Source organism: Mycobacterium sp. PSTR-4-N, assembly GCF_022348085.1.
Taxonomy (GTDB): Bacteria; Actinomycetota; Actinomycetes; order Mycobacteriales; family Mycobacteriaceae; genus Mycobacterium.
In genome coordinates this window covers 57,672-148,377 of the sequence record NZ_JAKRFN010000013.1, presented here as the reverse complement: position 1 = coordinate 148,377, position 90,706 = coordinate 57,672, and the positions used below count along the sequence as shown (strand labels likewise).

General features: G+C 68.6%; 94 protein-coding genes, 2 tRNA genes, 1 other RNA gene and 1 pseudogene (1 of these 98 running past the window's edge). 56 read left to right on the top strand and 42 right to left on the bottom strand.

All coding sequences use genetic code 11. The annotated features are described in order from the left end of the window. The first annotated feature begins 239 nt into the window (after positions 1-239). From MHN84_RS18260 to MHN84_RS18220, 9 genes are all read left to right on the top strand, one after another. On the top strand, positions 240-1,076 hold the full coding sequence (locus MHN84_RS18260) for a PE-PPE domain-containing protein (protein WP_241205911.1): 837 nt from the start codon (positions 240-242) through the stop codon (positions 1,074-1,076). Continuing rightward, positions 1,073-1,240: a hypothetical protein gene (locus MHN84_RS18255; RefSeq protein ID WP_241205910.1), complete on the top strand. Its 168-nt coding sequence runs from the start codon at positions 1,073-1,075 to the stop codon at positions 1,238-1,240. Before MHN84_RS18260 ends, MHN84_RS18255 begins: the two co-directional genes overlap by 4 nt. Positions 1,241-1,355: 115 nt before the next feature. Further along, complete coding sequence (locus tag MHN84_RS18250; RefSeq protein WP_241205909.1) at positions 1,356-2,510, top strand: glycoside hydrolase family 25 protein; 1,155 nt, start codon at positions 1,356-1,358, stop codon at positions 2,508-2,510. Next, complete coding sequence (locus tag MHN84_RS18245; RefSeq protein WP_241205908.1) at positions 2,510-2,836, top strand: hypothetical protein; 327 nt, start codon at positions 2,510-2,512, stop codon at positions 2,834-2,836. Before MHN84_RS18250 ends, MHN84_RS18245 begins: the two co-directional genes overlap by 1 nt. Beyond that, entirely contained in the window at positions 2,833-3,624 is a 792-nt protein-coding gene (locus MHN84_RS18240) for a PE-PPE domain-containing protein (RefSeq protein WP_241205907.1), read from the top strand. Before MHN84_RS18245 ends, MHN84_RS18240 begins: the two co-directional genes overlap by 4 nt. Positions 3,625-3,634: 10 nt before the next feature. Then, positions 3,635-3,853, top strand: coding sequence for a hypothetical protein (locus MHN84_RS18235; protein WP_241205906.1), 219 nt, complete (start codon positions 3,635-3,637; stop codon positions 3,851-3,853). Next, positions 3,853-4,278, top strand: coding sequence for a hypothetical protein (locus tag MHN84_RS18230; RefSeq protein ID WP_241205905.1), 426 nt, complete (start codon positions 3,853-3,855; stop codon positions 4,276-4,278). The genes MHN84_RS18235 and MHN84_RS18230 overlap by 1 nt, the downstream gene beginning before the upstream one ends. Further along, positions 4,271-4,675, top strand: coding sequence for a hypothetical protein (locus MHN84_RS18225; RefSeq protein ID WP_241205904.1), 405 nt, complete (start codon positions 4,271-4,273; stop codon positions 4,673-4,675). Before MHN84_RS18230 ends, MHN84_RS18225 begins: the two co-directional genes overlap by 8 nt. Continuing rightward, positions 4,672-5,112 (top strand): hypothetical protein, encoded by a 441-nt coding sequence (locus MHN84_RS18220; RefSeq protein ID WP_241205903.1) that lies wholly within the window; start codon positions 4,672-4,674, stop codon positions 5,110-5,112. Before MHN84_RS18225 ends, MHN84_RS18220 begins: the two co-directional genes overlap by 4 nt. Before the next feature lie 175 nt (positions 5,113-5,287). Here the strand turns inward: MHN84_RS18220 and MHN84_RS18215 are convergent, their stop codons facing one another. From MHN84_RS18215 to MHN84_RS18205, 3 genes are all read right to left on the bottom strand, one after another. Continuing rightward, positions 5,288-5,617: a DUF732 domain-containing protein gene (locus MHN84_RS18215; protein ID WP_241205902.1), complete on the bottom strand. Its 330-nt coding sequence runs from the start codon at positions 5,615-5,617 to the stop codon at positions 5,288-5,290. 218 nt (positions 5,618-5,835) lie between these two features. Further along, on the bottom strand, positions 5,836-6,828 hold the full coding sequence (locus MHN84_RS18210; RefSeq protein WP_241205901.1) for a tyrosine-type recombinase/integrase: 993 nt from the start codon (positions 6,826-6,828) through the stop codon (positions 5,836-5,838). A 210-nt stretch (positions 6,829-7,038) separates the two neighbouring features. Then, a complete protein-coding gene (locus MHN84_RS18205; protein ID WP_241205900.1) occupies positions 7,039-7,281 on the bottom strand; it encodes a CsbD family protein in 243 nt (80 codons plus the stop codon). 165 nt (positions 7,282-7,446) lie between these two features. On the opposite strand from MHN84_RS18205, the gene MHN84_RS18200 reads away from it, so the two are divergent. Next, on the top strand, positions 7,447-8,010 hold the full coding sequence (locus MHN84_RS18200; RefSeq protein ID WP_241205924.1) for a dihydrofolate reductase family protein: 564 nt from the start codon (positions 7,447-7,449) through the stop codon (positions 8,008-8,010). A gap of 9 nt (positions 8,011-8,019) precedes the next feature. After that, complete coding sequence (locus MHN84_RS18195; protein WP_241205899.1) at positions 8,020-8,484, top strand: LppP/LprE family lipoprotein; 465 nt, start codon at positions 8,020-8,022, stop codon at positions 8,482-8,484. A gap of 1 nt (position 8,485) precedes the next feature. Here MHN84_RS18195 and MHN84_RS18190 read toward each other — a convergent pair whose 3' ends face one another. Then, positions 8,486-10,447 carry an acyl-CoA dehydrogenase gene (locus tag MHN84_RS18190; protein WP_241205898.1) on the bottom strand — a complete coding sequence of 654 codons (1,962 nt, stop codon included), beginning with the start codon at positions 10,445-10,447 and terminating at the stop codon, positions 8,486-8,488. Positions 10,448-10,549: 102 nt separating this feature from the next. On the opposite strand from MHN84_RS18190, the gene MHN84_RS18185 reads away from it, so the two are divergent. Next, positions 10,550-11,272 carry a VIT1/CCC1 transporter family protein gene (locus tag MHN84_RS18185; protein ID WP_241205897.1) on the top strand — a complete coding sequence of 241 codons (723 nt, stop codon included), beginning with the start codon at positions 10,550-10,552 and terminating at the stop codon, positions 11,270-11,272. A gap of 4 nt (positions 11,273-11,276) precedes the next feature. Here MHN84_RS18185 and MHN84_RS18180 read toward each other — a convergent pair whose 3' ends face one another. Then, positions 11,277-12,488, bottom strand: coding sequence for an MFS transporter (locus MHN84_RS18180; RefSeq protein ID WP_241205923.1), 1,212 nt, complete (start codon positions 12,486-12,488; stop codon positions 11,277-11,279). A gap of 61 nt (positions 12,489-12,549) precedes the next feature. After that, a complete protein-coding gene (locus MHN84_RS18175) occupies positions 12,550-12,987 on the bottom strand; it encodes a MarR family winged helix-turn-helix transcriptional regulator (protein WP_241205896.1) in 438 nt (145 codons plus the stop codon). Between the two features lie 66 nt (positions 12,988-13,053). Here MHN84_RS18175 and MHN84_RS18170 point away from each other — a divergent pair, with 66 nt between their 5' ends. The 9 genes from MHN84_RS18170 to MHN84_RS18130 all read left to right on the top strand — a co-directional run bounded on the left by MHN84_RS18170 (position 13,054) and on the right by MHN84_RS18130 (position 23,959). After that, positions 13,054-15,123: an ATP-binding cassette domain-containing protein gene (locus tag MHN84_RS18170; protein ID WP_241205895.1), complete on the top strand. Its 2,070-nt coding sequence runs from the start codon at positions 13,054-13,056 to the stop codon at positions 15,121-15,123. Beyond that, complete coding sequence (locus tag MHN84_RS18165; protein WP_374238384.1) at positions 15,051-15,956, top strand: CbiQ family ECF transporter T component; 906 nt, start codon at positions 15,051-15,053, stop codon at positions 15,954-15,956. The genes MHN84_RS18170 and MHN84_RS18165 overlap by 73 nt, the downstream gene beginning before the upstream one ends. 18 nt (positions 15,957-15,974) lie before the next feature. After that, complete coding sequence (locus MHN84_RS18160) at positions 15,975-17,492, top strand: TldD/PmbA family protein (protein WP_374238383.1); 1,518 nt, start codon at positions 15,975-15,977, stop codon at positions 17,490-17,492. Beyond that, the gene (locus tag MHN84_RS18155; protein ID WP_241205892.1) at positions 17,489-18,862 is read left to right on the top strand and encodes a metallopeptidase TldD-related protein; all 1,374 of its coding nucleotides are present in this window, start codon (positions 17,489-17,491) and stop codon (positions 18,860-18,862) included. The genes MHN84_RS18160 and MHN84_RS18155 overlap by 4 nt, the downstream gene beginning before the upstream one ends. Positions 18,863-18,872: 10 nt before the next feature. Beyond that, positions 18,873-19,715 (top strand): carboxymuconolactone decarboxylase family protein, encoded by an 843-nt coding sequence (locus tag MHN84_RS18150; protein WP_241205891.1) that lies wholly within the window; start codon positions 18,873-18,875, stop codon positions 19,713-19,715. A 31-nt stretch (positions 19,716-19,746) separates the two neighbouring features. After that, positions 19,747-19,820 (top strand) — tRNA-Ile (locus tag MHN84_RS18145). 75 nt (positions 19,821-19,895) lie between these two features. Beyond that, the gene (locus MHN84_RS18140; RefSeq protein ID WP_241205890.1) at positions 19,896-20,498 is read left to right on the top strand and encodes a molybdopterin-dependent oxidoreductase; all 603 of its coding nucleotides are present in this window, start codon (positions 19,896-19,898) and stop codon (positions 20,496-20,498) included. Continuing rightward, positions 20,441-23,107, top strand: coding sequence for a sensor histidine kinase (locus MHN84_RS18135; protein WP_241205889.1), 2,667 nt, complete (start codon positions 20,441-20,443; stop codon positions 23,105-23,107). The genes MHN84_RS18140 and MHN84_RS18135 overlap by 58 nt, the downstream gene beginning before the upstream one ends. Positions 23,108-23,182: 75 nt before the next feature. Continuing rightward, positions 23,183-23,959 carry an SDR family NAD(P)-dependent oxidoreductase gene (locus MHN84_RS18130; RefSeq protein ID WP_241205888.1) on the top strand — a complete coding sequence of 259 codons (777 nt, stop codon included), beginning with the start codon at positions 23,183-23,185 and terminating at the stop codon, positions 23,957-23,959. On the opposite strand, the gene MHN84_RS18125 is transcribed toward MHN84_RS18130, so the two are convergent. The 3 genes from MHN84_RS18125 to MHN84_RS18115 are packed head-to-tail and all read right to left on the bottom strand — an operon-like array spanning position 23,940 to position 26,646. Continuing rightward, on the bottom strand, positions 23,940-25,121 hold the full coding sequence (locus MHN84_RS18125) for an MFS transporter (RefSeq protein ID WP_374238385.1): 1,182 nt from the start codon (positions 25,119-25,121) through the stop codon (positions 23,940-23,942). The genes MHN84_RS18130 and MHN84_RS18125 overlap by 20 nt on opposite strands. A gap of 21 nt (positions 25,122-25,142) precedes the next feature. Beyond that, a complete protein-coding gene (locus tag MHN84_RS18120) occupies positions 25,143-25,796 on the bottom strand; it encodes a DedA family protein (protein WP_241205886.1) in 654 nt (217 codons plus the stop codon). Between the two features lie 31 nt (positions 25,797-25,827). Beyond that, positions 25,828-26,646 carry an adenylate/guanylate cyclase domain-containing protein gene (locus tag MHN84_RS18115; RefSeq protein WP_241205885.1) on the bottom strand — a complete coding sequence of 273 codons (819 nt, stop codon included), beginning with the start codon at positions 26,644-26,646 and terminating at the stop codon, positions 25,828-25,830. Positions 26,647-26,732: 86 nt separating this feature from the next. On the opposite strand from MHN84_RS18115, the gene MHN84_RS18110 reads away from it, so the two are divergent. Continuing rightward, entirely contained in the window at positions 26,733-27,323 is a 591-nt protein-coding gene (locus MHN84_RS18110) for a dihydrofolate reductase family protein (protein ID WP_241205884.1), read from the top strand. 37 nt (positions 27,324-27,360) lie between these two features. Here MHN84_RS18110 and MHN84_RS18105 read toward each other — a convergent pair whose 3' ends face one another. Next, positions 27,361-28,326, bottom strand: coding sequence for a hypothetical protein (locus tag MHN84_RS18105; protein ID WP_241205883.1), 966 nt, complete (start codon positions 28,324-28,326; stop codon positions 27,361-27,363). Positions 28,327-28,465: 139 nt separating this feature from the next. Next, positions 28,466-28,864 (bottom strand): hypothetical protein, encoded by a 399-nt coding sequence (locus MHN84_RS18100; RefSeq protein WP_241205882.1) that lies wholly within the window; start codon positions 28,862-28,864, stop codon positions 28,466-28,468. 200 nt (positions 28,865-29,064) lie between these two features. On the opposite strand from MHN84_RS18100, the gene MHN84_RS18095 reads away from it, so the two are divergent. Continuing rightward, the gene (locus MHN84_RS18095) at positions 29,065-29,856 is read left to right on the top strand and encodes a DUF4239 domain-containing protein (RefSeq protein ID WP_241205881.1); all 792 of its coding nucleotides are present in this window, start codon (positions 29,065-29,067) and stop codon (positions 29,854-29,856) included. An 8-nt stretch (positions 29,857-29,864) separates the two neighbouring features. On the opposite strand, the gene MHN84_RS18090 is transcribed toward MHN84_RS18095, so the two are convergent. Together MHN84_RS18090 and MHN84_RS18085 are read right to left on the bottom strand one after the other, a co-directional pair. After that, positions 29,865-31,115, bottom strand: coding sequence for a hypothetical protein (locus MHN84_RS18090; protein ID WP_241205880.1), 1,251 nt, complete (start codon positions 31,113-31,115; stop codon positions 29,865-29,867). Positions 31,116-31,344: 229 nt separating this feature from the next. Then, on the bottom strand, positions 31,345-31,704 hold the full coding sequence (locus tag MHN84_RS18085; RefSeq protein ID WP_241205879.1) for a hypothetical protein: 360 nt from the start codon (positions 31,702-31,704) through the stop codon (positions 31,345-31,347). Between the two features lie 49 nt (positions 31,705-31,753). Here MHN84_RS18085 and MHN84_RS18080 point away from each other — a divergent pair, with 49 nt between their 5' ends. The 5 genes from MHN84_RS18080 to MHN84_RS18060 all read left to right on the top strand — a co-directional run bounded on the left by MHN84_RS18080 (position 31,754) and on the right by MHN84_RS18060 (position 35,794). Next, positions 31,754-33,334, top strand: coding sequence for a S53 family peptidase (locus MHN84_RS18080; protein ID WP_241205922.1), 1,581 nt, complete (start codon positions 31,754-31,756; stop codon positions 33,332-33,334). Further along, a complete protein-coding gene (locus MHN84_RS18075; protein WP_241205878.1) occupies positions 33,331-34,524 on the top strand; it encodes a zinc ribbon domain-containing protein in 1,194 nt (397 codons plus the stop codon). The genes MHN84_RS18080 and MHN84_RS18075 overlap by 4 nt, the downstream gene beginning before the upstream one ends. Beyond that, entirely contained in the window at positions 34,521-35,237 is a 717-nt protein-coding gene (locus MHN84_RS18070) for a hypothetical protein (protein WP_241205877.1), read from the top strand. Before MHN84_RS18075 ends, MHN84_RS18070 begins: the two co-directional genes overlap by 4 nt. A gap of 45 nt (positions 35,238-35,282) precedes the next feature. After that, positions 35,283-35,447 carry a hypothetical protein gene (locus tag MHN84_RS18065; protein ID WP_241205876.1) on the top strand — a complete coding sequence of 55 codons (165 nt, stop codon included), beginning with the start codon at positions 35,283-35,285 and terminating at the stop codon, positions 35,445-35,447. 74 nt (positions 35,448-35,521) lie between these two features. Next, on the top strand, positions 35,522-35,794 hold the full coding sequence (locus MHN84_RS18060) for a hypothetical protein (RefSeq protein ID WP_241205875.1): 273 nt from the start codon (positions 35,522-35,524) through the stop codon (positions 35,792-35,794). Positions 35,795-35,798: 4 nt separating this feature from the next. On the opposite strand, the gene MHN84_RS18055 is transcribed toward MHN84_RS18060, so the two are convergent. Further along, positions 35,799-36,290, bottom strand: a complete 492-nt coding sequence (locus MHN84_RS18055) for a DUF427 domain-containing protein (protein WP_241205874.1) — start codon at positions 36,288-36,290, stop codon at positions 35,799-35,801. Between the two features lie 24 nt (positions 36,291-36,314). On the opposite strand from MHN84_RS18055, the gene MHN84_RS18050 reads away from it, so the two are divergent. Then, positions 36,315-37,769: a peptide MFS transporter gene (locus MHN84_RS18050; RefSeq protein WP_241205873.1), complete on the top strand. Its 1,455-nt coding sequence runs from the start codon at positions 36,315-36,317 to the stop codon at positions 37,767-37,769. On the opposite strand, the gene MHN84_RS18045 is transcribed toward MHN84_RS18050, so the two are convergent. Next, entirely contained in the window at positions 37,741-39,402 is a 1,662-nt protein-coding gene (locus tag MHN84_RS18045; RefSeq protein ID WP_241205872.1) for an alkaline phosphatase D family protein, read from the bottom strand. The genes MHN84_RS18050 and MHN84_RS18045 overlap by 29 nt on opposite strands. Before the next feature lie 132 nt (positions 39,403-39,534). Here MHN84_RS18045 and MHN84_RS18040 point away from each other — a divergent pair, with 132 nt between their 5' ends. Then, a complete protein-coding gene (locus MHN84_RS18040; RefSeq protein ID WP_241205871.1) occupies positions 39,535-41,541 on the top strand; it encodes a M4 family metallopeptidase in 2,007 nt (668 codons plus the stop codon). Here the strand turns inward: MHN84_RS18040 and MHN84_RS18035 are convergent. Next, the gene (locus tag MHN84_RS18035) at positions 41,527-42,516 is read right to left on the bottom strand and encodes an alpha/beta fold hydrolase (RefSeq protein WP_241205870.1); all 990 of its coding nucleotides are present in this window, start codon (positions 42,514-42,516) and stop codon (positions 41,527-41,529) included. The two genes, MHN84_RS18040 and MHN84_RS18035, sit on opposite strands and share 15 nt — an antisense overlap. Before the next feature lie 47 nt (positions 42,517-42,563). On the opposite strand from MHN84_RS18035, the gene MHN84_RS18030 reads away from it, so the two are divergent. From MHN84_RS18030 to MHN84_RS18020, 3 genes are read left to right on the top strand one after another with little or no spacing between them, the layout of a single operon-like run. Then, positions 42,564-43,223, top strand: a complete 660-nt coding sequence (locus MHN84_RS18030) for an AzlC family ABC transporter permease (RefSeq protein ID WP_241205869.1) — start codon at positions 42,564-42,566, stop codon at positions 43,221-43,223. Continuing rightward, a complete protein-coding gene (locus MHN84_RS18025) occupies positions 43,216-43,545 on the top strand; it encodes a branched-chain amino acid transporter permease (RefSeq protein WP_241205868.1) in 330 nt (109 codons plus the stop codon). Before MHN84_RS18030 ends, MHN84_RS18025 begins: the two co-directional genes overlap by 8 nt. Before the next feature lie 46 nt (positions 43,546-43,591). Continuing rightward, complete coding sequence (locus MHN84_RS18020) at positions 43,592-45,016, top strand: HNH endonuclease signature motif containing protein (RefSeq protein WP_241205867.1); 1,425 nt, start codon at positions 43,592-43,594, stop codon at positions 45,014-45,016. On the opposite strand, the gene MHN84_RS18015 is transcribed toward MHN84_RS18020, so the two are convergent. Next, positions 45,013-46,221, bottom strand: coding sequence for a cytochrome P450 (locus tag MHN84_RS18015; protein ID WP_241205866.1), 1,209 nt, complete (start codon positions 46,219-46,221; stop codon positions 45,013-45,015). The genes MHN84_RS18020 and MHN84_RS18015 overlap by 4 nt on opposite strands. A gap of 186 nt (positions 46,222-46,407) precedes the next feature. Here MHN84_RS18015 and MHN84_RS18010 point away from each other — a divergent pair, with 186 nt between their 5' ends. Next, positions 46,408-46,968 (top strand): TetR/AcrR family transcriptional regulator, encoded by a 561-nt coding sequence (locus MHN84_RS18010; protein WP_241205865.1) that lies wholly within the window; start codon positions 46,408-46,410, stop codon positions 46,966-46,968. Here the strand turns inward: MHN84_RS18010 and MHN84_RS18005 are convergent. Genes MHN84_RS18005 through MHN84_RS17985 form a run of 5 tightly spaced genes read right to left on the bottom strand, consistent with a single transcriptional unit; the run spans position 46,935 to position 52,680 of the window. Further along, positions 46,935-47,675 carry an SDR family NAD(P)-dependent oxidoreductase gene (locus MHN84_RS18005; RefSeq protein ID WP_241205864.1) on the bottom strand — a complete coding sequence of 247 codons (741 nt, stop codon included), beginning with the start codon at positions 47,673-47,675 and terminating at the stop codon, positions 46,935-46,937. The genes MHN84_RS18010 and MHN84_RS18005 overlap by 34 nt on opposite strands. Before the next feature lie 22 nt (positions 47,676-47,697). Further along, the gene (locus MHN84_RS18000) at positions 47,698-49,302 is read right to left on the bottom strand and encodes an ABC transporter ATP-binding protein (RefSeq protein ID WP_241205863.1); all 1,605 of its coding nucleotides are present in this window, start codon (positions 49,300-49,302) and stop codon (positions 47,698-47,700) included. Further along, complete coding sequence (locus MHN84_RS17995; protein ID WP_241205862.1) at positions 49,299-50,177, bottom strand: ABC transporter permease; 879 nt, start codon at positions 50,175-50,177, stop codon at positions 49,299-49,301. The genes MHN84_RS18000 and MHN84_RS17995 overlap by 4 nt, the downstream gene beginning before the upstream one ends. Further along, complete coding sequence (locus tag MHN84_RS17990) at positions 50,174-51,142, bottom strand: ABC transporter permease (protein ID WP_241205861.1); 969 nt, start codon at positions 51,140-51,142, stop codon at positions 50,174-50,176. Before MHN84_RS17990 ends, MHN84_RS17995 begins: the two co-directional genes overlap by 4 nt. After that, positions 51,139-52,680: an ABC transporter substrate-binding protein gene (locus MHN84_RS17985; protein ID WP_241205860.1), complete on the bottom strand. Its 1,542-nt coding sequence runs from the start codon at positions 52,678-52,680 to the stop codon at positions 51,139-51,141. The genes MHN84_RS17990 and MHN84_RS17985 overlap by 4 nt, the downstream gene beginning before the upstream one ends. 102 nt (positions 52,681-52,782) lie before the next feature. Here MHN84_RS17985 and MHN84_RS17980 point away from each other — a divergent pair, with 102 nt between their 5' ends. Together MHN84_RS17980 and MHN84_RS17975 are read left to right on the top strand one after the other, a co-directional pair. Continuing rightward, positions 52,783-53,304 carry a hypothetical protein gene (locus MHN84_RS17980; protein ID WP_374238382.1) on the top strand — a complete coding sequence of 174 codons (522 nt, stop codon included), beginning with the start codon at positions 52,783-52,785 and terminating at the stop codon, positions 53,302-53,304. Between the two features lie 10 nt (positions 53,305-53,314). Continuing rightward, complete coding sequence (locus MHN84_RS17975) at positions 53,315-54,400, top strand: dihydrodipicolinate reductase (RefSeq protein WP_241205859.1); 1,086 nt, start codon at positions 53,315-53,317, stop codon at positions 54,398-54,400. 2 nt (positions 54,401-54,402) lie between these two features. On the opposite strand, the gene MHN84_RS17970 is transcribed toward MHN84_RS17975, so the two are convergent. Continuing rightward, positions 54,403-55,485, bottom strand: a complete 1,083-nt coding sequence (locus MHN84_RS17970) for a class I SAM-dependent methyltransferase (RefSeq protein ID WP_241205858.1) — start codon at positions 55,483-55,485, stop codon at positions 54,403-54,405. Between the two features lie 46 nt (positions 55,486-55,531). On the opposite strand from MHN84_RS17970, the gene MHN84_RS17965 reads away from it, so the two are divergent. Then, positions 55,532-56,134: an SHOCT domain-containing protein gene (locus MHN84_RS17965; protein WP_241205857.1), complete on the top strand. Its 603-nt coding sequence runs from the start codon at positions 55,532-55,534 to the stop codon at positions 56,132-56,134. Between the two features lie 19 nt (positions 56,135-56,153). On the opposite strand, the gene MHN84_RS17960 is transcribed toward MHN84_RS17965, so the two are convergent. Both MHN84_RS17960 and MHN84_RS17955 read right to left on the bottom strand, forming a co-directional pair. After that, the gene (locus MHN84_RS17960; protein ID WP_241205856.1) at positions 56,154-56,777 is read right to left on the bottom strand and encodes an MBL fold metallo-hydrolase; all 624 of its coding nucleotides are present in this window, start codon (positions 56,775-56,777) and stop codon (positions 56,154-56,156) included. Then, a complete protein-coding gene (locus MHN84_RS17955; protein ID WP_241205855.1) occupies positions 56,774-57,868 on the bottom strand; it encodes an S-(hydroxymethyl)mycothiol dehydrogenase in 1,095 nt (364 codons plus the stop codon). Before MHN84_RS17955 ends, MHN84_RS17960 begins: the two co-directional genes overlap by 4 nt. Positions 57,869-57,958: 90 nt before the next feature. On the opposite strand from MHN84_RS17955, the gene MHN84_RS17950 reads away from it, so the two are divergent. From MHN84_RS17950 to MHN84_RS17940, 3 genes are all read left to right on the top strand, one after another. Then, the gene (locus MHN84_RS17950) at positions 57,959-59,032 is read left to right on the top strand and encodes a class I SAM-dependent methyltransferase (RefSeq protein ID WP_241205854.1); all 1,074 of its coding nucleotides are present in this window, start codon (positions 57,959-57,961) and stop codon (positions 59,030-59,032) included. Between the two features lie 22 nt (positions 59,033-59,054). Then, on the top strand, positions 59,055-59,879 hold the full coding sequence (locus tag MHN84_RS17945; protein WP_241205853.1) for a beta-lactamase family protein: 825 nt from the start codon (positions 59,055-59,057) through the stop codon (positions 59,877-59,879). A 119-nt stretch (positions 59,880-59,998) separates the two neighbouring features. Next, positions 59,999-60,511 carry a DUF3145 domain-containing protein gene (locus MHN84_RS17940; protein WP_221362439.1) on the top strand — a complete coding sequence of 171 codons (513 nt, stop codon included), beginning with the start codon at positions 59,999-60,001 and terminating at the stop codon, positions 60,509-60,511. On the opposite strand, the gene MHN84_RS17935 is transcribed toward MHN84_RS17940, so the two are convergent. Together MHN84_RS17935 and MHN84_RS17930 are read right to left on the bottom strand one after the other, a co-directional pair. Further along, complete coding sequence (locus MHN84_RS17935) at positions 60,492-61,394, bottom strand: diacylglycerol kinase (RefSeq protein WP_374238381.1); 903 nt, start codon at positions 61,392-61,394, stop codon at positions 60,492-60,494. The genes MHN84_RS17940 and MHN84_RS17935 overlap by 20 nt on opposite strands. After that, complete coding sequence (locus tag MHN84_RS17930; protein WP_241205919.1) at positions 61,391-62,971, bottom strand: FAD-binding oxidoreductase; 1,581 nt, start codon at positions 62,969-62,971, stop codon at positions 61,391-61,393. The genes MHN84_RS17935 and MHN84_RS17930 overlap by 4 nt, the downstream gene beginning before the upstream one ends. Before the next feature lie 53 nt (positions 62,972-63,024). Here MHN84_RS17930 and MHN84_RS17925 point away from each other — a divergent pair, with 53 nt between their 5' ends. Together MHN84_RS17925 and MHN84_RS17920 are read left to right on the top strand one after the other, a co-directional pair. Then, positions 63,025-63,603, top strand: a complete 579-nt coding sequence (locus MHN84_RS17925) for a TetR/AcrR family transcriptional regulator (protein ID WP_241205852.1) — start codon at positions 63,025-63,027, stop codon at positions 63,601-63,603. Then, entirely contained in the window at positions 63,600-65,132 is a 1,533-nt protein-coding gene (locus MHN84_RS17920) for a glycerol-3-phosphate dehydrogenase/oxidase (protein WP_241205851.1), read from the top strand. Before MHN84_RS17925 ends, MHN84_RS17920 begins: the two co-directional genes overlap by 4 nt. A gap of 61 nt (positions 65,133-65,193) precedes the next feature. On the opposite strand, the gene MHN84_RS17915 is transcribed toward MHN84_RS17920, so the two are convergent. The 7 genes from MHN84_RS17915 to aceE form a co-directional block, all read right to left on the bottom strand. Beyond that, positions 65,194-66,624 (bottom strand): acyl-CoA carboxylase subunit beta, encoded by a 1,431-nt coding sequence (locus MHN84_RS17915; RefSeq protein ID WP_241205850.1) that lies wholly within the window; start codon positions 66,622-66,624, stop codon positions 65,194-65,196. A 15-nt stretch (positions 66,625-66,639) separates the two neighbouring features. Further along, positions 66,640-67,893 carry a 3-oxoacyl-ACP synthase KasB gene (kasB, locus tag MHN84_RS17910; protein ID WP_241205849.1) on the bottom strand — a complete coding sequence of 418 codons (1,254 nt, stop codon included), beginning with the start codon at positions 67,891-67,893 and terminating at the stop codon, positions 66,640-66,642. 42 nt (positions 67,894-67,935) lie between these two features. After that, positions 67,936-69,186, bottom strand: a complete 1,251-nt coding sequence (gene kasA, locus MHN84_RS17905; protein WP_241205848.1) for a 3-oxoacyl-ACP synthase KasA — start codon at positions 69,184-69,186, stop codon at positions 67,936-67,938. After that, positions 69,183-69,479: a meromycolate extension acyl carrier protein AcpM gene (gene acpM, locus MHN84_RS17900; protein WP_043410381.1), complete on the bottom strand. Its 297-nt coding sequence runs from the start codon at positions 69,477-69,479 to the stop codon at positions 69,183-69,185. Before acpM ends, kasA begins: the two co-directional genes overlap by 4 nt. Positions 69,480-69,544: 65 nt before the next feature. Further along, complete coding sequence (locus tag MHN84_RS17895; RefSeq protein WP_241205918.1) at positions 69,545-70,468, bottom strand: ACP S-malonyltransferase; 924 nt, start codon at positions 70,466-70,468, stop codon at positions 69,545-69,547. Positions 70,469-70,611: 143 nt separating this feature from the next. After that, positions 70,612-71,901, bottom strand: coding sequence for a CdaR family transcriptional regulator (locus MHN84_RS17890; protein WP_241205847.1), 1,290 nt, complete (start codon positions 71,899-71,901; stop codon positions 70,612-70,614). A gap of 40 nt (positions 71,902-71,941) precedes the next feature. Continuing rightward, positions 71,942-74,731, bottom strand: coding sequence for a pyruvate dehydrogenase (acetyl-transferring), homodimeric type (gene aceE, locus MHN84_RS17885; RefSeq protein ID WP_241205846.1), 2,790 nt, complete (start codon positions 74,729-74,731; stop codon positions 71,942-71,944). Between the two features lie 227 nt (positions 74,732-74,958). On the opposite strand from aceE, the gene MHN84_RS17880 reads away from it, so the two are divergent. The 5 genes from MHN84_RS17880 to MHN84_RS17860 all read left to right on the top strand — a co-directional run bounded on the left by MHN84_RS17880 (position 74,959) and on the right by MHN84_RS17860 (position 76,922). Beyond that, positions 74,959-75,486, top strand: coding sequence for a hypothetical protein (locus tag MHN84_RS17880; protein ID WP_241205917.1), 528 nt, complete (start codon positions 74,959-74,961; stop codon positions 75,484-75,486). Positions 75,487-75,600: 114 nt separating this feature from the next. Further along, complete coding sequence (locus tag MHN84_RS17875; protein ID WP_241205845.1) at positions 75,601-76,026, top strand: DUF3052 domain-containing protein; 426 nt, start codon at positions 75,601-75,603, stop codon at positions 76,024-76,026. 28 nt (positions 76,027-76,054) lie between these two features. Beyond that, on the top strand, positions 76,055-76,516 hold the full coding sequence (locus tag MHN84_RS17870; RefSeq protein ID WP_241205844.1) for a peroxiredoxin: 462 nt from the start codon (positions 76,055-76,057) through the stop codon (positions 76,514-76,516). Between the two features lie 48 nt (positions 76,517-76,564). After that, positions 76,565-76,636: transfer RNA gene (locus tag MHN84_RS17865), tRNA-Val, on the top strand. A 136-nt stretch (positions 76,637-76,772) separates the two neighbouring features. Next, a complete protein-coding gene (locus tag MHN84_RS17860; protein WP_241205843.1) occupies positions 76,773-76,922 on the top strand; it encodes a hypothetical protein in 150 nt (49 codons plus the stop codon). A gap of 192 nt (positions 76,923-77,114) precedes the next feature. Here MHN84_RS17860 and MHN84_RS17855 read toward each other — a convergent pair. Then, a pseudogene (locus MHN84_RS17855) lies at positions 77,115-77,219 on the bottom strand (TetR family transcriptional regulator); the annotation flags it as partial. Between the two features lie 85 nt (positions 77,220-77,304). Between MHN84_RS17855 and MHN84_RS17850 the strand changes: the two are divergent. Further along, on the top strand, positions 77,305-78,201 hold the full coding sequence (locus MHN84_RS17850; RefSeq protein ID WP_241205842.1) for an SDR family oxidoreductase: 897 nt from the start codon (positions 77,305-77,307) through the stop codon (positions 78,199-78,201). A gap of 2 nt (positions 78,202-78,203) precedes the next feature. On the opposite strand, the gene MHN84_RS17845 is transcribed toward MHN84_RS17850, so the two are convergent. Continuing rightward, positions 78,204-79,913 (bottom strand): amidohydrolase, encoded by a 1,710-nt coding sequence (locus tag MHN84_RS17845; RefSeq protein ID WP_241205841.1) that lies wholly within the window; start codon positions 79,911-79,913, stop codon positions 78,204-78,206. A gap of 36 nt (positions 79,914-79,949) precedes the next feature. Here MHN84_RS17845 and MHN84_RS17840 point away from each other — a divergent pair, with 36 nt between their 5' ends. After that, positions 79,950-80,918: a cobalamin biosynthesis protein gene (locus MHN84_RS17840; protein ID WP_241205840.1), complete on the top strand. Its 969-nt coding sequence runs from the start codon at positions 79,950-79,952 to the stop codon at positions 80,916-80,918. Here MHN84_RS17840 and MHN84_RS17835 read toward each other — a convergent pair. From MHN84_RS17835 to MHN84_RS17825, 3 genes are read right to left on the bottom strand one after another with little or no spacing between them, the layout of a single operon-like run. Further along, positions 80,872-81,678, bottom strand: coding sequence for an SURF1 family protein (locus tag MHN84_RS17835; protein ID WP_241205839.1), 807 nt, complete (start codon positions 81,676-81,678; stop codon positions 80,872-80,874). The two genes, MHN84_RS17840 and MHN84_RS17835, sit on opposite strands and share 47 nt — an antisense overlap. A 3-nt stretch (positions 81,679-81,681) precedes the next feature. Continuing rightward, a complete protein-coding gene (locus MHN84_RS17830; protein ID WP_241205838.1) occupies positions 81,682-82,176 on the bottom strand; it encodes a low molecular weight protein-tyrosine-phosphatase in 495 nt (164 codons plus the stop codon). Then, the gene (locus MHN84_RS17825) at positions 82,169-82,864 is read right to left on the bottom strand and encodes an HAD-IA family hydrolase (RefSeq protein ID WP_241205837.1); all 696 of its coding nucleotides are present in this window, start codon (positions 82,862-82,864) and stop codon (positions 82,169-82,171) included. Before MHN84_RS17825 ends, MHN84_RS17830 begins: the two co-directional genes overlap by 8 nt. 70 nt (positions 82,865-82,934) lie before the next feature. On the opposite strand from MHN84_RS17825, the gene MHN84_RS17820 reads away from it, so the two are divergent. The 3 genes from MHN84_RS17820 to MHN84_RS17810 are packed head-to-tail and all read left to right on the top strand — an operon-like array spanning position 82,935 to position 85,850. Then, on the top strand, positions 82,935-84,065 hold the full coding sequence (locus MHN84_RS17820) for a Nif3-like dinuclear metal center hexameric protein (protein ID WP_241205836.1): 1,131 nt from the start codon (positions 82,935-82,937) through the stop codon (positions 84,063-84,065). Beyond that, positions 84,055-84,792 (top strand): zinc ribbon domain-containing protein, encoded by a 738-nt coding sequence (locus tag MHN84_RS17815; protein WP_241205835.1) that lies wholly within the window; start codon positions 84,055-84,057, stop codon positions 84,790-84,792. Before MHN84_RS17820 ends, MHN84_RS17815 begins: the two co-directional genes overlap by 11 nt. Further along, on the top strand, positions 84,789-85,850 hold the full coding sequence (locus MHN84_RS17810) for a bifunctional RNase H/acid phosphatase (RefSeq protein WP_241205834.1): 1,062 nt from the start codon (positions 84,789-84,791) through the stop codon (positions 85,848-85,850). The genes MHN84_RS17815 and MHN84_RS17810 overlap by 4 nt, the downstream gene beginning before the upstream one ends. Here MHN84_RS17810 and MHN84_RS17805 read toward each other — a convergent pair. Next, a complete protein-coding gene (locus MHN84_RS17805) occupies positions 85,841-86,425 on the bottom strand; it encodes a helix-turn-helix domain-containing protein (protein WP_241205833.1) in 585 nt (194 codons plus the stop codon). The two genes, MHN84_RS17810 and MHN84_RS17805, sit on opposite strands and share 10 nt — an antisense overlap. Before the next feature lie 47 nt (positions 86,426-86,472). Between MHN84_RS17805 and MHN84_RS17800 the strand changes: the two genes are divergently transcribed. Both MHN84_RS17800 and MHN84_RS17795 read left to right on the top strand, forming a co-directional pair. Then, complete coding sequence (locus MHN84_RS17800; RefSeq protein WP_241205832.1) at positions 86,473-87,390, top strand: NAD(P)/FAD-dependent oxidoreductase; 918 nt, start codon at positions 86,473-86,475, stop codon at positions 87,388-87,390. Next, positions 87,387-88,016, top strand: coding sequence for a bifunctional 2-polyprenyl-6-hydroxyphenol methylase/3-demethylubiquinol 3-O-methyltransferase UbiG (locus MHN84_RS17795; protein WP_241205831.1), 630 nt, complete (start codon positions 87,387-87,389; stop codon positions 88,014-88,016). The genes MHN84_RS17800 and MHN84_RS17795 overlap by 4 nt, the downstream gene beginning before the upstream one ends. Here MHN84_RS17795 and MHN84_RS17790 read toward each other — a convergent pair. Then, on the bottom strand, positions 87,985-88,617 hold the full coding sequence (locus MHN84_RS17790) for a maleylpyruvate isomerase family mycothiol-dependent enzyme (RefSeq protein WP_241205916.1): 633 nt from the start codon (positions 88,615-88,617) through the stop codon (positions 87,985-87,987). The genes MHN84_RS17795 and MHN84_RS17790 overlap by 32 nt on opposite strands. 53 nt (positions 88,618-88,670) lie before the next feature. Here MHN84_RS17790 and MHN84_RS17785 point away from each other — a divergent pair, with 53 nt between their 5' ends. Continuing rightward, complete coding sequence (locus MHN84_RS17785) at positions 88,671-89,969, top strand: DUF222 domain-containing protein (RefSeq protein ID WP_241205830.1); 1,299 nt, start codon at positions 88,671-88,673, stop codon at positions 89,967-89,969. 62 nt (positions 89,970-90,031) lie between these two features. Further along, an RNA gene (gene rnpB, locus MHN84_RS17780) (RNase P RNA component class A) lies at positions 90,032-90,462 on the top strand. 8 nt (positions 90,463-90,470) lie between these two features. Here the strand turns inward: rnpB and MHN84_RS17775 are convergent. Next, positions 90,471-90,706, bottom strand: partial view of a CYTH and CHAD domain-containing protein gene (locus MHN84_RS17775; protein WP_241205829.1) — the 3' portion only. It continues 1,246 nt past the right edge of the window; only the last 236 of its 1,482 coding nucleotides appear in the window; its start codon lies off the right edge, out of view — the gene reads right to left on this strand; its stop codon occupies positions 90,471-90,473.

The window sequence follows — 90,706 nt, the reverse complement described above, 5'->3', positions numbered from 1 at the left end:
CATGGCGGGCATCATCTACTCGATGTGGGTGTCCGCGGCCGACACCGTCACAGTGCGCGCCACGAACGTCACAGCAGGCGCTTTGGACCCACCCACCGGCACGTTCAAGGCGGCGATCGTCCGATGAGACGTCGTTTGGCTCTTGTCGCGGCCATCACGGTCGTCGCCCTGGCCGCAGACCTTGGGATTGCCTACTGGTGGATCATCTGTGGCCCGTTCCCCGAGAGTGCGTGGCCGTCGTGACCACGATCAAGGTCTTCACCCTCAACGGCCTGATCCCGACGGTGCTGCCCATCTCGACGCTGCTACCCAGGCGGTGGCTCGGGGGGCAGCTGTTCGACAAGCCGTTCACGCGGCGCGACATCCGGTACAAGAACTGGCTGCCGGTGCGCGCATGGGCTGAGGAAGCTGCCGAGAAGGTGATCGACGAGGCGCTCAAGCCTGGCCCGAAGATCTTCCTAGGCCAGTCCGAGGGCGCCGAGGTGTGCTGCATCGCGCTGCGGGAAGGTGTCGGCGGCGCTGACCCCGAGGACAACGTGTTCGTGCTCACCGGCAACCCCGAGCGCAAGTACGGCGGCATGCTACTGGCGCCCAATGGTGTGCGGCCGCCGTGGGCCAAGCCGGCATACGGCGGCGTCGGCTTCCCGGCTGACACGCCTTTCCGCGTCTGGGATGTCGCGCGTCAGTATGACCGCTTCGCCGACTTCCCTACAGTGAATGTCAAAGAGGCGCTAGACAACAACGCCGCCGGTGGCAGCCTGCACATCAACTACACGGGTGTGCGCGTGGGTGATCCAGCCAACGTCAAGCGCGTCGAGGGCAACGTCACCTACGAGCTGCAGCCGACGTTCCCGATGCCGATGGTGCGCAAGTTCGGCAAGGGTCTCGACCGTCAGGCGATCGAGGATCAGCAGATCCGCGCGACTGTCGAGAAGGGCTACGTGCGGCCGTCGGGGCTCAAGGTGCCGACGCAGACGATCGCGCGGCTCGACGAGGGCGATGGTGGTTACGACGTGGTTGCGCGGCGTGCGGTGCGGGTGAGCGACAGCCGCGTGATCTGGAATCCGTTCGCGTGACCCTGTTCGACCACCTCGACGTCTTCGGCATCGGCAACGAGGGGCAGCCCGAGGACAGGTGCGACACGTGCGGCCGGCCCGTCGATGAGCACCAGGGGCGACCGGCGCGGCGTGCGTCGACCGTGTGGATTCATCGCTGGCACGCCCTCCGCGCCTTTCTTTAAGCCGTAACCCGACGCCGCGCTGCAAATAGCCCCTGAGCTGCAGCGATCTATTTCAGATGTAAACCGCACCTTTCGTCAGTGCGGCACCTTCGTCACGCCTGCCGAAAGGATGCCTGTGGCCATCACCCGCGCGAACGCCGAAGCGACCAAGGCGTTCATCCGTGCTCGCCTCGGCAACCCCTACGTCTACGGCGGCGCCCTGTCGCCGACGAACGTGCGCCAGGGCACCGACTGCTCGGAAGCCGTGCAGACCGTCCTCGAGATGGCGCAGGGCCGCTACCAACCGGGCCGTCAAGCCAACGGTGCCACCACCGAGTCCTATCGCTACATCCCGATCGGTGGCGTCGGCCCGCTCGGCACCATCCGCGTCGGCTCACCGCGCGACATCCCCGCCGACGCCGCGGTCAAGATCGCACTGCATCACGGTCCCGGCGGCGGCGCGAACAGCCATATGTGGTGCGAGATCGACGGCATGCGTGTGGAATCCGCCGGTAGCAAGGGCCTCGTCTCCGGTGACCGCGCGCTGGCGATCGACAATGGCTACGCGACCGCCTGGGCATACCTGCCCGGCCCGATCATCGAGGACGGCACACCGGCCGCGGCAGAACCGGACCGCACCGTCTACGGCATCGACATCAGCAACCACCAGGGCACGATGGACCTGCAGCGGGTCAAGGCTGAGGGATTCGATTTCATCCTCTGCAAGGTGTCCGAGGGCGCGAACTACCGCGACCCGTTCTGGCCGTCGAACCGCGACAACGCCCGCGCGGCTGGCCTGATCCTCGCCGGCTACCACTACGTGCGCTCCGGCGACCCCATGGCCCAGGCGCGCACGTTCGTCGACCACCTCGGCGACAAGGCGATCCCCGCGATGCTCGATTTCGAGTCTGGCTCGGGCGACATGACGCAGTTCTGGGCAGTCAAGGGCGCGATCGAGTCGCTCGGCGTGCGCGTCGCGCTGTCCTACATTCCCGACTGGTACTGGGAGCGGATCGGGCGGCCGGACCTTTCCCGCGTGCCGGGCTTGATCCGCTCCGAGTACGTCAGTGGCAGCGGGTATGCCTCGGTGCTCTACCCAGGTGACAACTCGCCGAAGTGGGGCGCATACGGCGGTCGCGCGCCCGACATCCTCCAATTCACCGACCGCGCGCTCGTGGCCGGTAAGTCCGTGGACGCCAACGCATTCCGCGGCACTCCCGAAAAGCTCCGCGACCTGCTCGGGTTGTCGGATTGGACCGCTATCTACCTCGAACTGATGGGAGCCAACTGATGGCAACAGCACAAGAAGTCGCCGACGAGTTCAACGGCGTCGCCCCCGACGATCACCACGCCGCCGTCATGGGTGCCGGCGGGCCCGCGCCCTACGTCGCGCGCTCGGTGCAGGACAAGGTGACCCACGCCGCCAAGGAGGTCACCCTCTGGCTGCCCGGTCGCACACTCGACAGCGACGAGCTCAAGAAGCTGGCCGCCGACGCGCAGCGCAAGGACACCACCCTCGGCCACGCGATCAACGCGGCCAGCCTCGCCCGGGTGAACCACGAGATCCTCAAGCGCATCGCAGCCAAGACCGGCGTGGACATCAGCGACATCCGATGACCGCCACTCTGCTCACGGCCGCGGGCACGTGGGCGGGCTGGGACATGGGCTACCCGGCCGACATCGCCCGCGCGGTGATTCCCGGCGAGTGGGATGCGCTGGCGGCCGAGCTCGGCGGCGAAGAGTTCCGGCAGAAGTACCGCTGGCAGCCCATCGGCTACCCGGCCAGCTTCGGACCGATCCCGCCCGCAGCACCAGGCGCACCGTCCTACGCCGCGTCAGTGTCGCAGGGTGTCGTCGAGGGCGTGCGGCTGATCAACCAGACGCCCGGCCCGTTCATCCTCATCGGCTACAGCCAGGGCGCCGAAGTCACCGGCCGCATCGAGCTCGAGCTCACCACCGGATCGCTGCAGCACCGCCTCGCCGATTGCCCGCTCCACATCACCCTCGGCGACCCGTGCCGCCAGGAGGATGACGAGACGATCGGCGGGGGCGACGGGTGGGGGATCTCGCGACTCGTCATCCCACACAAGACGATCCGCAAGGTCACCTACGCGCTGCCCGGCGACATGTACGCCTGCACGCCGAAGGGTGAGGCCGGCGAGAACATGACCGCGATGTACGCGCTGCTCACCCAGCTCGGCGGTACACCGCTCGAGCTGTGGCAGGCAGTCATGGCCGACGACGGGCTCGCACACCAGCTCATGGATCTCACCGGCAAACCGCTCATCGGTGTCGTCTCGCTGATCCAGTCCCTCTCCCGGCTGGTCTCGTTCCTGCAGACGCAGGCGCACACCTCCTACCGCATCGATCACGCCGTGCAACTGCTGCGCGAGCTCGACATCTGAAAGGCACACCATGATCACGAAGCTCACCGCCGAACAGCGCCAGCGCCTCTATGGCAGCGCCGCCGCGGTGCTCGTCTTGCTGGGCATCTACAAGATCGTCGCGCCCGAGGATGCGCCGCTGTGGCTGAACCTGGTCGCCAACATCCTCGGCCTCGGCTATCCGGCCGTCGCGAGCACCACCGCGACCGTGGTGGTCAAGCAGCAGCGCGAAGACGGCACGCTGTCCTGATGCCCGGCTCAAGCCGGATCGTTCACCGCAACTCCCTCTGCCTCGGCGTCATCGCTGTCGCGTTCGGCGCCACGATCATCGGTTGTCACATCGAGTCCGGCGGTCGTCGGTGGGCTGCAGCGGCATGGACGTTCGCGCTCAAGGTGCCGGGATCGCCCGCGACATGGGGCGGCCTGGTGCTGGTCGCCGGCGTGCTGATCATCGCCGGGTATCGGCGCGAGCGGCAACGACTGCGCATCATTGGCTGCTGGCTGGCGTTCTGGTGGTTCACCGCTCTCGCCGCAGCAGCGTGCATCGCGTTCGCCGCGGACCTCATACGCAACGAGGACGTCGTCAACCCGCTCTCGCTCATCACGTGGCTGTGCTTCGCGGCGATGTTCCGGCTGCACATTCGCGACGAGCACGGGTTGCGACGAGATGCGTAACCGCCGCCGCGACGCCCGCCACCCGATCGTCCTCGCCTCAATGGGCACGCTGTCTTACATCTCGGCCTCACAGCTGTGGTTCGGTCCGTCCGGCTCGACCGTGGTGCGCGAGATGGACCGCTGGTCGCAGAACGCCTTCTCGGCGGTGCTGCTGGCCTCGACACTGGCGTGCATCGCGGCGGCCTGGCTGCGGCGTGAACCCCGGGGAGCGTGGGTCGAGATGCTCGGCATGCTCGGATGCTCGGCCGCGCTGTTCTACTACAGCCGCAACATCCCCGAGGCGGTGCCGACGACCTGGAATACCAGCATGGCGCTCGCGTTCACCGGCACCGCGATCGGGGCTGCGGTTCGCGCCGGCCTGGTCTGGCGCATGATCCGACGTCGGGACACCTGGTGAAGTGGGGCGAGCTCGGCCAATGGGGGTTGACGATCGGCCTGACGCTGGTGATCTCGCTGGCCACCCGGTATCTCGAGCTGCCGAAGCTGCGCGGCGAGGGCAAGAAGGCCGGCGCCGAGGGGGCCAAGGCCGAGGCTGACGCCGATCTCGTCGACGTCGAGGCGCGCATCCGAGAGTGGAACGAGCACATTCGGCTCGCGCGCGATGCTCAGCACAGCGCCGAGGAAGCTCGCGACGGATGCCGCGCCAGCCTGGGCCGGTCGCTGTCCGCGCTGGAATCGGTGCTCGACGCATCTGATCGCACGCTCTCGCTGATCGAGCGGCTGATGACCAAGGTGGCGCCCGAGTCGCTGACCACTCAGGACCACGAGGACGTCAACGACCTGCGCGCGACGTTCCGCACTGCGCGACGGGAGCTCTGGGAACTGCGGCCGTGAGCGCGCCGCAGGGTGACCCCGAGATCGAGATCTGGTTCGCCGCGCTGTGCATCCTGATCGCCGTCGGTACCGCGGTGCTGGTGGTCGTGCTGATCGGCTGACCTGCGACGTTTCCGGTTTTGAACACGAAAATGAGGCCCACTCGGCAATGCGCCGGGTGGGCCTCATAACTTGTTCATGAGCCGTGGCGGAACTCGGGACAGTACGACTCAGTGGCCGCGCCGAGAAAGAGCCTGCCTTGAGCTATCGACCACCCCTGGCGACTGGCCAGCTGCTCAGCTGCGTTGGCGCTGGACGTGCCGGGGTTCTGCTTGAACGCGGTACAGGTGGCGATGGCGAGCAGGCGGGCGTCATCGAAGGCGATCGGCAGGCCGGCGATGTCGTTCGCGAAGGCCGCGCGAGACTCGGTCGTTGGCGTCAGCGGGATCGGCGATGTGCGCGGAATGTCACTGCCTCCGCTCTTGTCGGCCGACTCGCCACTGCCAGTCACCATGACGCCGAACACGCACCCCGACACGCACCCCGCCGTGAAGAGTCCTGTGGATAGCGCAACAACCGCGCCGGTACGCCAACGACCTTCCCCCATGCACGCGCATCCTACGCGCGATCAGGCAGCGGCACTCCACGTTCGCTCGGGCCGCTCGTCGTCGGGCAGGCTCACCGCGACGGCGATGCTGTGCAGGGCCAGAAGGGTGGCGGTGAGGTCGTCGGGGGGCTCGTCGGTCATGTCGGCGAAATCCTCGGCCGCGGCGTCCAGCCAGCAGCCGCCTCGGTGACAGCACGGACGTCGCGGCTTGCGACCGCTACATAGATTTGCGTCGTGGCCACGCTGGCATGTCCGAGCGCCTCCTTCACCGCAATCAGGTTCCCAGTGCCGGCCAGGCCGCGGGTTGCATACCGGTGTCTTAGCTTATGCATCGACCAGCCCGATGGCATCAGCCGTGAAAGAAGGCGGCCAACGTAGTCGGGGGAGATGTGCCCGTCGATCTGCCCGGCGAATAGGTAGCCGCGCGGGCAGAACTCGCGGATCTCATTGGCGACACTGTCGGTGATCGGTACAACACGCTGGCGGCCGCCCTTGCCGTGCACGATGAGCGCCCATCCGTCAACGTCGATGACAAGATCTTCACGTCGGCAGACGGCGACCTCGGCGCGGCGCATCCCGACTTCGCCGGCGAGGCGCGCCATCATCCGGACGCGCGGTGTGCTCATCGCGAGCAGCTCAGACCAGATGTCGTCGGGGCATGGCCGCGGCCGCGGTTTCTCGCCGGCGACTCGCGGTAGTGCGAGCGCCGGGTTTGCCGAGACGAGACCTCTATCAACGCAGAAATCGAAGAAGCTGATCAGTGATCGTCGTAGGCCCTTGCGGTGTTCGTTCGACCACGTCTGATCCTCGCAAATCTCCACGATCGTCGATAGCGACAGCTCGCGTGGATGCTGCGTCCCAGATCGTCGGGCGATGCTGCGGACGTGGCCGCGCCGCAGTCGCAGTGTGGTTGATCGAGTGCCGCCGATCCGAAGCCATGCAATCCATTGTTGAACAGCATGTTCCCAGATCGCGGGCAGCGAGTAACTCCGTTTGTCTTCCATTCCATCCCGTTCCGCCAGCCCCGACTTACCTTCTATTGTTACCAGCGTTACAGGCGTATTGGCAAACTTTACCAGGTTCTTTTTCGCTCTGGCAGCAAACGGAATGACGTTTGAAGAATGCGTCATCTTTGTGTGGTCACATCCCGCTCGCGGCGGGAAATTCCCAGCTGGAATCCAGGTCGTCGTCAGCTGACCCGCAGCCGAAGGGTTGCTGGTTCGAGTCCAGCCGGGGGAGCTCAGATTTCCCGCACGTCGCACACCGTGATCGCGGTCTGCGCCCAGAACGTAGACCGAGGGCCACACCCGGTACGGGTGTGGCCCTCGGTGTTCGTGCCCTCAGCTGTTGCGGGCTGCCTTCTGGCGGGTCTCCTGAGACTTCGCCTCGGCGCGGGCTGCTTCGGCTTCGGCCTCCTTCTTCGCGACGTCCTTCTGGGCCTCGGCCTTGTCCTGTTGCGCCTTGCCCTCCTCCTGGAGGCTGTCGCGGTTCAACACGATTCCGAGGACCTGCTTGACGATGCCCACCGCACCGTTGATGAGGCTGTTCACCGCGGCGAGCGGTCCACTGTTGTTGTCGGCCATGTCGTTGTCTCCTTGTCGCTTCGTACCTGTGCCGGTACTGATACCCCCGTGCTAGCTATTGCAAGCAACCAGCTAGCAGTTGTGTGCGGCGTCACACTCGTCCCTGACATGGGCGTCGAGCGGGTCGCCGCGATGAGTGCGGCGCCGCGGGGCAGTCTGACGTCCATGGGGAAATTGATCTACGGCTTCAACGTCTCCGTCGACGGCTACATCGCGGACGCGAACGGGTCGATCGACTGGAGTGCGCCGAGCGACGAACTGCACCAGTATTGGAATGATTTCGAGCGGCAGACCGCGCTGGCGTTCTACGGGCGGCGCCTCTATGAGCTGATGTCCCCCTACTGGACCACGGCCGACGATGACCCGGACGCGCCGCCGATCATCGTCGACTACGCGCGCGTCTGGCGGGCGATGCCCAAGGTCGTGTTCTCCCGCACTCTGCGGTCGGTCGACGGGAACGCCCGCCTGGAGCGCGGGGATCCGGTCGAGGTGGTCCGGCGGTTGAAAGCCGAGACCGACGGTCCTCTCGAGATCGCCGGTGCGACGCTGGCCGCACCGGTCGTACAGGCCGGGCTGGTCGACGAGTTCCGGATCGTGTTGGCCCCGACGGCGGTCGGTGGCGGCACGCCGTTCTTCCCGCCGCTGCCGTCCTGGATCTCGCTGCGACTGGTGGACAATCGCACGTTCCCCGGCGGCACGGTCCTGCTGCGCTACGAGGTCGACCGATAACGTGACGGCATGCGTATCTCGTCTGCCGTCGTCGCGATGACTGCCGTGCTGACGGCCGCATGCGGATGGAGCCCGCCCGGCCCGGCGCCGACGAGCACTCAGGCGTGCGGGCCAGGGCCCAGCGCGCAGTCGGTGGCCACCGAGATCTCGATGTTGCCGCAGGCGTCGTGGACCGAGAGCGCGCGCGGGCACGCCGCCGACTGTCGGTTGAACTGGGTGGTGGTGAGCTCCGGCGCCGCCTCCGACAGCCCCCAGCAGGTGCTGTTCTTCGACGGCGACAAAGGCGTCGGTTCGCCGACACCGGAACCGCGGCCCTACATCACCGTCACCGCGCAGGGCGATCACGACGCCCGCGTGCAGTATCAGTGGCGTCAGGGCGCCGACGCGGCGTGCTGCCCCACCGGGGTGGGATCGGCGCGCGTCACCCTCGAAGAGGGCAGGTTGACGATCCTCGACCCGATACCGGGGCCCTGAGTCAGATCACGCCCGCGCTGGTGGCGTCCTGACGGGTGTGCTCGTCGGCATCCGGAATGTGCTCCGGGTGCAGCATCTCGGCGTAGCGCAACTGCTCGGGGATGCCGAAGCCGTCGACCAAGAGTTCCGCGTAGGGACGCAGGCGCTTGCAGCGATCGTTGATCGCGCGGGTCACCGCCTTCGCGCGTTCGGTGGACAGGAAGCGGTGCTCGACGAACCACGACTTGTCCTCTTCGATCACCGTCAGCGCGTACAGATCGCACACCAGGCCCAGGATCTCGCGCGCGGTCCGGTCGTGGCAGGAGTCGATACCGGCGACGAACGCCTCGAACACGATGCGGTCGATGTGGGATTGCGCGACGTGGAGCACATGGTCCTGCACCGAGTTGAAGGCCTCGAAGGCGCTCATCTCCTTGGACTTGCTCTGCAGCCGCCGCGCCACCGACGCGGTCATGTACTCCTCGCGGTCTTCGAGCATCTTGGCCTGCGTGCCGCGGTTGAAGAGGCTGCCCTCTTCCTCGTTGTCCTGCCGCGAATCCAGAACTGTCTGCATGATCGTCTGGGCCGCAGTACGTTTGAGCACCCGCTCGCCGGCGAACCGGGCCGCGAAACCCACCCATTCGACCGGGCTCATCCCCTTGATGTCGTCGGCGTAGGCGGTCAGCAGCTCCTTGGCCACGAGCTGGAACAGCACATGGTTGTCGCCCTCGAAGGTGGTGAACACGTCGGTGTCGGCCTTGAGCGCGATCAGCCGGTTCTCGGCGAGATAGCCGGCGCCGCCGCACGCTTCACGCGCCTCCTGGATGGCGCGGGTGGCGTGCCAGGTGTTGGCGGCCTTCAGGCCTGCGGCCCGGGATTCCAGTTCGCGCTGTTCCTCGGGGTCCGGGTCGTCAGCGGTCTGGAGCTCGTGGCACTTGGCCACCAGCTCGTTCTGCGCGAACTGCAGCGCATACGAGCGGGCGATCAACGGGAACAGCCGGCGCTGGTGGACCAAGTAGTCCATCAGCAGCACCTCGCCGCCGTCGGGGTCGGAGAACTGACGCCGTTGTAGCGCGTAGCGCGTCGCGATGTCCAGCGCGACGCGAGCGGCCGCGCCGGCGCTGCCGCCGACTGTCACGCGGCCGCGGATCAGCGTGCCGAGCATCGTGAAGAAACGCCGGTTCGGGTTCTCGATCGGGGAGCTGTAGGTTCCGTCCGCGGCGACGTCGGCGTACTTGTTGAGCAGGTTCTCGCGCGGGACGCGCACGTTGTCGAACTGGATGCGGCCGTTGTCCACGCCGGGCAGGCCACCCTTGTAGTGACAGTCCGAGGTGGTGACGCCGGGCAGGTCGTTGCCGGCCTCGTCACGAATGGGCACGACGAAGCAGTGCACGCCGTGACCCTCGCCGTCCGGGGTGATCAGCTGAGCGAAAACCGTTGCGAATCGCGCCGTCTCGGCTGCGCCGCCGATGTAGTCCTTGCGCGAGGACGGGGTGGGGGAGTCGATGACGAACTCTTCGGTGGCCGGGTCGTAGGTGGCCGTCGTCTCCAGCGACTGTACATCGCTGCCGTGGCCGGTCTCGGTCATCGCGAAGCAGCCGAGCACCTCGAGGTCGATGAGCTTCTTGACGTAGGCCTCGTGGTGGCGTTCGGTGCCGAGGTTCTCGATCGCGCCGCCGAACAGGCCCCACTGCACACCCGCCTTGACCATCAGCGACAGATCGCTCATCGCGAGCATCTCGATCTGCGTGACGGCGGCTCCGACGTCGCCGTTGCCTCCGTGCTCTTTCTTGAAACCGTCCTCGGCGGCTCCGCGCGAGGCCATGATCCGCATCTGCTCGGCGACCTTGGTGCGCGCGATGACCGTGTTCGGGGTGTAGTGCGGTCGGAAGATGTCGTTGCTGAGTTCTTTACGCAACGCGTTCTTGGTGTCTCGCCAGCGGCCGTCGAGGCAGTTCCGTAGATGCTCCGCAGTGGTGGTCATATCTCGACGGTAGCCCTCGAAACCGCCGCGCAAACTGTGATGTCACAAACCCGTCCGAACCCGCTCTGCCGGGGCGCCCTGCCGCGGCGTTGAATGATCGCCATGACCGAGCCGCCGGGGGACGCAGCAGGAATTCACGTCGAGGACCATCGGCACGCCGATGTGACCGGAGGGTGGCTGCGCGCCGCCACGTTCGGCGCGATGGACGGCGTGGTCAGCAACACCGCGCTGATCGCCGGGGTGGCCGCGAGCGCCTCGGCGCACACCGTCGTGATCAGCGGCGTGGCGGGGCTGCTGGCAGGCAGCTTCTCGATGGCGCTCGGCGAGTACACCTCGGTCACGACGGCCAACGAACAGATCGACTCCGAGGTGCACGTGGAGCGGAAATCGTTTGCGCGCCAACCCGAGGCCGAGCAGGCCGAGCTGGTGGCCAAGCTCGTCTCGCTCGGGATGTCCGCCGAGACCGCGGCCAAGGCGTCGGAGGAGATCCACCAAGACGATCACAAGGCGATCAACTTCCACCTGATCCAGGAGCTCGGAGTCGACCCGCAGGACAAGCCCTCACCGTGGCTCGCGGCCGCCTCCTCGTTCGTGATGTTCGCGATCGGCGCGATCATCCCGCTGATCCCGTATCTGCTCGGGTACGAATCTCTCTGGGCCGGGCTGGCTTTCGGCGGCCTCGGGCTGATACTGGCCGGCGCCGCGGCGGCCCGCATCACCCGTCGGTCGCCGGTCATCGGCTCGGCGCGGCAGCTGGCGTTCGGCGCGGTCGCGATCGGCGCGACCTACCTCGTCGGCCACCTCATCGGCGTCGCCGCGACCTGAGCGTTCAGCTCTCGTTGCCGACGGTGACGGCGCGCGCCTCGTCGGTGAGTTCCTCGAGCTCGGTTTCCTCGTCGTCGATGTGGGCGAGATGGCGACGCGAGGCGGTCAGCACCGCCGCGGCCAGCAGCACGGCGCCTGCGCCCACCCAGAACGGCAGGTGGACGCTGACCTGCTCGCCGAGTACGCCGGCCAGCCACGGCGCGACGGCGGCGCCGGAAAACCGCATGAAGCTGTAGGCGGCCGAGGCGACACCGCGTTCCACGGGTGCGGCCTTCATGACGGTCTCGGTGATTAGCGTGTTGTTGATGCCGATCCACAGGCCCGCCACGACGACGCAGGCTGCCAGGATCGGCTTGTGATCGGTCCACACCGCCATCGCGGCGAGCGTGGCGGTCATCAGCACCAAGTTGATCACCAGTGTGCGCACGGTGCCGAAGCGGTGCTGGAGCCGCGGCGCGACGAAGACCGACGTGAACGCCAGAGCCAGACCCCAGCCGAAGAAGATCAGCCCGATCTCCTGTGCGCCCATGTCGAGGGGGAACGGCGTGAACGCCAGCAGCGTGAAGAAGCCGAAGTTGTACAGCAGCGCGGTGACCGCGACGCCGAGCAGCCCGCGGTGCGCGAGCGCCCGGAACGGGTCGGCCAGCGTGGTGGCCCGCGTGGCGGGTGGCGTGGCGGGCAACAGGAACGTGGTCACGACCAGGGCGATGGCCATCAAGACCGATACTCCGAAAAACGGCCCACGCCAAGAGATCTCGCCGAGCACACCACCGACGAGCGGGCCGACGGCGATGCCCAGGCCGAGTGCGGCCTCGTAGAGGATGATCGCCTGGGCGACCGATCCGCGCGCCGAACTGACGATCGTCGCCAGCGCCGTCGCGATGAACAGGGCGTTGCCCAGCCCCCAGAGCGCCCGCCAGCCGACGATGCCCATCACGGTGTCGGAGAGTCCGGCCAGCCCGGCGCCGGCGATGATGATCACCAGGCCGATCAGCAGCGTGCGCTTGGGTCCGATGCGGCTGGCCACCACGCCGGTGATCAGCATTGCCACGCCCATCACGGCCATGTAGCTGGTGAACAGCAGCGAGACCTGCGATGGGGAGGCGTTCAGGTTGTCGGCGATCGGCTTGAGGATCGGGTCGACGAGACCGATCCCCATGAACGCGACGACGGACGCGAAGGCGACGGCCCAGACGGCCTTGGGTTGGCGCCACATCTGTGTGTCGGCAGACACCGGCGAACCACTCCTTTCGATCAGTGGGATGACAGTGGGGAGATCAGTGCGACACCGCGGCGGACGTGGCGTCGTCGATCAGGCGATGCATCACGCGCACGGCCTCGGTGAGGCAGGCTCGGTCGGCCTCGCTGAGCCGTTCGAGATAGGGGTCGACGGCGGCGCCGCGATCGGCGCGCGCCTGACGCAGGGTGTTCTTGCCGTGCTCGGTGATCCGGATCAGGACGGCCCGGGCGTCCTGAGGGTCTGTGGTTCTCGTCACCAGGCCGGCGTCCTCGAGGCGGCGCACCTGTGTGGTCATCGTGGGCTGCGAGCAGTGATCCAGTGCGGCCAGATCGGAAATCCGCGCCTCACCGCGGTCGTCGATCGTGGACAGCAGGCGGGCCTGGGCGAACGGGAGTGGGATGCGAACCCGCTGGTTGGCCATGCGGTTGAGCCGTGCCACCACCGAAAGCAGGTCGGAACCGAGTGTGGAGGACATGCCGTCCATAATTGCATAGAATCCCTATGCAATCCACCTCGGGGGTCCGACTGGCAGAATCGTGCAATGACTTCGGCCGCATCGCAGCGCACGCCGCGACGGTCGGGCTCGCTGAAACCGGTCGAGCTGGCGCAGGCCGCGGTGATGGCGGCGCTGTGCGCGGCCATCGCCATCATCGCGGTGGTCGTTCCCTTCGCCGCAGGCCTCTCGCTGCTCGGCACGGTGCCGATGGGGCTGCTCGCCTATCGCTACCGGCTGCGGGTCGTGCTGACCGCGACGGTGGCCGGTGGCCTGGTGGCCTTCCTGATCGCCGGGATGGGCGGGCTCATGACCGTGGTGAACTGCGCCTACATCGGCGGGTTGACCGGGATCGTCAAACGGCGCGGTCGCGGCACCCCCACGGTGGTGGCCTCCGCGCTGGTCGCCGGCGCGATCTTCGGGGTCTTCATCGTGGGGGCCCTGGCGCTGCTGAGCCGCCTGCGCACCCTCATCTTCGATTCCGTCACCGCGAACATCACCGGGGTGGCCGCGATCATGCGCCGGATACCCCAACTCGAGGAGGCCGCGGGGCGCCTCGAGCGGGATTTCGCGACCGCACTGCACTACTGGCCGCTGATCTTCTTCGTCGTGGGCGTGTTCTCGATCACCTGGGTGAGCCTGGTCGGCTGGTGGGCGCTGTCCCGGGTGATGGCGCGGTTGATGGGCGTGCCCGACGTTCACAAGCTCGAGACCCCCGCCGACAACGGCCCGGTCGGTCCGGTGCCGCTGCAGCTGCGCGACGTCCGCTTCCGCTACCCGGGCACGCAACGTGACGCGCTGGGGCCGGTGTCCATGGCCGTCGAACCGGGCGAGCACGTGGCGGTCACCGGGGCCAACGGGTCGGGTAAGACGACGCTGATGCTGGTGCTCTCCGGCCGCGAACCCCTTGCGGGCACCATCGAGCGGCCGGGCAGCGTCGGGCTCGGCAAGAGCGGTGGCACCGCTGTGGTGATGCAGCACCCCGAGAGTCAGGTGCTCGGCACCCGCGTCGCCGACGACGTGGTCTGGGGTCTGCCGCCGGGCACCAGCCCCGACGTGGACCGCCTGCTCGGCGAGGTGGGTCTCGACGGATTCGGCGAACGGGACACCGGTGGCCTGTCCGGCGGTGAACTCCAGCGCCTGGCCGTGGCGGCCGCGCTCGCCCGTGAGCCGGCGCTGCTGATCGCCGACGAAGTGACCAGCATGGTGGATCAACAGGGCCGCGACGGCCTGATGTCCGTGTTGTCGGGGCTGACCCGGGCCCACCGCACCGCACTGGTGCACATCACGCACTACAACGACGAGGCCGAAGCCGCCGATCGCACGGTGGCGCTGTCGGGCAACGGTGCCAACGCCGACAACGTGAGCGGACCGGAGATGGTCGAGACCGCGGAGGTGCACGCGCCCCGCCCCGACCCCGCCGCCGACGCCGATCATCGAGCCGGCCCGCCGGTGCTCGAGCTGCGCGACGTCGGCCACATCTACGGTGACGGCACGCCCTGGGCCAAGACCGCGTTGACCGGCATCGACTTCTCGGTGCACGAGGGCGACGGCGTGTTGATCCACGGGCTCAACGGCTCCGGCAAGTCCACGCTGGCCTGGATCATGGCGGGGCTGACCGTGCCGAGCCGCGGCGCGTGCCTGCTCGACGGCACGCCCGTGTCCGAACAGGTCGGTGCCGTGGCGATATCGTTCCAGGCGGCCCGGCTGCAGCTGATGCGCAGCCATGTCGCGCTGGAGATCGCCTCGCTGGCCGGGTTCTCCAAATACGACCAGCAGAAGGTCACCGACGCCCTCAACACGGTGGGTCTGGATCCGACTCTGGCAGCGCGACGCATCGACCAGCTCAGCGGCGGCCAGATGCGGCGCGTCGTGCTCGCCGGGCTACTGGCCCGCTCCCCGCGCGCGCTGATCCTCGACGAACCGCTGGCCGGCCTGGATGCGGCGTCCGCCCAGGGACTGGTGCGTCTGCTCGAGGAGCTGCGCCGCCGTCGGCGGTTGACGGTCGTCGTCATCTCCCACGACTTCGCGGGCCTGGAGGGTCTGTGCCCGCGGACCCTGCACCTGCGCGACGGGGAACTGGCAACCGCGCCCACCACGGCCGGGGGTGTGACATGAGTGGCGCCCGCCCGCGTCGTCAGGTCGTGCTGCTGCGGCCGGTGCCGGGGCGCACCGTGATCCACGAGCTGTGGGCGGGGGCCAAGCTGATCATCGTCGCCGCCATCGGCGTTCTCCTCACCTTCTATCCGGGATGGTTGCCCATCGCCGCGGTGGCGGTGCTGATCGCGGTGTCGGCCCGGCTCGCCCGCATCCCGCGCGGCGTGCTGCCCTCGATTCCGAGGTGGCTGTGGTTTCTTGTCGCACTGGGCGGCCTGACCGCCACGTTCGCCGGTGGCAGCCCGGTGCTGTCCGTCGGATCGATGGAGATCGGGTTTGGTGGCCTGCTGAACTTCCTGCGCATCACCGCGCTGTCGATCGTGCTGCTCGGCCTCGGGGCGATGGTCTCGTGGACCACCAACGTCGCCGAGATCGCCCCTGCCGTCGCCGCTCTCGGACGTCCGCTGCGGCCGCTTCGGGTCCCGGTCGACGACTGGGCGGTGGCACTGGCGTTGTCGCTGAGGGCGTTTCCGATGCTGATCGACGAATTCAGCGTGCTCTACGCCGCTCGGCGGCTGCGTCCGCCGGATGTCGACGCCCACCGGCGCGGCCGCGGCAAGCGGTGGGCCTCGGAACTGATCGATCTGCTGGCCGCCGCGATCACCGTGGCGCTGCGACGCGCGGACGAGATGGGCGACGCGATCACCGCACGCGGTGGCGCAGGACAGATTTCGGCCGCGCCGTCGCGCCCGGCCCGCCGCGACTGGGTGGCCTTCGCGATCGTCGCCGTGGTGTGCGGCGCCGCCCTCGCGCTCGAGCTGACGGTGCTTCCCACCAGTAGCGCCCGCAACTGACCCACTACGGTGATGGGCGTGAGTGCGCCCCACACCATCGACGCCGATTTCCTGGCGCTGCCCCGGCAGGCACTGGCCGACGCGGCACTGGCCGCGGCAGCACAGGCCGGAGCCAGCTACGCCGATCTACGCATCCACGCGATCACCACCGAGACCATCGCGTTGCGTGACCACGACGTGGAAACCGCGGTGGTGAACAGCGAGATCGGTCTGGCGGTCCGGGTGATCGTCGACGGAGCGTGGGGTTTCGCCTCGCACGCCGAGCTGAGCCCGGAGGCGGCCGCGGCCACCGCCCGCCGGGCTGTGCGCGTCGCGACGACACTTGCCCCGCTCAACGCCGAACGCATCGAACTCGCCCCCGAACCCGTGTACCGCGACATGACGTGGGTGTCGAACTATCTCGTCGACCCGTTCGAGGTACCCGCCGAGGACAAGATCGCCGTGCTCGGCGACTACGCGGGCCGGCTGCTCGCCTCCGACGGCGTGGACCACGCGTCGGCCTGGCTGCACGCGGCCAAGGAGCAGACGTTCTACGCCGACACCTTCGGCTCGTCGATCACCCAGCAGCGGGTGCGCATCCTGCCCACCGTCGAGGCCGTCGCCGTCGACACCGCGGCCGGCACGTTCGAGACCATGTCCACGCTGGCGCCGCCGACCGCGCGCGGGTGGGAAGCCGTTGCCGGCGACGACATCTGGAACTGGACCGACGAGCTCGCCGCGCTGCCCGCGCTGCTGGCCGAGAAGGTGAAGGCCCCCAGCGTCGTGGCGGGACCCACCGACCTGGTGATCGATCCGACCAACCTGTGGCTGACCATTCACGAATCGATCGGGCACGCCACCGAATACGATCGCGCCATCGGCTACGAGGCGGCCTATGCCGGCACCTCGTTCGCGACACCCGACAAGCTGGGCCGGATGATCTACGGTTCGCCGGTGATGAACGTGACCGCCGACCGGACCGCCGAATACGGTTTGGCGACGGTCGGTTTCGACGACGAGGGGGTGCGCGCGCAGAAGTGGGATCTGGTGCGCGACGGTCTCTTCGTGGGGTATCAGCTCGACCGGGTGTTCGCTCCCCGGCTCGGTGTGGGCCGCTCCAACGGTTGCAGCTACGCCGACTCGGCCCATCACGTGCCGATCCAGCGGATGGCCAACGTGTCGCTACAGCCGGCCGCCGAGGATGTCAGCACCGATGAGCTGATCGCGCGGGTGGAGGACGGCATCTACATCGTCGGTGACAAGAGCTGGTCGATCGACATGCAGCGCTACAACTTCCAGTTCACCGGTCAGCGCTTCTTCCGAATTCGCGACGGAGCACTCGACGGACAGGTCCGCGACGTCGCCTACCAGGCGACCACCACCGACTTCTGGGGTGCCATGGAAGCGGTTGGCGGACAGTCGACGTGGCGCCTCGGGGGTGCGTTCAACTGCGGCAAGGCCCAACCCGGTCAGGTGGCGGCCGTCAGCCACGGCTGCCCGTCGGCCCTGTTTCGAGGCATCAACGTGCTCAACACCCGCGACGAGGGCACGCGATGATCAGCGCGCAGCAGGTGGTCGAGACCGCGCTGGCCGAGGCGACCCGCCTCGGCGGAGCTGACGAGACCACCGTCGTGGTCACCGACCGCGTCGACGCGTCGCTGCGGTGGGCCAACAACACCATGACCACCAACGGCGAATCCACCGCCCGCACCACCACGGTGATCTCCATCGTGCGCCGCGGCGAACACGCCCATGTGGGCTCCGTGCGCTCGAGCGCCGTCGATCCGTCGGTGATCGCCGGGCTCGTCGCGTCGTCGCAGCGGGCGGCCGCGGCGGCGCCCGCCGCGCGGGACAACGCCGCCGCGTTGCCCGGCACCGACGTGCCGGCCGACTGGGATGCCCCGCTCCCGGACACGGGCGCCGACGTCTTCGCCGGCGTCGCGCGCGACCTGGCCCGCGGATTCCGCGGCCGCGACACGCTGTTCGGGTATGCCCGCCACGTCGTCGAGACGACCTTCGTGGCCACCTCCGGTGGTGTGCGCCGGCGCTTCACCCAGCCCACCGGCTCGGTGGAGATCAACGCCAAGCGCGACGGCGCTAGTGCATGGGCCGGGGTCGGCACCCCCGACTTCGCGGACGTGTCGACCGACGCGCTGCTGGCCGAACTCGACACCAGGTTGTCGTGGGCGCAGCGCACCGTCGATCTGCCCGCGGGTCACTACGAGACCCTGTTGCCCCCGTCGACCGTGGCGGATCTGATGATCTACCTGACGTGGACGATGGGCGGTCGGGGCGCACAGGAGGGCCGCTCGGCGTTGTCGGCCCCGGGCGGCGGGACACGCGTGGGGGAGAGGCTGACCGATCTCCCGCTGACGCTGTTCTCGGATCCGCACGCGTCGGGTCTGGAGTGTGCGCCGTACGTGGTGGCCGCGACGTCGTCGGACCGGGTCTCGGTGTTCGACAACGGCATGGCGATCGACCGGGTCGACTGGCTGCGCGACGGAGTGATCAACGCGCTGGCCTATCCCCGCGCCGCGGCGGCGGAGTTCGATGCGCCCGTCGCGGTGGGAGCCGACAATCTGCTGATGACCGGCGGTGGGGACTCCCTGGCTCAGATGATCGCGGCCACCGAGCGTGGGCTGCTGCTGACCACGCTCTGGTACATCCGCGCGGTCGACCCGTCGGTGCTGCTGCTGACCGGCCTGACCCGGGACGGGGTGTATCTGGTCGAGGACGGCGAGGTCACCGCCGCGGTGAACAACTTCAGGTTCAACGAGAGCCCGTTGGATCTGCTGCGCCGGGCCACCGAGGCCGGCGTCAGCGAGGTGACGTTGCCGCGCGAATGGGGCGACTGGGCCACCCGGGCGCAGATGCCGTCGCTGCGAATTCCGGACTTTCACATGTCGTCGGTCAGTCAGGCGCAATAAGCTCACCGGGGTGAGCGACCGCGCGCTGCCCGAACGGCTGGCCGAGCTCGTCGCGCTGTCCTCGGGGGACAGCCGCGCCGACACCGTGATCCGGCTGACGTGCGGGCGGGCGTTGTCGCTGTCACCGTTGCCCGTCCCGGTGGACCTGGTCGACGGGCACTCCGAGGAGGAGGCGGTGCTGGCCGCGTTCGCCGAACAGTTCAGCACCGACGTCACCGGAGTCGGCGACAACCAGCGACAGTGCTTCGTGAATGCATACGGAGACAGGGCATTTCGCTTCGTTGTCTCGGTGTTCATCGCCGACTTCGTGCCCCGCGTGTGGGCCGGATGCGACGCGCTCGGACTCGGTGCGCCGGGGGTCGTATCCGAGGTGGCGTGGAATCCCGACGGCGATCCGGTGGACGCACTGCTGGGCGGGTTCGTCCCGGCGGTCGCGCGGCTGCGCGACCTCGACGCGGTGACCACGGAGGTGGTGCGGCTGCGCGGCGCGGCCGCGCACAACTGCCGGCTGTGCCGATCGCTGCGGGAAACTCATGCGCTCGACGAGGGTGGGTCCGAAGGCCTGTACCGGCAGATCGAGGACTTCGAGGCCGCGGCCGACCTGTCCGACGCGCACAAAGCGGCCCTGCGCTATGTCGATGCGCTGATATGGACGCCCTCGGGGATCGACGAGCGCATCGTGGCGGGCGTCCACAAGCATTTCTCGGAGGAGCAGGCGTTCGAGCTGACCCTGGACGTGATGCGCAACGCGGCCAACAAGATCGCCGTGGCGCTGGGCGCCGATGCGCCGCGGGTCACCGAGGGCACCGAACGCTACGAGGTCGACGAGACGGGGCAGACCGTCTTCGCGTGAGCGCGCGTGTGCGACCATGGTGGCCGCGCGAGGGGCGGTAGCTCAGTCGGTTAGAGCCGTGGACTCATAATCCATTGGTCGCGGGTTCGAGCCCCGCCCGCCCTACAACCCTGGCTGATCCGGGCATTTCGGCCCTCCATTCTGGCGGGTCGACGAGGCGAAACTGAGTATCGTCTCGTCATGCACAACCGTCTCGCGGCCTGCGTAGCAGGGCTTATGGCCCTCCTCGTCGTTGCCGCATGCGGAGGCGATCGCGGCTCCGACGGCTCGTCCTCCGCCGTGGCCTCATCGACGGGCGCCGCCGCGACCCAGGCCGGCCCGTCGACCACCAATCCCTACGGGGCGCCCTCCATCGACCCTGCGGGACCCGACGAACCGATCCTGAGGGTCGAGGGCGGCAGCGCCCCACTTTCCCTGACGATGGACCAGCTCAACGCACTCGGCAACACCACGATCACCATCGACGAACCCTTCGTCAAGAAGCGTCAGACGTTCCGCGGCGTGCCCTTGGCCACCGTCCTCGCCAAGGCCGGAATCCCCGACACCGCGACCATCGACACGGTTGCCCTCAACGACTACAGCTACGCCAGCGCTGTCGCGCCGATGGTCGGCTCGCAGGCACTGATCGCCACAGAACGAGACGGAGAGCCGATTCCGTACGACCAGGGCGGACCGATCCGGATCGTTTTCCCCGACGGAACTCCGCTTTCCACGGTCCTCGATGCGTGGAACTGGAGCGTGGCATCGATCACCGTGACGGATCGACCGACACCCGGCTCCTGATGGCCACCCCGCGGGTCGACTCGCCTGATCTGCGCCTCCGCCTGAACCGCGGACAATGGGCACTTGTCGCAGTGCTGGTGCTGTTGATCGGCGCTCTCATCGTCAACAACTACGCCGTGACGGCCGAGCACCGCCGGTACTCCGAGGCCGTCGCCCGTACGGAGACCGCCGGCAACAACATGTTCTACACGTTGAGCGAAACCCTCAGTTACGTAGACGCATTCGACCGCTACCTGCTGGGCATCGCGTCGCGTCGTGAGGTCCAGGTGCAGCGCGCCCTGCTGGCTCAACGGCTGGCCGTCGTCGGCGGAAACGGGATCACCGCAGGCGATTCCACGTCACCCGAGTACCGGGCCAAGCTCAGCGAACTGGACGACGCCCTCACGAAGGTGCCTCCAGGATTTCTGCCGCCTTCTCAGCGCGACGACTGGGGCCGCATCGTGCTGCCGCGATCCGACGCCCTGTCCGAAACGTCTCGCCGGATGGCCGACAGCGCCACCGCAGAACTGCACATGGATGCGCGAAGCAGCAGCCAGAACCTCCTCGAAGGACGGGTCATCCAGCTCGGTATGCTCCTGGCCACCCTCGCGGTCGCCACGGTGCTGCTCGGTTGGGTGGCGACGAACGTGGTGCGGCAGTATCGCGGTGCCCGCGCTGCGCTCGATCGGGAGCGAAAAACGTTGGACAGCACCGAAAGTCAGCTTGCCCGTGTGTCGTTCCTCGATCGAGGGCAGGCCGAGGTGCTGGAGCGGATCGCCACCGGCGACGACCTGCCTGCGGTGTTGCGTCAGATCGGAGAGCTGACCATCGGCGCGTCCGGACAGAACGCGGTACGCATCACGACGGACACGTTGTCGATGACACTTCCTGCCGGAGCCGATGTCTCGGCGCCGCCGGCGTGGAAGCAGACGTTCCAATCCAGCACGACGGACACCGCCGGGACACTCGAGGTGTTCGGTGACTCCGAGATGCTCGACGACATGGCGTGCACAGCGTTTCTGCGCTGCTGTGACCTCGCTTCCCTCGCGCTCGAACACGAGGACGCCCAGCGGGCGGCGCTGATCTTGGCCGAGGAGAAATCCAACTACGTGGCGACGGTGAGCCATGAGATCCGTGCTCCGCTGCACGCCATCCTCGGGTTCTCCGAACTGATGGAGAACCAGTTGTCCTCGGAAGGACGCCACGAGATCGCGGAGTGGTCCCGCCGGGTGAGAACGGAGGCGGACCGTCTGACACGGCTCATCGACGATCTGCTCAACCTCTCGCGGCTCAACGCCGGCAGGACGAAGATCGCGTCCACACCGTTCCGGCTCCGAAAATTGCTCGACGACCTGATCGAGAGTGTCCGAATCACGGCTGAGTCCAAGGGGTTGACGGTCAATTCCTCCGTCGATCCGACCATCTCGGATTGGCGGATCGGCGATCCCGACAGGGTTCATCAGGTGCTGCTGAACTTGGTCAGCAACGCGACGAAGTTCACGCGCGTGGGCCGCATCGACATCGAGATCTCGTCGGCGGCCACCGAGACGGCCCCCGATCTCGTGCGATTCGCTGTCAACGACACCGGTCCCGGCATTCCCCGGGAAGAGATCGATCGCGTCCTTCAGCCCTTCGCGCAGGTGTCCGGCGCCGATTCCGACCGCGGCAGTGGGCTGGGCCTGGCGATCTCCGACGGGATCGTGAAGGCGTTGGGTGGCGACGGGCTCGCGGTGGTCAGCCTCGAAGGCCACGGCTCCACCTTCCACTTCACCCTCCCGCTGCCGGAAACGGCGCCGCCTGAGCCTGCGCCCTATTCGGAGGCCGAGCCCGCCACGGACGGCTCGCTGGGGACGATTCTCGTCGTCGACGACAACCCGACGAATCAGGTGTTGGTCGAGGCGCAACTCAAGAGGCTCGGCTATGTATGCGAGGCCGCTTTCGATGGGGCGGAAGCGTTGGAGCGCCTGGGTTCAGGCCGGTTCGACGCCGTCCTGATGGACTGCAACATGCCGGTCATGGACGGATACATGGCGACCCGACGGATCCGGGCCGAGGAACGCGGCAGTGGCGTTCACATCCCCATCCTGGCGCTCACCGCATCCACGATGGAGGGCAACCGCGATGCGTGCGAGAGGGCGGGGATGGACGGCTTCCTGACCAAACCCCTTCACCTTGCCGATCTTTCGCGGGAGCTCGGCCGCTTCCTCGGTCAGCGCCCCGAGGAATGTCCGGATCGGGAACCGTTGACGAGCGGACCTGTCCAGACGGTGGGCGGTGCGCCTCTGCTCGACGACGTGCGGATCGATCGGATGCTTGCCGAGCTCGGCGAGGTGTCGCTGCAGAAGGTCGCGCGGTCCTTCGTCACCGAGATGCCGCGCCGGCTGGATGACCTCCATCGCGCGGCCGCCGCGGGTGACGCGGACGCCGTCCGCCGCAGCGCGCACGCCATTCGCTCACCCGGCGCGATGCTCGGTGCTTCCGCGTTGGCCGAGCGGTTCAGGGCCATCGAGGAGTCTGACGATCCGGTCGCGTGTGTGGCCGACGGGCCGCTCGCCGAGATCGTCGACGCCACGGTCGAGCGTCTGCGCGTACGACTTCACATGTCCGCGCATTCCGAGGATGTGCATTAGGTCGACGTCGGACCGCGCAGATGCGGGGTGGGTGTCTCGCGATCGGCTTCTCGACACCTGTCCTACACTCCGGCTGTGGACGTCAATGGAACCAGCGCAATTGTCACCGGCGGAGCCTCAGGCATCGGCGCCGCCACCGCCCGCCTCCTCGCCTCGCAGGGCGCCCGGGTCGTCATCGCCGACCTGCAGGCCGAGCGAGGCCAGGAACTGGCGCACGAGATCGGCGGCGCGTACGTCAGCGTCGACGTGACCGACACGTCCCAGATCGAGGACGCGGTCAACACCGCCGTCGACTTGGGGCCGCTGCGCGTCCTCGTCAATTCCGCCGGAATCGGTTGGGCGCAAAGGACGATCGGTAAGGACGGCGAATTCGCCTCGGCGCACAACCTCGACGCCTACAAGAAGGTGCTCGCGATCAACCTGGTCGGCACCTTCGACTGCATCCGGCTGGCCGCCACCGCGATGAGCCGGCTCGACCTCACCGACTCCGGTGAGCGCGGCGCCATCGTCAACATGACCAGCGTGGCCGCCTTCGACGGCCAGATCGGTCAGGCGGCGTACTCGTCGTCGAAGGGTGGCGTCGTCGGATTGACGTTGCCCGTCGCCCGCGACCTCGCCGCGGTCGGCATCCGCGTCAACACCGTCGCTCCCGGCCTGATCGACACGCCGATCTACGGTGAAGGTCCGGACTCGGAGGCGTTCAAGGCCAAGCTCGGCGAGTCCGTCCTCTACCCGCGCCGGCTCGGCAAGCCCGAAGAGCTCGCGTCGATGGTGGTCGAGCTGCTCACCAACTCCTACATGAACGCCGAAGTCGTGCGCGTCGACGGCGGCATCAGGATGCCCCCGAAGTAGGCCAGTCCTTCGCCGCCGCCGAGAGGGCGGCGACGCCGGCCATGAGCGCCGCCGCGGCCACGCATCCCACCCCGAGCGTGGCTGCGGCGGCGACGGCGCCCACCAGCAGCGGGCCGCCGGCATCTCCGAGCTCGCGACCGACCTCGGCCGACCCCATGGTCTCGCCGAGCCGTTCCGGCGGCGCCGATGCGGCCAGGGCCGCGAAACCGAGTGGGGACAGCACACCCGCGCCCAGTCCGATCGCGACGGCGCCGACGGTCAGCCCGGCCGGCCCGGCCAGGAGTCCCGCCAGCAGGAAGCCGGCACCGCAGGCGGCCGATCCCGCGACGGCGCCCGCCCGGTAGCTGACGCGACGGGCATCCAGCGCGCGGCCCGCCCACGGTTGGGAGAACGCCGCGCAGCCCGACAGCAGGGATACCAGCGCTCCGCTGAGCACCGCGCTGGCTCCGGCCGACGCGGCGAGAATCGGGAAGAAACCCACGCCGATCGACAGTGCAGCGGTCGACGCGGCGAGCACCAGGGTGGGCACGAGAAATGCGCGCCGGGTGAGACGACGGGCCAGATCCGCCACGGTGGAACGCCGCCGCGGCAACGGCTCGACCCGGGGAACCACCCACGCGGCCCAGGCGGCGACGATCACCGCGAGCCCGCCGAGGCAGGCGAACAGCGTGGTGTACCCGCCGAGGGTCACCAGCGCCCCACCCAGCAGCGGTCCCAGCGTGTACCCCAACCCTTTCCACGCTCCGTAGCTGCCGAACCGTCGCCCGTGACCGCCGGGTGACTGGAGTCGGGCCACGAGGGTGGACGCCGCGGGGGAGAACGCCGCCGCGGCGGCCCCTTGGCCGAAGCGCGCCACGCCGAGTAGCGCGGGATCGCCGGCTGCGACGAATGCTGCTGACGCGCAGGCGAATCCGATCAAGCCACCGATGAGAACGGGGCGCGGCCCCACTCGATCCACCAGTGTGCCGAAGACCGGTTTGAGGATGACCTCGGCAGCGTCGTACACGGCGAGCAGCAGGCCGATCGTGAGCAGGCTGGCCTGCTGCTGCTGTCCATACGTCCCCAGGTTCGCGGCGATGGAATGCGCGCCGAAGGCAGTGACGAACCCGGCCGCATAGAGCGGCCGGTAGCGGTGGCTCGGATACTCGGCGGTGTTCACGATGGTCGGGCTCTCACACCGGCGCTAGTTCCGGCGCAGCGTTTCCCAATCGTTCTCGGCCTCCAGCTGGGCGATCAGACGTGAGGTCCGTTCGCGCATCAGCAGTGTCGCGCCGATCCCGATGACGATCCCGGCGACGAGCGCGATCCAGGAGAACCGAGAGAGCCAGCGCTCGGCGGCCATGCCCGCGTAGTAGATGACGGCGACGGTTCCGCCTGCCCACACCAGGGCGCCGCCGGCGTTGGCGGCGAGAAACCTCGGGTAGCGCATCCGCATCGCACCGGCCAGCGGGCCCGCGAAGATCCGCAGCAGCGCGATGAACCGGCCGAAGAACACCGCCCAGACGCCCCATCTCTGGAACAGTCCCTTGGCCAGCGCCACATGTCCGGGCCCGAAGTGCGTGGGGAAGCGGGTGCCGAGCCGTTCGAACAGCGACATGCCGTGACGGTGTCCGATCGAGTAGCCGATGGTGTCGCCGACGATGGCACCGAGCGCGGCCGCCGCCGCGACGCCCACCGGGCTGATGTCGAGGCTGTGCCGCGACGACAGCAGCGCCGCGCTGACCAAGGCGATCTCGCCGGGTAGCGGGATGCCGAGGCTCTCGACGCCGATGATGGCGCCGACGACCAGATACACCGCGATCGGCGGAATCGTCTGCAGGATGGCCTCGACGTTCATGCCCGGGAGTGTGTCACGGCGGCCTGGGGTTTCACGGCACGAGGCGGACCGAGGACACCGACTGGGTGCCGCGCAGCCCCTTCAGGTCGACCTCGACGGGATCGTCGAACGCGATGCCGTCGGCGCCGGCCACCGACTCGCGCACGTCGTCGCTGACCAGGATCTCGCCTCCGGACGCCAGATCGGCGATACGCGCCGCCATCGCGACGTTACGGCCGAACAGATCATCACCCCGCCGCACCGACGTACCCACGTGGATACCGATCCGGACCCGGATACCGTCGTACCGCTCGGCGCTCTCACGGAGCGCCCGCTGGATCGCCAGGCTGCACCGCACCGCATCGGCGGGTGCGGAGAAGGCGATCATGAAACCGTCTCCCTGGTTCTTCACGACATAGCCGCGATGGTCGGCGACCATGCGTTCCACGAGGCGGTTGTGCCGATCGAGCACCTTCATCCACGCCTGGTCCCCGAGCGATTCGTTGCGTTCGGTGGAACCTTCGATGTCGGAGAACATCAGGACGACCTGACCGTCGGCGGTCAGGCGGGCCAGATCCGGCCGTTCGACGCGCGCCCACGCGGCGAGGTCGTCGACCGAGCTGCGGACGGTGCCGACGATGCCGTGCCGGATCAGCGCGTCGGCGCTCTTGACGGTGTGCGCGACGGTCCGCACGGCCAGCGGAGCGACCCCGGGTCGTCTCCTGCGCCCGGTGCTCGGAAGGCTTTCTCGACTGCGCCGCAATTTCTTTCGAGCATTAGTGAGCTGACGGCGCGACACGATGAGTAGCACACAGAGGGTGATCACCGCCGCCGTCAGGATCGAGATGACTATCAGGGCCACGATGTCCACACGACCAGTATCCCGGCCTCATCGATGAGTTCGGCGCCGCCGCCCGGTCTACCTCTCAGATAATCGATAGAGCCTCGAGGAGCATCATGAGCGCGACCTACACCTTCGACGTGTTCTCCAGTCTCGACGGCTTCGGCGGCGCGAGCGGCGGCGATTGGACCGGTTATTGGGGCAAGCAAGGCCCTGAACTGCTTGCCCGCCGCCTCGACCTCTATCGAGGAGATCAACGATTGGTGTTCGGCGCCAACACCTACCGTCAATTCGTGCAGATGATCGGCGAGGGCGATGACGATTCCGAGGTCCACGACCCGTGGGTCACCGCGATGTACCATCTGCCGGCCACGGTCATCTCCACGACCGTCGAGGAGCCGCTCGAGTGGCCGGACGCGACCGTGGTGCGCGCTGACGCTGTCGACGTGGTGACCCGACTCAAAGCCCAGTCGGACATCCCGTTGCGCTCGCACGGCAGCCTGTCGATGAATCGCGCCCTGATGGCCGCCGGCCTCGTGGACTACCTGCACCTCACGATCTTTCCCGTCATCACCGGGCAGACCGGCGCGATTCCGGTCTTCGTCGGCGCCGCCGACTTCGACCTGGAGCTGCTCGAGAGCCGCACACTCGACGGTCACATTCAGGAGCTCGTCTACCGGCCGCGGGTGCACATCGCGTCGCGGTGATGCTGAGCTCCTGCGTCAACATGGTCGACGCGGCAGATCACCCTCGGTCGCGCAGGCTGCCCAGGCGGCGCTTGTTCGGTTTCTCCGACGAACGGGTGTTCGACGACGCCGCGGCGTCCTCTCTCCGTTCGCGAAGGGTCAGCCGCGGCTTCTTCTTCTCCGTCTTCGGTTGCTCGGCTGCATCGGTCGAATCAGGGCTCGGGGTGCTCGGATCCGGTGCGGCCGCCACCGATGGTGGGTCTGCATCGTCGACTGTGCGGTCGGCCCACCGACGCTTCTCGACGGAGCGGGGTGCGTCCGCTGCGAGCCGCGGGAAGATGCGGCCCAGTGCTTCGCGCACAGGACGTGGCTTCTCCGGGGCGGGCGCCGGCGACTGCGCGTCAGCAGGCTCGGCGGCAAGCGGCAGGGGCGGCAGCGGAGGCAACCAGAAGTTCCATTCGTCTCTGCCCAGCTGCACGAGGGCGTCCCAGCTGTCCCGCGCGACGTTCGCGAGTCCCTCGCCGAAAGGCAACGGACCCCAGAGCCAATTCGCCGAATTGACCACGAGGCTTTCCACGATCCGCTCGCCGAAGTTGTAGAAGATCATGATCTGTGGCGAGAGCCATCCCACCCAGGGCACCCACCCGACCGCGTAGGTCGCCAGCTCGAATCCATACCGTACCCACGGCTCGATGGCGTGATAGGTGTTGATGATCGCGTCTTCGAATTCGTACGGGGTGGCCTGAGGTGGCGGAATAGTCGGCAGATCCGGCGGAGGTTGGCCCACACTCGGCGGAATGATGATGCGCCGGACACCCGCCAGGGGCACTGCTCCTGCAGGCTCGGCCGTGACCAACGCCGGCGCCTGATCACCGACCGCGAACGGTAGGGTCGCGGCAGCGAGGCCGACCGTGGGCGCGGGCCGTACGGCCTGCTCGTGCGGAGGCGGCGGGGCGACGATGCCGGCGCCCGCGACGGCCACCGCTGCGCTGAGCGCCGTGATCGTTCTGCCGGTGATCGTCACCAGCGTGCTCGCGGAAGTTGTTGTGCAGGATTTCATTTCAACCGTCCCCCACCACTGCAGACCGGAAGTTGGCGCTCGAGGCGCAGGAGAATTGTAATCCCGATGCGAGGGTGACAAGACCCGAATCAGAGGGTCGCAGCTAATTTTCTCGATCGATCTGCGGAACGCGGCGCTGGATCAGAATGTGCCAGTGCACCTGCATCACGGCAAAGAGGAACGCTGTGCTGATGCCGAACAACAGACAACCGTTGATCGCTTCGAGAGCAGCGAGCATCTGCCACCGTGACGCGAGAGGCACTGCAGAGGACTCCGAGGTCGTCATGGCCGCCAGCGAGTAACTGGATGCCTGTGCAAAGGAATCGAACACGCCGAGGCACCGGTAGGCCACGGCCCAGGCCACGCCTTCCACACCGTGCAGCGCCGCCAGGAGAACGGCGATCGTCCCGATGCGGACGATCACCGTCGAAATGGCCTGCCGCCGAGTCGGTGTACTCGCAGCCGATCGTGCGGCCAATCTCTTCTCGAGGATGAGGGCCATCGCCACCACTGCCGTCGTGTGAGCCGCGATCGTGACCACGATGAGCGACAGCCCCAGGGTCCAGCTCGCGAGGTCCACGTGTTCTCTTTAGCACTGGCGGCCGGCTATCTTGGCGCACTCGGCACGAATCGGTCCGGGGAATCTCTAAGCTTGCCCGCGACGGGGTACTCGATGCACGCAACGCGACTCGAGGGGATGACATGGGCGGGTTCGGCATTTCGGCGCTGTGGCTGCTGCTGGCGGCATCTCTGTTCATCGCACTGCTGATCGCCACGGGCAGCGTTCTCCTCGCCGACCGGACGCTGCCCAAGAACCTCGGTGACGGCCACAACTCGGCGCTGTCGCCATTTTTGACATGCGTGAGCCTGGTGTACGGCGCGCTGTTGGGTTTCACGATCGTCGTTGCATGGGAACAGTTCTCCTCCGCCGAGACAAACGTGTCGAATGAAGCCTCCACGATCGTGACGATGTACCGCCAGACCGTCGCCATGCCAGTTCCGGAACAGACCCAGATGCGGGTTCTGCTGCGCAAGTACGCTGACGCTGTCGAAGGGCCCGAGTGGCAGAACTCGCTGCGCTCCGGCGTGGGTACTGAGACCGCGCGTGATGCGCTCAACGAGATGTACGCGGTACTCGGAGGTCAGCAGTCCAGCGTCGCAACGAGTCCGATCACGCAGAAGTTCCTCGATCAACTCACCACGTTGGCATCGCAACGCAACCAACGCATCCTGGACGCGACACCGCGCATCCCGGGCCTGCTGTGGACCGGTCTGCTGTTCGGGGGCGTCGTCCTCCTCGGGATCGGTGGCTTCATGCGTCTGGGCAGTGCTCGCGCGCATCTGTGCCTGCTGGGGGCCGTCGCGGTCCTGCTCGGCCTGCTGCTCTTCGTCGTGTTCTGGCTGGATCATCCGTTCGGCAACGAATTGGGCGTCACGTCCAAGCCTTTCGAGCAATCGCTGGAGGTGTTCGACTCCATCGACCGGGGTACCTGAGCGGCTGGTCAGTTGTCAGCTGCTGACGTCCGCGCTCGTCGCGATTCCCGCTTCTCGGTCCTGCTCTTCTTGGCCGGCTTGTCGGCTGCCGTCTTCTTGGCAGGCTTGTCAACACTCACGCGAGACGAGCTCGCGGTCTCGTCGCGCTGACGATCCGCGAGGGCGCCACCGATACGGAAGTTGTTGATGGCAACGCCGAAATCCTCTTTCGTGACGTCCTGGCCATCCTTGAACACCGATCCGGCCAGAGCGAGAGGGCCGGGACCGGCAGACACGCTGTTGTCGCTACCGAGGAAGTTGAACCCGGCGTTGAAGCTTCCCGGCCCACCGGCGGTCACGTCGTTACGTCGTCCGCCGATGTTGTAGACCAAGTTGAACCGACTGTCGAAACCCCCTGTCGACAGCTCATTCTCGTCGCCGCCGATGTTGCGCGCCCTGTTGAAGTATCCGCCTTCTGAGTGGACGGTGTTGCCGGCGCCAAGGAGGTTGCTCGCAAGGTTGGCGTTGCCGCCGACGATGGACACGGTGTTGTCGCTGCCGAAGCGATTGCGCCCGAAGTCGGCGTACCCGCCGGTGATGGTCACTGAGTTGGAACCGCCGAAGAAGTTCTTGGCGAGATTGCCGGTTCCGCCCTGTTGGATCAGCGAGTTGCCGTCGCCGAATGCATTCTGCGCTGCGTTGCTGTATCCGCCCGTGGTCGTCACGACGTTGTCGTTACCGAGGATGTTGCGGGAGTGATTGAATCTGCTGCCCTGGCTGGTGACGACGTTGTTGCTGCCCCCGTAATTGCCGGCGCGATTCCACAATCCGCCCTGCGCGCTGACGGTGTTGTTGCTGCCGAACCAGCTGCTGGCCAGTGTCAGAACCGATCCTGCGCCGCCGGCCACCACCTCGTTGTCGGTGCCTCCGATGCTCAGGCCGAGCCCGAGCAAGCCGTGCGCCGCGGCGCTGGAGTTCTCGCCGACCGCGCTGGCGAGGGTGAAGGCGTCGGTGCTAGACGCGGACGCGCCGTTGCCGACGGCGAATGAGGCGCCGAAGAATCCGTTGGTGTGCGCCTGGGCCCCCTGGCCGAGCGCGAAGGCGACGCTGAACAGTGTGCTGCTGCAATCGGCACTCTTGCCGAGCCCGAACGCGGACAGGCACGTCGCCTCAGCTTGAGGGGCAGACCAGAAACTGGCGCCTGCGAGAAGTCCGCCGGTGATCGCGGCCGCGAGGACGCCCGCGACCTCGCGGCGCTTCGAGACGGAAAAAGTACCCACGACTGCCCCCTTGACTACATCGTCAATTAAAGAAAGGGTATCGCTGAGGTGCAGCCACATCAAGCATTCCTGTGAGCGGTTGGCTGTAACGATGTGCGCCTCCGTCGACACCACAAAAGGCATAGCTTCGACCGCACGGGGGTTGTTCGCCGACGCCGACGACGACACCAGGGCTGAGAAATGCGCCTAGCGCTGGTCGATGGGACGGTGAAATGTCAAGATCTAGTCGCTACCCAGTTCCTGGGAATGCATGCGGCTCGACGAACAGATGGGAACGCAGTATGACAACAAGGACCAGTCGCTTCTCGCTGGTTGCCGGCGGTGTCGCCCTCACGGCGATGACGTGGCTGGCCGTGGGGTGTAGCTCCAATGAGGGCAACGCCCCGGAGACGTCCACCACCACCACGACGACCACGACGACGACCACCCCGCCGGCCACCACCCCGGCTACGCCGCCCCCGGCGTCGCCGACGGAGAACGTGCCGCGCACCGCCGGCGGTAACCCGTTCACCTCGATTCCTCCGAACGCGAACGACAACGGCAGGAACCCGGGGGCGCCCCGCGCACCACAGTGACAGTGGTGAGCCATCCTCACTGATGTTCGTACGCCTGCATTCCGCGTCGCGGGCTTGACGGCACTGGTGGTGGGGGTCCTCGTACTCCTCACCACCAGTGTCGCCCCGGTGCGGCCGACCCCTGCCGGTGGGCCAGGGCAGCTGATCGGCGGGCCGTATGCCGCCCTTCTCGCCCATTCGGTCGATCTCGGGCCCTCGCACGACCGCTCCGCACAAGTCGTCGTCGAGTTGCGTGATGCCGTTGCCCCCGTCTCCCTGACGCAGTGGGCCGACGACCACGAGTTGTCCGTGCAGTGGCAACCGGGGCAGCGCTGGGCGGTCGTGGAAGGCGGAGCCCAAGCCATGGCCCGGGCCTTCCGCGTCGACGTCCACGACTATCGGGAACGGCACGGGACGGTGTTCTACGCCTCGCGTCGTCAACCCGCCGTTCCCGACGCGGTGACCGTGGAAGTCGGTTCCGTCGGCCGCCTCCTCGGTTACACGCCGTTCCGGGACAACCAGCCGCGGGACCTTCCCTTGGACGTGCCCGAATTCGGTTTGACGCCTACGGCGTTGCGCGCCACCTACGAGTCCGACCGGCTCTTCGCCGACGGCCACACCGGCAAGGGGCAGACGGTCGCCGTCTTCGCCTTCGGCGGCTTCCGGCAGTCCGACCTCGACGAGTTCACCACGCGCAACAACCTGCCCGCGTTGACGCCGACGGTGATCGGCGGACCGTTCGACGAGCCGAGCGCAGAAACCACGATGGACCTGTCGGTCGTGCACGCCATCGCCCCCGATGCCCGCAAGATCGTGATCAACGCGCGGAACACGGTGGAGGGTGACGGCGCATACGTCAAGATCGGGCAGATGATGGCCGATGTCGATCGGCAGTTCCCCGGCGCGATCTGGAGCTTCTCCATCAGCTGGGGGTGCGACAAGCTGCTCACCGCAACCGATCTCGCGCCCGCGCAGTCGGCGTTGGTCGCCGCCACGGGTCGGGGCACGACCGCGTTCATGGCCAACGGGGACCTTGCCGGTCTGGAGTGCAAGAGCGGCGACGACTGGTCGTCGGCGCCCGAGCAGGACAGCATCGGCCTCAATTCCGTTGCGTCCCTTCCTGAGATGGTGAACGTCGGCGGCACCACGCTGTCCACCGCGGCCACCGGCGCGTGGCTGGGGGAGCAGGCCTGGTTCGACGTACCGCTGTCGCTGGGCACCAGCGGCGGCGTCTCGGAACTGTTCGACCTGCCGCCGTGGCAGCGCGGTGTCGAAGGCGCCGTCCCCGCCGATCGCGCCACCGGCAAGCGGCTGACACCCGATGTGTCCGCGGTGGCCGACCCCTTCACGGGGGTGAGCTTCATCCTGGACGGCCAGCCGACCATCGGCGGCGGCACCTCGCAGGCCGCGCCCATCTGGGCGGGTCTGGCCGCGGTGATGAACGACTACCTGCTCTCCACCGGAGGACGCCCGCTGGGCGATCTCAACCCGCTGCTGTACCGGATCGCCGCCGGTGCGCGGTTGCCGGCCTTCCGCGATGTCACGCTGGGCGGCAACGCAGTCGACGACGCCGCACCCGGCTACGACCTGGTCACCGGTCTCGGCACCCCGCGGGTGGACAACCTCGTGCGTGACGTCGCGGATGTGCAACAGGAGAACTCATGACCGACGACAGCCCCTTCCCGACCACCGAGTGCCGGATCTGCCGGGTCGACGTCCCAGACGGCGAGTTCTGCGGACTCTGCGGGTGCCATCTGACGCCCCGCAAGTGGGAGGGGCCGGACTGGTTGCGCATCCGCAATTTCGGTGCCGCACCCGGTGAGAACGTGCTGTCGCCGTCGCTGCTGAGTTCGCTGTTCCCGCATCTGGCACACCGCGGCGCGTTCCGAGTTGCGCTGGGCGTCATGCTGGTCGCTCTGGTGGCTTTTGCGTTGCTACGGATGCCGGCGGCCCTGATCTCGGTGGGTGTGCTGGGCCTGCCCGCGCTGTTCGTCGTCTACCTGCGCGAGGCGGACGCGTTGCGGGATCTGCCGACGCGGATCCTTGCGTTGACGGTCGGGCTCGGGGTGGTGCTCGGCGTCGGGTTCGTGCTCGTGGCCGGCGCGGCCTTCGACCGCCCCTCCGGTGCTGCCGTGGGGGTGGGGATGAGTGGCGCGCAGATGCTCCAGGAAGGCGCCGCGCTGCCGCTCGCCGGCGCGATCCTGATGCTGGTGCCCGTGACCGTCGTCCGTCTACTCGGCCCGCCGACCCGAGAGTCGTTGGAAGGTTTCATGATCGGCGCGCTCGGAGCGCTGAGCTTCACCGGTGCGGCCATGATGACGCGGCTGGTGCCGCAGCTGGACACCGGCCTGGTCAGTGACGCACCGCTCACGTTCTATCTGGTGGAGGCCGGCATCCGGGGTGTCGCGGCGCCTCTGATCGCCGCGGCCACCGGTGGTCTGGTCGGCGTGGCGCTGTGGTTCACCCGCCCCGAGAGCAAGAAAGATCAACGCCCGGGCGTGGTCCGCTTCGTGATGGTGGCGTTCGCGGTCGCGGTGCTCGCGCTGTCCGTCGCGCTCGGGATGGTCGACGTCTCCCGCTCGCGGCAGTGGCTGATGCTGGCCCTCTATGCCGTGGTGGTCGCAGCGGCGCTGCTCCTGCTGCGCCTCAGCCTGCACCTGGCGCTGCTGCACGAGGCGCATGACGAGACGGTCGCTGATGAGCCGGTGCTGTGCGAGCACTGCGGTCACGTGGTGCCCGACATGGCGTTCTGCCCGGTGTGCGGGGTGGCCGCTCGTGCGTCGTCGCGGTCATCGCGCTCGCAGCGCCGCACCGATCGACCTCAGCGCGTCGACACCGACGGCGAACCGTCTTGACCACCACCACCTTCTTTCCCGGCTATGCCGCCGGCGGCCGCGCCGCGGCGGTGCGCCGCCCGTCGCGCCGAATGGTCCTGCTGCTGTGGCTCATTCCGGTGGTACTCGTCGGTGCGGTGCTCGCCGTGATCTCCTTGCGAACGACGTCACCGCCGGTGCGCTTCGTGTGTCCGCCCGAGTGTGGTCGCCCACCCACCGGCACCCCGGTGGCGATCAATCCGCGGTTCACCGCGCCGGACGGCTCGTTCTCGGTGTCGTACCCGGCGGCGGGGTCGTCGTACCGCATCACCAATGGCGACGACGGCGTCGTCGCCGACTTCACCGGCGGGGAGGGCGGCACGCTCCGGCTGTTCAGCCAGCCGGCCGGCGGCAGGTCGGCGCGCCAGGTCGTCGACGACCTGACGGCGCAACACGTCCCCGACGGACGCGTCGTCTACGAGATCCCCAACACGATGGTCGGCTACCAGCCCGGCTTCGGCGAAGCGATCGACTACTTCCCGCAGGGCTCCACGAGCAGCTACACCCATATGCGGGTGCTCGTCATGGCCGCGGTGAAGAACGATCTCGCGCTGATCGCCTCCGTCGTCGGCCCCTACCACCCGTTCGGGCCGGACTTCGGACCCGGCAAACCCTCAGGGGCCAACGTGCAGCTGGCACTGGATATGGGCAAATACGTCAACAGTTTTGCGTGGCGCGGCGATCCGCCGCGTTGACGCAATCGTCTGGTCAAGAGCGCTACCAGCGGTTACGTTCGTGGGGTGAGCGCCCCCACCGAAGCGATGTGCGGTAAGTGCGGTCACGCGGCGCCGGTCGTCTCGTCTCAGCCCACCTGGTCGGCGGGGTCCGATCGGGTGACCCGCTGGTTTCTCGACGTCGACTGCGCCAACTGCGGCCGTCAGTACGGTTGGCTGTCCGACGCATGAGACCCCGCGCGGGGCTGCCGGCAGCTTAGGATGTGCGTCGACGACAGGGGGCGAGGACAGTGAACCGAGTGCACATGGGTCTGAGTGTGGCCGGCGCGATGGCAGCGCTGGTCACGCTGGCAGCACCCGCCACGGCGGATACGGCCGGCTATCTCGAGGGCCTGGAACCGATCTACACGTCCCTGACCCGCGATCAGCTGCTCACCGCGGGGTCGATGGCCTGCGCCATCCTCGGCAGCGGGCAGCCGGCCCCGGTCGCGGTGAACGCCCTCTACAAGGAGATGGGCATCTCGCTGTCGGCCGGCAACGGCATCGTCACCGCCGCCGTCATCGACCTCGGCTGCTGAGAGATCACCACCCCATCGAGCCGGGCACGCCCTTGAACGGGCCCGAGACCCAGCTCGTGATCCAGCCGCCGTAGAACCCGCCGGGCTGCGGCACCACCTCTTCGCCGTTGACGGTGCACCGGTCCACGGCCGCGGCCATCACGGCCACCGCACCGGCGATGGCGGTGAACCCGGGGGTGGGCCGACGGTACGTCCACGCCGCCCGGGGGGCCACCGCCGTCGCCGTCACCAGATCGAAATAGCTTGCCTGGCCTTTCCATTCACACCACGAGGCGCCGTCGGCCTCCCGCAGCACCCCGTCGGCGAAGGCATCCGCCGGGAGGTAGTAGGTCGGAGGATGGCTCGTTTCGAGCACCCGCCAGGCTCGCTCGGTGGAGGCGATGACCTGCCCGCCGAGTTCGACGGCGATGGATCCGGCGAACTCTTCGAGCCGGGGTGGGCGAGGGTAGTCCCAGACGGATTCCTGGCCTGGTCTCGGGGTATCAGGTACAGGCATGCTGCCGAGTGTAAGGGTGGTCCCATGACAATCCGAGACGACAAGAAAGCTCGCACGTTCTTCGGGCATCCGATTGGGCTGACCAACCTGTTCGGGGTCGAGCTGTGGGAACGGTTCTCCTTCTACGGGATGCTCACGATCCTGGCCTACTACCTGTACTACTCGGTCACCGACGGCGGCCTGGGCCTGCCGCAGAGCACGGCCACCGGAATCGTCGGCGCCTACGGCGGTCTGGTGTACCTGTCCACGGTGCTGGGTGGCTGGGTGGCCGATCGGGTGCTCGGCATGGAGCGCACCGTGTTCTACGGCGGCGTGGTCGTGATGATCGGTCACATCGCGCTCGCGATACTCCCGGGGTTGGCCGGCGTCGGCGTGGGCCTGGTGTGCGTCGCCCTGGGCTCGGGGGCGCTGAAAGCCAACGCCTCATCGCTGCTGGGCACGCTCTACGAGAAAGGGGATCCGCGCGCCGATGGTGGCTTCACGCTGTTCTACCTGGGCATCAATCTCGGTGCCTTCGTCGGCCCGCTGATCACCGGTTTGCTGCAGACCCGCGTCGGCTTCCACTACGGCTTCGGTGCGGCGGCGGTCGGGATGGCGCTGGGTCTCGCGCAGTACGTGGCGTTCCGCCGCAACTTGATGGGCCATGGCAGGGAGGTGCCGAACCCGTTGCCGCGCAACGCCGTCGCCAAGACCGTTGCAGTGCTGGTCGGCGTCGTCGTGGTGATCGGCGTGGCCATCGCGCTGCGCCTCGTCACGCTGGCCAATCTCTCGCAGGTGACCACCGGTGTCATCGTCGTCGCGTCGGTGGCGTACTTCGCGATCATGTTGCGCAGCCCGTCGGTGAACTCGGAGGAGCGAGTGCGGGTGCGGGCATTCATCCCGTTGTTCGTCGCGAACGCGGTGTTCTGGTCGCTGTTCCAGCAGATCTTCACCGTGCTCGCCGTGTACTCCGACGAACGGATGAACTGGTCGATCTTCGGGTGGACGGCTCCGTCGAGCTGGATCGGTTCGATCGAGCCGGTGTGGATCATCCTGCTCTCCCCGCTGTTCGCGCTGCTGTGGACGCGGCTGGGTAACCGAGCGCCGACCACCCCGCGCAAATTCGCCTACGGCGTGGTCGGTATGGGGCTGGCGTTCCTGTGCTTCGTGCCGCTGGCCGGAGGCACGGGCCGCAGCACCCCGGCGCTGCTGGTGATGGCGATCATGGCGGTGTTCGCGATCTCCGAGCTGCTGCTGTCGCCGATCGGTCTGTCGGTGACCACCAAGCTGGCGCCGGAGGCCTTCCGGGCGCAGATGATGGCGCTGTATTTCTTCTCGGTCGGCCTGGGCACGGCCATGTCGGGTGTGCTCGCCGGTTACTACGACACGGACAGCGAGGCCGCGTATTTCGGGATCCTCGGTGCCGTGGCCGTGGTCGCCGGTGCGGTCGTGTTCGTGATCTCGCCGTGGATCAGCCGCCAGATGGAAGGGGTGCACTGAGCGGGCTGAGCACGATGGTCGCTGCCTCGGCCAAGGTGCCGTCGTCGCGGGGCTGCTCGAACACCACGTCGGCCCCGCGACCGACGGCGATCAGCGAGGCGATCGTGTTGCCGAACAGTGGCCCGCTGAGGTTGCGCCACGACACCGGCAACTCCGGTGACCCCGCCCGACGTGCCCAGCGGCGGGTCAGCCGGGCGGCGGGCGCCGACCAGCCGAGCTTGAACGCGGGTTTGACGTAGGACGGCACGTAGTTGTGCACCGGTGAGCAGACCAGCTGGTGCACCTGCGCCCCGTCGGGCTCGCCGAAGTCGGCGCGAGCGGCGTAGCTGTGGTGGACGTCGCCGGAAAGCACCGAGATGGTCGCCGGGCCGTCGGCCGTGGCGCGCGCCGCACCGGCGATCATGGTGGACAGCCGGACGAACGACGCGAAGAACGCCGGCCAGTGTTCGAGGTCGGCGCCCTGCCTGATCTTTTCGGCCAAGCGCCCACGCAGCCCGGGGCGCGCCGCGCCGATCTCGTTGACGATCTGCAGATCGCCGATCGCGGGCGGCATCAGCCACGGCAACGAGGATCCGATAATCAGGTGGTCGACCCCGGACAGGTCGCTCACCTGCTCCTCGACCCAGGCGAACTCGCGGTCGCCCAACATCTTTCGTTCGCCGCCGTCGAGGATGCGGGCATTGCGGGAGTCGACCATCACCAGTCGGCTACGGCCGAGATCCCATCGGAAGCTGAACCGCAGGCCCTTGTCCCCGTCGACCTCGCTGTCGGCGCGGTCGGCGAGTTCGGACAGCAGCGGCCAGCAGTCACCGTCTGCGGCGAGCACTTTCTGGTAGTCGTCATCGCTGTCCAGCTCACCCGGGCTGAGGTTGCCCAGGTGTTGATACACCCAGTAGGAGGCCAGGCCCGCGCGGATCCGGTCGCGCCACCACGGCTGGGAGTTGATCTCGGCGCGCCAGGCCGACGACGTGTTCCAGTCGTCGCGGATGTCGTGATCGTCGAAGATCATCGCCGTCGGCAACGTGGAGAGAATCCACCGGATCTCGGGGTCACCCCAGGTGTGCCGATACAGGCCGACGTACTCGGAGAACGACACCACCTCGTCGGGTGGTCGGTGGTTGTCCGAGCGCCGGCTCGCCGACCGGCCGCCCGAGAGGCGTCGGCGGCCCTCGGGAGTCAGCTCATCGGCATACACCTGGTCGCCGAGCAGCAGCAGCGCGTCCGGCCACTCCGAGACGGGCAGATCGGTCAGACGGGTGGCGTAGCAGTCCAGGGCGTCGAGCCCGAGTTTGCGATCCAGCTTCTCCTCGCCCGTTTTCGGGTAGCGGCACGAACCGAAGATGACCCGCAGCCGGTCGGCCGACTCCGGCCCGCGCGTGCGGATGACGCTGGGTGGGAACTTCGAGTCCGGCTCCGGCCAGCACGTCGCACCGTCGACGCGCACCTCGTAGGCGGTGACGGTGTCCGGGGTCAGCCCGCTGACCGCGACGAGGGCGTAGTGACACCCCTTGACCTCGAACGTGTGGGCCCGGCATCCGAGCACCTCCACCTCCGCCGGCGCGTCGGTCTGTACCCACACCGTCGCAGTCGTCTCGCCGACGTGGCGCAGCACCGGGCCGAGTAGAAGACTCACCGTGTCAGCGTAGTGCCCGCATCGCGTCGTCGTCAGCGCCGTCGGTTTTCGCTCCAACGGTGGTAAGTTCCGCCACGAGCATCGTCGCCGGAGGGGGACACCGTGGCCAGTTGTCATCGATCGCTCACAGGCGTGTGGACCGGTGCCGCGGTGCTGGGATTCGGTGTCGCTCTGGTGATGGCCCCGGGTGTCGCATCGGCGGCTCCCTCCGACGGCTCGACGGAATCAGCGGAATCGACCACAAAGGCGTCGTCGTCGGCGCGCTCGACGCTGCGAGAACAACGCGCCGCCCGGGTCGACAAGCGGCGAGAAGCGGTCCGGCAGCGCAGGCACACCATCGGCAACCGGAGACCGACGGCGACGCCGGACACGGCCGAGGCGGCGGAGGACGGCACCGTGCGCGGCAGCCTCAACGCCGTGGACCGAGACGACACCGCACTCACCTACAGCGTCAGCTCCGGCGCCGCCTGGGGGTCTGTCTCTGTCGACGCCGACGGCAGCTTCGTCTACACCCCGTCCCCCGGAAAGGCCGGGCGGGCAGACAGTTTCACGGTTGCGGTCGACGACGTGCCGCGGTGGCGGCCGACCGAGGTGACCATCGCGGTGCCGGCCGGTGACGCCGTCGACGACCCCGCCGCGGGCCCCGTGCGGACGATCGACGGCGGATTCACGGATCGTCGCGTGACCGGAGCGGCCGATGCGGCTGCGGTGCTCAACGGTGTGGCGACCACGCTGGGCGCCCGTGAGGGTTTCGCCGATCCGGACGCGATCACGGTGTCGACCGTCGGCCGCGGAGACGACGCCGAAACCGTCTATCGCCTCTCCGAGACGGTCGCAGGTGTGCCCGTGCTGGGCAGCGACGTGATCCTGGTGACCGACGCGACCGGCGCCGTGACCGGACTGTTCAACAATTACCGCGGACTGTCGGCATCGTTCGACGTCACACCTGATGTCTCGACGCCGCGGCTGCGCCGCATGGCCGACCAGCAGCTGGTGGTCTACGCCCCGCTCGACAATCGGACAGCGCCGATCCTGGCCTGGCAGGTCGTCGGCGCGGTGCCCGGTGTCCGCTTCTCCCGGCCGGGTCACGCCGTCCTAATCGGCGCGGACGGCGCTGCCGTCGGCGACGTCATCGTCTCGCGTTCCACCATCCAACCGGTGTCGGCCACCGACACCGCGAGGGATTGGCTCGGGCAGCGGCGGACCTTCGCCATCGACGTCCGCACCACACCGTGGTCCACGGTGTCGCGGTTGATCGACCGAGACCGCGACATCACCACCTACAAGACCTCCTTCCCGTATTTCGGCCTGATGGGCGGTTTCCTGCCGGGAACGGTGGTCAAGCGCGGCTGGCTCGGGTGGAACTCCGGCGCGGTCTCGGCGCACGCCAACACCGCTGAGGTCTACGACTACTACCGGGACGTGCTGGGGCGGACATCGTTCGACGGTGCCGGCGCAGCGGTACTGGTGAGTATTCTCTACAACCCGGGCAAGCCGAACGGCGGTTACCAGAATGCGTTCTGGGATCCCAGCATCGAGCAGTTCGCGTTCGGCGACGGCGGTCACCTCGAGGCCTCGCTCGACGTCATCGGCCACGAATTCACGCACGCCGTGATCACCTACGTCGTCGGTGGACAGTCCGGTGCGTCGGTCCTGGATTACGGTGAATCGGGTGCGCTCAACGAAGCGCTGGCCGACATCATGGGTGTGCTGATCGAAAACGATTCCGGCGCCGACCGCTGGCTGCTCGCCGAGGATTCCGAGCTCGGCGCCATCCGGAACCTCGCGGATCCCACGTCGATCAGTACCTCGCTCGGGCCCCATCGCGCCACCTACGCCACCCGCTACCGTGGAACCCTCGACGACGGGGGTGAGCACGTCAACAGCACGATCTTCAGCCATGCCGCGTATCTCATGATGACCGATCCGGCGACGGCGGGGATCTCGAACGACACCTGGGCCGAGGTCTTCTACCGCGCCATGTTCCGGCTCAGCGCCGGCTCGGTGTTCAGCGACGGCCGCGCCGCGGTGCAGAGTGCCGCGCAGTCGGTGGGCCTGACCGTCGCTCAACAAGCCGCCATCGCCAGGGCGTTCGACTCTGTCGGAATCTCCAGTCCTGCAACGCTACTGGCGGTCTGACTGGTCGACCAGCACGGCCCCGTCGGGACGGTCGCCGAGCGTCTGCAGGGGCACCTGGCCGCCGGCCAGGCTGAGCCGGATGATCTGCGCGAGCTCGGCCGGCGCGTCGCACTGCACGTAATGGTCGGCCCCGGGAACCACCCAGAACCGGTTGCGGCCCGGCTTCGACCGCAGATACGTCTGCCAGACGTGGGTGGCCACCCGCAGTGGCGCGACACTGTCATGCAGGCCCCAGATCAGCGTGGTGTCGACGTCGATCCCCGACAGCCGCTGCAGCCAGCTCTGTTCGTCGGCGGCGCGCTCGTGCAGGTACCGGATGGTGTCCGGCAGCACCGCGATGCCGTCATTGTGCGCGAAACACTCTGCTAGCGTGGCGATCTCGGGATCAGCCAGATCGCGACGCGGCATGAACGTGGTGGCGCCCAGTCCGGCTGCGAGCATCTGCGGTGTCGTCGCCGCGGCGGTGGCTCGACCGGTGGCGTCGTCGAGCAGTGCGACCTGGAATGCGGTCAGGTTGGCCAGGGGCAAGAAGATGTTCGCGTTGGTCAGGAACACCTCCTGCGGCATGGGGGCGTCGCGGTCGGCGAGCATCGCCAGGGCGATCATGCCGACGCTGCTGCCGCGGTCGTGGGTGATCATCCGGTAGTCTTCGAGTCCCCACACCTCGGTGATCGCGTGCAGCAGCAGCCGCGCGTCGTCGTAGAGGGAGTACGCGTAGGGCGCCGGCGGTTTGTCCGAGAGCCCGTACCCGGGGAAGTCGAGGGTGAAGATTTCGACGTCCTCGGACAGGTGCTCGGCGAGGGTGCGGAAGTCGATGCTCGCCGTCGGGAAGCCGTGCACGCAGACCAGCGCCGGTGCGCCCGGAGTGCCGGACCGGCGCGCGAACACCTCCACGCGCCGGCCCGTGTTGGCGGGCGTGGTCGACGTCCAGGTGAAAGTCGTTCCGCCGCGTCGCCATTCATCGAAGACATCCACGCATGACAAGCTAGCGTCCGAAGACTGATCGGAGGAGGTGTTCGGCGATGCGACGGGTGCTGACGCTGGTCGCGCCGCTGGGTCTGGCGTTCATCCCGCTGGGCATGGCGCTGGGCTTCCTGGTGGTGCATGCGGGGCTGGCCTGGTGGTGGGCGCCTGTGTTCGCCGGGGTGATCTATGCGGGATCGCTCGAGTTCCTGATGGTCGCGCTGGTGGCGGGCGGCGCCCCGGTCGCGACGGTCGCACTCACCACGCTGGTGGTCAATTCCCGGCACATCTTCTACGCGCTGTCGTTCCCGCTGCAGCGGGTGCGGGGGCTCGGGGCGAAGCTCTACAGCACGTACACGCTGTCCGACGAGGCGTATGCAGTTGCGGTCAGTCCACAGGCGCAGGGGTGGACCACCCGTCCGATCCTGTTCATGCAGTTGATGTTTCACCTGCTGTGGGTGACCGGCGCAGCTCTGGGCGGCTTGCTGGGCGAGGTGCTGCCGATCGATCGGCTGGTCGGCCTGGACTTCGCGCTGACCGCGCTGTTCATCGTGCTGGGCATCGAGGCCTACCGGCAGCGGCCCGACCGGGTCACCGCCGTTGCGGCGGCCCTGTGTGCTGCCGCGGCGTGGCTGCTGGTGCCGGGCCAGATGCTGGTGTGCGCGTTCACCGGGTTCACGGCGCTATTGCTGCTGCGGCGACGGACGCGCCATGCCTGACACCGGATACATCGCGCTACTCGTCGGCGTGAGCGCGGCGGTGACGTGGGCGCTGCGCGCGCTGCCGTTCGCGGCGCTGGCTCCCATGCGCCACAGCGCCGTGGTGCGCTACCTCAGTGTGCACATGCCGGTGGGCGTGATGGTGATGCTGGCGCTGTACTCGGTGAAAACGGTGGTCGGCAACACCGCGCTGCAGCTGTTGTGGCTGGCCGTGTCCGTGGCGGTGACGGCGGGTCTCCAGCTCTGGCAGCGGCGGGCGCTGCTGAGCATCCTGCTCGGAACGGCGTGCTACGTGACGCTGATGACGGTGTGGGGCGGCTGAATTCGGGCGGCAGAATCTGTCGGACCCGTTGGTTAGAATCGAACGTATGTTCGGTTCGGCTGACGCCATTGATTGCGTCCTTGCAATGGGCTGCTCCGCTCGCGCGGAGTCGCGCGCAATCGCTGAGCGTCTCGCCGCAGTGGCCCGGCTCCACGCATTGAGGACTCGTGAGCATCCGGGGGCGGAACACTGGGTTGTCGACGTCACCGAGGCGGTGGCTGCGGAAGTGTCTGCCGCGCAGAACATCAGCCGTTCGCGCGCTGTAAGCCAGGTCCGCATGGCAGTGTCGCTGCATTCGCGCCTCCCCGGGGTCGCGGCCGTCTTCTCGCGCGGGGAGATCGACCTACGCATGGTGCGGATCGTGCTCAATCGCACCGACAACGTCGAGAGCGACGTTGTCGCCGCGCTGGATGCAGTCATCGCGCCCAAGCTGATCGGCTGGATGCGTCTGTCGGAGAACAAGCTGAAAGACCGGGTGGATCAGTGGGTCGCAACATTCGACCCGGCCGGCGTTCGAGTCCCGCCGGACTTCCGCGACAACCTGTATTTCAGTGTGGAACCCCACGTACCCGGCACAGCATTCGCCGGCGGGCGGCTGAACGCGCTCGATGCCGCGGCATTGGACAAGCGGCTCGACGCGCTGGCCGCCACGGTGTGCGAGGCCGATCCTCGCACCGCTATGCAACGGCGGGCAGCCGCGTGCGGTGCTCTCGGCCGCGGTGAATCGACGTTGGCGTGCTGCTGTGCGTCGCCGGATTGCTCCGCGGCGGCGCTCGAGGCTTCGGCGGCCCGCATAGTCGTGCACATCCTGGCCGAGGAGGCGACCGTCGATGGGAGCAGCGACGCACCCGGCTATCTGGACGGCTTCGGCATCCTGCCCGCCGAAGAGGTGCTCAATGCCTCTGCGGGCGCGGAGGTGCGTCCCGTCCGCAGGCCGAGTGATGATGCGGAGTGCGGGTATCGGCCATCGCGCCAGCTTGCGGGTTTCTTGCACTGGCGGGACCTGACGTGTCGCTTCCCGGGTTGTGACGCTCCGGCGCAGCGATGTGACGTCGACCACACGACGCCGTGGCCCGCGGGTGCGACGCATACGTCGAACACCAAACTCTACTGCCGAGTTCATCATCTGATCAAGACTTTTTACACCGGCGCCAACGGATGGCGTGACGAGCAGCGGCCCGACGGCACGGTTGTGCTCATCGCGCCTACCGGGCTGGTCTACGTCACTGATCCTCATGGCGGACAACTCTTTCCGAGTCTCCTGTTGTCGACTGGGAGTCTCCGTGATTCCGAGAGTGTGCCGGGCACCTCGAACAAGATCGCAATGATGCCGCGACGGAGGGCAACCCGCGAGCAAGACCGACGGGACCGGGTGGCACGCGAACGGCGGCAGCGCCTGGAACTCGACGCCGAACTCGAGCGACAACACCAAGCCAGGCTGGCCGAAACCTACGAACCACCGCCGTTCTAGCGTAAAACCGCCAGGCTCAGCGCCTTCAGGCGTCGCACCAGCAGGCTCGGCAGCCAGCGAGCCTGCCCCACCGCGCGCACACCATGCGTGTGCCTCACCAGGTGCTCGATCACGAGGCGCGTCTCAAGCCGCGCGAGGGATGCGCCGACGCAGAAGTGCGCCCCCCGGCCGAACGCGAGATGGCTCTTGCTGTCTCGACGGTCGAGGCGGAACTCGTCGGGCGATTCGACGTGGGTCGGGTCCCGGTTCGCGGCGCCCCACAGCAGCACCAGTCGCGCGCCGGCGCGCAACCGATATCCGTGGAGTTCGCAGTCGCGCAGTACATGGCGGTAGTGCCCACGGAACGGAGGCTCGAATCGCAGCACCTCTTCGATGAACGGCGTGATGAGTGCCGAGTCGTCGCGGAGCCGACGCTGCAGATCGGGTCGGGTCGCCAAGACATGGGTGGCCGATCCGATGAGCGACGCGGTGGATTCACCGCCGGCGCTGAACAGCGTCACCATGATCACCTGCGCGGTGACCGTGTCGACATCGCCTGCCGCGCAGGCCTGAACGAGGTCCGCCAGCAGTGTGCCCGCCGGGGCCGGCCGGTCGAGAAGGCCCGCGATATAGGAGCTCAGTTCTCCGACAGCCGCCCCGGCCGCCGCCAGTTCCTCAGGGCCGACCAGACCTTCCAGCAGCTGCGTGCTGGCGTAGCCCCACGCCGTCAGCCGGTCGACGTCGTCGTCGGGAACCCCGATCAGCCGGCACACCACCATCATCGGTAATCGGTTGGCAACGGCGGACATCCACTCGACCCGGTCCCCATCGAACGCCTCGTCCCACAACCGGCCCACCGTGAAGGTGACGAACGATTCGAGCTCGCGGATCCGCTTGGCAGCCAGGTGGGGGAGAAGCAGCCTGCGGTGGGTGACATGTTCGGGATCGTCGGCGATCGCGAGCACCTGGGTCGGACCGCCGAGATCATCCATGCCGAAGACGTCGATGGTGCCGTCGGGGCGATGCAGCATCGTTCCGGTCAAGTTGGACGAGAAGTCGTCGGTGCGGCCCACCGCCTCGATCACCGCATCCCACGAGCAGACAGCATGGAAGTCGGATTCTCCGATGCGGTGCAGCGGACCGACCGAGTGCATCCGGGCATACAGCGCAGCGGGGTCCTGGATCGCATCCTCGTCGAACAGCGCCGCGCCGAGCTCGCCAGTCACGCTGTCAGGGTGGGAGGCGGAGGTGACGGCGGTCAAGGGGAACCGGCCAACTCGACGCGTCGCTCCGGGTCTCGACAGTCACGACGTCTCACCACCGCCAGTTGACCTGCTGTGATGGAAGAATTCGGCATCGCTGCCGTCTCACCGTGAGAACATGCCGGTCGGATAGCTCAGAAGGGCGATGCGATGACGAACGACTGGCTGGTCGGCGATCGGCGCGCTGCGGCGGCCGAGCGCATCTACGCCGCAGCGGCCGAGCTCATCGCCGCACACGGCATCGAGGCCCTCGACATGGCGGCCCTCGAGGCCCGCGTGCACTGCTCGCGAGCGACGATCTACCGCAACGCGGGCGGCAAGAACCAGATCCGGGACGCCGTGCTCGCCCGTAGCGCCGAGCAGATCGTCGCGCACGTGCGATCTGCCGTCGACGGTCTGGAGGGCTCGGAACGCACCGTCACCGCTGTCGTCGTGGCGCTCGACCGTATTCGCGCAGACCCCCTGGGACGCGCGCTGATCGCGTCGGCGGGAAGCGGTGGCCGCATCGGATGGCTCGTCGAATCATCACCGCTGGCCGCCATCGCCGCGGAACTGACCGGCTACGCCGCAGATGACCGTACCGCCGCGCAGTGGATCGTCCGCGTCACGCTGTCGTTCGTCGTGTGGCCCCTCGCCGACCCGGAACTCGAGCGAGAGATGCTGCGCCGCTTCCTGATTCAGCCCGCACCCTTGCCGTTGTCGACGCGGTAGACCGCGCCGTGGATCGCGGCCGCGTCATCGCTGGCCAAGAACGCGATGACTTTGGCGACGTCCTCGGTCGCCATGAATCCGCGCGGCGAGGCGATACGCATGATCAGGTCCCAGTCGGCGTTCTCGGGCGCTTCGAACTCGGTGGTCTGCGCGGTCGGCATACCCCCGGGGCACACCGCGTTCACCCGCAGCTTCTCCTTCGTGAACTCGATCGCCAGTGCCCGTGTCAGGCCGACCAGACCGTGCTTGGCCGCGCAGTAACCGGCGGAGTACACCTCACCCTCCACGCCGGCGATCGACGACACGTTGACGATGTTGCCGCCTGATTCGAGCAGATGCGGCAGCGCGGCCCGGCAGAGCGCGAACGGTGCGGTCAGGTTCACCGCGAGGTCGACGTCCCAGTCCTCGTCGGTCATCGACGCGGTGTGCCGCATGCGATGAAAACCCGCGATGTTGGCGAGCACGTCGAGGCGGCCGAACCTCTCGACGCAGTCCGCGACCGCCGCCGCGCACGCCTCCCGCGAGGAGATGTCCACCGACGCGTATCCGCTACCGGGCAGGTCTGCGAACACCTCGGCCATTCGTGTTGCGTCCCTGGCGATTCCGAACACCGTCGCGCCCTGCTCGACGAACAACCGGGCGGTCGCCGCGCCCAAGCCGGCCGACGCTCCGGTGACCAACGCGACCTTGCCGCTGAGTTGACCCATGACTGCACCCTCTCACGGAGGGCTACAGCGCAGCGCGCGGGCGCACCGGCGGTACTGCTGCGAGCAGCGCGCGGGTGTAGTCGTGCTTCGGGTCGGCGAACAACTCTTCGGCGGGCCGGTTCTCGACCACCGCACCGTTGCGCATGACCGCGACGTCGTGGCTCAGGGTGCGGATCACCGCGAGATCGTGGCCGATCAGCAGATACGCCAGGCCCAACTCCCGTTGCAGCCTGGCCAGCAGATCGAGCACGCGGGCCTGCACCGAGACGTCGAGAGCGGCGGTGGCCTCATCGAGGATCAGCAGATCCGGTTCGGCGGCCAGAGCGCGGGCGATGCTCACCCGCTGCCGCTGCCCGCCGGACAGTTCGTGGGGGTAGCGCTGCGCGAACTCGCGGGGCAGCCCGACCAGGTCGAGCAGCTCGGCGACCCGTGTGCGCCGCGCCGAGGCACCGTCGACCAGGCGATGGACCGTCAGCGGTTCGGCGATCGAAGTTTCCACGCGGGCACGGGGATTCAGCGACGAGAACGGGTCCTGGAACACCAGGCCGATCCGTCGGCGCAGCGCCTTGGCCTCGGAACGCTTCACGTGCAGGATGTCGGTGCCCGCCAGCGTCGCGCTGCCGCGGTCGGGTGTCACCAGGCCGGTGAGAGCCGCGGCGACGGTGGACTTCCCCGATCCGGACTCGCCGACCAACCCCAGCGTGGTGCCGCGCCGGATGTGCAGCGAGACGTCGTCGACGGCGTGCACGGTGGACTTGCCGACCGGGGTGGTGACCGTGAACGAGACGTCCAGGCCGTCCACCTCGAGGAGCGGTTCGGCGTCCGGATTCGGCTGGGGGCCGGAGACATCGAGGACGGGACGGGCGGCCAGCAGGTCGCGGGTGTACTCGTCGCGGGGCCGGTCGAAGATGTCGAGGATCGGCGCCTGCTCCACGACGGCGCCGTCGCGCAGCACCGTCACGTCGTCGGCAACCTGACCGATGACGCCCAGGTCGTGGCTGATCCACACCACCGCGGTGCCGTAGTCCCGCTGCAGCGCGCGCACCAACTCGATGATCTGCGCCTGCGTGGTGACATCGAGCGCGGTGGTCGGTTCGTCGGCGATCAGCAGCTCCGGATCGCACGCCAGCGCGATGGCGATCATCACCCGTTGGCGTTGACCGCCCGAGAGCTGATGCGGGTAGGCATGCAGCCGTGTTTGCGGGTCCGGCAGCCCCACCGCGTCGAGCAGCTCGGCGGCCCGCGACCGCGCCTCCCGGCGCGTCACCCCGCGGTGGGTCTCGAGTGACTCGGTGATCTGACGTTCCAGCGTCAGCAGGGGATTGAGGGACGTGCCCGGATCCTGGAACACGAACCCGATCCGCGAACCGTGCACGCGGCGAAGGTCTTTGGGTCGCGCACCGACGAGCTGCATGTCCGGCTCCCCTGCGAGCGTGCTGGCTCCCGACACGCGCGCCCCCGGCGCATCGAGCAGGCCGGTGGCGGCGAGCACCGTCATCGTCTTGCCCGAGCCGGATTCTCCGACGATGCCCACGGTCTGCTCTCGGTCCACGGAGAACGAGACGCCGTCGACGATGCTGCGTGCGCCGATGCGCACCCCGAGGTCGGTCACGGTGAGCACGGTCATCGCTGCATCCCGCGGGCCTCGGCGCTGCTGCGCTGCTTCGGGTCGAGTACGTCGCGCAGCCCGTCGCCCAGCAAATTGAACGCGAGAACGATCACCACGATTGCCGCGCCGGGGAACACGGCCATCCACCACGCCATCGTCACGAATCCCTGCGAATCGAAGATCATCCGGCCCAGCGACGGCTCCGGCGGCTGGATGCCCAGCCCGAGGAAGGACAGCGCCGCCTCCGACAGGATCGCGAAGGCCAGCGACAGCGAGGTCTGGACGATCAGCGGGCCGGCGATGTTGGGCAGGATGTGCCGGCGCAGGATCATGTGGTCGGGGGTGCCCATCGCATGCGACACCGCGACGAAGGGTTCACTGCGGACGCCGAGCGTGCTGGCCCGCGCGACCCGCGCGAAGATCGGGGTGTAGACGATGCCGATCGCCAGGATCGTGGTGGTCAGCCCGGGACCCAGGATCGCGACCACGGCCAGCGCGAGCAGCAGGACCGGGAACGCGAACATCACATCGACGACGCGCATCAGCACGGTGTCGAGCCAGCCGCCGCGGTATCCGGCCAGCACCCCGACTGTCACGCCGACCACGACAGCGAACGCGACGCTGATCACCGCCACCCGCATCGACGCCTGGGTGGCCACCACGACCCGGGAGAGCACGTCGCGGCCCAGCTCGTCGGTGCCGAACCAGTGCGCCCCGCTGGGCGGCTGCAGTGCATCGGGTACGTCGACGTCGTTGACACCGTGCGGCGCAATGGCGTTCGCGAACACGGCGATGATGGCGACGGCGAGCAGGACCAGCGCGCTGACGGCGGTGACCGGGTTGCGGGCCAGGAGCCGCCACGACGAGACGCGGGTGCTGTCGGTGGTCGTCATGCCAGCCGGATCCTCGGATCGACCACCGCGTAGAGCACGTCGACGATGAGGTTGATCGCCAGGAACAGCGCGGCGATCAGCAGCACTGCGCCCTGGATCAGGGGGTAGTCGCGCGCGGCGACCGCGTTGTAGACGAGCCGGCCCAGGCCGGGCCACGCGAACACGACCTCGACGACGATGACGCCGCCGAGCAGGGTGGCGAGCTGAATCCCGGTGATGGTCAGGATGGGCACAAGCGCGTTGCGCACGGTGTGCCGGAACGTGACGACCCGCGGGGACAGCCCCTTGGAGCGCGCGGTCCGCACATAACCCATGGCGGCGACGTCGAGCACCGCGGCGCGCACGTAGCGGGTCATGATCGCTGCCGCGACGACACCGACGGTGAGCCCCGGCAGGATGACGTGGTGCAGCCACCCCGCCGGGTCGGAGAACAGCGGCCGGTACCCGGAGGTGGGCAGCCAGCCCAGCGTGGTGGAGAACAGGCCGATCAGCAGGATGCCCAACCAGAAGTCGGGGATCGAGACGCCGAACTGGCTGGTCACCCGGACGATGGCGTCGCTGAGGCGGCCCTCGCGCAGCGCCGAGTAGGTACCGGCGGGCAGCGCGATCAGCCCGGCGATCACGATGCCCGCCAGGCCCAGCGACAGCGTGGCGGGCAGCCTCTCCATCAGGGTCACGGTCACCGGGTCACCGTTGCGGAAACTCACCCCGAGATCACCGGTGAGCGCCGAGCCGACATAGCCGAAGAACTGCGACAGGATCGGCCGGTCCAATCCGCTTGCGCTGCGCAGCGCCTCGTACGCCTCGGGTGTGTAGCGGGTGCCGAGTGCGATGCGTACCGGGTCGCCGGGCACCAGGTGCACCAGGGCGAACACCACGACGGTGACACCCAGCAGCACGATCAGCGAGTACAGCACCCGGCGCGCGACGAACCGGATGATCGGGTGGGTCAGGGCCTTGGTCACGAGGCGTCGCCGCCCCCGTCCAGCGAGGCATCCCGGAAACGCACCGCGCCGTCACGGCGGGCCTCGTATCCCGTCAGCGCCGGGTTCCATGCCTGGATCACCGAGGAGTTGTACAAGAAGATGTAGCTGACCTTGTCGGCGATCAGCGTGGCGGCCCGGTCGTAGTCGGCCTTGCGGGCGGCGGGGTCGGTTTCGACACGGCCGGCGTCGAGCAGCCTGTCCACCTCCGGATCGGAGAACTTCTGGGCGTTGCTCGAGCCGTCGGTGTGGTGTTGGGCGTAGTAGAAGTCGTCGGGGTCGATGTTGCCGAGCCAGCCGAGCATCAGCATGTCGAAGTTCCCCCGGTTCTGGTCGTCGAGCCAGGTAGCGAAGTCGACGGTGCGGATCTTGACCGTGAACCCGAGCGGCGCCAGGTTGTCGGCGATGATCTGCGCCGCGGTCACGGTCTCGGGGTATTCGGTGGTCACCAGCATGTCCAGATCGCCCGGCGCGACGCCCGCCTCGGCCAGCAGCTCCCGCGCCTTGTCCAGGCCACCGGTGCGGTAGCGGTCGTAGGGGGTGTACCAGGGGTTGCCCTCCGGGATGGCGAGCTCGTTGACCTTCGCGGTGCCGTAACTGGTCGCGGCGACGATGGCGTCGCGGTCGATGGCGTAGGCGATCGCCTGGCGCACGCGCACGTCGTTCCACGGCGCCCTCGCCTCGTTGAGCGCCAGGTACCAGTAGTCGTTGCTCGGGGTGACCGCCAACTGGATCGAATCGTCCTCGGACAGTTGCCGGACACGTTGCGGCGGAATCGAATCCGTCCAGTCCACCTCGCCCGCCTGCAGCGCCGACAGGGCCGTCGACGGTTCGGAGATGAAGCGGAACACCACCCCTGGCACACCGGGTGGGCCGTCCCAGTAGTCGGGGTTGGCGACCAGTGAGATCGAGTCCCCGCTCTTGCGGCCGGCGAAGCGGAACGGGCCGGTGCCGACGGGGTGGGTCGCGATCTGCCCGCTCTCGACGTTGCGCCGCGACACGATCGCCATGCCCTTGAAGCCACCGAGGTTGGTCAGCATGTTCGGTGTCGGCCGGCTGACCCGGATCACCACCGTGGCCGGATCGGGTGCCTCGACCGCAGTGACCGCGCTGAATTTGTCGGAGTTGGCGAGCTTTTCGTCGATGATCCGGCGGTAGGAGAACACCACGTCGTCGGCCGTGAACGGGCTGCCGTCGTGGAATGTGACGCCCGGGCGCAGGTGGAACGTCCACGACAGCTGATCGGGCGAGACCTCCCACGACGTCGCCAGCGCCGGACGCATCTGCAGGTTCTCGTCGGGTTCGACCAGGGTGTCGAACACGTTCTCCAGCACCTCGAACGAGAAGTAGGCGGTCGTCTTGTGGGGGTCGAGCTGATCGGGTTCCCCGGCGATCGCGGCGATCAGCGATCCTGCGGCACCCTGACCCAGGTTGACCCGGCTGCCCGTCGAGCATCCGGTCAGCGACGCGATGAGTGCACAGATGACGAGGACAGCGGTTGACACCGCCGTCCTCGTCATATTTCACCACCCCGGTACTCGAGCCAGTGCCGGTCTTCTACCCGAAGTCGCGAACCGGCAAACCGGTGACTTTGTCCGTGCCCGGCTGAAATACTGCTCGGCGTGACGATGATGCGCACCCTGGCCGCCCTTCTGTTCGGTGTCTGCGCAGCACTGGGCGCCGCCACCCCCGCCCGGGCCGACCAGGTGATCGAAGGCGTCTTCACCATCACTCAGGACGGCGGCACGTCCGGTACCTGGACGGTCTTCCCGTCCTGCGTTCCCGTCGTCGGCGATCTGCGGGAGCCGCTCTACCTGCCCGTCGGCTGTCGCCTGCACGTGCAGGCCGGCGGCGACCTGGTCGGCGGCGACGCCGTGCTCACCGGCGGCCAGTGGGCCTTCACCACCCCGAAGGACCGGGGCATGCAGTGCCCGGACGGCTCATGGGCGCCGACAGTCGAGGTGGTCAAGTTCGACGATGCGACGATGACAGGAACCCGCAGCACCCAGCACAACGGCAACTGCGGCCTGCCGCCGGGCATCATCGTGACCCCGTTCACCATTGCCTACAAGGGGCCGCTGTCGACCCCCGTCGACCGATATCCGTTGATCTGTGAGCCAGGCGGACTACGGCGCTGCTTCTAGGGGAATCGCCGTGACACACGCGGATGCGAAGCGGATCGTCATCTGGGGCACCGGTTTCGTCGGACAGATGGTCATCGCCGAAGTCGTCGATCATCCCGGCTTCGAACTCGTCGGAGTGGGCGTGAGCAACCCCGACAAGGTGGGCCGCGATGTCGGTGACATCTGCGGACTGCCGACGCCGGTGGGGATCAGCGCCACCGACGACATCGACGCGCTGATCGCGCTGAAACCCGACGCGCTGGTGCATTACGGGCCGACCGCTGCCCACGCCGACACCAACGTCGAGGTCATCACCCGGTTCCTGCGTGCCGGAATCGATGTGTGCTCCACCGCGATGACGCCGTGGATCTGGCCGACCATGCATCTGAATCCCCCCAACTGGATCGAACCCGTCACCGTCGCCTGCGAACTGGGGGAGTCGTCGTGCTTCACCACCGGCATCGACCCCGGCTTCGCCAACGATCTGTTCCCGATGACGTTGATGGGATTGTGCTCGCAGGTCCGCACGGTGCGCGCATCGGAGCTCCTGGACTACACGAACTACACCGGCGACTACGACCGCGAGATGGGGATCGGCAGGCCACCGGAGTACACGGCGATGCTGGAGAATCCCGACATCCTCGTGTTCGCCTGGGGCGCAACGGTTCCGATGATCGCGCACGCCGCCGGCATCATGCTCGACGAGATCACCACGACGTGGGAGAAGTGGGTGACCCCCGTCGACCGGCCGACCGCCAAGGGCGTCATCGAGGCGGGCAACGTTGCGGCGGTGCGGTTCACGATCAACGGCGTCTATCAGGGGCAGACGCGCATCCAGCTCGAACACGTCAACCGGATCGGCAACGACGCCGCTCCGGAGTGGCCGTCGGGAAACCAGAACGACGTGTACCGCGTCGACATCGAGGGCACGCCCAGCATCAGCCAGGAGACGGCGTTCCGGTTCACCGACGGGTCCGGCCGCGACGCCGCGGCGGCGGGCTGTCTGGCCACGGGGTTGCGCGCCCTCAACGCGGTGCCCGCGGTCAACGCGCTCTCGCCCGGCTGGGTCACCGCGTTGGATCTGCCGCTGATCCCCGGGATGGGCACCATCCGCTGACCTCAGCGCCGCTTGACCAGCACCACGTAGGCGAGCGGGATGCGGGTACGTTCCGGGGCGGCGGCCAGCCGTTCGGCGATGCCCTTCTCTAACCGCTCGTGCAGGTCGGCGGCGCGCGGGTTCGCCGGCCCGCCCTCCAGTGCCGTCGTCAGCGCGGCGAAGATCGACGCGCGCGCGAAGCCCGCCCAGCGCGCCCCGAACTCTGCTGCGTCCTTGTCGGCCTGATACCGCTCCCAGAACCGGTCCTGGGCGTCGACGATCTCCAGGTGCTCGATCTGGAGCCGCTCGAAGATCCCCGACGGCGCGAACGGAGCCGTGAAGTCGGCGGCCTGCCGGGCCACGGTCGGGATGCACATCCGTGCTGCCTCGTCGGCGCTGACCACCCCGGCAGCCGTCGCTTCGGCGAGCGCATCGACCATCGCGGTGAGCAGCGGCCGGAACCCTGCGTCGCCGTCCTCGCCGACGCCCATCGTCGTCACGACGAGCCGACCGCCGGGACACAGCTCGCGGCCGCGGAACGCGACGAACTCGTGCCAGTCCCGCGCCGCCTGCTTGGCGTAAGCCGCCTGCAGCTCTGTGTCACCGCAGGTGGCCACCTGCAGGTGCGGGCCGAGAACCGGCGCGGGAACGTGGCTCAGCCAGTGGATCGCCCACGCGCTCCAGCCGAGGTTGACGCTGTTGGAGGGCATGATCTGCGAATAGAACGAGCGGCCGACGGCGGAGGCGAAGGCCGCCGCGTCCTTGGCCAGATAGGTGTCCGGGTCTTCGTCCAAGGTCCGGAACAGCGCGGTGAAGTCGTTGTCCGGCCGGTCGGTGTGGGCGACGAGCACCGAGTGCTCCGGTCGGGTTCTGCTGCGCAGCACGGAGATCGCCGCGCCCATCGGCAGCAGCGAATTGTGCCCGTTCGCCGCGCCGTAGTCGGCCAGCACGATCGGCTGCGGCGGGGCGGGTAGCGGTACCGCAGCGGCGGCTTCGCGGAAGATCTCGATCGCCCGCGACAGCCCGGCGGCCTGCAGCCGTGATCCAGCGGTGTAGCTGCCGCTGTCGACCGGTTCCGGTCGCACCACGATGCTCGACTCGGGCATCTTCGAGACGGTAGTCGCTGCATGCGATCTGCGCCGACGAAAAGCCATGCGTGCGACACTGGCGCACGTGTTGGGACGGTTCGGCCCCCGCATCGCGCTGATCAGCGCGGCGATCATGCTGATCGTCGGCGTGGTCGGTCTGATCCTGACACTCGCGCTCAGCGCCTTCGTCTACGACGACTTCGATGCCTACGGTGAGGTCCCGGTGCCAGGGTCGGGACGGGTGACGCTGCCCGCGGGTGAGGTGACGATCAACTTCCACACCGCGGTGCCGGGAGGCATCGACGGCGGTTTTCCGGTGCCCCCGCTGAAGCTGGGCATCGACGCACCCGACGGTGTCCCCGAGCCGGTGCTCACCCAAGTCATCGGTTCGACCACCTCGGTGAACAACGATGTGCGCGTGCGGATCTGGACCGCGCAGATCGCCCAGAGCGGCGTGTACGACGTCCGGACAGGCGGAACGGTGGGCGGCTACATCAACCCGCGGCTGGCCTTCGGGAAGGACAGTTCACCGGACTGGGCGCTGTGGGCCTGCGGGGGGTTGATCGCGGCCGGTCTGCTCGAGCTCGCCGTGGCGATCGCATGGTGGATCCGATCGGGGCGCCGGCCCCGGCCGGTGCCCGGTCCGGTGATCCTCGACGGTCGGTGACGCTGTCCTGCCAGGTGGTTCAGCTACCGTGCTTGACCCACTCGTCGTAGTTCACCAGTTCGTCGCCGACGGTGGTGGAATCGCCGTGCCCGGTGTAGACGACGGTGTCGCCCGGCAGTGCGCCCAACCGTCCCGAGATGGAATCAAGAATGGTGGGGAAGTCCGAGTACGACCGCCCGGTGGCACCCGGACCGCCGTTGAACAAGGTGTCCCCGCTGAACACGGCGCCGAGATCGGACGCATGCCAGCAGACCGAGCCCGGAGAGTGGCCCGGGGTGTGCAGTGCGCGCAGCTCGATACCGGCCACCTGCAGTGAGTCGCCGTCGTTCACCGCTCGAAAGTCGCTGTCGGGGTGCGTCATCCGCCACAGCACGTCGTCGGCGGGGTGCAGCAGGACCGGTGCGTCGAGGGCTCTGCCGAGCTCGGGTGCGACCGTGACGTGGTCGTTGTGACCGTGGGTGCACACCACCGCGACGACGTTGCGGCCGCCGACCGCCTCGATGATCGGCGCCGCGCTGTGCGCGGCGTCGAACACCACGACGTCGTCGTCGTCGCCGACGAGCCAGATGTTGTTGTCGACATCCCAGCTGCCGCCGTCGAGTTCGAACGTGCCGCTGGTGACCAACCGCTGGATGGCGCTCACAGCAGCACCACCGAGCGCAGCACTACGTCTTCTGATCCGGCGTGCATCTTTCCGAACGCGTCTTCGATCTGGTCGAGCCCGATGCGTTCGGAGACGAACTTGTCGAGCGGGAACCGGCCCTGCAGATAGAGCGAGATCAGCGTCGGGAAGTCGCGTTCGGGCAGACAATCGCCGTACCACGACGACTTCAACGACCCACCGCGGGAGAAGAAGTCGATGAGGGGCATCTCCAGCGTCATGTCCGGGGTCGGGACACCGACCAGGACCACGGTGCCGGCGAGATCGCGGGCGTAGAACGCCTGCTTCCACGTCTCGGGCCGTCCGACCGCGTCGATCACGACGTCGGCGCCGAACCCGTCGGTGAGATCCTGGATCGTCTCGATCGCGTCGAGTTCCTTGGCGTTGATCGTGTGCGTGGCCCCGAACTGCCTGGCCCACTCCAACTTCCGGTTGTCCATGTCCACGGCGATGATGCGCTTGGCGCCCACCAGCGCGGCCCCGGCGATGGCGGCGTCGCCGACGCCGCCGCAGCCGATGACAGCCACGGTGTCGTCGCGGTTGACCGCGCCGGTGTTGATGGCCGCGCCGACACCGGCCATCACGCCGCAGCCCAGCAGCCCGGCCGCGGCGGGATCGGCAGCCGGATCGACCAACGTGGCCTGACCTTCGTGCACCAGGGTCTTGTCGGCGAACGCGCCGATGCCCAATGCGGGCGTCAGCTCGGTGCCGTCGGTCAGCGTCATCTTCTGCGCGGCATTGTGCGTGTCGAAGCACAGGTGCGGACGACCGCGTTTGCAGGCACGGCACTGCCCGCACACCGCACGCCAGTTCAGGATCACGAAGTCGCCGGGTGCGACATTCGTGACGCCCTCACCGACGGTTTCGACGATGCCGGCGGCTTCGTGGCCGAGCAGGAACGGGAACTCGTCATTGATGCCACCCTCGCGGTAGTGCAGATCGGTGTGGCAGACCCCGCACGCCTGGATGTCGACGACGACCTCGCCCGGCCCCGGGTCGGGGATCACGATGTCGACCACTTCGACCGGTTGGCCCTTCGAACGAGAGATCACTCCGCGCACCGTTTGAGTCATGCCTGAACCCTAATGGGTTACCTGCACGCACACCCATGGCCTGGCCGAACGTTTCTCAACAGTTGGCGATGCGGCCTACCGTCATCAGACATGGACGACACACCTGTATCCCCGGTGGAGAACACCGAAGAATTCGCCGGCCGGATCACCGCCACCATCGACGCGGCGAGCGTCGCGCTCCTGCTGTCCCTCGGGCATCAGACCGGGCTCTTCGACACCCTGGCGGCATTGCCGCCATCCACCAGCGCCCAGATCGCCGAGGCCGCCCACCTGAACGAACGCTATGTCCGGGAATGGCTCGACGGCATGACCGCGGGTCAGATCGTCACCTACGACCCTGCAGCACAGACGTATTCGTTACCCGAGCAGCGCGCGGCCGTCCTGACCCGAGCGGCCGGGCCGGACAATCTCGCGCGTGTCGCGCAGTTCATCCCGCTGCTGGGCGAAGTGGAGCAGAAGATTCTCGGCTGCTTCCGCGACGGCGGAGGCCTGTCCTACGCCGAGTATCCGCGCTTCCACACCCTGATGGCCGAGCAGAGCGGCGAGGTGTTCGACGCTGCGCTGGTGGAGGTGATCCTGCCGCTCGCCGAGGGCGTGCCGCAGCGGTTGCGTGCCGGTGCCGACGTCGCTGACTTCGGTTGCGGCAGCGGACACGCGATCAACGTGATGGCGCAAGCGTTTCCGGCCAGCAGATTCACCGGCCTCGACTTCTCCGAGGAGGGGATCGCCACTGGGACGGCCGCGGCCCGCCGGCTGGGCGTGCAGAACGCGTCGTTCCGGCGGACCGACCTCACCCACTGCGACGCGATCGAAGCCTTCGACGTCATCACCGCATTCGACGCGATCCACGACCAGGCGCATCCGGCGAAGGTGCTGGCCAACATCCAGCGCGCGCTGCGGCCCGGTGGGGTGTTCCTGATGGTCGACATCAGGTCGTCGAGCCGCGTCGAGGACAACGTGGGTGTTCCGTTGGCGCCGTACCTCTACACCGTGTCGACGATGCACTGCATGAGCGTGTCGCTCGGGCTCGGCGGCGACGGACTCGGGACCTGCTGGGGTCGTGAACTGGCGCTGTCCACGCTGCGTGACGCCGGCTTCACCGACGCCACGGTGCGCGAGATCGAGTCGGATCCGATCAACTACTACTACGTCGCCAGGAAATGACGCGTCACTACGCTCATCACCGATGAGCGCACTCGACGTCCTGGCCGACTGGCCCGTCCCCACTGTGGCCGCAGCGGTCGTCGGGCCGGACGGGACCCTGGCCCACCACGGCGACCAGTCCCGAACCTTCGCCCTCGCCTCGGTGACCAAATTGCTCGCCGCGCGCGCAGCACAGATCGCGGTCGAGGAGGGGGTGTTCGAGCTCGACACGCCGGCCGGGCCGCCGGAGTCGACCGTGCGTCACCTGCTCGCGCACGCCGCGGGCTACGACATGACCTCGGCGAAGGTACTGGCCGCACCGGGCACCCGGCGGATCTACTCCAACCACGGCTTCGCCGTGCTCGCCGAGACCATGGAGCGCGAGTCCGGTATCCCGTTCACCGACTATTTGACCGAATCGGTGTTCGGGCCCCTGGCGATGTCGGACACGATCCTCGAGGGGGGTGCCCCGGCGGCCGGCTACGGCGCGACGTCGACCGTGGCGGACCTGACGGCGTTCGCCGGCGAACTGCTGACACCGGCCCTGGTGTCGGCGCAGATGCACGAGGCCGCCACGTCGGTGCAGTTCCCCGGCCTCGACGGGGTGCTGCCCGGGTTCGGTAGGCAGCGGCCCAACGACTGGGGACTCGGCTTCGAACTACGGGACGGCAAATCACCCCACTGGACGGGAGCGCAGAACTCGCCGCGGACCTACGGGCACTTCGGCCAATCGGGCACGTTCCTGTGGGTGGACCCCGACGCCGCATTGGCCCTGGTCGTGCTCACCGACCGGCCGTTCGGCGATTGGGCGCACGACGTGATGCCCGCCCTGTCTGATGAAGTTCTGAGAGATTACCGGGCGGACTAGCGCAACACGCGTCTCACAAGGCACAATTCTCTCTGAAGACACAACTGCATCTTTTGACTCGTTCGGAAACCGCCAGGTCGTTGGGGAAGACGTCCCTCGTGGAGCCGAAGGAGCAACAGATGCGTGCAGCGAATCAATTCGCCGACACGACGACGGGTGTGGTGTACGTGCATGCCTCACCCGCGGCGGTGTGCCCGCATGTCGAGTGGGCGTTGTCGTCGACCCTCAACGCGAGGGCGAACTTGAAGTGGACGCCGCAACCGGCCATGCCCGGGCAGCTGCGTGCCGTGACGAACTGGGTGGGCCCGGTGGGTACCGGCGCTCAGCTGGCCAACGCTCTGCGGTCCTGGTCGGTTCTGCGATTCGAGGTCACCGAGGACCCGAGCCACGGCGTCGACGGGCACCGCTGGTGCCACACCCCCCAACTCGGGCTGTGGAGCGGCGCCATGAGCGCCAACGGCGACGTGATGGTCGGGGAGATGCGGCTGCGCACGCTGATGGCCTCGGGTGCCGACACGCTGGCGGCCGAACTGGACTCCGTGCTCGGCACCGCGTGGGACGAGGCGCTCGAGGCCTACCGCGACGGCGGGGTCGGCGCCGAGGTCAGCTGGCTCAGCCGCGGCGTGGGGTAGCCGGCCGCAGGACCCGGAGTGCGCCCGGCACCACGGTGAGCTCCACGGGCAGCGGACACACGTACTCGCCGTCGGCATACGCAGTGATGCCGGGGCAGTCGACCGTGATCGTCGCGGCGCGCCGCGTCGTCACCTCCGGCAGGTTCACATGGGTGCCCTTGAACACGGTCGGGAACAGGCGGACCAGCCGGGTGCGCGACGCCGAGGCGACCATCGTGACGTCGAGCAGCCCGTCGGTCGGGTCCGCGCCGGGGCAGATCAGCATGCCGCCGCCGTAGCTTCGGGTGTTGCCGAACGCGGCCAGCGTGAGTTCGGTCTCGACTTCGGTGCCGTCGAACGAGAGTCGGAACGGCAGCAACCGCAGCTGGGAGATCTCGGCCAGCATGGCGAGGTTGTAGCGCATGCGCCCGTGCGGCCAGCGCATCCGGTTGGTCCGGTCGGTGACCAGGGAATCGAAGCCAGCCGCCATCACCGTGCCGAACCACCGCCGGGTGCCGTCGGCGCCGGTGATCAACCCCAGGTCGTAGGTGCCGATCTCGCCGTCGACCACTGCGTCGGCGGCCGCTTCGGGCCCGGTGGGGATGCCGTACGCGCGCGCGTGGTCGTTGCCGGTGCCGGCCGGAATGATGCCCAGGGGTGTCTCCGTCTGGGCGACGATCTGCAGGGCCAGCGAGACGATGCCGTCGCCGCCGACCACCACCAGCGCGTCCATGCCCCGCTCCAACGCGCCCTCGACGAGTTCGCGCGCGTGGGCGGGATCGCGCCCGACCAGCGCGACGACGTCGACGCCGCGTTCCTGGAAGCGGCTGATCGCCCGTTCGGCCGCGTGGCGTGCGTTGCCGTGCCCGGAGGCCGGGTTGGTCAGGACGACGATCCGGTTCACGGAATCAACTTGCCCGGGTTCATGATTCCGGTGGGGTCGAGGGTCGACTTCACGGCACGCAGTACGGCGACGCCGAGGTCACCTACCTCGTCGCGCATCCAGGGGCGGTGGTCGGCCCCGACCGCGTGGTGGTGGGTGATCGTCGCGCCGACGCGCACCATCGCCTCCGAGGCGGCTGTCTTGGCGGCGCGCCACTGCTCGATTGGGTTGCCGCGCTGGGCCGCAACGACGGTGAAGTAGAGCGACGCGCCGGTGGGGTAGACGTGCGAGATGTGGCACAGCACCAGCGCCGGCGTGCCGGAGTCGGCCAGCGAGCGGGTGAGTGCGTCGGTGACGGCAGCCTTCAGCGTTGGGACGTTCGACCACGACGTCGCGGTCTCCAGCGTCTCGCACAGCGCGCCGGCCGACAGCAGCCCGTCCCGTAGATAGGGGGCATTGAACCGACCGTGCTCCCACGCCCGTGCCGGGCCCTCGCCGAGTGACTTTCCGCCGTTGGCGCTCAACAGGTCTCGCGTCTCTGCGTGGCGGCTGGCGACGTGCGCCTCGGTGCCCTCGAAGGCTGTGATGGCCAGGCAGCCGCCGGTGATCTGGGCGTCCCCGATGCTGTCGGTGGTGGCGAGGTTGACGCCGGTCTCCGCCTCGTCGGAGAGCCGGATCACCGTCGGTCCGGTCCCGGTCTGCGCGACGGCCCGTAGCGCGGCGGCGCCGGTGGTGAAGTCGGGAAACGACCACGCCTCGTAGCGCGTGGTCTCGGGGACCGGATGGACGCGGACCCGCACCCTCGTGATGATGCCGAAGGCGCCCTCGGAGCCCAGGAGCACCTGACGCAGGTCCGGTCCGGCGGCCGAGGCGGGTGCCCGGCCGACGTCGAGCACCCCGGCCGGGGTGACGGCGCGCAGGCCGCGGACCATGTCGTCGAAGCGGCCGTAGCCCGCAGAGTCCTGGCCCGACGACCGCGTCGCAGCGAACCCGCCGATCGTGGCGAAGCAGAAGCTCTGCGGGAAGTGGCCCAGCGAGAAGCCGCGCTCGCCCAGGAGTTTCTCCGCCTCGGGGCCGGTCAGGCCGGCGCCCAGCTCGGCCTCCCACGACACTTCGTCGAGCGAGTGCAGCTCGTCGAATCGGCGCAGATCCACCGACACGACCGCCTTGAAGTCGCCGCGCAACGGGTCCAGGCCGCCGACCACGCTGGTGCCACCGCCGAACGGAACGACCGCGATGCTGTGGTCGGCGCAGAACCGCAACACGGCGGCCACCTCGTCGTCGTCGCCGGGCACCAGTACCGCATCCGGGCCGTCCTGCACGCCGAAATCCCTGCGCCGCAACAGATCCAGCGTCGATTTGCCGCCCGCGTGCAGCAGCCGGTCACGGTCATCGACGAGGACGTTCTCGGCGCCGACGATCGCAGCGAGCCCCTCCCGGTCACTCGGCGACAGAGCCGATGGGCGGACCCTGACCTGCTCGAGCGTGGGTTCTTCCGCGGGCTCGGCGTCGATGCCCAGGGCCTGCGTGAGTAGGGAGCGGATACCGGGCGACAGCGGCTTCGCCGCGGCGGGATCGCCCCAGGCGTTCCATGCCATCGGTGGATGTGTGGGCTGGCCGGCGAGCGAGGACATGCGTTACAGTATTACAGATGGTGTCAATCCGTAACTCCGATTCGAGTGTCGAGAAGCGCATTCTCGACGCCGCGGCGGCGTGCATCCTCGCCTACGGCGTCGAACGGACGACCATGACCGAGATCGCGCGGCGCGCCCGGGTCAGTCGCCCGACCATCTACCGACGCTGGCCCGACATCCGCTGGGTGATCGCCGAGCTGCTCACCGTGCGCATCTCCGGGGTGCTCGAGCAGGTGCCCGATCGCGGCGCCGGCCGGGAGGCGACGGTCGAGCGCGTGGTGGCGGTCGCCGAGCACCTGCGCAACGACGACGTCGTGCAGTCGGTGATCCGCAACGCGCCCAACCTGGCGATGGTCTACATCGCCGAACGCCTGGGCACCAGCCAGCAGATCCTCATCGACGCGCTCGCCGAAGCGATCAAGGCCGGTCAGGAAGAGGGCAGTGTGCGTCCCGGCGACCCGCAGGAGATGGGTGCGATGTGCCTGCTGATCACACAGTCCACGATCCAGTCCGCGCAGATGGTCGAAAAGCTGCTCGACGCCCACGCCATCAACGTCGAATTGGCCCGCGCCCTCAACGGATACCTCACCGTATGAGTGCGGCACTGAATGCGCAGCGGCGCGCGACCGACCTGCAGCAGCTCGGCAACGGCGCGCCGCTGGACGTGCTCGTGATCGGCGGCGGCATCACCGGCGTCGGGATCGCGCTGGACGCCGCGACGCGCGGGCTGTCGGTGGCCCTGGTGGAGAAACACGACCTGGCGTTCGGCACCAGCCGCTGGAGTTCGAAGCTGGTGCACGGCGGCCTGCGCTACCTCGCCAGCGGCAACATCGGCATCGCCCGCCGCAGCGCCGTCGAGCGCGGAATCCTGATGACGCGCAACGCTCCTCACCTCGTGCACGCGATGCCGCAGCTGGTGCCGCTGCTCCCCGAGATGAACCGTGCCTCAAGGGCATTGGTCCGGTTCGGCTTCGCGGCCGGCGACGGTCTGCGCGCTCTCGCCGGCACGCCCGCATCGGTGCTGCCACGCTCGCGCCGCGTCGATGCCGCAGCGGCAATCGCGTTGGCGCCGACGGTGCGTCGCGACGGCCTCGACGGTGCGCTGCTCGCGTACGACGGGCAACTCATCGACGACGCGCGCCTGGTCACCGCGGTGGCACGCACGGCCGCGCAGCACGGCGCCCGCATCCTCACCCGGGTCGACGCGAGCGCGGCGTCGGGAACCTCGGTGACGCTGACCGACACTCTGTCGGGGGAGATGCTCGAGGTGTCGGCGCGCGCAGTGGTCAACGCGACCGGCGTGTGGGCCGGACAGGTCGACACGTCGTTGCGGCTGCGGCCCAGCCGCGGCACCCACCTGGTGTTCGACGCCTCGGCGTTCGGTAATCCGACTGCAGCGCTGACCATTCCGATACCGGGGGAGATCAACCGGTTCGTGTTCGCTATGCCCGAACAGCTGGGCCGCGTCTACCTGGGTCTGACCGACGAAGACGCCCCCGGCGCGATTCCGGATGTGCCCGAGCCGACGGCGCAGGAGGTCCAGTTCCTGCTCGACACCGTGAACACGGCGCTGGCGACCTCACTCGGGCCTGCGGATGTGGTCGGCAGCTACGCCGGGCTGCGTCCGTTGATCGACACCGGCGCCGGTCGCACCGCCGACGTCTCGCGCGAGCACGCGGTCACCGAATCGCCGACCGGAGTGCTGAGCGTGATCGGCGGCAAGCTGACCGAATACCGGTTCATGGCCGAGGATGTCGTGGACCGGGCCGTTGCGCTGCGCGGGCTCGCTGCCGGGCCGTGCCGCACCCGCGACCTCCCATTGGTGGGTGCGCCCGCGAATCCCGTTGCTACACAGGAGCACTCGGGAGAGCTACCCGCGTCGCTGGCGGCCCGTTACGGTGCCGAGGCGCCCGCGGTGTTGGCCGGCGCGACGTGCCCGCGACCCACCGACGCAGTCGCCGAGGGCATCGATGTGACGAGAGCGGAATTCGAGCACGCCGTCGCTCAGGAAGGCGCGCTCACCGTCGATGACATCCTCGACCGGCGCACCCGCATCGGACTCGTCGCCGAAGACCGTGAGCGGGCGCTGCCCGCGGCGCACGAGATGCTCGCCTACCTCCGCTGAGCAGACACAAACTCGAGCAATTCCGGCCCGGAATCACTCGAGTTCGCGTCTGCTCGCGGGACTACAGCGGGATGTTCTTGTGGCGGCCGCGGCGCATCGGCGCCTCGGCGAGCGCCTGCGTCAGCTTCGAGCGGGTGTGAGCCGGGTCGATCTTCTCGTCCACCACGCCGATCTCGATGGCCGAATCCACGCCGCCGGCGATCTTCTCGTGCTCGATGGCCAGCGCCTCGTGCAGCGACTCGCGCTCCTCGGGGGCGGCGGCGGCCAGCTTTTTCTTGTGCAGGATGCCGACGGCGGCCTTGGCGCCCATCACCGCGACCTCGGCCTCGGGCCAGGCGAACACCTTGGTGGCGTTCAGCGACCGCGAGTTCATCGCGATGTAGGCACCGCCGTAGATCTTGCGGGTGACCAGCGTGACGCGCGGCACCGAGCTCTCACCGAACGCGTGCAGCAGCTTGGCACCGCGACGGACCACGCCGCCCCACTCCTGGTCCACACCCGGCAGGTAGCCCGGCACGTCGACGACCACGACCAGCGGGATGCCGAACGCGTCGCACAGCCGCACGAAACGCGCCGACTTCTCCGCGCTCTCGGAGTTCAGGCAGCCGCCCAGGCGCAGCGGGTTGTTCGCGATCACGCCGACGGTGCGGCCGGCCAACCGGCCCAGGCCGACCACGATCGACGGGGCCCAGCGGGACTGGAACTCCTCGAACGGCACACCCTCGTCGAGAAGTGCCTCGACCAGCGGGTGCACATCGTAGGCACGGCGCGCCGACTCGGGCAGCAGCGCTTTGAGGTCGGTGTCGCCGGCCTCGGCCTTGCTGCGGTCGAAGTGGCCCTGCTGGCAGAACAGCCCGACCAGGCGACGGCCGCGCTCGTAGGCGTCGAGCTCGTCGTCGGCGACGATGTGGCACACACCGGACTTCTTGTGATGCGCCTCGGGGCCGCCGAGGGAGACCATGTCGACGTCCTCGCCGGTGACGCTGCGGACCACGTCCGGTCCGGTGACGAAGACCTTGCTGTCGGGAGCCATGATGATCACGTCGGTCAGCGCGGGACCGTAGGCGGCGCCGCCGGCGGCGAAGCCCACGACGACGGAGATCTGCGGGATGTACCCCGAGGCGCGGATCATCGCCTCGAAGACCAGGCCGACCGCGTGCAGCGCCTTGACGCCCTCGGCCAGCCGCGCGCCGCCGGAATGCCAGATGCCGACGATCGGGCTCTGCTCGTCGATCGCGACGTCGTAGGCGTCGACGATGTGCTTGCATCCGTCGACGCCCATCGCGCCACCCATCACGGTGCCGTCGGTGCAGAACGCGATCGTGCGCACGCCGTTGACGGTGCCTGCGGCCGCGAGAACGCCGGACTTGTCGCGCTCGTGCAGCAGCTCGACCGTGCCGTCATCGAAGAAGGTCGCCAACCGCAGCATCGGGTCGCGCGGGTCGAGGGACTCGTTGATGTCGGTGGCGGAGCGATTCTCGATGGTGGTCATAGGTGTCTCCTGCTTTCAGTATTTGCCGAAGGCGAGTGCGACGTTGTGCCCGCCGAAACCGAACGAATTGTTGATGGCGTAGGTGTAGTCGCCCGGCCGGGGCGCGCCCGCGACGACGTCGAGGTCGATCTCGGGATCGAGGTTCTTCAAGTTGAGTGTGGGGGGAATGACGCCGGTGCGCAGCGCCTGGACGGTGAGGATCGACTCGACGGCGCCCACCGCGCCCACCGAATGGCCGAGTGCGGACTTGGGCGCGTAGACCGCGGGCCGGTGCCCGCCCATCGCCTTGTTGATCGCCTGACCCTCGGCGACGTCGCCGACGCTGGTGCCGGTGGCGTGGGCGTTGACGTGGTCGATGTCGCTGGGCTGCAGCCCCGCGAGCTGGATGGCGCGGCTCATCGCAAAGCCGGCCCGCTCGCCGTCGGGGTCCGGGGCCACCATGTGGAAGCCGTCGGAGGTGATGCTCGCGCCCATCAGGCGCGCCAGGATCGTGGCGCCGCGCGCCTTGGCGTGCTCTTCGGTCTCGATGACCATCAGCGCGCCCGCTTCGCCGAACACGAAGCCGTCGCGGTCCCTGTCGAACGGGCGGCACGCGCCGGCGGGGTCGGCGTTGTTGGTCGACATGACGATGCGCATCTGGGCGAAGCCCGCGATCGGCACGGCCTCGATGCGCTGCTCGACACCGCCGCAGATCGCGATGTCGGCCTCACCGAGCACGATGTTGCGCCACGCCTGCGCGATGCCCTCGGAGCCGGACGCGCACGCCGAGACCGGGGTGACCACCCCGGCCTTGGCGCCACGGTCCAGACCCACCACGGCCGACGGGCCGTTGGGCATGTACATCTGCACCGACAGCGGGGACACGGCGGTGATGCCGCGGTCCCGCATGCCGTCGTAGGCGAACACCAGCGCCTCGGCGCCGCCGAGGCCGGTCCCGATCGACACCAGCAGACGGCTGGTGTCGATCTCGGGGGACCCGGCGTTCGCCCAGACACGCCGCCCGAGCACGGTGGCCATCTTCTGCGGATAGGACATCCGACGGTTCTCGACCTTGGTCAGTTCCCCGTCGAACTCCTCGAGCAGATGGCCGCCGATCTTCACCGGCAGGTCGAACTCCTCGACGAAGGGGTCGTCGAGCAGGCGGATGCCGCTCTTGCCCTCCAGCAGCGCCTGCCACGTGCCTTCGGCATCGGTGGCGACGCTGGTCGTCATGGCCATACCGGTCACGACGACGTCGGGGAGTCCGTTCCCTGTTGTCGGTGTAGCCATACTCAGGCGCGGTCCTCTCGGTTCTGTCGAACTCGTTCGTGCCTAGTAACGGCCGAAGGCCAGGGCCACATTGTGGCCGCCGAACCCGAACGAGTTGTTGATGGCGTACTGATAGTCGCCATACCGTGCCTCACCCGCGACGACGTCGAGATCGATCTCCGGGTCCGGCGTCTCGTAGTTCAGCGTCGGCGGGATGACCCCGTCGCGCAGGGCCAGCACCGTCAGTGCCGACTCCAGCGCGCCCACGGCGCCGATCGAGTGGCCCAGCGCCGACTTCGGCGCGTAGACCGCGGCGTGCTCCACACCGGCGACGCGGATGGCGTTGGCCTCCGCGGTGTCACCGATCGGCGTGGCGGTGGCGTGTGCGTTGACGTGCGAGATGTCCTTGGGCGACAGGCCCGCGGTCTCCATCGCGCGCTTCATCGCCTGGCCGGCCCGCTGACCGTCCGCCGCCGGAGCGACCATGTGGAACGCATCGGAGGTGATGCCCGCGCCCATCAGGCGGGCCAGCGGCGTGGCGCCACGGGCCAGGGCATGCTCCTCGGTCTCGATGATCATCATCGCGCCCGCCTCACCGAAGACGAAGCCGTCCCGGTTCTTGTCGAACGGGCGGGAGGCGCCGGCCGGATCGTCGTTGCGGGTGGACATGGCGCGCATCATCGAGAACGCCGCGATGGGCAGCGCCTCGATGCCGCCTTCCACGCCGCCCACGACGGCGAAGTCGGCGTCACCCATGACGACCTGGCGCCAACCGTGAGCGATGGCCTCCGACCCGGACGAGCACGCCGACACCGGGGTGATGACCCCGGCGCGGGCGCCCAGTTCCAGGCCGGCGACCGCCGCTGCACCGTTGGGCATGATCATCTGAACGGCGAGCGGGGACACCTTGCGGGGCCCGCCCTCGTTCATCGCGTCGTAGGTCTCGACGATCTTCTCGCCGCCACCCAGACCGGTGCCGATGATCACGGCGAACCGGTCCGGGTCGACCTCGGGCTTGCCCGCGTTCTCCCAGAGTCGACCGGCCAACAGCTTCGACATGCGCTGCACGTAGGACATGCGGCGCATGTCGATGCGAGTCATGTGGCTGTCGACGTCGTCGACCAGGTGACCGCCGATACGCACCGGAAGGTCCCACTTGGTGACGAACTCATCCTCGAGGACGCGGATGCCGCTCTCGCCCGCCAGCAGGCCCTTCCACGTGCTCTCGATGTCGCCTGCAAGCGACGTGGTGGCCTCGATGGCGGTCACCACGACACTCGGGAACCCGCCGTTAGCAGTGGAAGGACGTGTCATTCTGCGGCGAACTTCTCGCGCAGCGCGGCAGCAGCCTCGGGGTTCTCTTCCTCGAGCTTCTGGATGTAGGCGACGACGTCACCGACGGTGCGCAGACCGGCGAGGTCCTCGTCGGGGATCTTCACGCCGTACTTGTCCTCGGTCTGCACGGCGATCTCGACCATCGACAGCGAGTCGATGTCCAGGTCGTCGACGAAGCTCTTCTCGGGGGTGACCTCGGACGGCTCGATGCCGGTCACTTCTTCGATGATCTCGGCGAGACCGGCGATGATTTCTTCCTGAGAGGCGGGCACTGTGGCTCCTTCTATTTATCGGGGTGTTACCTGGGGTGGAACGACTCGGGTGTTACAGCCGTCGATCAGACGGCGCGGAGGGCCTCGGCGAGGCCGTCCAGGTCGGTGGGGGTCTTGACGGGATGGGTCGGGGTGCCCTTGAGCTCCCGCTTGGCGATCCCCGACAGGGTGCCGGCGGGCGGGAACTCCACGAGGGCCGTCACGCCGAGCTCGCGCATCGTGGCGGTGCACAGATCCCAGCGCACGGGGCGCGTCATCTGGGCCACGAGCTTGGTCATCGCGTCGTGCGCGGAGGCGACCGGCCGACCGTCGGCGTTGGACAGCAGCGTGACCGACGGCTCGGACGGGGTGATCCGGTCCGCCACGGTCGTGTACTCGGCGAGCGCGGGCTCCATGTAGCGAGTGTGGAACGCGCCGGCGGTGGCCAGCGGGCGGACCCGGGCGCGGGCCGGCGGATCCTCGGCGAGCTTCTCGAGCGCGGCGACGGCACCGGCGGCGACGATCTGTCCGGCGGCGTTGCGGTTGGCCGGGACCAGGTCGAGGGCCTCGAGGCGGGCGAGCACCTCGGCTTCGTCACCGCCCAGCAGCGCCGACATCCCGGTGGGCTCCACGGCACACGCCTTGGCCATCTCGCGGCCGCGCGTCGCGGCCAGGGACACGGCCTCGTCGGCGGTGATGACTCCGGCGATGGCGTAGGCGGCGATCTCGCCGACGGAGTGTCCGGCGGCGACGATGTCCTCGTCACCGGTCAGGACGCCCCGGCGGGTCAGTTCCTCGAAGGCCAGCAGCGTGGCGGCGACGACGAGCGGTTGGGTCACCGCGGTGTCGGTGATCTCCTGCGCGTCGGCGGTGGTACCCAGGCGCGCCAGATCGAGCCCGCTGATCTCCGACCACGCTGCGATGCGCGCCGACGCCCCGGGCAGCTCCAGCCACTCGGCGAGCATGCCGGGAGTCTGGGAGCCCTGTCCGGGCGCGAGGAATGCAAGCACAGTCTTGTCAGGCACGTCTCTAAGAGAACATTGTGAAGACGGTTTTGCGCCGTGTAAGAGACTATGAACTCTTTCTTAGGTTTTTGTGGAGTGCCCACAAATCCGCATGTGATGGGACGTCATCGAGACCCAAGCGCAACATGTCACCTGCCGGGACGGGGGCCCGGTGTGACCGACACAACACCCTCGACCGGCCCGGATCCCTGCCGCGACGAGGAGCTGGACTGGCCCTGACGGCTCAAGCGGCCGACCGTCGACGCAACGCGCAGCACATAGGCGTCCCGCGGAACGGTGGCGTCACGGCCGGTGAAATCGGCGATTCGTTTGAGCCGGTAACGGACCGTATTTGGATGAACGAACAATTTGCGAGCGCACGCTTCGATCGCTCCTCCGGAGTCCAGGTAAGCGTCCAGCGTCTCCATCAGCGTGGGGCCCGCGTCGGCCAGCGGCCTCATCACCTCCGCCTCCAGCGCGGTCGCGGCCGTCGCATCGCCCAGCAGCGCGCGCTCGGGCAGGAGTTCGCGCGCCGCCACCGGCCGCGGCGCACCGGCCCAGCCCGCGACCGCGTTCATCCCGGCGATCGCCTCGGTGGCGCTCAGGTGCGCCGCGCCCAACGTGGGCGCCATCGGTCCGACCACCACGGGTCCGTCAGCGAAGACGGTCATCAACTCCGACAGGAACCGGTCGGTGTGCGACAGCCCCCCGGACACCACCGTGACCAGCCAGGTGCCGTGCACGTCGCACAGCGCGGCGCGGCCGTTGCGGGCAGCGACGTCGTGCACGTCCTCGGCCGTCAGATCGAGCCGGTCAGGGCGCGGCAGGCCCACGATCACCGTCGCCGCGGCGGTCGCGTCCCAGTTCAGCGCTGCCGCCTGGGACTGCAGGTCGGGTCCGATGTCACCGCGCACCACGGCGTCGATGAGGTTGGCCTCCATCCGGGTGTCCCACGCACCCCGCGCCTCGGCCTGATCGGCGTACGCCGTCGCCGCCGCGAACGCCAGGTCGCGGCTGTAGCGCAGGATGCCCGCGGTCAGCGCGGCGAGCTGTTCCTCGTTGCGGGCCAGCAGCGGCACCACTTCTTCGAAGAACTCCATCGTCACGCGCACCATCTCCACCGACTGGCGCAACGCGATGCGACGGCGCAGATCCTGCGGCACGACCTCGAAGGCCTGCGCGGTGTATCCGACGTCGCTGTCCGGATGGCGCATCCACTCGACGAAGTTCACCACCGCGGTCTGCACGACGAGCTGCACGCTCGCGCGTTGCGACGCCTCGAGCTCGGCGAAGAAAGGCAGCCGCTCTCCCAGCGCCTGCACTGCCTCGGTGGCGAGCCGGCCCGAGTACTGACTGAGCCGGCGTAGCACCGAATCGGGGACGTTCTCCAGCACCTCGACCGTGGAGCGAGGCGGGATGAACCGATTGTTGTCGGCCATCCCTAAAAGCTACGCCTCCGTTTGTAGGGAGCCTCCAGTTCTACGCGACTCCGGGGTCGCTCGTCTGCTCAGGCGCCGCCATCACATCGTCGATCTCGTACTTGCCCGCCGCCTCGACCGCCACCGACATGTCGATGTTGCCGTCGCGAGCCAGGCCCTCGAGCACCGCGACGACGATCGACTCGGCGTCGGTGTTGTAGTACCGCCGGGCCGCGGGGCGGGTGTCGGAGAAGCCGAACCCGTCGGTGCCCAGCGTGATGTAGGTGCCGGGAACCCACGGCCGGATCTGCTCGGGAACCGCGCGCATCCAATCGGACACGGCGACCACCGGGCCCTCGGCGTCGGCGAGCGCCTGGGTCACATACGGCGTGCCGGCCGACCGGTCGGGGTGGCGCAGCGCCTCCTTCTCGATGGCCACGCCGTCGCGATTGAGCTCACCCCAGCTGGTCACCGACCACACGTCCGCGGCGACGTCCCACTCGTCGGCGAGCATCTCGGCCGCCTTCAGCGCTGACGGCATGCCGACGCCGGAGACCAGGATCTGGGCGCGGTTGCTGCGCTTCTCGCCGGCCTGCTGGTAGCGGTAGATGCCCCGCAACAGCCCCTCGACGTCCAGGTTCTCCGGCTCGGCCGGCTGCACGTAGGGCTCGTTGTAGATCGTCACGTAGAAGTAGACGTTCTCCGGGTTCTCGCCGTACATGCGGTGCAGACCGCTTTCGATGATGTAGGCGATCTCGTAGGCGAACGCGGGGTCGTAGGCCACGACGGCGGGGTTGGTCGCGGCCAGCAGCAGAGAGTGCCCGTCGGCGTGCTGCAGGCCTTCGCCGACCAGCGTCGTGCGTCCGGCCGTCGCGCCCAGCACGAAGCCGCGCGCCATCTGGTCCGCCGCCGCCCACAGGCCGTCGCCGGTGCGCTGGAACCCGAACATCGAATAGAAGATGTAGATCGGGATCATCGGCTCGTTGTGGGTGGCATATGACGTGCCGACGGCGGTGAACGAGGCCGTCGAGCCCGCCTCGTTGATGCCCTCGTGCAGGATCTGACCCGCTTCGCTCTCCTTGTAGGCGAGCATCAGCTCCGCGTCGACCGAGGTGTAGAGCTGGCCGTTGCGGTTGTAGATCTTGAGGCTCGGGAACCACGAGTCCATGCCGAACGTGCGCGCCTCGTCGGGGATGATCGGCACGATCCGCTTGCCGATCTCCTTGTCCCGCAACAGTTCCTTGAACGTACGCACCGTCGCCATCGTGGTGGCGACCTCCTGCTTGCCCGAACCCTTCTTCAGCGCCTTGTAGGTGTCGCTTCCGGGCAGGGTGAGTGCCTTGGTCTTGGTGCGGCGTTCGGGCAGGAACCCGCCGAGGGCGCGGCGCCGGTCGAGCATGTAGCGGATCTCCGGCGCTTCCGGGCCGGGATGGTAGTACGGCGGCAGGTAGGGGTCGTTCTCCAGCTGCTCGTCGGAGATCGGGATGCGCTGCGCGTCGCGGAAGTCCTTGAGGTCTTGCAGCGCAAGCTTTTTCATCTGGTGCGTGGCGTTGCGACCCTCGAAGTGCTTACCCAGCGTGTAGCCCTTGATGGTCTTGGCCAGGATCACCGTCGGCTGGCCCTTGTGTTCCATCGCCGCGTGGTAGGCGGCGTACACCTTGCGGTAGTCGTGGCCGCCGCGCTTGAGATTCCAGATCTCGCGATCGGTCATCGGCTCGACGAGCGCCTTGGTGCGCGGATCGCGGCCGAAGAAGTGGTCGCGCACGTAGCCGCCGTCGTTGGCCTTGTAGGTCTGGTAGTCGCCGTCAGGGGTGGTGTTCATCAGGTTCACCAGCGCGCCGTCGCGGTCGGCGTGCAGCAGCGCATCCCACTCGCGGCCCCACACCACCTTGATGACGTTCCAGCCCGCACCGCGGAAGAACGACTCCAGCTCCTGGATGATCTTGCCGTTGCCGCGCACCGGTCCGTCGAGGCGCTGCAGGTTGCAGTTCACCACGAACGTCAGGTTGTCCAGCGCCTCGTTGGCGGCGACCTGGATCAGGCCGCGACTCTCCGGCTCGTCCATCTCCCCGTCGCCGAGGAACGCCCAGACGTGCTGGTTCGAGGTGTCCTTGATGCCCCGGTCGTGCAGGTAGTGGTTGAAGCGGGCCTGGTAGATCGCGTTCATCGGACCGATGCCCATCGACACCGTGGGGAATTCCCAGAAGTCGGGCATCAGCCGCGGGTGCGGGTAGGACGGCAGACCGCCGCCGGCATGGCTGTGTTCCTGGCGGAAGCCGTCGAGCTGCTCGGAGCTGAGCCGACCCTCGAGGTAGGCGCGGGCGTAGATCCCGGGCGACGCGTGGCCCTGGATGAAGACCTGATCACCGCCGCCGGGATGGGCCTTGCCGCGGAAGAAGTGGTTGAACCCGACCTCGTAGAGGGCCGCAGACGAGGCGTAGGTCGAGATGTGGCCGCCGACGCCGACGCCCGGCCGCTGCGCGCGGTGCACCATGATCGCGGCGTTCCACCGGATCCAGGCGCGGTAGCGGCGCTCGACGTCCTCGTCGCCGGGGAACCACGGTTCGAGTTCGGTGGGGATGGTGTTGACGTAGTCGGTCGATGTCAGCGACGGAATGGCCACCCGCTGCTCGCCGGCGCGTTCGAGCAGCCGCAGCATCAGGTAGCGGGCGCGGGACGGGCCGGAGCGTTCGAGCAGATCGTCGAACGACTCCAGCCATTCACTGGTCTCGTCGGGATCGATGTCGGGCAGGTAGGACGCGACGCCCTCCCGGATCACGCGAACACGATCGTGTTCGCCTGTGCTGCTGGAGTTTTGGGCCAGATCCTGGCGCACGAACTCGGTGGTCAACTGCCGCTCCTTGTCAGGCGGTGGAGCACACGCGGTCCGTCGAGTGGGTCTGCTCGCTTCGCGCCGTGCACGGTGGGTTACATCCTCGTACCATCCTGCCGCAAACGCAGGGCAGCACGCGAACGGTTGCATTTAGTACACCCAGCCCAGTGGTTGGCCGGTAACGTCTGCAGACCGTGCATATCAGTGGGCGACGAGCCGCGCGGTTGCGGCTGTCGGCCCTCGCGATGGGGTCTGCCGCGGTGCTGGCGATGATCGTCGTCGGCTGCACCACCGTCACCACCGGCGACGCATCGGCTCCCCCAGGGGAGGCGCCGCAATACCGTGCGTCGGTGTCGGCGTCACTGCAGGAGTCGGCAGCGAGTTCGTCGGCGCGCGAGTCCGAGCGTCAGACGTCGATGACGGCGCAGGCGGTGCAGACGTCGTGCGAGGCGATGAGCACCAGCAGTGCCGACGCGATCGCGGCAGTCAACACCTACGTCGATGCGTTCAACACCGATCCCGGTGGGGCGGCAGGCAAGGCCGGTGCGGCGGTCGATGCGCTCAACCAGAGTGCGGACCTCGTGTCCACGAGCATGACCGACACGTTGCCCGCCGAGCTGCGCGATGCACTGAACGGCTGGGTCGACGCTGCTCGAGGCGTTGCGACGGCCATTGCGGGGAACTATCCCGCCGATGATTTCAACGATGCGATCGCGGCGTTGAACGACTCGAAGACCACCGCGCTGGACCGCTGCGATGCGGCCTATCGGTGACACCTTGGGGGCGGATCCTGCCGGGTGGGTTGCCGTGACCCCCGGGCGTGCGACGATAGTGGACGAACGTGGCACAGCGCACAGCGTGCCGACTAGGCGCAAGGAGGACTGACCGTGGTGTCGGCGGGTGACCCCCCGAACTACGCCCGCATGCTGGGCATCCAAAAAGATCAGGTTGTGCAGGAACTGGGCTGGGACTCCGACGTCGACGACGACATCCGCGCCGACATCGAAGACGAGTGCGGTGGTGAGCTCCTCGACGAGGACGCCGACGAGGTGGTCGACGTGGTGTTGCTCTGGTGGCGCGACGACGATGGCGATCTGGTGGACGCGCTGATGGACGCGATCACCCCGCTGGCCGACGACGGTGTCATCTGGGTGGTCACCCCGAAGACCGGGCAGCCCGGCCACGTCCAGCCCGCCGAGGTCGCCGAGTCCGCGCCGACGGCGGGGCTGGTGCAGACCTCATCGGCGAACCTGGGGGACTGGATCGCGAGCAGGCTGGTGCAACCGAAATCCAAGGCCGCCGGCAGGCGATGAGCGCTCGCGCGAAGAGCAGACAGTAGCGATGACCGGGGTCGGCGATATCGCGCCGGACTTCACGCTTGCCGACCAGAACAATCAGCGGGTGACGCTGAGCGCGTTCCGTGGCGCCAAGAACGTGCTGCTGGTGTTCTTCCCGCTCGCGTTCACCGGGATCTGTCAGCGGGAGCTCGACGAAATCCGCGACCAGGCAGACGATTTCGTCAACGAGGCGACGGCCACGCTCGCGATCTCGGTGGGGCCGTCGCCGACGCACAAGGTGTGGGCGACCCAGCGCGGATTCACCTTCCCCGTGCTCTCGGATTTCTGGCCGCACGGCGCGGTGAGTCAGGCCTATCGCGTGTTCAACGACGCCTCCGGTTTCTCGAACCGCGGCACGTTCGCCGTCGACCGGTCCGGGCTGGTGCGCTACGCGGACTGCAAGGAGCCCGGAGAGGCGCGAGATGCGGCGGTGTGGAGTGCTGCGTTGGCGGCTGTGCGCGACTGAGCGCGGATTTCAGGTTCTCCGGCCGTCGCCGATATGCTGCCCGGGTTCGGGCGCGTAGCTCAGTGGTAGAGCTCTGGTTTTACACACCAGCGGTCGGCGGTTCGATACCGTCCGCGCCCACAGCGACTCCGGGCTCGAGTTGGGCAGCCACCACGCCCACTTCGCGCAACACGTCCATCGCGATATCCCCGAAGGATCGCTGTTCGCCCTCGGTGATCCACTGTGTGAACGCGATGCCGAATGACATCACCGCGAGATGGGCCGCGACGTCTGCCGCCATGCCGTCGACGCCACGGGCCCGCAGCTCGTCGGCCAGGGTGCGTCCGAGGTAGGCGAGCTTGAGCGCTTCGCGTTCCTGCAGCGCGGGATTGTCGTCGATGACGGACTGCCGCAGGCGGGAGTGTGAACGGCGCTCGTCATCGAAAAACCCTGCGGACGACCGCAACGCGCGGACTGCCAAGTCGGTCGCCGACGCATCGTCCGGCGCGTCGCTCAATCCTGTGAGGAAAGCGTCGGTCAACGCCTGCTGCCCGTGAAACAGAACCTCACGCTTGTCGGTGAAGTGGCGGAAGAACGTGCGCTCGGTGAGCCCGACGGCCTGGGCGATGTCGCCTGCCGTCGTGTGCTCGTACCCGCGCGCCGCGAACAGGTCGAGCGCGGCGTCCTGTAGTCGCTCCGCAGTGCCCGACTCCCACCTCGCCATGGGAGCAGTCTAGTGATGACAGTGACTGACTTCAGAGTGTACGGTCGGATGTCAGCAACTGACATCACCATGAGGAGTCCACACCATGCACGTTTTCGTCACCGGAGCCTCCGGCTGGATCGGCAGCGCCGTCGTCGACGAGTTGTCGAGAGCCGGTCACACCGTCGCCGGCCTGGCGCGCTCCGACGCCTCGGCGGCTGCTCTCGAGGCAAAGGGGGTGACCGTGATGCGCGGTGACCTCGACGACCTCGACGCGATCCGCAGCGGCGCGCACGCCGCCGACGCCGTCATCCACCTCGCCAACAAACACGACTGGGCGGACATGGCGGGAACCAACGCCACCGAACGGGCCGCGACACAGACCATCGGCGACGCCCTCGTCGACACCGGCAAAGCCTTCTTCCTGGCATCGGGGCTCATGAGCCTGGCGCCGGGTCGCCAGGCAACCGAGGACGACGCCTCGCCCTTCCACGGCCCCGACTCGCCGCGCGGTGGCAGTGAGAACCTGTGCCTCGGTTTCGCCGATCGCGGGGTGCGTGCCGTGGCACTGCGCTTCTCGCCCACCACGCACGGCACAGGAGACCACGGCTTCGTCAACCGGCTGTGTGAGATCGCGCGCGAGCGCGGGGTGTCGGGTTACCCCGGCGACGGTGCGAACCGTTGGGCCGCTGTGCATGTCGCCGACGCGGCGCGGATGGTCGTGCTCGGCCTGCAGAAAGCGCCTGCCGGTGCACGGCTGCACGCCGTGGCCGAAGAGGGCGTTCCCACCCGGGTGATCGCCGAAGCGATCGGGGCGGCATTCGACCTTCCCGTCGCCGCAATACCGACGGACGACGTGGCAGAGCACTTCGGCTGGATCGGTGGCTTCTTCAGCGCGGACATGGCCGGGACAAGCGTTGCGACGCAAAGACTTCTCGGCTGGACGCCGACGGGACCGACGCTGGCCGACGACATCGCCGGCGGCGCGTACGGTTCCCGGTAGCGTCAGCAGCAGCCGGTGGTCTTACGCTCGGCCAGGTGCGCGTGCTCGGCGTTGTCACCGGCCCGAACCGCGCTCACGAATTCGTCGAGGTCGATGCGCCGTCCGCCCAACCACGTCCCCGTCACCTGCACGATATCGATCAGCGCCGCCGGCTCGACCTGCCACGGGTCCGCGGTGAGCTCGACGAAATCGGCGAGCTTGCCGGGGCTGATGGACCCGACGAGATGGTCGCGACGCAGGGTACGGGCGGCGTCGATCGTCTGCGCGCGCCACGCCTGATCGAGCGAGATCGCCTGCTCCGGGCAGTGCACCGTGCCGTTGCGGGTACGCCGGGTCACCGCGGTGGCGACGTTGACGATCGGCGTCGGCGGCGACACCGATCCGTCGTTGTGCAGCGACACGCACGCCCCCGAGTCGACGGCGTCGGCGAACGCCGCCCAGCGCGCCCCGTGTTCAGGGGCGAACATCGCGCCGTCGAGCAGCTCGCCCCAGTAGTAGTACTGGAACGGCGCCATCGACACGTGCACCCCGAGCCGCGCCGCGCGCTCGAAGTGCGCGGCGGTACCTGCCCCGCAATGTTCCAGCCGCCAGCGGTGATCGGTGCCCAGTAGGCCGTGCCGCTGCAGCGCACCCTCATAGGCGTCCAGCGCGAGATCCAGCGCCAGATCACCATTGGCGTGAAAGGCCATCTGCCACCCCGCCGGCGCGGCCTTGTCCAGGATCGCGTCGAGCTGCTCGCGGCTGTAGCTCATGGAGTGCGCGCCGCCGGCCACCGCGGGGTCGATGCCCGCGGTGCGGGTGGCCTCGGTGTCGAGGTACGGGAACGAGATCGCGATGTTGCCCACCCACGGCGATCCGTCCGTCCACAGCTTGACCCCCGATTTGATCAGCCATTCTTCGTTGGCGGTGAATGTGGTTGGCTGCCAATAGGTGTCGGTGACCGACATCTCCCACATGCTCACGCGCAGCGGGCACGAGGGGGCGGCGGCAAGTGCCTCGTATCCGGCGGCGAACTTCGGGTCGTAGGTCATGTCGGATGTCGAGGTGTAACCGCCGCGCGCCATCAGCGCGTAGTAGCTCGCGGCCGACACCAGCGGGTCACCCATCTGCTGCATCAGCGGCATCGTCACCGCAGTCACGACGGGCAGTTCGAAGCCCTGCCCGTTCAGTGACCCGTCGGCGTTGCGGCCGAAGCGGCCCGCGACGGGATCGGCGGGCGGATCGGTGTCCCAGCCGTGGGCTCGGATCAGCGCGGAGTTGAAATACACGCCGTGCCCGGAGTTGTCGGTGATGACGGTGATCCGGTCGCCGAAGATCTCGTCGAGTTCACCTGCTTTGGGTGACGGATGACCGTGCAGCAGTGCGTCGTAACCGGCGAACCACAGCGGAGTCTCGGGGTCGCTGTGGGCCAGCGCGTCGGCGAAGATCTGCTGGACCTGCGCCCACGACGCCGCCACCCACGGAGCGATGGAGCGGGCCGGGGCCTCGGTGGCGATCCCACTGATCAACGGATGGCTGTGCGGTTCAACGAAACCCGGAGCCAGCACCGCGACGCCGCTGTCGATCACCTCGGCGCCGGGCAGCCCGGCCCGGCACTCGTCGACAGTGCCCACCGCGACGATGCGACCGTCGGACACGGCGACGGCCTGTGCGCGCGGCACCGCCTCGTCCATCGTGATGACGGTTCCTGCGGTCACGATCACGTCGGCCATGGGCACAGTCTGGCACCGATGTGACAAGCTGCCGTGGTGTTCGCAGCAGTTGGCCGGAGCCGCGCCGCGGGTGTCGCCGTGGGCGTGCTCGCCGATGCGGTGTTCGGGGACCCGCAGCGGGGCCATCCGGTCGCGATGTTCGGCCGTGCAGCTTCAGCGCTCGAGCGCCGGATGTATGCGGACAACCAGTACGCCGGGGTGGCGTTCACAAGCGCACTACTCGGCGCCGTGACCTTGGCGGCTGCCGGTGTCGGGCGGTTGAGCCGGCGCGGCTCTGCGGCCGGTGAGGTCGCATGGGTCGCGGCGGCGACGTTCACCGCGTTGGGCGGCACCTCGCTGGCCCGCACCGGCGATCGGATGGCCGACCTGGTGGGTCGGGGCGACCTGGTGGGAGCGCGTGAGCTGTTGCCGTCGCTGTGCGGCCGCGATCCGGCGGTGCTCGACGGGGGCGGACTCACCCGCGCGGCGCTGGAGTCGATCGCGGAGAACACCTCCGATGCGCAGGTGGGCCCGCTGCTGTGGGCTGCCCTCGGAGGTGCGCCAGGGGTGCTGCTGTACCGGGCGGCGAACACCCTGGATGCGATGGTGGGCAACAAGTCGCCGCGATACCGCCGATTCGGTTGGGCAGCAGCTCGTTTCGACGATCTGCTGAATCTCGCTGCCGCGCGCGTGACGGGTCTGCTCGTCGTGGCGTGCGCACCGCTGGTGGGCGGGTCACCGCGCGGCGCGATCCGGGCGTGGCGCCGCGACGCCGCCCGCCATCCGAGCCCCAACGCCGGTGTGGCCGAAGCGTCGTTCGCGGGCGCCCTAGGAATTCAGCTGGGCGGCCCGACCCAATACGCCCACGAACTGGAGATCCGCCCCACCCTGGGCACCGGCCGGGCGCCCGATGCCGGCGACCTCCGGCAAGCGGTGCGGCTGTCGCGGGCCGTGCAGATCGCGGCCGCAGCAGCCGCCGTCAGCGTCGCCTGCCGTACCGGTCGGCCAGCTTGTCCGCGGGCGTGACCGGCCCGGTGGGCGTGCCCTTCTCCCGACGACGGGCCTGCACCTCCGCATAGACGAAGTAGCCCACCCCGATCGGGGCGATGATGCCGAACGCGATCCACTGGATGCCGTAGGACAGGAACGGCCCGGCCTCCAGGCGCGGCAGCGGCACCACACCCAGACCACCCGGCTGGTCCTCGACCAACTGCAGGTAGGACCCCGCCAGCGGCACCCCGACCAACGCGGAGATCTGGTTGGGATTGATCGAATACACCTGCTGCACACCGGCGTCGCGGAACGGATCCTTACCGACGGCGACAGGCTCGGCGTCCCGGAGCCGGGCCGTGATCGTGACCGGCTCGGTGGGGGCGGGGCTGATCTCGGGGACCGCGTTGCCGTTGACCGGCTTCACGTAACCGCGATCGACGAGCACGGTGGGTCCGCCCTCGACGGCGAAGGGCGTGAGAACCTCGAACGCGGGATCGCTGTCGATCACCCGCAGCCTGGCCACCACCTGCCCGTCGGGCAGATATCGCCCGGTGGCCGTCACGCGCTTCCACTGCTGCTCCGGCGCCGACGAATCTTGCTGCGGCAGAAGCGTCGTCAATGGCACGGGGTCGGCGTTCAGCGAGGCCGAGATCTGCGCGTTCTCCCGCGACGTCTTCGTGTTCTTGTGCAGCTGCCACGGCGCGAGCACCGTGAAGCACAGGTAGGCGAATGCAATCACCACCACGTAGAGCGCCAGCCACTGGGGGCGCAGGAGGAAGGCGAGTCGGCGCACTTCTCAGACCGCCTCCTGCCGCTCGGCGAGCTGCTCGTCGACCCAGGCGTGCAGACCGGGCAGCGCCGCCTCGATGACCGCGAACACCGCCTCGAAATCGTCCTGGGTGCCGTAATAGGGATCGTCGACGTCCAAGGCATGCTTGCCCGAGCGCGGATCGAAGGAGCGCAGCATCCGCAGCCGGTCGGTCGGTACCCCCCTCTCGGCCAGCATGCGGAGGTGGTTGCGGCCCAGCGCCACCACCAGGTCGGCGTCGAGATGGTCCTCGGTCATCTGCGCCGCCCGGTGCGCGCTCGGATAGCCGTGCACGCGCAGCGTGGTCCCGGCCCGGCGATCGGCGGGCTCACCCTCGTGCCAGTGCCCGGTGCCTGCGCTGGTGACACGCACCGCGTCGGCCAGCCCACGCTCGCGCAGCTGGTGGGCGAACATCTTCTCGGCCATCGGGCTGCGGCAGATGTTGCCCGAGCAGATGAAGGTGACGTGCAGTTGGTCAGACACCCAGCACCTCACGCAGCGCGGCGACGTCGGCGACATGGGCCAGGGCGGGGCTGGTCGATGGAGTGAAGTCCGCGCGGCCGTAGCCCCAGTCGACGACGATCGTGCCGATGCCGTGGGCGGCGGCGCCCTCGACGTCATGCGAACGATCACCCACCATCACGACGTGGTCGGGCAGCGGCGCCAGCTGGGCCAGCGCATGGGCCACCACGTCGGCTTTGCCCGCCCGGCTGCCGTCGACGCTGGCGCCTGCGATCACCTCGAAGAATCCGTCGAGTTCGAAGTGCGCCAGGATGCGCTGCGCGGTGGGCTCGGCCTTGGAGGTGGCCACCGCCAGGCGCACACCCGCACGCGTCAGGTCGGTCAGCAGATCGGGAACGCCGGCGAACGGACGGTTCATCGACCAGCCGCGGGTGGTGTAGTCGGCGCGGTAGGCGGCCATCGCCTCGGCGGCCCGATCACCCAGGCCGATCGACTCCAACGTGTGGCGCATCGGCGGACCGACGATACGGCTCACCAGGTCACCTTCGGGTTCGGCGGCGCCGATGGCGGCCAGAGCGTGCCGGAAGCTGGAGACGATGCCCTCGGCGGAATCGGTCAGCGTGCCGTCCAGGTCGAAGATCACCAGATCGCCGCGGCGCACCCGGGTCAGCCCGGTTGCACTGTCCACCGTGTCCGTCACGCGGTCCATTGTCCCTGATGCCCGGAGTGGCTGGACCCGCGCACTACTGTCGTGATGTGGCACGTTCGGAGGTGATGCGATGACGGTGCGTCTCGCCGACGTCATCGAGGTGCTCGACGCGGCCTATCCGCCCCGCCTCGCGCAGAGCTGGGACTCCGTGGGTCTGGTGTGCGGGGATCCGGCCGAAGCGATCGAGTCCGTCACGATCGCCGTGGACGCGACGCCCGAGGTGGTCGCGACGGTGCCGGAGCGCGGACTGCTTCTCGCTCATCATCCGTTACTGCTGCGCGGCGTCGACACCGTGGCCGCGGACACCGCCAAGGGGTCGCTGCTGCACGCGATGATCCGCACCGGACGTGCGCTGTTCACCGCCCACACCAATGCCGACAGTGCCGCACCCGGCGTCTCCGACGCCCTCGCCGAGGCCCTGGGTCTGACGGTCACCGATGTCCTGTCGCCCGAGCCTGCCGCCCCGGCGCTGGACAAGTGGGGTGTCTACGTCCCGCGGGAGAATGCCGCGGCGGTGCGTGCGGCGATGTTCGACGCGGGCGCCGGTCAGATCGGCGACTACGCGCAGTGCAGCTGGAGCGTGGCCGGGGTCGGCCAGTTCCTGCCGCTCGACGGGGCATCACCGGCCATCGGCGCGGTCGGCACGGTCGAACAGGTCGACGAGGAACGAGTGGAGATGGTGGCCCCGCGATCCCGGCGCGCAGCGGTGCTGGCCGCCCTGCGCACGGCGCATCCCTACGAGGAGCCGGCGTACGACGTCGTCGCCGTCGCGTCGGCGCCCGACGGCACCGGGCTGGGCCGCATCGCCGAGCTGACCGAACCGCAACCGTTGCGCGCGTTCGTCGCCCGGGTGCGTCGCGGCCTGCCCGAGACGACCTGGGGCGTGCGCGCCTGCGGCGACCCGGATGCGATGGTGTCCCGGGTGGCACTGTGCGGCGGGGCCGGTGACTCCCTGCTCGCCGAGGTGGCCCGTGCAGGCGTGCAGGCGTACGTGACCGCAGATCTGCGCCACCATCCCGCCGACGAACATCGGCGGGCGTCCGAGGTGGCGCTCGTCGACGTCGCGCACTGGGCCAGTGAATTCCCGTGGTGCGGTCAAGCGGCCGCACTGCTGCGCCGGCACGTCGCCGACGTGCCCGTCACCGTGTCCCCGGTGCGCACCGATCCATGGAATGTCGAGGAAACAACGCATGAAAGCTGATGTGGCGCAGCAACGTTCGTTGCTCGAGTTGGCCGAACTCGATGCCGAGATCGGCCGGCTCGACCACCGGCTGAAGAACCTTCCTCAGCAGTCGGCGCTCGAGGCGGCGCAGAGCGCGCACCACGAGGCGAACGACCGGCTGGCGGCGGTGCAGCTCGCGCTCGCCGACATCGACGCCCAGGTCGCGAAGTTCGAGACCGAGATCGACGGGGTGCGGCAGCGGGAGGACCGCGATCGCCGCCTGCTCGAGGGCGGCACGGTGGATGCCAAGCAGCTGACCGAGATCCAGCACGAACTCGACACTCTCGAGCGCCGCCAGGCCAGCCTGGAGGACTCTCTGCTGGAGGTGATGGAACGGCGCGAAGAGCTGGCCGCCGACCAGGATCGGGAGCTGACCGGCATCGACGACCTGCAGACCGCGATGACCGACGCGCAGCGCAACTGCGACGAGGCCCGCACGCATCTCGCCCAGCTCGCGCACCAGTCGCGGTCGCGGCGTGAGGAACTCGTCGCCACCATCGACGAAGCGTTGGTGTCGATGTACGAGCGCCAGCGCGCCCGCGGCGGTACGGGCGCCGCGCCGCTGCAGGGCCGGCGATGCGGGGCGTGCCGACTCGAGATCGACAGGGGTGAGCTGGCGCGCATCGCAGCCGCGCCGGACGACGAGGTGCTGCGGTGTCCCGAGTGCTCGGCGATCCTGCTGCGGGTCAAGGGCGCCGGCGCGTGAAGGTGTTGGTCGAGGCCGACGGGGGAGCGCGCGGTAACCCCGGTCCGGCCGGGTACGGCGCCGTCGTGTGGTCGGCGGATCGCACCGAAGTTCTCGCAGAGGCCAAGGCGGCGATCGGTCGAGCCACCAACAACGTCGCCGAATACCGGGGCCTCATCGCGGGTTTGGAGGCGGCCGAGGGAGCCGGCGCCACCGACGTCGAGGTGCGGATGGACTCGAAGCTCGTCGTGGAACAGATGTCGGGACGCTGGCGGGTCAAACATCCCGATCTGGCTGCGCTGCACCAAGAGGCGCGACAGCGTGCGGCCGCGTTCGAGCGCATCACCTACACCTGGGTGCCGCGGGAACAGAACAGTGCTGCCGATGCGCTGGCGAATCAGGCGATGGACGCGGCCGCGGAAACCGAAGCGGTGACCGCGAATCCGGCCGGATGGACCGGCGCCACCGGCGCACCCACCCGCCTGCTGCTGCTCCGCCACGGGCAGACGCCGCTGTCGGTCGAGCGCCGCTATTCCGGGCGCGGCAACCCGGATCTGACCTCGCTCGGAGTGCAGCAGGCCACCGCGGCGGCGGGTTACCTGGCGCGCATGGATCGGATCGACGCGGTGGTGTCGTCCCCGCTGCAACGGGCGCGGGACACGGCCGCGGCAGCCGCGGGTGCGCTCGGATTGGACGTCGAGGTCGACGACGACCTGATCGAAACGGACTTCGGTGCGTGGGAGGGGCTGACGTTCCGGGAGGCCTCCGAGCGGGACCCGGTCCTGCACCGGCGGTGGCTGACGGACACCGCCGTCGCGCCGCCGGGTGGGGAGAGCTTCGACGCCGTCGCGCGCAGGATCACTCGGGTCCAGCAGCGTCTGCTCGCCGAACGCGCCGGCCAGACGGTGCTGGTCGTCTCCCATGTGACACCGATCAAGACGCTTCTGCGGGTGGCGCTGGACGCGGGCCCGGCGATGCTCTACCGGCTGCACCTGGATCTCGCGTCGCTGTCGATCGCGGAGTTCTATCCCGACGGTGCGGCGTCGGTGCGCCTGGTGAATCAGACCGCCTATCTGTGATCGGTGTGCAGATGCACGCGCTCGCCGTGCAGGCCGAAGAGCGCGATCGCCTCGACGGGTCCGTCGATCGTGCCGAACCAGTGCGGCGTCCATGTCGAGAATTCCACGGCCTCACCGGGTTTGATGGTGAAGTCGCGGTCGCCCAGCAGTAGGCGCATGCGGCCGGACAGCACGTACATCCAGTCGTGGCCCTCGTGGACCGGTAGCTCGTCGGGCGGCGTGCGCCGGCGTGCACTGACTCTGATCTTGTAGGCGTGCAGTCCGCCGGCCGGACCCTGACCGGTCAACGGCCAGAACGTGATCTGGTTGCGCGTGTGGGCGCCGCCGCGGACCCGCGGGTCCTCGACATCGGGTTCGCGCAGCAGTTCGTCCGTGCTCACCGAGAGCGCATTCGCCAGTCGGGGCAGATGATCGAGCGCGAGTCGTCGCTTACCCGACTCGAGGCGGCTCAGCGTGGAGACGTCGATGCTGGACCGGGTCGCCACGTCATCGAGCGTCATGCCGCGCTGGGTGCGCAAGTCGCGCAGTCGCCGTCGCACCCGGGCGTCGACCCCGTCGTCGTCTTTTGCCTGCATGGCAAAAGAGCTTGGCAGATCCCGGTGCGCGCGAGCAAGGTGGTGGCATGACGACGCGATGGGACTGTGTGGTGATCGGCGGGGGAGCCGCCGGGCTGAGTGCCGCACTGGTGCTGGGCCGGGCGCGGATGCGCGTCCTGGTGGTGGACGCCGGAGAGCAGAGCAATCGGGCTGCGCACGGCATCGGCGGACTGCTCGGCTTCGACGGGGTGCCGCCGGCGCAGCTGTATGCCACCGGCCGTGACGAGGTGACCCGGTACCCCTCGGTCGAGGTGCGCGACGGTGAGGTGACCTCGGTGACGCCGCACGAAGGCGGCTTCACGCTCGGACTCGCCGGGGGCGATACCGAGGAGGTGCGGCGGGTCCTGCTGGCCGGCGGGATGCGCTACGACACGCCCGATGTCGCCGGTCTCGACGAGTTCTGGGGCGGGTCGGTGTTCCACTGCCCGTTCTGCCACGGCTGGGAGGTGCGGGATCAGCCGCTCGGCGTGTTGGCGCAGGGGGAGCGCGCGGTCCACATGGCGACACTGTTGACTCGGTGGAGCGATGACATCGTGGTGGTGTCCAACGGTCCTTCCGGGTTGGACGATGCCGCCCGCGCGCAGCTGGCTGCGTGCGGCATCCCTGTCGACGAGCGCCGGATCTCGCGAGTGTCGGGTACCGATGGACAGCTCGACGCCGTGGTGTTCGAGGACGGCGCCGCGCTGCGCCGGCGCGGATTGCTGGTGGCCAGCACGCTGAACCAACGGAAAGGGCTGGTACGGGAGCTCGGTGTGGCGTTTGCGCCACCCGGTCCGATTTCCGCGGAATCCGTTGCAGTCGATGCGATGTGGCAGACCTCCGTGCCCGGCGTGTTCGCCGCGGGTGACGTGAGCGCACAGATGCCTCAGGTGGCTGCCGCGGTGGCCTCGGGTTCGGCGGCGGCCGCATCAATTGTTCGAGGTGTTGTGGAGGAGGGTCGATGAGTGGCGACGACGAGAAGGCGCAATGGGAAGCGCGTTACGGCGAGCGCGAACGGGTGTGGAGCGGTCGGGTCAATCCCTGGCTCGCGGAGGTGGCGGGTCCACTGTCCCCGGGTCGTGCGCTCGACCTCGGCTGTGGGGAGGGGGCCGACGTCCTGTGGCTCGCCGAGCACGGCTGGCACGTTCTCGGGGTGGACATCTCGGAGACTGCGCTGGGCCGCGCCGGTGAAGAAGCGGCGCGGCGCGGTGTCGCCGGCCGTACCACCTTCGAACAGATGAACCTCTCCGACGACTTCCCGGCGGGGACATTCGATCTGATCTCGGCGCAATTCCTGCAGTCGTGGACGCGACTGGACCGAGACCGGATCTTCGCCGCGGCCGCGCGCGCCGTCGCGCCGGGTGGGGTGCTGCTCATCGTCGACCACGGCGCCGCGCCGCCCTGGGCGAACATTCCGCACGATCACGAGTTCCCGACCGTCGACGGCGTGCTGTCCCAGCTCGGCGTCAACCCGCGGGACTGGGAGACTCTGCGCGCGGAGCCCGTCGAGCGGGACGCAGTCGGGCCGGACGGCCAGCAGGCGGTGCTGATCGACAATCTCATCGCGCTCCGGCGCCGAACCGACGGCTGAGCTCGCCTACGCCCGGTCCGCTGAGGTGCTGGAGCGCGTCGGGGCGGCCCGCCATCGCCATCAGCACCGCTTCCCCGGGGCCCTTCACGTCGGGGCCGCGCCCGGCCGCCCAGTCGAGGTCGGTGGCGACCATCTGGAGGCCCCGGGTCCGGATCGCACCGCGAATCAGCGGTGCGATGCGCGTGAAGTCCAGAGCCGCCCTCAGGGGACCGGCGGAGACGGTGCGTGGCAGGTGCAGCGATCGGCGGACGTCCTGGTGGTGGATCATGCACTCCGTCAACGCAATACGGCCGCCGAAGCCGGCGCCGACGCCTCTGGGTTCGGCGCGGTCCCGCAGCGCGGTGACGACGTCGTTGCGGGACCAGGTCGACAGGCGCCTCAGATCAGCGGCGTTGAGTACGTCGACGCGGCCGTAGTGCCGCGCCATCCCTGCGAAGAAGCTCGCTCTGTTGCGGTCGAGGTAGGCCACGATGTGGACCGCGACATCGCGCACTCGCCAGTCGCCGCAGATGCTCAGCGCATTCCACTGATCGTCATCGAGGCCGGCGAGCAGATCAGCGAAGCTTCTCCGCTCTTCGGCCGCCCAGCCCGTCTTGTCCATCACGCTCGATCTTCGCAGCCGAGTTGTCGGAGGTGAGGTGTAGCGTCGGTGGCATGTTCGCACAGGTGTTCGATATCGACCAGTCGGCCTCGGAGGCTGAGCTGCGTGATGTCGTGGCACGCTGCGAACAGATGAAGGCGACCGCGGCCGCGGTGCAGGCCCGCGCGACCGCGCTGTGGGCGGAGAAACGCCGAGTGGCCGAGACCGAGGCAGGGATGCCGGCCGCGAAGCGGGGGCGCGGGTTGGCCTCCGAAGTGGCGTTGGCCCGGTCTGATTCGCCGGCCCATGGCGGTCGGCACCTGGGCTTCGCCCACGCCTTGGTGCACGAAATGCCCCACACTTTGGCCGCGCTGGCCGCCGGGGTGTTGACCGAGTGGCGGGCCACCCTGATCGTGAAGCAGTCGGCCTGCCTGATGGTCGAGGACCGGCGCACGTTGGATGCCGAGCTGTGCGCTGACCAGCAAGCGCTGGTGGGGTTGGGCAATGCCCGGATCGAGGCTGCCGCCGCCGCGATCGCAGCGCGCCTGGATGCCGCCGCGGTGGTCGAACGGAAGGAACGCGCGGCGGCGTCTGCGCGGGTGTCGACCCGGCCCGCCCCCAACGGCATGGTGCAGCTGACCGCGCTGATGCCCCTTTCGCAGGGCATCGGGGTGTATGCCGCGCTCAAACGGGAGGCCGACCTGTGCGGGGACGGGCGCCCGCGCGGACAGATCATGACCGACACCCTCTACCAACGGGTCACCGCCCGCCCGGCCGAGACGCCGGCGCCGATCGCGGTGAACCTCGTCATGGCCGACACCACCCTCTTCGGCGACGACGACAGCCCCGGCTTGGTCGACGGGTACGGGCCCGTGCCCGCGGCGGTGGTACGCGACCTGGTGTCGGATGCCGTGGCTGATGAGACCGCGAAAGGGACACTGCGGCGGCTCTACCGCCACCCCACATCGGGGCAGCTGGTCGCGATGGAATCCCGTGCCCGGATCTTCCCGACAGGGTTGGCGGCGTTCATCGGGCTCCGGGATCAGACGTGTCGCACCCCCTACTGCGACGCCCCCATCCGCCACCACGACCACGCAGTCCCCGCCCGCCACAGCGGCCCCACCTCCACGCTCAACGGATTGGGTACCTGCGAAGCCTGTAACTACGCCAAAGAAGCCCCCGGCTGGACCGTCACCACCCACGACACCGACGGCCGCCACACCGCCACCTACCGAACCCCCACCGGCGCGACCTACCACTCCACCGCACCACCTCTACCCGGACCACCGATACGGCGCCGCTACAGCGTCATCGAAGGAGGGCTCAGCATCGACGTCGTCGAACTGAGCGCCGAACTGAAACGCTCGGCCTGAGGGAGCGCCGAGGGCGTTCGTTACCGGAATCGCCGCTGCAGGCGCTACGTTGTCAGGGCGGATGAGCTGGCCGGGCGGCCGCGGGCCACCACTTGCCGGACAGGGGTACGGCTGAGGTGGTTCGAGGAAAGTCCGGACTTCACAGAGCAGGGTGATTGCTAACGGCAATCCGAGGTGACTCGCGGGAAAGTGCCACAGAAAGCAGACCGCCACCCACCGGGTCTTCGGGCCAGGGGTGGTAAGGGTGAAACGGTGCGGTAAGAGCGCACCAGCGCTCCGGGTGACCGGAGCGGCTCGGCAAACCCCACCCGAAGCAAGGCCAAGAATGTCGCGTGGGGGGCGCGGCAGCGCAGACGTTCGAGGGCTGCTCGCCCGAGTCTGCGGGTAGGCCGCTCGAGGTACCCGGCGACGGTGTGCCCAGATGGATGGTCGCCGCCGGGCCGCCAGTCATGGCGGCGCGGAACAGAATCCGGCTTACAGGCCAGCTCATCCGCCCTCGGCTCAGGCTTTCTTCACAGCTTTCGCCAGCTGCTCGAGGGCGTCGGACACCTGCTCCTCACAGCGCAGCGCCAGGTCGTGCTCCTGCTGATACAGCAGCCCGTAGGTGAACGTGTCCTCGCCCGCGGCGTGCGCCTGCTCGGCCTGCCGGCTCAGATGTGCCCGGCTCACCACGCTGTCCTGGTGATCGCCCAGCAGCGACTGGATCCCCTTCGCCCGGTCGGCCACCTTGGACTTCC

Excerpts from the sequence above, each read along its gene's own strand:
- MHN84_RS18245 (WP_241205908.1), top strand. The coding sequence starts at position 2,510 with ATGGCAACAGCACAAGAAGTCGCCGACGAGTTCAACGGCGTCGCCCCC.
- MHN84_RS18240 (WP_241205907.1), top strand. The coding sequence starts at position 2,833 with ATGACCGCCACTCTGCTCACGGCCGCGGGCACGTGGGCGGGCTGGGAC.
- MHN84_RS18235 (WP_241205906.1), top strand. The coding sequence starts at position 3,635 with ATGATCACGAAGCTCACCGCCGAACAGCGCCAGCGCCTCTATGGCAGC.
- MHN84_RS18230 (WP_241205905.1), top strand. The coding sequence starts at position 3,853 with ATGCCCGGCTCAAGCCGGATCGTTCACCGCAACTCCCTCTGCCTCGGC.
- MHN84_RS18225 (WP_241205904.1), top strand. The coding sequence starts at position 4,271 with ATGCGTAACCGCCGCCGCGACGCCCGCCACCCGATCGTCCTCGCCTCA.
- MHN84_RS18210 (WP_241205901.1), bottom strand. The coding sequence starts at position 6,828 with ATGACGCATTCTTCAAACGTCATTCCGTTTGCTGCCAGAGCGAAAAAG.
- MHN84_RS18205 (WP_241205900.1), bottom strand. The coding sequence starts at position 7,281 with ATGGCCGACAACAACAGTGGACCGCTCGCCGCGGTGAACAGCCTCATC.
- MHN84_RS18200 (WP_241205924.1), top strand. The coding sequence starts at position 7,447 with ATGGGGAAATTGATCTACGGCTTCAACGTCTCCGTCGACGGCTACATC.
- MHN84_RS18195 (WP_241205899.1), top strand. The coding sequence starts at position 8,020 with ATGCGTATCTCGTCTGCCGTCGTCGCGATGACTGCCGTGCTGACGGCC.
- MHN84_RS18190 (WP_241205898.1), bottom strand. The coding sequence starts at position 10,447 with ATGACCACCACTGCGGAGCATCTACGGAACTGCCTCGACGGCCGCTGG.
- MHN84_RS18185 (WP_241205897.1), top strand. The coding sequence starts at position 10,550 with ATGACCGAGCCGCCGGGGGACGCAGCAGGAATTCACGTCGAGGACCAT.
- MHN84_RS18180 (WP_241205923.1), bottom strand. The coding sequence starts at position 12,488 with ATGTGGCGCCAACCCAAGGCCGTCTGGGCCGTCGCCTTCGCGTCCGTC.
- MHN84_RS18175 (WP_241205896.1), bottom strand. The coding sequence starts at position 12,987 with ATGTCCTCCACACTCGGTTCCGACCTGCTTTCGGTGGTGGCACGGCTC.
- MHN84_RS18170 (WP_241205895.1), top strand. The coding sequence starts at position 13,054 with ATGACTTCGGCCGCATCGCAGCGCACGCCGCGACGGTCGGGCTCGCTG.
- MHN84_RS18155 (WP_241205892.1), top strand. The coding sequence starts at position 17,489 with ATGATCAGCGCGCAGCAGGTGGTCGAGACCGCGCTGGCCGAGGCGACC.
- MHN84_RS18140 (WP_241205890.1), top strand. The coding sequence starts at position 19,896 with ATGCACAACCGTCTCGCGGCCTGCGTAGCAGGGCTTATGGCCCTCCTC.
- MHN84_RS18120 (WP_241205886.1), bottom strand. The coding sequence starts at position 25,796 with ATGAACGTCGAGGCCATCCTGCAGACGATTCCGCCGATCGCGGTGTAT.
- MHN84_RS18110 (WP_241205884.1), top strand. The coding sequence starts at position 26,733 with ATGAGCGCGACCTACACCTTCGACGTGTTCTCCAGTCTCGACGGCTTC.
- MHN84_RS18100 (WP_241205882.1), bottom strand. The coding sequence starts at position 28,864 with ATGGCCCTCATCCTCGAGAAGAGATTGGCCGCACGATCGGCTGCGAGT.
- MHN84_RS18095 (WP_241205881.1), top strand. The coding sequence starts at position 29,065 with ATGGGCGGGTTCGGCATTTCGGCGCTGTGGCTGCTGCTGGCGGCATCT.
- MHN84_RS18085 (WP_241205879.1), bottom strand. The coding sequence starts at position 31,704 with ATGGCTCACCACTGTCACTGTGGTGCGCGGGGCGCCCCCGGGTTCCTG.
- MHN84_RS18075 (WP_241205878.1), top strand. The coding sequence starts at position 33,331 with ATGACCGACGACAGCCCCTTCCCGACCACCGAGTGCCGGATCTGCCGG.
- MHN84_RS18060 (WP_241205875.1), top strand. The coding sequence starts at position 35,522 with ATGGGTCTGAGTGTGGCCGGCGCGATGGCAGCGCTGGTCACGCTGGCA.
- MHN84_RS18055 (WP_241205874.1), bottom strand. The coding sequence starts at position 36,290 with ATGCCTGTACCTGATACCCCGAGACCAGGCCAGGAATCCGTCTGGGAC.
- MHN84_RS18050 (WP_241205873.1), top strand. The coding sequence starts at position 36,315 with ATGACAATCCGAGACGACAAGAAAGCTCGCACGTTCTTCGGGCATCCG.
- MHN84_RS18030 (WP_241205869.1), top strand. The coding sequence starts at position 42,564 with ATGCGACGGGTGCTGACGCTGGTCGCGCCGCTGGGTCTGGCGTTCATC.
- MHN84_RS18025 (WP_241205868.1), top strand. The coding sequence starts at position 43,216 with ATGCCTGACACCGGATACATCGCGCTACTCGTCGGCGTGAGCGCGGCG.
- MHN84_RS18020 (WP_241205867.1), top strand. The coding sequence starts at position 43,592 with ATGTTCGGTTCGGCTGACGCCATTGATTGCGTCCTTGCAATGGGCTGC.
- MHN84_RS18010 (WP_241205865.1), top strand. The coding sequence starts at position 46,408 with ATGACGAACGACTGGCTGGTCGGCGATCGGCGCGCTGCGGCGGCCGAG.
- MHN84_RS18005 (WP_241205864.1), bottom strand. The coding sequence starts at position 47,675 with ATGGGTCAACTCAGCGGCAAGGTCGCGTTGGTCACCGGAGCGTCGGCC.
- MHN84_RS18000 (WP_241205863.1), bottom strand. The coding sequence starts at position 49,302 with ATGACCGTGCTCACCGTGACCGACCTCGGGGTGCGCATCGGCGCACGC.
- MHN84_RS17995 (WP_241205862.1), bottom strand. The coding sequence starts at position 50,177 with ATGACGACCACCGACAGCACCCGCGTCTCGTCGTGGCGGCTCCTGGCC.
- MHN84_RS17985 (WP_241205860.1), bottom strand. The coding sequence starts at position 52,680 with ATGACGAGGACGGCGGTGTCAACCGCTGTCCTCGTCATCTGTGCACTC.
- MHN84_RS17970 (WP_241205858.1), bottom strand. The coding sequence starts at position 55,485 with ATGCCCGAGTCGAGCATCGTGGTGCGACCGGAACCGGTCGACAGCGGC.
- MHN84_RS17965 (WP_241205857.1), top strand. The coding sequence starts at position 55,532 with ATGCGTGCGACACTGGCGCACGTGTTGGGACGGTTCGGCCCCCGCATC.
- MHN84_RS17955 (WP_241205855.1), bottom strand. The coding sequence starts at position 57,868 with ATGACTCAAACGGTGCGCGGAGTGATCTCTCGTTCGAAGGGCCAACCG.
- MHN84_RS17950 (WP_241205854.1), top strand. The coding sequence starts at position 57,959 with ATGGACGACACACCTGTATCCCCGGTGGAGAACACCGAAGAATTCGCC.
- MHN84_RS17945 (WP_241205853.1), top strand. The coding sequence starts at position 59,055 with ATGAGCGCACTCGACGTCCTGGCCGACTGGCCCGTCCCCACTGTGGCC.
- MHN84_RS17940 (WP_221362439.1), top strand. The coding sequence starts at position 59,999 with ATGCGTGCAGCGAATCAATTCGCCGACACGACGACGGGTGTGGTGTAC.
- MHN84_RS17930 (WP_241205919.1), bottom strand. The coding sequence starts at position 62,971 with ATGGCATGGAACGCCTGGGGCGATCCCGCCGCGGCGAAGCCGCTGTCG.
- MHN84_RS17925 (WP_241205852.1), top strand. The coding sequence starts at position 63,025 with ATGGTGTCAATCCGTAACTCCGATTCGAGTGTCGAGAAGCGCATTCTC.
- MHN84_RS17920 (WP_241205851.1), top strand. The coding sequence starts at position 63,600 with ATGAGTGCGGCACTGAATGCGCAGCGGCGCGCGACCGACCTGCAGCAG.
- MHN84_RS17915 (WP_241205850.1), bottom strand. The coding sequence starts at position 66,624 with ATGACCACCATCGAGAATCGCTCCGCCACCGACATCAACGAGTCCCTC.
- kasB (WP_241205849.1), bottom strand. The coding sequence starts at position 67,893 with ATGGCTACACCGACAACAGGGAACGGACTCCCCGACGTCGTCGTGACC.
- kasA (WP_241205848.1), bottom strand. The coding sequence starts at position 69,186 with ATGACACGTCCTTCCACTGCTAACGGCGGGTTCCCGAGTGTCGTGGTG.
- MHN84_RS17890 (WP_241205847.1), bottom strand. The coding sequence starts at position 71,901 with ATGGCCGACAACAATCGGTTCATCCCGCCTCGCTCCACGGTCGAGGTG.
- MHN84_RS17880 (WP_241205917.1), top strand. The coding sequence starts at position 74,959 with ATGGGGTCTGCCGCGGTGCTGGCGATGATCGTCGTCGGCTGCACCACC.
- MHN84_RS17870 (WP_241205844.1), top strand. The coding sequence starts at position 76,055 with ATGACCGGGGTCGGCGATATCGCGCCGGACTTCACGCTTGCCGACCAG.
- MHN84_RS17860 (WP_241205843.1), top strand. The coding sequence starts at position 76,773 with ATGGGCCGCGACGTCTGCCGCCATGCCGTCGACGCCACGGGCCCGCAG.
- MHN84_RS17850 (WP_241205842.1), top strand. The coding sequence starts at position 77,305 with ATGCACGTTTTCGTCACCGGAGCCTCCGGCTGGATCGGCAGCGCCGTC.
- MHN84_RS17845 (WP_241205841.1), bottom strand. The coding sequence starts at position 79,913 with ATGGCCGACGTGATCGTGACCGCAGGAACCGTCATCACGATGGACGAG.
- MHN84_RS17825 (WP_241205837.1), bottom strand. The coding sequence starts at position 82,864 with ATGGACCGCGTGACGGACACGGTGGACAGTGCAACCGGGCTGACCCGG.
- MHN84_RS17820 (WP_241205836.1), top strand. The coding sequence starts at position 82,935 with ATGACGGTGCGTCTCGCCGACGTCATCGAGGTGCTCGACGCGGCCTAT.
- MHN84_RS17815 (WP_241205835.1), top strand. The coding sequence starts at position 84,055 with ATGAAAGCTGATGTGGCGCAGCAACGTTCGTTGCTCGAGTTGGCCGAA.
- MHN84_RS17805 (WP_241205833.1), bottom strand. The coding sequence starts at position 86,425 with ATGCAGGCAAAAGACGACGACGGGGTCGACGCCCGGGTGCGACGGCGA.
- MHN84_RS17800 (WP_241205832.1), top strand. The coding sequence starts at position 86,473 with ATGACGACGCGATGGGACTGTGTGGTGATCGGCGGGGGAGCCGCCGGG.
- MHN84_RS17795 (WP_241205831.1), top strand. The coding sequence starts at position 87,387 with ATGAGTGGCGACGACGAGAAGGCGCAATGGGAAGCGCGTTACGGCGAG.
- MHN84_RS17790 (WP_241205916.1), bottom strand. The coding sequence starts at position 88,617 with ATGGACAAGACGGGCTGGGCGGCCGAAGAGCGGAGAAGCTTCGCTGAT.
- MHN84_RS17785 (WP_241205830.1), top strand. The coding sequence starts at position 88,671 with ATGTTCGCACAGGTGTTCGATATCGACCAGTCGGCCTCGGAGGCTGAG.